Source organism: Bordetella muralis (assembly GCF_054781015.1).
In genome coordinates this window covers 286,266-401,608 of record NZ_BAAGVF010000001.1, presented here as the reverse complement: position 1 = coordinate 401,608, position 115,343 = coordinate 286,266, and the positions used below count along the sequence as shown (strand labels likewise).

Sequence of the window (115,343 nt, the reverse complement as noted above, 5' to 3'; positions counted from 1 at the left end):
TGCCGGCCTGCGCCCCTGGGCGAATACCGGCGTGACACGCTTTGAACCCACCTCGCCGCCCGCAGGCGCGTCCGCCGCGTCCCCCTGCGACCATGAGATAATGCGCGCATGGATATGACCTCTAGAATGACGTCGCACTTTCGCGACGCCATGGCTGCCTGTGAAGAAAGCATGCACGCGCTGTCGGCCCCCCTGGCCAGCGCGGTCGATATGCTATTTGCGGCGCTGGCCAACAATGGCAAGATTCTCGCTTGCGGCAACGGCGGCTCGGCTGCCGACGCTCAACATTTCATTGCTGAACTGGTCGGCCGCTTCGAACGCGAACGGCTGCCCTTGGCAGGTATCGCCCTGAACACCGATACCGCCATTCTGACCGCGGTCGGCAACGATTACGGCTTTGAGGAAATCTACGAACGCCAGGTCAGCGCGCTCGGGCAACCGGGCGACGTGCTGGTCGCGATTTCCACCAGCGGAAATTCCGCCAACGTGATCCGCGCCATGGAGGCCGCTCACGACCGCGAAATGACCATCATCGTCCTGACCGGCAAGGGTGGCGGGGTCATGAGTGAACTATTGACCGAACACGACGTCAATTTATGTGTGCCTCATGACCGCACCATGCGCATCCAGGAAATTCACTCCCTGCTGTTGCATGCGCTCTGTGACGGTATCGATGCCTTACTTCTCGGAGACACCGAATAATGTTGGACACTCAAAAGGTTGCTCGCCCCCTGCTTCTGGCTGCCATGATCGCCACCGCGGCGGTTTCCCTTTCGGCCTGCGCCCCGTTGATCGTGGGCGGCGCCGCGGCTACCACCGCAGTCGTCATCACGGACCGGCGCACGTCTGGCGCTCAGCTCGAGGACAAAAACATCGAGTTCAAGGCCGAGAAGCAAATCGGCGACAAACTGGGCGACAGTGCCCGCGTCAATGCGCTCTCGTACAACAACGTGTTGCTGCTGACGGGCGATGTCCCCTCGGCAGAGGCCAAGACCCAGGCCACGTCCATTGCGCAAGGCATCCAGCACGTCAAAAAAGTAGTCAATCAGCTCAATATCGGGCCTGCAGCGTCGTTTAGCACCCGCTCCAACGACACCTGGCTGACATCCAAAGTCAAAACCCAGCTGATCAACACCAAGTATGTACCGTCTGCCACGATTGACATCACGACGGATCGTGGCGTGGTGTACATGATGGGTCTGGTCACCGAAGCCGAAGGCGACTACGCTGCCAACGCCGCCTCGACAGTCAGCGGCGTGACCAAAGTCGTGAAGATCTTCGAAACCATCAGCCGCGAAGAAGCCATGCGCCTGTCCGGGCAGAGCGACTCCAAATCGAGCACGACGTCGTCATCCAGTACCTCGTCGCAAACCAGAGCGCCCATCGAATCCGGTAGTGGCAACGCCACCAACGGTGTCGAGCTCATGCCGATCAAATAGGTCAACAGATTAATCCGGCCGCCTTGCGGCTACGCCCTTTTCTCCCCGGTATGAATGCCGCGGTTTCTCGAGGCAGAAGATGAAAAAAATCGTTCTCACCCTGGCCGTCCTGGTGGCGGCTGGCATCGGCGCCTGGTTCGTGTGGCGCCCTGCCCCGACCGCGCCCGATGTCGCCTTCACAACGATCGAAGGCAAGACATTCAGCATGCAAGACCTGCGCGGCAAGGTCGTGCTGGTGAAATTCTGGGCCACGAGCTGCGTCACCTGCGTCAAGCAAATGCCGGGCGCCATCGAGACGTACAAGAAATACGCCCCCAAAGGCTATGAGGCCGTGGCCGTGGCCATGAGCTACGATCCGCCCAATTATGTGTTGAACTACGCCGAAACGCGCAAGCTGCCCTTCCCGGTGACACTGGACACCAAAGGCGAGCTCGCCCGCGCGTTTGGCGACGTCAAACTCACTCCCACGGCGTTCCTGATCGACAAGGAAGGCCACATCATCAAACGCTATCTGGGCGACTACGACGTGGCGGAATTTCACGCCACGCTGGAAAAAGCGTTGGCGACTGGCTGATCACAACAGTCAGTATCGCATTTGGGCCTCTTTGCCACCCGAGGCCGCCTGCGCCAGTGCCTTGGTAATGATGCTGGTCGACACATTGGCAAAATAGCGCGCCCCCAAGGCGCCGTACTTTTCCTCATCGGCGGGCGTCAACGCGATGATGCCCGGACACTTTCCTGCCGAGGCAATCGCCTTTAGCCCCTGCTCGATGGCCTGCTGCACGGGCGCGGCATTCCAGTCGCTGCCGTATCCCATGGCATGGGCCAGATCGTTCGGGCCGATAAACACCGCGTCTACGCCATCCACTGCGGCGATCTCTCCTGCAACGGCAATGGCCTCCGGGGTTTCGATCATGGCAATGAATCCGATGCCGTCATTGCTGCGCTGAGTGTGCCCGGCCCCGCCAAATGCGCCGTAGCCTGCGGCACGCGTGCTGAATGCGCTGCCGCGCCGGCCCACCGGCGGGTAGTGAATCATGTCCGCCAGGCGCTGTGCCTGTGCAACGCTCTCGACCATGGGTACCTGCACCGCACTGGCCCCCATGTCCAGGATGCGCGGCAGGTCTGGTTCAAAGCAACGCACGATGGGAACGATGCCTGTGGCACGCGCCGCGCGCAGCATGTGTTCCGTCACCCCGAAATCCGCACTGCCGTGCTCGTTGTCCAGAATGATGAAATCAAAGCCCGCATAGGCACACATTTCAACGATGGCCGGACTGGGCAGGCCGTTGAATAGACCTCGCAGAGGCTTGCCACTGCGCAGCATGTCGGGTAACCGCCCGTCCAAGGGATAACGTGCATCAGTCATTACTGTCTCCGAATACAGCGACGTGTGTGATCAATCGGCCTGAATACCTGCATCCTTGATCACTTTGCCCCATTTTTCAATCTCACTGCGCTGGAATTGCGAAAATGCAGCCGAATCCCGGCCGTCCGGTGCGACCCCGAGCGTCATCAATTTGGCACGCACTTGCGGTGTCTTCACGATTTCCGCTATCTCGCGCGCCAGCCGGTCTACGACGGGAGCAGGCGTGCCTGCAGGTGCAAAGATACCCTGCCAGGACTGCATTTCAAAACCGGGCAGCCCGAGTTCAGCCAATGGCTTGACCCCAGGCAGATCTGCCAAAGGCTGTGCCGAGGTGACGCCTAATACCTTGACGCGTTTTGCATCGATCATCGGACGCGCTGCGGCGACCGTCTCAAACACCATATCGATTTGCCCGCCGATCAAATCCACCATGGCCTGCGACCCGCCCTTGTAGATGATCTGACGCAGGCGAGTATCCGAGATGGACTGGAACAACTGGCCCGACAAATGCTGCGAAGTCCCTGCGCCCGCGGTGCCGTACGTCAAATTATCTGGCTCCGCACGCGCAGCATCGATGACCTGCTGGACCGAGTTGAACGGACTATCGGCGCGAACCACCAAGGCATTGCTGACCATGCCCACCAGCGCAACCGGCGTGAAATCCTTCACCGGATCGTAGCCAGGCGACTTGATGAAGAACGGATTGACGGCATGTGTCGTGATAGTGCCGCCGACCAGGGTGTAGCCGTCCGGCTCGGCCCGGGCCGCCTGTTGCGTACCGACCAGCCCTGACACGCCTGGCTTGTTCTCGACAATCACCGACTGCCCTAGCCGCGCGCTCAATTGTTCTGCCATCAATCTGGCCACGCCATCGGATACGCCGCCGGGCGAGAACGGCACAATGTATCGAATGGTTTTGGTGGGCCACGCGGCGTCATTCGCTTGCGCCTGAGCCATCGGCATAACGCTCCCCATGGCGGCTACTGCAATCAAGGTGCGAATGAAAAAGCCCGTGCGCTGCGCCTTCGGCTTGCTGCTTCCACCGCGGGCGTTTTGGTTTTGGAACTGTCCGCTAACAAAAAAACGACTGATCATGTTGTCTCCTGCAAATCATTGCCAGCGTGCTCAATACACGCCGTTAAAGGTTGTTGTCTTTCGGTTTGGATCTGACGGTCGCACGCTCTATGAGGTCGCAAGGCACGACCACGTCACGCGGCCGTAGCTCGGCCTGCATCTGTTCACGCAGCAGATTGACGGTGGCATCGACCATGGGTTCGACCTGTTGACGTACGGTTGTCAATTGATACGCTCCCCAAGCCGCCTGCGGGACATCGTCAAACCCGACCACAGCGACGTCTTCGGGAATGCGCAGCCCGACCTCCTGGCGCAGCACGTCCAAAACCGCAATGGCCATGTGATCATTGCCCACGAACAGGGCATCGGGACGAGCATCGTCCGCAAACATGCGACGCACCGCAGCCTGCGCGAGATCAAAGTTGTAATGTCCCACCTCGCGGCAACTGACATCGTGTCCCAGTTGACGCAACGTATCGCGATAGCCGCGCTCCCGCTCAATGCTGGTTGACGAATCCTCCAGCCCGGCGAGATAGCCAAAGCGACGATATCCACGTTCGACCAGCAGCCGTGCGACCTTGGCACCGCCTGCATAGTTGTCCGAGGTCACCGAGCTGCTGGCATGCCGAGCCAACCCACCGAGAATGGATACCCGGTTGAACTGCACCACCGGCACGCCGACTTCGGCGCAACTCTGCGCGACGTTAGACGACAGCATGGCCGAGGCCATCACGATGCCATCGACTTGATATTGCAGAATTTCCGCCAACACGCCATCCGCAGCCTCGTCGACCTCGGCGATGAACATCAAGACGTGATAGCCCTCTTTCTGCAACTTCTGCGAAAGCTTTTCGATCACCAGCGGATAGAACTGGTTTTCGAGATAGCTCATCACCAGCGCCACGATACGGCTGCGGCGCGTAATCAGACTGCGTGCCAAGGCATTGGGCCGATAGCCCAGCCTCTGCGCCGCGGCCAATACCTTGCGCCGCGTTTCCTCTGACACGCTGGCCCCGGGAGTAAACGTGCGGCTCACAGCAGACTGCGACACCTGCGCCAGATCGGCCACATCCTGGGCACGAGGAGCGGTTTTCATGCGGCGGTCCATCCGGCATCCAACATCAACGCACTGCCCGTCATCAGACTGGACGCGTCACTGGCCAGAAAGACGATCGCTCCCATCACCTCTTCCAGCCGGCCGACACGTCCCAATGCGTTACGCGCACAGATCCAATCACGAAAACCTGGCTCCTGCAGCATACCTGCGGTCATCGGCGTTTCAATGAACGTCGGACATACCGTGTTCACGCGGATATTCGCGCCGCCCAGCTCCCACGCCAGCGCACGCGTCATTCCTTCCAACGCATGTTTACTGGCACAGTACAAGGTGCGGCGCGGGCTTCCCACATGCCCCATCTGCGACGAGACATTGATGATCGACCCTGCCGACCCTGCTTGCAATAAACGGCGCGCTACTGCGCGGCAGGTATAAAAAGCAGCCTTCACATTGAGATCGAGCACGGCGTCGATATCTTCGATAGGTTGCTCGACTAACGGCTTGGGACGGTTCATCCCGGCGTTATTCACCAGGATATCGAAGGGCTCACCCTGTTCGATGGCATGGTCCACCGCGGCAGCATCCGTCACGTCCAACACCAAGGACGCACAGGCGATCCCCTCGGCGCGCAGCGCCTCGCACACCTGCATCAACTCGGGCTCACGCCGCGCCGCTACCGTCACGTGCGCACCGGCACGGCCGAGCGCGGCGGCGGCGGCCAACCCGATCCCGCCGCTGCCACCGGTCACCAATGCACGGCGCCCGTCCACCCGGAAGTCAGGGCCTGTAGGCAAAGCAATCATGCGCTCGCCTCGGCATCGACCGGTTGATACCACGGCAAATCGGGACGATTACCATAGCGGCGCACGCGGATGTTGGCCTGCTCGCCGTGCCCGGCGAAATTTTCCATATGGCACAAGCGCGAACAATACGCCCCCATGGCGGCACTGGCCTCGTCCGTCAACACGCGTTGATAGGTGCAGGTCTTCAGGAACTTGCCTACCCACAACCCGCCCGTATAACGCGCATTGCGATTGGTCGGCAGCGTGTGATTGGTGCCGATCACTTTGTCGCCAAAGCTCACGTTGGTGCGCGGCCCGAGGAACAGCGCGCCGTAATTGGTCATGTTGTTAAGGAAATAGTCCGGATCCCGCGTCATGACCTGCACGTGCTCGGAAGCTATCTCGTCGGCCACCTGCAGCATCTCTTCATAACTGTCGCAGACAATGACCTCGCCGCAATCCGCCCATGAGACCGCGGCAATGCCCGCCGTCGGCAGGATCGCCAGTTGACGCTCAATCTCGGCCATCGTGTCACGTGCCAGTTGCTCGCTGTTTGTCAGCAACACCGCCGGCGAAGTCGGCCCGTGCTCCGCCTGACCCAGCAGATCGACGGCACACAGTTCGCCGTCCACGCTGTCATCGGCAATCACCAGCGTTTCCGTAGGCCCCGCAAACAGATCGATGCCCACACGGCCATATAGTTGGCGCTTGGCCTCGGCCACAAACATGTTGCCGGGCCCGACCAGCATATCTACAGGCGCCACACTCGGCGTCCCGACAGCCATGGCCACCACCGCCTGCACTCCGCCCAGCACCAGGATTTCATCTGCACCGGCCATGTCCATGGCCGTCACAATGGCAGGATGTGGCTGACCTTGATAAGGCGGCGCCGTCGACACGATGCGTTTTACGCCTGCAACCTTTGCGGTCAGAACGCTCATGTGCGCCGAAGCGAGCAGAGGATATTTGCCGCCCGGGATATAGCACCCCACCGCATTCATCGGCACATGCTTGTGGCCCAGGACCACCCCCGGATACGTTTCGACCTCGACCTCGCGCATCGAGTCACGCTGTATCTGAGCGAAATTGCGCACCTGCGTTTGCGCGAATGCGATGTCCTCGATTTCCCGATCGGACAACTGCTTGCGAGCCGCCTCGATTTCGGCGCGCGACAAACGGAAATCCGCGGGATCCCATTGGTCGAACTTGCGGCTGTATTCCCGTACCGCCTCGTCGCCACGCGCCTCGATGTCTCGGATGATGCCTTCGACAGTCGCTCGGACTTTGGTGTCGTCATCGGTTTTTACGGCAGCGGTCCTGCCACGCTTCAAATAGCGAATCATGATTGCATCCCAGCAAAGGTCAGTGAGTCCTAAAGTGGCTGCACTTTCGACGCCTTGCATACGTATGCAAATAAGGGAAAACCCGTAATTTCATTCCATGACAACATACAAAAAAGCCGAACCGGAATACCGGTTCGGCTTTTTACTGTTGCACCATCCCGGGCCCGCCCTCGTAGGCAAGCCCGGCTATCAGGTACGGTTTAAAACGCCGGCACCACCGCGCCCTTGTACTTTTCCTCGATGAATTTCTTCACTGCAGGAGTGTGTAACGCGTTGACCAGTTTCTTGATGGCCGGAGCGTCCTTGTTGTCTTCGCGGGTAACCACGATATTCGCGTAGGGCGAGTCCGCCCCCTCGATGAACAGCGCATCCTTGGTCGGTACCAAGCCGGCTTCCAGCGCGTAATTGGTATTGATCAGCGCCAGCGCGACATCATCCAGTGCGCGCGGCAAAATGGCCGCCTCCAGTTCGCGGAACTGCAATTTTTTGGGATTTTCGGCAATATCCAGCGGAGTCGCCGTGATGTTGGTCGGATCTTTCAGCTTGATCACGCCTTGCTTTTGCAGCAACAACAAGGCGCGGCCGCTATTGGAAGGATCATTGGGAATCGCCACCGTCGCGCCCGAGGGCAGATCCGCCACCGATTTCAGCTTGCGCGAGTAGCCGCCAAAGGGCTCGACGTGCACCAGGCCAACTGCCACGAGCTTCGCACCGCGATCCTTGTTAAAGGTATCCAGATACGGTTGATGCTGGAAAAAATTGGCGTCCAACTCTTTGTCGGCCAACTGCAGATTGGGCTGCACATAGTCACTGAACACCTTGATGTCCAATTCCACGCCTTCTTTGGCCAGCTCGGGTTTGACAACCTCCAGAATCTCGGCGTGCGGCACCTGTGTCGCACCCACCACCAGCTTTTCAGCATGAGCGGCGCCAGCCAGGAAAAATGCAGAGGCCACCAGGGCCGTCCGGACAAAGGGGAAGCGCATAAATAACCTCGTAAAGTAAACAATCACTGGCCTCGTGAGCCGTGGCCGTTGCAAAAACGCCCTCAATTTACCTGAATAGCAGTTATTTGTCGGGCATAACAACATAGGTTTTGGATATATGGCATACGCGCGGTCTACAATCTGCCGTATGCTTGCCCTGGCAGCGCCGATCTCTACGCGCCGGCGCAGGCATTTTCATTTTTTCTGACCTTTTGACTGAGTTTTTCTGCCATGACCGACACCCCCGATCCTGCCGTCGTTTCGTCGCCTGCTCTGAAGGCGGCTGTTCTTTCCGAAGCGCTGCCGTATATACGACGATTCCATGGCAAGACCATCGTGGTGAAGTACGGCGGCAACGCCATGACCGAAGAGCGCCTGCAACGCAGTTTCGCCCACGATGTGGTGTTGCTCAAGCTGGTCGGCCTGAACCCTGTCATCGTGCACGGCGGTGGCCCGCAGATCGACGATGCCCTGCGTCGTGTCGGTAAACAAGGCACGTTCATCCAAGGCATGCGCGTCACGGACGCCGAGACGATGGAAGTCGTCGAATGGGTGCTGGGCGGCCAGGTCCAGCAAGACATCGTCATGATGATCAACGAAGCAGGCGGCAAAGCCGTCGGCCTGACCGGTAAAGACGGCATGTTGATCCAGGCCAAGAAAAAACTGATGGCCAACAAGGAGAACCCCGCCGAGCCGCTGGACATCGGGTTTGTCGGCGACATCACGCAGGTCGAGCCCGCCGTGGTCAAGGCCCTGCAGGACGATCAATTCATTCCAGTGATTTCGCCTATTGGTTATGGCGAGGACGGCACCGCCTACAACATCAATGCAGATGTGGTGGCCGGCAAAATGGCAGAGGTCCTGGGCGCAGAAAAACTGCTGATGATGACCAACACCCCGGGCGTGCTGGACAAGGCTGGCAAACTGCTGCGCACCTTGTCGGCCCAGACCATCGATGAGCTGTTCGCCGACGGCACCATCTCTGGCGGCATGCTGCCCAAGATTTCGTCATCGCTGGATGCTGCGAAAAACGGCGTGAATTCCGTCCACATCGTCGATGGCCGTGTACCCCACTGCCTGTTGTTGGAAATCCTGACCAGCGAAGGCGTTGGCACCATGATCAGCTCGCATTGATGCGAGCACAACGCTATCTATTGCGGCCCGCGGCGCGCCAGCGTCGCTCGCGCCGCGTTGCCACGGGCGTGTCCGAACGCCTGTGGTTGTTCGATCTGGACAACACGCTGCACGACTGCTCACACGCGATCTTTCCGCGTATCGATCATGGCATGACCCGGGCAGTCGCCGAATCGCTCAATGTCGATATCGACACGGCCAATCAATTGCGCTCGAAATATTGGCGGCGCTATGGAGCGACGGTCATTGGCATGGTGCGTCATCATGGCATCGATCCTCATGCGTTCCTGCGTCTGAGTCACGACTTTGACGTGCGTCCGTTGATCCGTGCAGAGACGGGCCTGGCGGGCAAGCTGCGTCAGTTGCCCGGGCGCAAGGTCCTGCTCACCAACGCGCCGTTTCACTACGCACGCGACGTGCTGCGGCACCTCGGTATCTTGCGGCATTTCGACAGTATGTGGGCCATTGAGCACATGCGTTTGCATGGCGAGTTTCGTCCCAAACCGTCTGCCGCCTTGCTGCGGTACGTCCTGGCGCACGAAGGCGTGCCGGCAGCGCGAGCGGTCCTGGTCGAAGACACACTGCCCAATCTGCGCGGCGCTCGCCAAGTAGGCTTACGAACGGTCCATGTCTATCACACGGGCACGCCTTTCGCTCGCCGCAACAACCAACGTCCGAGCTACGTCGACTTGCGGGTAAACTCGGTCAGTGATTTACTGCTCCGTCGCCGTCCGCTGCGAGTGATATAGCGGGCATTCATTCTTCTCTTGATTCAGACCAACTGTAGTCAGCCATGGCCAGCAAACCCGGCGAGCGCAAGACCCAGATCCTGCAAACCCTGGCAGAAATGCTAGAGCAACCGCACGCGGCGCGTATCACCACGGCCGCGCTGGCGGCGCGCATGCAGGTATCCGAAGCAGCGTTGTATCGACATTTCGCGAGCAAGGCGCAGATGTTCGAGGGGCTGATCGAATTCATCGAAGTCAGCCTGTTCACCCTGGTCAATCAGATCGTCGCAGCCGAGCCGCATGGTGTGGGGCAGGCGCGCAAGACAGTGTCGATGTTGCTGGCGTTTTCAGAACGCAATAAGGGCATGACGCGCGTGCTGACGGGGGATGCGCTGGTAACCGAGGATAATCGGTTGCAGGAGCGGATCAATCACATCAATGATCGGATTGAGGCTTCGCTGAAGCAGTCGCTGCGTGTTGCGGTGACTAATGGGGATCTGCCGGTTGATACGGATGTCAGTGCTCGGGCTAGTTTGCTGACGCATCTCGTGTTGGGGAGGTGGTTGCGGTATGCGCAGAGTGGGTGGAGGGTGGTGCCTACGGGGCATTTGGATGAGCATTTGAGAGTTATGTTGTAGGGCGTGGGGCGGTTTTAGTGCTATTGGCGTCGATGCGGGGCAGTGGCTGCGTGGGGGCTTCACGTGGCCGGTCCGGCGCCCTGCGCGCCGGACACCGTGTTCGCTCACCTCGTCCGCGCGTTCGCGCTCCCTACGGTGTCCGCTCCACTCGGCCACGAGGCGCCCCCACGCAGCCACTGCCCCGCATCGACTCGCAATAACTCAAACTCATCACATCGCTGGCACGAGTTTCTTGCTTGGCGTTTTTCTGCAGCCACATTGGTAAAGAGAAAGATCTTGCAGGGCTGCGATGAGCGGGTGCCCTGCACACCCGCTCATCGCGTTCGGGATCTGCATGCGCAGGCTGTGGCACCGTTGCGGGACAAAAGATCTCTCGAGCTGCATTGACGTGAGGCGACGGGGTAACACATTGGCCTCATGCCACGGGATAGCATTGGCTGGCGAAATGCCACGGCATCGCATTTGTTATCGCGCGATCGCGGCCTCTATAGCCATTCTCGTCATGTCGAGACGCAGCGGGATGCCCAGACATGGATGTAGATGGTGCTTGAAGCGACACCCTGACCGAGACGCTCGCATGCAATAGACGCACCATCAAAGCAGTGCGCCACGCATCATCGTCGCAAGCCTCGATCGCACCCAAGCAGATCTTCCAACCAGGCACCACGCCACCCCGTCGCATGCCCGGACCGATCGCTTGAGGGGGGCGCGCTGGGCGTCCCCCGAAAGCAGCACCGTAAGATCTTTCTCTCTTCCCAGGCGCTGCAAAAAAACGCCAAGCACAAAAGTCGTGCCAGCGATGCAGAGAATTCTAGTTGCTGCCAGTCGAGCCGAGGCAATCGGCCCGGCCGGGCGCCTCAAAGTCGAGTGGAGCGGACGTCGAAGGGAGCGCGAAGGCGCGGACGAGACGAGCGAACACGGTGTCCGGCGCCCGCGCGCCGGACCGACTTTGTGAAGCCCGGCCGGGCCGATTGCCTCGGCTCGACGACCAAAAGAACTCCCTCCTTCGCACAACACCCCTTTACTCCGCCAACGCCCTCATCTCCGCATACAAATCCGCCTTCCCCTCAAACCCAATCCCCGGCAATTCCGGCAAGGTCACGATACTGTCCTTGACCTGCACCCCATCCGGAAACCCTCCATAGGGTTGGAACAAATCCGGATAAGACTCATTGCCCCCCAACCCAAGCCCCGCCGCAATAGCAAGCGACATTTGATGACCACCATGGGGAATGCAACGCGAAGCCGACCAGCCGTTTTCTTTCAGCATATCCAAGGTGCGCAGATACTCCACCAACCCGTAGCTCAACGCGCAATCGAATTGCAGCCAATCACGATCCGGGCGCATGCCGCCGTAACGAATGAGGTTGCGCGCATCCTGCATGGAGAACAGGTTTTCGCCTGTAGCCATCGGCCCTGCATAATGATTCGCCAGTTCCGCCTGCAAGGCATAGTCCAGCGGATCGCCAGCCTCTTCGTACCAGAACAGATCGTATTGAGACAGCGCCTTGGCATATTCCACTGCCGTCTTTAAATCAAAACGGCCATTGGCATCCACTGCGAGACGCTGACCCGGCCCGAGCAGTTTCAACACTGCTTCGATCCGCTCGCAATCCTCGGCCAACGAGGCCCCGCCGATCTTCTTTTTCACCACGGAATAACCGCGATCCAGATAGCTTTGCATTTCGCGGCGCAGTCCATCCAGGCCCTGCCCTGGCCAGTAATAGCCACCGGCGGCGTAAACGAAGACGTCGCGATTCGGCGTGCCATTGCCATAGCGCTCGGCCAGCAGTTGATAGAGGGGTTTGCCTTCGATTTTGGCGACGGCATCCCAGACTGCCATATCGATGGTGCCCACCGCCACCGAACGCTCGCCGTGACCACCGGGTTTCTCGTTGGTCATCATCATGGCCCAGATTTTGTGGGCGTCCAGATTGTCACGTTCATCGTCGAGCAGGCTGGCTGGGTCGGCTTGTAATACGCGTGGTGCGAAACGCTCGCGGATCAGGCCGCCCTGGCCATAGCGTCCGTTGGAATTGAATCCATAACCGACCACCGGTTTGCCGTCCCGGATGACGTCGGTCACGACCGCAACCAGACTGAGCGTCATCTTCGAAAAATCGATGTAGGCGTTGCGGATATTGGATTTAATCGGACGAGTCGATTCACGGATGTCGACGATTTTCATGGGCTGGTCTCCGGTCATTGCTGAGATCTGGTTCGCGCCGATATCTCGGCGATCGATGCAGCGTATTATCGAGGTCGTGCGGCGAGCTTGCCCAATGCTGTTTTTTTCTGCTTTCATGCTTTGCCGGCATAGCTTTTGATTACTTGCTGCATACTCGGAACAACGACCCATGAATCTGTCCTGGCTCGAAGATTTTCTCGCATTGGCTGCCAGCGGCAATTTTTCACGCGCAGCCGAAGACCGCCACATGACGCAGCCGGCATTCAGCCGACGGATCCGTGCGCTCGAGCAATGGCTGGGCGTAGAGCTGTTTGACCGCAGCACGCATCCCGTCACACTGACCGAAACAGGAGCCTGGTTCCGCACCACCGCACAGGAAATCCTGGGGCGCGTCGCGCGCGTACCTGACGAGGCTCGCGCCGTGGCCTCGGCGGGCTCGGCCACCTTGCGTTTCGCCGCCACGCATGCGCTTTCGCTGACGTTCTTGCCACAATGGCTGCGAGGCCTGGAATCGCGCACATCGATCGGGCCCATTCAATTGGTGTCCGACATGCTGCAGCAATGCGAGGCGTGGATGCAGCAGGGCCGGGTGCAGTTTCTGATATGCCACACGCATGCGCAGGCACCCAGCCGCCTGGATACCCCTGATTATCGATCGCTGAAAATCGGTACTGATACGTTGATCCCGGTGTGTGCGCCCGATCGTGCCGGCCGTCCGCGCCATGCCTTGTCCACCCACGCGCGCAAGGCCATTCCCATGTTGGCCTACAACACCGAATCCGGCCTCGGCCGCCTGATCCGCGCCCTGCTGGGGCCAGCGCTGCAACGCGCCCGCGTAGAACCCGTTTTCACGGCCCATCTGGCTGCCGTGCTGAAAAACATGGCGCTAGACGGCCGAGGGGTGACATGGCTGCCGCGAAGTCTGATCGCGGCTGATCTGCAAGAGGGCCGTCTGGTCGAGGCGGGTGATGCAGACTGGCAAGTCATTGCCGATATCTGCCTGTTCCGCCCCAACAGCACACTCACCCCTGTGGCCGAAGCGTTCTGGCTCGCTGCGCAAACTGCACATCGCCCGTGAGGCTGCATCGCCGTTCAACTGGCGTTCAGGGAACTATTCAACAATATCCACTCTAATTTTCCATGAGTGGCGGTATCGGGCTAATCCGACACCGCACGCTAGCAACAGGACTCATCGCTAAAAAAAGAACTCACGGCAAGGCAGGCGTTCCTCATGGATCTGGATTGGCATCAGCAGTTGGGCAGCAGTCTGCTCTGGCTGACATACAGCTTTCTCATCGCAGGCAGTGTCTCGGCTATTTCGATTTTCATCTTGGCACGCACCACGACCTGGGGTCGGCAATTCTGGCGCCTGACGTGGCCATATCTCGATCCGAGGCGCAGTTATAAACCACTGCTCAGCCTGGCATTGCAGCTGTTTCTAGCATTAGCTGCCGTACGCATGACAGTGTTGTTTTCGTACTGGTACCAAGGGTTTTACAACGCCCTCCAGGCACTGAATGCCAAAGCATTCTGGCTCATGCTGGGCATATTCGGCGTGCTGGCCACCGTACACGTCGCACGGGCGTTGATTGACTACTACGTCGGTCAAGCCTTTGAGATTCACTGGCGCGTCTGGCTCAATGAACGCCTGACACAAGACTGGCTGGCAGGCAGCGCCTATTATCGCGGCCAATTCCTCGATCAGCCCGTCGACAACCCTGACCAACGCATTGAATTGGATATCGCGGCATTCATCAGCGGATCGCGCAGTCTGGCGTTTGGTGCGATCAGCGCCATCGTGTCGCTGGTGGCGTTCACCCAGATTCTCTGGAATCTATCCGGGCCCTGGTCCGTGGGCAGCATCGAGATTCCCCGCGCCATGGTCATGCTGGTCTACCTGTATGTCATCGTGGCTACGCTGCTGGCATTCAAGATCGGGCATCCCTTGATCCGTTTGAATTTTCTGGCCGAGCGCCTCACGGCGAATTTTCGCTATGCCCTCGTGCGGCTGCGCGAGAACGCAGAGAACATTGCTTTTTATCAGGGCGCCGCCGTTGAACAGCAAACCCTGGGCGCGCGCTTTGCCGCCTATATCAGCAATCAATGGGCGCTGATCCGCCGCACCTTGAAATTCAGTGGGTTGAACCTCGCCGTCAGCCAGATCGCCGTGGTGTTTCCGTTCATTTTGCAAGCGCCTCGATTTTTCAGTGGCGCCATCAAGCTCGGCGATGTCATGCAAACCTCGCAAGCCTTCGGCCAGGTTCAGGATTCGCTATCGTTCTTTCGCACCTCGTACGATACCTTCGCACAGTACCGCGCCACGCTCAGCCGGCTGGATGGATTTCAAGAAGCCAATCAACACGCCCGCGCACTGCCGCATGTGCAAACGCAGCCGCTCGCCGATGCGCTGCACATCGAGAACATGAGCGTCTATCGCCCCGACGATCGCGATCACCCTTTGCTGCGCGACCTGCATCTGCGGCTATCACCGGGCGAAGCCTTGTTGATCAAAGGCCCATCCGGCAGCGGCAAGACCACGTTATTGCGCGCGCTCGCCGGCCTGTGGCCCCATGCGGAGGGCCAGGTACAACGCCCCACACAGGCCCAGGCGCTGTTCCTCTCGCAACGCCCCTATCTACCGCTAGGCGACTTGCGTACGGCCTTGGCCTACCCGGCCACCGCCACTGCAGCCGACGATACACGCCTCATCGCAGCATTGCGATACACGCACCTCGCACATCTGGTCACAGCGCTGGAGCAGACCAACGATTGGTCGCGCGTGCTCTCACTCGGCGAGCAACAACGATTGGCCTTTGCGCGAGTCTTGTTCAATCGGCCCGCGATCGTTTTTCTGGACGAGGCCACCTCTGCCACCGATGAGGGGCTGGAACATACGCTCTACACGCTGCTGCGCTCTGAGCTGCCCGGCAGCATGCTCGTGAGCGTCGGACATCGCAGCACGCTGGATGTATTTCACAGCCAGGTCCTGCGATTGGATGGCCTTGGAGGCTGGCGATTACTTGTCGCAGATCGCGCCGGAACTCACGTCGCCAGCGGCACTCCTGGCACCGACGCCGACCGCGTCCCGGGCAACGGCGTTGTAGTCTGCGGATAATAGGTGTGTACCAAGGACAGCTTCACCTGATCGCTGCTGTTTTGCCGCGCTGCGTGCAAGGTGCGGCAATGAAAAAACACGACGTCGCCGGGCTGCAATTCCGGACAGACGGCACGATCGATCCAGTTTTGATTTTCCGGCATATCCGCACGGAAGAATTTCTGCTCGTCGAACTGGGATGATGAAAACGAGGCTGCATGCGACTCAGGTAGAAAGAACAGCCCACCGTTGTCGGCCGTCTCCTGCCCCAACGCCAGCCACGTCGACACCAGGTCGTCGTCCGAAAACGACCAATAACGGATGTCCTGATGCCAGCCCGTCAGGCTGCCATAGGCTGGATGCTTGGTCATCACGCAATTGTGATGCACCCTGGACAGCACAGGCGTGTTGGCGAAATAGGTGTGCAACCACCCTGCGACTGCAGGCGACGTGGCCCAGGCTTGAAACAAGGGTCCCCGGTCATACGCATTGAGCAGTCGGCGCGCCGTCGCGCCGCCCTGTGCCTGGCGCGAGGCAGGCGCACCGGGATACTGCACATCGGCCTCGTATTCCAACGGCCCGATCGCCTCGGCCAATTGGCGCTGCGCCTCGGCCCGTATGGCTTTTACCGTATCCGGTGACGCCATCTGGCGAGCCACGACAAATCCTTGATTGCGCAAAGTGGCGACTTGCTCCGCCACGGATGATGCAGACATTTTTTCCTCTACAGAAACGCCGGGCCGTCCCAAGTTTCTTGCCTCTGGTCAGAGGCGGGCTGGGCGCAGCCCGGTCTTGGGGGCGCCCAGTGATATCGACGTGAATGCGTCGATATAAATGTCATCATATCGCTTTACGCGCGCTCGTCGCGCTGAAGCTCTGGATCAATGTGGTCATTATTCAACTGACCGCCCTCGCGCTCGTGCAGGACATTACGCACCCATTCGCGCCAGACAGCGACCAGCAGTGCCATCAGCACCGGGCCCACAAAGAGGCCCACGATGCCCATGGTTTTCACGCCGCCGATCAGCCCAAAGAACGTCGGCAGAAACGGCAACTTGACCGGCCCGCCCACGAGCCGCGGACGCAGCGTCTTGTCGACGATGAACAGCTCGACCGTGCCCCAGACAAACAAGGCTATGCCTGCCACCAGATGCCCCGAGCCCACCAGATACAAGGACACCAGGGTAAATGACAACGGCGCGCCACCGGGGATCAAGGCCATAAAGCCCGTCACAACGCCCAACAACACGGGAGAGGGCACGCCAGCAACCCAATACGCCACCCCCAACACGACGCCTTCGCCCACAGCGATCAGGCTCATACCCGTCACGGTAGAACCCACGGTCGCCGGCACGACCCGGGAAAACCGCAGCCAACGCGAGGGCAAGATACGCTCGCCCAGGATATCCAACTGACCGATCATGCGATCGCCGTCCTTGTAAACAAAGAACAGGGTAATCAACATGAACACCACGTTCAGCAGCAACTGAAACGCGTTGCCGGTGGCAGACAGCACCATGCGATAGATATTGCCCAGATGCTCGCCGCTGACCATTTCGACGAGGGCTCCTAACGCATGGGGCTCGCCCAGATAGGTCCGCCAATAATCGGACAGCCGATCGCCAAACACAGGCAACGACGAAATCCAGGCGGGCACCGACACCCCGTGGCGATTCGCCGCCAGTGCCCAGGCGATGAAATTGCTGGCCTCCTGCACGGCATAGGACAGTGCCAGCGTCAGCGGCACGATCAGCACCAGGATCACGCCTATCAGCGCCAGCGAGGCCGCCAGCATGGTGCGACCGCCGCAGGCGTCTACGATGCGCTGAAACAATGGCCATGTCGCCAAGCCGATGATCAGCGCCGCCAGGGCGGGCACTAAAAATCCACTCAGAAAATAGACGCCGGCCAACAACACCAGCAAAAGTAGCCAGCGGGCAATCAAATACGCGGGGAGAACAGGCTGCTGCATGGAGTGGGCCAATGAGGCGTAAAGGCAACGGCCCAAATATACAGTACGCACACGCAGGCACGCCGGGCACCTCTAGCGCCGCCGCCATCCGGCGGGCAAGCACGTGTCCCGGTCATGTCTTTTGCCGCGTCCCTCACTGGCTGTCCCGGGCGCCGCCGGCGGTTACATCACATATTCGGCTTCGACCATTTCGCCACGCCGAGGCGCGCGCATCGCCGCCTCGGGCAGCTCGGCACAATGGACGTCGTGACAGCTCTCGGTCCCGTCGCCGCCTCGCAGCAACGGACAGCGTGAGAACAGCTCTGCTACCCAGTCCGAGAACACCCGCACCTTGGGCGAGAGTTGACGGCTCTGAGGGTACAGGAGGGAAATCGGCAAGACCTGGGGTTTCCACTGAGGTAACACCTCGAGCAACTCGCCGGCCTGCACATGAGGCAACGCAATAAAACGTGCCGTCTGAATCAGACCAAAACCTTGCCTGGCCAAGGTCATATGTGCGTTCCAATCGTTCACAGACACAGAGGTCGGCATATTGATTTCGCGCACTTCGCCATCGACCACGAAATCCCAGGCGTAGTCGCGGCCCGAGCGGCTGGCAAAATAATTCACCGCCTTGTGGTTGGCCAGGTCCTCGAGGGAATGAGGCACACCGTGGCGTTCCAGATAAGACGGCGCCGCGCAAGTCAGGAACTGAAACGAACCGATCCGGCGCGCCACCAGCGTAGAGTCCTCTAATTCGCCCCCCCGGATGACGCAATCGACGGCCTCCTGGACCAGATCGACCCGGCGGTCGCTCATCCCCAGGACCAACTCAATATCCGGATAACGCGTGTGGAACTCGCTCAACGACGGCAGCAGAATCAACTGACCGACGCTGGCAGGCACATCAATACGCAACCTGCCCTGCGGCCGCACGGCCGCCTCATGAAAGCACGCCTCCGTTTCCTCGACGTCGGCGAGGATACGCTTGCTGTGCTCATAATAAGCCGCCCCATCGGGGGTCAGGCTGATACGGCGTGTAGTGCGATTCAACAATCGAACGCCCAGATGGCGCTCCAGATTCTGAATCGTGGTGGTTACCGTAGTGCGGGGCAATCCCAGCGTGTCGGCGGCCCGAGTGAAACTATTGACCTCGACAACACGTGCGAAGACCTGCATGGCTTGAAAACGATCCATGGTCCTGTCCAGGTAGTTTGAGTAGTAGCAGTGTGCAAAGCATACCGCGATTTTCTCGCCTATTGTTCGTTTTTTACAAACAGTGTTGACGAATCAGCTGTATTTATCCTGAAACGGAAAACATTCAGAATACATCTCATCTAAGTTGGCCGATAGCCTCTGACCCATTCGTAGCCGGGTCTGTGTCCAGCGGAATGCCTGCTCCCGCCGCTTTCGTCCATCTCCCCCATTAAGTTTAAGGAAACACCATGTCTGTTTCGCGTCCACGCATTGCCTTATTGGCGGTTTTCGTGGCCTTGTTGGCCGCGGGGGGTGGTTATTCCCTGTGGAATGGCAAGTCCGGCACGGGCGCCGCCCTAGCCCAAAGCGCACCACCCGCCCCGTCGGTAGATGTGGCTCCGGCACTGGGTAAAACCATCATCGACTGGCAAGACTACTCCGGCCGGCTGGAAGCCATCGACCGCGTCGACATCCGGCCGCTCGTGTCCGGCACACTGATGGCAGTGCATTTTAAAGATGGCAGCCTGGTCAAAAAAGGCGATCCGCTCTTTACGATCGACCCGCGTCCCTATGCCGCCGAAGTAAACCGTGCCGCCGCTCAGCTCGCAGCAGCCCGGGCGCGAGTCGCCTTCACCGCATCCGAATTCGCACGCGGCAAACGTCTGCTGGCAGAAAACGCCATCGCCAAGCGGGATTTCGAGTCCAAACGCAACGACGCCAACGAAGCAAGCGCCAACCTGCAGGCTGCCGAAGCCGCCCTGGATGCCGCGAAACTGAACCTGGGCTATACCGAGATCGTCGCCCCTGTAGCGGGCCGGGTTTCCCGTGCGGAAATCACCGAAGGCAACGTCGTGGCAGCGGGCGCCAGCTCGGTGCCCCTGACGACCCTGGTGTCGGTCTCGCAGATGTACGCGTCCTTTGACGTCGACGAACAAGCCTATCTGAAATACGTGAGCCCGGCCCGCGTGAGCGGCGCCCCGGTCCCGGTCCAGTTAGGCTTGGCCAACGAGGATGGCCACTCTCGCGAAGGGATTGTGCAATCCATCGACAACCGGATCGACACCACCTCGGGCACGATACGCGTCAGGGCCGTGTTCAACAATACGGATGGCTTGCTCGTTCCGGGCATGTACGCCCGCATCCGCCTGGGTGGCACCGAGCCTCACCAGGCCGTGCTGATCGAGGAGCGCGCCATCGGTACCGATCAGGACAAGCGGTTTGTCCTCGTCGTGGACGATCAAGGCCGTACTGCATACCGGCAAGTCTCGCTAGGCGCGAGCCAAGGCAAACTGCGCGTGGTCACCAGTGGCTTGCAGCCTGGCGAACGCATCGTGGTCAATGGCCTGCAACGCGTACGCCCCGGCGAGACCGTCGCCCCGAATCTCGTGTCGATGGATACGCCGCCGTCCAGCCCGCCGATCGCTGCCACCGGCTCGACGCCTGCATCGGCCGCTGAGCCGGCAACCGTGCCGGCCGCGACATCCGAGGCGGCTACGACACCGGCCCACGACACACCTGCGAAGCCCAAGAGCACTGCCAGCCTGAACTGAAAAGTATTGCGCCCGCACCAGGAAATCCGTACCTGAACACATAAAAAACGCTTTAGTCCACTCTCGCTGCCAGCACACGATGTTGTGTGCTGGCTAGACCCCGTGTTGCCTGAAGCTGCCAAGTCCCTTGCAGGAAGAGCAAGATGAACATCTCTAAATTCTTTATCGACCGGCCCATCTTCGCGGGTGTTCTATCGGTGATCGTGCTGTTGGCAGGCCTGTTGGCCATGTTCCAGCTCCCCATCTCGGAATACCCCGAAGTCGTCCCGCCCTCGGTCGTGGTACGTGCCCAATATCCTGGCGCCAATCCTGCCGTGATTGCCAACACCGTGGCCTCGCCGCTGGAGGAATCCATCAACGGCGTCGAAGACATGCTCTACATGCAGTCGCAAGCCAATAGCGACGGCAACCTGGCAGTGACGGTGTACTTCAAGCTGGGTGTGGATCCGGATAAAGCACAGCAGCTGGTGCAAAACCGTGTCTCACAGGCGCTGCCGCGCCTGCCGCCCGACGTACAACGGCTGGGCGTGACCACCACCAAGAGTTCGCCGACGCTGACGCTGGTGGTGCATATGATTTCGCCGGACAATCGTTACGACAACACCTATCTGCGCAACTACGCTGTTCTGAATGTCAAAGACCGGCTGGCGCGGATCAGCGGTGTGGGCGAAGTCCAGATCTGGGGCTCGGGCAGCTACTCCATGCGTGTCTGGTTGGACCCGCAGAAAGTCGCGCAACGCGACCTGACCGCCACCGACGTGGTCAACGCCATTCGCGAACAAAACGTACAGGTTGCCGCCGGTGTGATCGGCCAGTCACCTACCGTGGGCGACGTACCGATGCAGTTCTCGGTCAATGCACAGGGACGCCTGCAGAACGAAGCCGAGTTCGGCAACATCATCCTGAAATCCTCACCGGACGGCGCCATCACGCGGCTGTCCGATGTCGCGCGCATCGAACTGGGCGCACAGGAATACGGGCTGCGTTCGCTGCTGGATAACCAGTCCGCGATCGGGATGGGCATTATGCAATCGCCCGGCGCCAATGCGCTGGACGTCTCGGCACAAGTCCGCGAGGCCATGAAAGAACTGTCGGCCGATTTCCCACCGTCCGTGGAATATCGCATCGAGTACGACCCGACGCAGTTCGTGCGTGCCAGTATTAAGGCGGTGATCTCGACACTGCTCGAAGCCATCGCACTGGTGGTGGTCGTGGTGATCGTTTTCCTGCAGACCTGGCGTGCATCGTTGATTCCGCTGTTGGCGGTACCTGTCTCCATCGTAGGGACCTTTTCACTGCTGCTGCTGTTTGGCTATTCCATCAATGCGCTGTCATTGTTCGGCATGGTGCTGGCCATCGGTATCGTGGTGGACGATGCCATCGTGGTCGTGGAAAACGTCGAGCGCAATATCGCCGCCGGCCTCACGCCGCGCGAGGCCACCTATCGCGCCATGCGCGAGGTGAGCGGCCCCATCATTGCTATCGCATTGACATTGTGCGCGGTGTTTGTGCCTTTGGCATTCATGACGGGGCTGACGGGCCAGTTCTACAAGCAGTTCGCCATGACCATCGCCATCTCGACGGTGATATCGGCCTTTAACTCGCTGACGTTGTCACCCGCACTCTCGGCCATTCTGCTCAAGGGACATCACGACAAGCCCGATTGGCTCACGCGCGTCATGAACCGCATATTCGGACGGTTCTTCAACGCGTTCAACCGCTTCTTCTCGCGTTCGTCAGATGCCTATGCTGTTGGCGTCAGTGGCGTGATCCGCCGCAAGGCCGGCTCCATGGGTGTCTACGCGCTGTTGCTCGCGGCAACCGTAGGGATTTCCCAGTTGGTGCCGGGAGGATTCGTACCTGCGCAAGACAAGCAATACTTGATCGGGTTTACCCAATTGCCCAATGGCGCTTCGCTGGATCGTACCGAAGACGTGATCCGCCGCATGACCGACATCGCCTTGAAAGAACCCGGTGTGGCCAGCGCCATCGCCTTTCCTGGTCTGTCGATCAACGGCTTCACCAACAGCTCCAGCGCAGGCATTGTCTTTGTGACGCTCAAGCCCTTTGAGGAGCGCCATAGCGCCGAATTGTCCGGCGATGCCATCACGAACAATCTCAATGCGAAATTCGCCGCCATCAAGGACGCCTATATCGCCGTATTCCCGCCTCCGCCCGTGATGGGCTTGGGCACCATGGGCGGCTTTAAATTGCAGATCGAAGACCGCGCCGCACTGGGTTATGCCGAATTGGACAAAGCCACTCAGGCATTCCTGGAAAAAGCGCGTCAAACGCCCGAACTCGGCCCGACGTTCTCCAACTATCAGATCAACGTCCCGCAGCTGGACGTAGACCTCGATCGCGTCAAGGCCAAGCAACTGGGCGTGCCCGTCACCGATGTGTTCGATACGTTGCAGATCTATCTGGGGTCCATGTACGTCAACGACTTCAATCGCTTTGGCCGCGTGTTCCAAGTTCGCGCTCAAGCGGATGCGCAATTCCGCGCCCATCCCCAAGACATCCTGCAGTTGAAGACGCGCAGCGATACGGGACAGATGGTGCCGCTATCCGCGCTGGTCAACGTGAATCAGACTTTTGGACCGGAAATGGTCGTGCGATACAACGGCTACACCGCCGCCGACATCAACGGCGGGCCCGCGCCGGGATACTCGTCCGACCAGGCTCAGGATGCAGCTGAGCGCATCGCGGCCGAGACTTTGCCACGCGGCATCAAGTTTGAATGGACCGACCTGACCTATCAGCAGATCCTGGCGGGTAACGCGGGCATCTGGGTGTTCCCGATCAGCGTATTGCTGGTGTTCCTGGTGCTCGCCGCGCTGTACGAAAGCCTGACCTTGCCTCTGGCAGTCATCCTGATCGTACCGATGAGCATTCTGGCCGCGCTGACAGGCGTCTGGCTGACCGGTGGCGACAACAACATCTTCACGCAAATCGGGTTGATGGTGCTGGTCGGCCTATCCGCAAAGAACGCCATCTTGATTGTGGAGTTTGCACGCGAACTGGAGATGCAAGGCAGCACACCGCTGCAAGCGGCAATCGAAGCCAGCCGCCTGCGTCTGCGGCCCATCCTGATGACATCCATTGCCTTCATCATGGGTGTGGTGCCGCTGGTGTTGTCGTCGGGTGCAGGTTCGGAAATGCGGCATGCAATGGGTGTCGCGGTGTTCTTCGGCATGCTGGGCGTGACCTTGTTCGGTCTGTTCCTGACCCCCGTTTTTTACGTCCTGCTGCGGTCGATGAGCTCGGGCAAACTGCATTCGGCCTCGCATCATGAAGCCCCTGTGACAACGCAGCCCGCCACCGATCACGCGAGTCATTGAGCATGACGGCATGCATGGATATCCGCTATTAAGAGTACACATTCATGACACACTTATTGACATCGGCTTTCCCCACAGAAAGCCCTACGACACAGTCGCGGGTTGCAGCCTCCCTTGCACAGCACGGTGATGATCCTCGCTTCCAAATGACAGGTGCTTTGCTGACCAGGGCCTCCAAAGCTAGGGCTCACGCAACGCGCCGGACGACACGCGGCTTTCTGCCTAAAGTCTCCGGCCTGCTCGCCATGCTGTTGGTGCTGGCCGGATGCGCGGTAGGACCTGAATATCAACGTCCGGACGTCGCCACGCCCGCCGCCTACAAAGAAGCAGAGGCGCAGCAACCGTTGCCCGCGCACGAAGCGGGTACCTGGCAAGCCGCTCAACCCGCCGAGCAAACGCTGCGTGGCGAATGGTGGAAACTGTTCGGTGACGACACGCTCAACGCGCTGGAACAGGAAGCCCAGAAATCCAACCAGGACCTGCAGGCCGCTGCCGCGCGCTTGAAACAGGCGCGCGCCCTGCTGGGCGACGCCCGCTCGGAATTATTCCCCAGCGTGGACGTAGGCTTTGGCCCTACACGCCAACGCCCCTCGCCCGCATCGCAGGGACTATCCGACAGCGCGTCCACTGACGCCTCGACCACGTGGCGTGCCCAGGCCAACGTCGCCTACGAGGCCGACCTGTTCGGCCGTGTCGCCTCCACCGTAGACGCCGCCACCGCTGACGCGCAGCAAAGCGAAGCCCTCTATCGTTCCGTACTGCTCGCCCTGCAAGCCGACGTCGCACAAGCCTATTTTCAAGTGCGTGAACTGGACGCGGGGCTGCGCCTGTATCGCCAGACCGTCACCTTGCGCGAAGAAACGCTGCAACTCATCCAACGCCGCTACGACGCCGGCGACATCAGCGAACTGGATCTGGCTCGTGCACGATCCGAGCTGGAATCCGCGCGCGCAGAAACACTGGGATTCGAACGCCGCCGCACCACTGCAGAGCACGCCTTGGCCGTTCTGTTAGGCAAAGCCCCTTCGGAATTCAGCCTGCCCGAACTGCCGCTCACACGCATCGCGGTCGCCATCCCCGCCGGCCTGCCCTCGACCCTGTTGGAACGCCGCCCCGACATCGCCGCCGCAGAGCGTGCCATGGCCGCCGCCAATTCCCGCATCGGCGCAGCTCAGGCAGCATTCTTTCCGAGGTTGAATATCACCGGCGGTGCAGGTTTTGAATCCGCAGAACTCGGCAACCTGTTCGAATGGTCCACGCGCACCTTCCTGCTGGGCCCGCTGGTTGGCGCTGCGTTATCGCTGCCCATCTTTGACGGCGGCCGCCGTCAAGCCGGCCTGGACCGCGCACGCGCCGTCTACGAAGAAGACGTCGCAAACTATCGCCAGACCGTACTGACCGCATTCCGCGAAGTCGAGGACAACCTGGCCAACCTGCGCATCATGTCCGGCCAGATATCCGCGCAGGACGCTGCCCTGCAGGCTTCCGAACGCGCTGCCCGCATCTCGCACACGCAATACAACGAAGGCTCGATCAGCTATCTCGACGTCATCGAAGCCGATCGCACCGTCTTGGCTCAGCAACGCGTATCAGTGCAACTGGATGGCGAACGTGCACGATCAGCAGTCAATCTGGTACGCGCCCTGGGCGGCGGCTGGGACACCCCATTACCCCCCGAGCTGGCAGCCCGATGACCTGCCGGCCCCGCCCCCTTTAACGATGCAGCGAACGTGATTCATCGCGAGTCGAGGAGGGGCAGTGGCCGTGTGCGGGCGCCTCGTGATCGAGCGAGGGAAACCGAAGGAGCGCAGCGACGAGGTTGACGAAGCGGTGTCGGCCGCGCAGGCGGCCGACCGATCACGCGAAGCCCGCACGCGGCCACTGCCCCCCTCGACGCCAAAAGAACAACCTCGCCATGCAAAGAGCCCTTTCAACGCAACCTCATGGCAAAATCAATCCCCCGATACTCCCCAAGCATCCACCATGCTAATCCTGCTAGATCAAGACGGCGTCCTAGCTGACTTCGAGCACGGCTTTGTAACCGCTTGGCGCGAGCAATACCCAGACATCCCTCCAGTCGAATACCAAGACCGCACCTCGTTCTACATCCTGCAAAACTACCCCCCCGAACTACGCGCTCGCGCCGAAGCCATCTACACCGCCCCCGGTTTCGTACGCAACCTCCCTCCCGTCCCCGGCGCCATCGAAGCCCTTAAAGAACTGCTCTCGTTAGGCATGGACATCCGCATCTGCTCATCCCCCCTATCGCAATTCGAAAACTGCGTCGCCGAAAAATACCTATGGGTAGAAAAACACCTCGGCCGCGAGGCCACCAACCGTCTGATTCTGACCAAAGATAAAACCCTGATCCAAGGCGATCTTCTCATCGACGACAAACCCGAAATCACCGGCGCCGTCCGTCCGAAATGGAAACACATCCTGTACGACGCCCCGTACAACCAACACGTCACCGGCCGCCCCCGTCTCACCTGGGCAAACTGGCGCAACGTCCTCGCCGGGGAGCTCTACACCGCCGACGCCTGAGGCGATTACCCATCCCAAGCGCCGGCAGCAAATTCTTCAGCTATCCGTCACGGAAACCCGCTATGCTGCCATTTGCAGCACCGCCGACATTCCTGACACCCGATTGATGGGCCGCGCCCCGACGGCCCACGCCCCAATCCGCGAAGGAGACGCAATGAATCTGCACCGCCTGCTCAAGCAACGCCAGGCCGACAACAAGCCCTTGCGTGTCGCACTCATCGGTGCGGGCAAGTTTGGCTCCATGTTTCTGAGCCAAGCCCGGCGCACCCCAGGCATTCAACTCGTCGCCGTCGCAGACCTGCAGCCCTCCCGAGCTCGCGCAGCGTTGACACGAGTAGGCTGGCCCCCCGACGCGCTGCATGCAGAGAGCCTGCCCGACGCGGCGCGATCACGCCGCGTCTATTTCAGCGACGATGCGCTGGAGGTGATCGCCAGCCCAGAGATACAGATCGTCATCGACGCCACGGGCCATGCCGCTGGAGGCATCGCGCATGTGCTCGCCTGCTGCGAACACGGCAAACACATCATCATGGTCAACGTCGAAGCCGACGCCTTGGCCGGGCCGCTGCTGGCACGCCGAGCACGCGAAGCGGGCGTCGTGTATTCACTGGCCTATGGAGATCAGCCCGCCCTCATCTGCGATATGGTCGACTGGGCACGTGCCAGCGGCTTTGAGATCATCGCCGCCGGCAAAGGCACCAAATATTTGCCAGAGTTTCACACCTCCACCCCCGACACCGTGTGGCCCTACTACGGATTCACCGATGAGATGGTGGCGGCGGGCGACTTCAACGCCCAGATGTTCAACAGCTTTCTGGACGGCACCAAGAGCGCCATCGAAATGGCAGCCGTTTCCAACGCCACCGGTCTGCTGCCAGCGCCATCGGGACTGCACTTTCCGCCTTGCGGCGTAGACGACCTGCCGCGCGTGCTGCGTCCGCGGGAAGAAGGCGGCATGCTGCACCACCGCGGCCAGGTCGAAGTCATCTCCTCTCTGGAACGCGATGGCCGCCCCGTATTTCGCGACCTGCGCTGGGGCGTCTATGTCACGCTGGCAGCCGATAGCGACTACGTCCGACGCTGCTTCAAGGAATATGGCCTGCTGACCGATCCCAGCGGCAATTACGCCGCCATGTACAAACCCTATCACCTGATCGGCCTCGAACTGGGCATCAGCGTAGCCAGTGTGGGGTTGCGTCACGAGCCGACCGGTTCCCCGACCGGCTGGCACGGCGATGTCGTCGCGACCGCCAAACGCGACCTGGCAGTCGGCCAAGAACTCGACGGCGAAGGCGGCTATACCGTTTACGGCCGGCTGATGCCCGCCCGCGATTCTGTCGCAGACGGTTATCTGCCACTGGGCCTGGCACAAAAAGTCAAACTGAAAAACCCTGTCCGGCAATCACAGCCCATCCGTTGGCACGACGTCGAATTCGACGAAAAGTCCACCGCGGTGCAGTTCCGCCGGGAAATGGAGCAGACATTTGCCTGAACGCTCCCCGGGCAACGGCAAAGCCACTGCGCGGCCCGATAGACATCGATCCCCGTGCGCGCCGCGTGCGGCGATGCCCCGCATGGCGTGAATGAAGTATCGTTAACCGCATCGTCCATTTCTCGCGGAGCACCAGGTGAACCTGAAACTGAACGGCAAAGTCACAGTAGTCACAGGCGGCAGCAAAGGCATAGGCCTGGCAGTCGCCAACGCGTTTGCTGCAGAGGGCGCTTTCGTCGCCATCATCGCGCGTGACCCACAGGGGCTCGAACAGGCTCGAGCCCAATTACAGGCGAGCGGGCACAACGTCGCCACTTTTGCCGCGGACCTCTCTGACCCACAAGCTGCCACCCAGACGATCGAGCGCATCGAGTCCGAGATCGGCCCGATCGACATTCTGATCAACAGCGCCGGCGCCGCCCGCCGCCACGAGCCCGAAGACCTGGACGCCAGCAAATGGCGCGCCGCCATGGATGCGAAATTTTTTCCCTACATCCATGTACAAGACGCTGTCCTCGCCCGTATGCGCGAGCGCGCCGCTACCCGCCCCGCAGGCGCCACCAACGGCATCGTCGTCAACATCATCGGTAACGGCGGCAAGCGTCCCACCAGCACCCACCTGGCTGGCGGATCCGCGAACGCCGCCCTGATGCTCTCGACAGTCGGCCTGGCCGCCCACTATGCCCGCTACGGTATCCGCATCAACGGCATCAACCCCGGACCGACCTTCACGCAACGCGTCGAACAAGTCCTGGAACTCGATGCCCAACGCCAGGGCGTCTCGCGCGACCAGGCTCTGGCCGACAGCCAAGCTCGCATCCCGCTGGGCCGCTACGGCAAAGCCGAAGAGGTCGCCGACGTCGCCCTGTTCCTGGCCAGCCCACGTTCAGCTTATGTAGTCGGGGCCATCATTCCGGTGGATGGCGGCATGTCGTCAGTGATTTAACAGCGATACAAAAATCAATGCCGTGCACATGCTTCACACATGTGCACGGCATCCAAACAAATCAACGCGTCAGTGCATAACGCATTGACGCATTAGCACCAGCATCAACGCTTCAACTGCGACACATCCCGCACCGCCCCACGATCAGCAGAAGTCGCCAACGCCGCATAAGCCTGCAACGCCTGCGACACCACACGCTGACGATCCACGGGCTTCCACGCCTTGTCACCACGCGCCTCCATAGCCGCACGGCGCTTGGCCAACTCGTCCTCGGAAATCGCGAGATGGATCTTGCGATTGGGAATGTCGATCTCGATCGTATCGCCATCCTCGACCAGACCCACATTGCCACCTTCGGCCGCCTCAGGCGAGGCATGACCAATCACCAACCCCGACGAGCCACCGGAGAAGCGGCCATCCGTGAACAACGCGCAGGTCTTGCCCAAGCCTTTCGACTTCAGATACGACGTCGGATACAGCATTTCCTGCATCCCCGGCCCACCCTTTGGACCTTCGTAGCGAATCACCACGACATCACCCGCCACGATCTTGTCGCCCAGGATGCCTTCCACCGCATCATCCTGGCTTTCAAAGACCCGTGCACGGCCCGTAAACACCCACTGCGACTCGTCCACGCCGGCCGTTTTGACAATGCAACCCTTGGGTGCGAGATTGCCGTACAACACCGCCAAGCCGCCGTCTTTTGAATACGCGTTGGCCTTGTCGCGGATGCAGCCCGATTTACGGTCCATATCCAGCGTCAGATAAGTCGCATCCTGGCTGAATGCCACCGTCGTAGGAATGCCGCCAGGCGCTGCGCGATAGAATTTTTGCGCCGCCTCGCCAGCCCCCCCATTGATGTCCCATTGCTCGATTGCGTTGCCCAGCGTGCCGCTGTGCACATTGCCGCAGCTCAGATCCAGCAGATCCGCGCGCGCCAGTTCGCCCAGGATCCCCAGGATACCGCCCGCACGGTGCACGTCTTCGATGTGGTATTTGTCCGTCGCCGGCGCCGCCTTGCACAAGCAAGGCACATTGCGCGAGATACGGTCGATATCCGTCATGTTGAAATCCACGCCAGCCTCTTGGGCTGCGGCGAGCAAGTGCAACACCGTGTTGGTCGAACCGCCCATGGCGACGTCCAGCGTCATGGCATTCTGGAAGGCGCTCTTGGTCGCGATATTGCGCGGCAAAACCGACGCATCGTCTTGCTCGTAATAACGGCGGCACAGATCCACCACCAGGCGGCCAGCCTGTTCGAACAAGCCCTTGCGCCAAGCGTGCGTCGCGACGATGGTGCCATTACCCGGCAGTGCCAGGCCAATCGCCTCGGTCAGGCAGTTCATGGAGTTGGCGGTAAACATACCCGAGCACGATCCGCAGGTCGGACAGGCACTGCGCTCGTATTGCTCGGCCTCGGCGTCAGTGATGTTGGGATCGGCGGCCTTGATCATGGCGTCGATCAGGTCGATCTTGGCAATGACTTTACCGTCGGTCGGCGACTTGATCTTGCCGGCTTCCATGGGACCACCGGACACAAAGACCACCGGAATATTCAACCGCATCGCGGCCATCAACATCCCCGGGGTGATCTTGTCGCAGTTCGAGATACACACCATGGCGTCGGCGCAGTGCGCATTGACCATGTACTCGACCGAATCCGCGATCAGCTCGCGCGAGGGCAGCGAATACAACATACCGCCGTGGCCCATGGCGATACCGTCATCCACGGCAATGGTGTTGAACTCTTTGGCGACACCGCCGGCCGCCTCGATCTCTTTGGCGACCAGAGCGCCCAGATCGCGCAGGTGCACGTGGCCCGGCACAAACTGCGTAAACGAGTTCACTACCGCAATAATCGGTTTGCCAAAATCGCCGTCCTGCATACCGGTGGCGCGCCAAAGAGCGCGAGCGCCGGCCATGTTACGGCCGTGGGTGGAAGTACGGGAACGGTATTGCGGCATGGTGTTTCTCGGACGGGAAAGTTCGCAAAGTTGTCAATAATACGCCGGATCGCCGGGAGGCTGCATTCAGCCCTGCCCCTGGCGCAACGCCAAAAGCGCCGTATGCAACTGCACCAGTCCCCGATGCAGCGGCTTATCGCTGCGTAGCACCACTGCCAGCGCGCGCGACAACCGTGGTGTCAAAGACCGGACTTGCAGGGTTGACGCGCGCTGCTTCGGAAGCGCCAGCGCCGGCAAAATGGCGCATCCCAGGCCGGCCGCGACGAGCTCCTTCATGGCTTCGGTGCTGCCCAATTCCATCGCAGGCCGCGCCCGCACTCCTGCCGCCTCGAACCAGCTGTCCACCAGTTCCCGGGTACGCGCGCCCGGCTCGAAGAGCACGACCGCCCGCTCAGCCAAGGCATGCGGGGTAATGGCGGCGGGAACCTCATCGGCGGCCGGGAAAATCGCCACGAATTCATCCTCCAGCACCGGCGTCACCTGAAACATGCGGCCTGACGCGGGCAAGGTCACCAAGCCGATATCCAGGGTGTTGGCCTCAATGTCGCGCAGCACATCAGCCGTATTTCCCGTGCTGGCCACAATTTCCAAGGCCGGAAAACGTCGCCGCAAATCTGCCAGCAGCGGCGGCAGCAAATACGTGCACGCGGTCGCCCCGGTTCCCAAACGCACGCGGCCCACCACTTGGGCACTATGCGCCTGCATGCTGCGCTCGGCCTGCTCCACAGCAGCGTCGATCGCGCGGATATGTGTCAGCAGATCCATGCCCGCGGCCGTCGCCGTCACCCGTTTGCCCACGCGTTCGGCCAGCCTCAAGCCGTAACGGCGCTCCAGTTGGCGCACCTGCAGGCTCACTGCGGGCTGCGTCAGCCCATGCCTATCCGCCGCAGCCGAAAAACTGCCCAGTTCGATCACATCCAGAAAGATACGCAGATGATCCAGGTTCAGGCCGCGCATAGGTCGCTCTTGAAAAACACCCGTTGCTCTTGAAAACCAAAGAATTTCTTATGCTTTGAATAATAAACCAAAGCTTTATTAATACTGGCTCCTGCAGCACACTGTGCGTACCCCAACGGACTCATAATCCGTTGGTTCGCACAGTTCTTCACGTACCTCGAACATGACCGAATCCTCTGCCTTGATTCTGCGCGATAGCACCTCCGACGATGTGCCCGCGATCCAAGCCATTTACGCCCATCACGTCTCGCATGGCACCGCCTCGTTTGAACTCGACCCACCCACGCTCACCGACATGCATGCCCGGCGCGATGCGGTATTGGCTCAACACCTGCCTTATCTGGTGGCCGAACGAGGAGGCGAGATCGTTGGCTACGCCTATGCGACACCGTACCGGCCTCGCCCAGCCTACCGCTATACGGTGGAAGACTCGGTGTATGTCAAACCCGGCATCGCCGGCCAGGGCATAGGGGGCCGGTTGCTCGCCGAGCTGGTGGAGCGATGTACGGCTGGCGGCTGGCGGCAGATGCTGGCGGTCGTAGGCGACAGCCGCAACGCCGCCTCGCTGGCATTGCACGCTCGCCAGGGTTTTCATCCAGTGGGTACGCTGCGATCAGTGGGCCACAAATTTGGACAATGGCGAGACACGGTCCTCATGCAGCGCGCCCTGGGCGACGGAGACCAGCGTGACCCAGGGATTGCGCCATTAGATTGACATCATGGCACCCGTCATTGCTACCCGGGCCGTCATGTGCCTGGCATCGCAAAATCATCAGGCGTTTGCCGCCCTGATCTCCCCGGCAGCGAGGGCCTTGCGCTTGGTTCCCGGCAGCAGGATTACCGCGATTGCCGCAACCAGAGCCGCCGCCGCGAACACAATGAAATTCCACGAAAAACTCAGTCCTGAGCCTGCCACGTAGCCCCCGACCATGGGCCCGGCCATCGCACCAACGCGTGCGAAACTCAGCGCCCATCCTGTGGCGGCCGCCCGGATATGCGCCGGATAATAGCCCGCGATGTAGCCCGTCAAGATCAACGACGCAGACACGCTGCCCACGCCTGCCAAGCCGACCAACGTGTAGTTGACTACCAGCGAATTACCGAACAGCAACGCGCCGATCGCCGCTGCGCCTATCAGGTAGAACACGGCGACCGTACCGCGCACGCCCAGCTTGTCGGCCACACTGCCTAAAAACAGGCCGCCCGCTGCAGAGGTCAGACTGAAAACCACCAGGAACAACAGACTGGAGCCCAAGTCATAGCCGTTTTTGCGCATGATCGAAGGCAACCAGGTATTCAGACCGTAGACCAGCAGCAAACCCAGAAAGAGGGCGATCCAGAAACACGCGGTCGCGCGAATGTAGTCACGGGAGAAAATGATTTTGACCACCTCGCGCCACGATGTGCGCGACTCGGTGGACGGGCCCGCTTCAGGCTGGCGCCACACGCCCGCGCCCGTTGCCGCCGCCAATGCCTGGGCCTCCTGGATACGGCCGCACCCCTGCAGATACTCGATCGACTCGGGCAACAGGCGCGCCATGAACGGCACCAGCACCAACGGAACAAGCCCCAATCCGATCACGCCGCGCCATCCCATAGTGGGCAGCAACCATATCGCGATCAGCGCCGCGCAAAGAATGCCGATCGAATACCCCGAGTACATCAGCCCATAGTTGAAACTGCGGCGATGCTCGGGCGAATACTCCACCGTCAATGCCGCCGCCACGGGGATCACCCCGCCCAACCCCAGACCGCCGATAAAGCGCATCACCCCAAAAAACCAGGGCGTCGGCGCCAACGCCGCCCCCACCATCGTCAAAGAAAATACCGAGACGCACAGCAGCAGCATGCGGCGCCGGCCCAGCATTTCGCTCAAGGTGCCGACCATGAAAGCGCCAAAGAACATCCCGACCAGGGCATAGCTGCTGAGCGCTCCCAGCTCCAGCGGTGTCAGATTCCAGTTGCGGTCATCGGCCATCGATGGCAGCACGGCGCCCATGACGCCCACGTCGTATCCCTCGAACAGGATGGCCAGAAAACACACGAAAAGCACCGTATATGTCGTACGGGACGACGGATGCCAAGGCTGCGCGCCGGCGGCGGTATTCATGTCGAAAGTTCCTCTGAGGCTGGCTAAAGATCAGCGTTAGAACCACCTGAACACTTGCCGCCACGACCGCAAACGCGATGCGTCAGCAAGATAGTTTAGGTTTAAACATATCAGCTTCAGCGGGGACATTGCAATCAGCGTCTTTACTAAGACGATTTGCTATCGAGGAAATTCATCTCGCAGCGTGACCTGCTCGGTCTCGTGCGATCGAGCCATCGCACGATATGCGCGCTTGACGCTTATCGCGTCTGCCAACGTTCCCACCCGGCTTTGCGCAACGCGCACGCCGGACACGTTCCGCACCCATAGCCCCAAGCATGGCGCGCGCCACGCTCACCCAGGTAGCAGGTGTGGCTCTGCTCGACCACAATATCGACCAGCGCCTGGCCGCCGAGCTGCTGCGCGAGATCCCAGGTGTCCGCCTTGTCGATCCACATCAACGGCGTCTCGATCGTCACGCGCGAGCCCAGGCCCAGACCCAACGCCACTTGCTGCGCCTTGATCGTGTCATCTCGGCAATCCGGATAGCCTGAAAAATCGGTTTCGCACATCCCGCCCACCAGCACATCCAATTGGCGGCGATAGCCCAGCGCAGCGGCCAGCGTCAGGAACAGCAAATTGCGTCCGGGCACGAAGGTATTGGGCAAGCCGTTTTCCTGCATCTCGATGGCGCGGTCGCTGGTCATCGCCGTATCGCCGACCTGTCCCAACACCCGTAGATCCAGCAAATGATCCTCGCCCAGACGTTTCGCCCAATCTGGAAACTGCGTCCGCAACTCACTCAACACGCGCAGCCGCGCATCCAGCTCGATGCGATGGCGCTGTCCATAGTCAAACGCGACCGTCTCAACGTGGGCATAGCGATCCAACGCCCAGGCCAGACAAGTCGTGGAGTCCTGGCCGCCGGAAAACAGGACCAGTGCGCGTCGTTGATGATTTTGCATAAACACTTTCAGATTCGTTGCCAGGCAAAGCGCCCCCAACAGAAACTGTACCGCAACACATGGCGCACCGCGCCGCAAACCAACGTAGACAGGACGAGGAAGATCAGAGCAACACCACACGCAAATATCCCATTTTCCGAATAGGGTTATTTGCCACGGATGCTGCGTAAAATGATTTGCATCCATAGCCTCATTGTTTTTGCGATCAGCCCGAATTCTCAACCAACCCTTTTGCCCGACGGATTTCCTGCCTATGAAAGCCATCCGCCCGCAGTCTGATACTGCTGAACCCTTACGTCACGATATCCGATTGCTGGGGCGTTTATTAGGTGAAGTCATCCAGGCCTGTGAGGGCGAACGGGTGTTCGACACGATCGAAACCCTGCGCCGCACAGCCGTGCGTTTTCGCCGCGAGGGCAACAAGGCCGATGGCAAGTTGTTAGAACAACGCGTGAAACGGCTGCGCGGCAATGATCCGAACTCTGTGGCCCGCGCGTTCAGTTATTTTCTGCATTTGTCCAATATCGCAGAAGATCGCGACCAGAACCGCGCGCAGCGCGAGCATGCCTTGGCCAGCGAAGCGCCGGCGCGCGGCAGCCTGCGCGAGGCTGTCAGCTTGTTGGAGGCACAGGGCGTCACTCTCGCACAAATCCGCCGGTTACTGTCCGAGGCCTGCCTCGTACCTGTCCTGACGGCGCACCCGACCGAGGTGCAACGCAAGAGCACGCTGGACGTGCACCGGGAAATCGCAACGGCGCTCTTGCAACGCGAGGGGCCGTTGACGGCCCAGGAGATCGCCGACCTGGATCTGGTTCTGCTGGGACGTATTGCCACACTGTGGCAGACGCGCATGCTGCGCTACACGCGGCTGACCGTGGCCGACGAGATCGAAAACGCCTTGTCATACTACCGCAGCACGTTTCTGAACGTCATTCCGCGGGTGTATTCGGATCTGTCCCGTCTGCTGACCCGTGAGCCGGTCAAGCCTTTTGCTGCGCCACCGGCTCCGTTAGAGCCCTTTCTGCGCATGGGCAGCTGGATCGGCGGCGACCGCGATGGTAATCCCAATGTCGATGCTGGCACACTGGAGCTGGCGTTGTTGCGTCAAGCCACCGTGCTGTTTGAATACTACCTGCAGGAAGTCCATGCCCTGGGCGCAGAACTATCGATCACCACACTGTTGATCGATGCGGACTCGGATTTGCGGACGTTGGCCGATGCCGGCGGCGATGATTCGGCCCACCGCCGCGACGAGCCCTACCGTCGCGCACTGGTGGGCATTTATGCTCGTCTGGCAGCGACGGCCCAACAACTGACCGGCCGCGATCTGGCTCGCCGCGTCACACATCCGGCGCCGCCATACAACACACCGCGCGAGCTGGCCAACGACCTGGCCGTCATTGCCTCATCGCTGTCTGCCAACCATGGCGCGCCGATTGCCCGGCTGCATTTGAGCGGCTTGCAACAGGCCGTAGAGGTCTTCGGTTTTCACTTGGCAACGGTCGATCTGCGTCAGAGCTCAGACGTGCACGAACGCGTGCTCACCGAACTGTTCACCCGTGCCGGCACGCAGCACGATGGCAAACCGGTCGATTACAGCCAACTCGACGAAGACGCACGCGTGGCGTTGCTGCGATCCGAATTGGCCCAGGCCCGGCCGCTGGCGTCACCCTGGATCACCTACAGCGAGGAAACCACCCGCGAACTGGCCATTCTGCGCGCTGCCGCCGCGGGCCGCGCACGGTATGGCAAACAAGCAGTGCAGCAGACGATTGTGTCGCACACCGAGACCTTGAGCGACCTGCTCGAGGTCCTGGTGCTGCAAAAAGAAACCGGCTTGACCACGGCCCCCGATCAAAACATCGAACCGCAGGACGGCCTGATGGTTGTCCCGTTATTCGAAACCATTCCTGACTTGGAGCGCGGCCCTGAAATCATGGCGGCGTGGCTGGATCTGCCCGAGGTGCGAGAGCGCGTTAAACATGCACAGAATGACACGCAGGAAGTCATGCTGGGCTATTCCGACAGCAACAAGGACGGCGGTTTTCTCACATCGAACTGGTCGCTCTATCAAGCCGAGCGCGCCCTGGTCGATGTGTTCAGCGCGCGCCGCGTGCGGCTGCGGCTCTTTCACGGACGCGGCGGTTCGGTGGGACGTGGCGGCGGCTCCAGCTTTGACGCCATCCTGGCACAACCGCCGGGCACCGTGGCCGGGCAACTGCGCCTGACGGAACAAGGCGAGGTCATCCAGAGCAAATACAAGGACGCCGAGGTCGGCCGCTGGCACCTGGAACTGCTGGTTGCGGCCACGCTGGAGTCGTCGCTGGCGCCTCGCGCGGCTGCCGCCAGTGCCGAAGACGCTCATATGGCACATTATGGGTCCGCCATGTCCTTCATGTCGGACACGGCGCAACGCAGCTATCGCGGCCTCGTTTATGAAACGCCCGGATTTGCAGAATATTTCTTTGCGACCACGCCGATTACGGAAATCGCCGGGCTGAACATCGGCTCTCGTCCTGCCTCACGTAAACAAGGCCAGCACATCGACGAGTTGCGCGCCATTCCATGGGGGTTCTCGTGGGCGCAGTGCCGTCTCATGCTGACCGGCTGGTACGGCGTGGGCTCGGCCATCGAGTCCTATCTCGAGACCGGCGCGGCCGGCGCGCCTCGTTCGCGCCGCGCCAGGCTCGCCCAATTGCGAGAGATGGCGCGGGAATGGCCCGCGTTTCGCACACTGCTCTCCAACATGGAGATGGTGCTGGCCAAATCGGATCTGGCCATCGCGGCGCGCTACGCGCAACTGCTGCCCGCCCGCGCACTGCGCGAACGCATTTTCAATCAGATCAGTACAGAGCATGGCCGTACCGTCGCCATGCTGCGTTTATTGACACAACGGGAACTGTTGGCAGATAACCCCGCCCTGCAGTCCTCGCTGCGCGAACGTTTTGCCTACATCGATCCGCTGAATTATCTGCAGATCGATCTGATCCGCCGCTACCGTGCCGCCCAACAGGACGGTGCAGCAGAACCCGACAAACGCGTGCGCAGTGCCATTCACCTGACCATCAACGGCATCTCGGCGGGGCTGCGCAACTCGGGCTGATCGAAACGCGTCCGAAGCGAGCAAGCAAGGACAGATACGTCTGCAGTGATGCAGACTCGTCTGGCCGTCGCCCCTTGCCTCACGGCTGAGCCGCAACCTCTAATGCACGCTCGAGCGAAACGCGGATCATCTCGCCGTGCCCATATTGCGGGAAGGTCTCATAGGTGACATCGCCACCGCCCTTGCGCAGTCCATCGGCCATATCGCCAATGACGGCGCGAGGGTTTTCTATAGGTGCACGGCCGGGCTTTGCGCGCGGCAGATTCGGCATGGGCCTATTGGGATCACGAGGTTTTGTGCCAACCAGAATCGCGATGCGCTTACCCGCCGCCTTGTTCGCGTCAAACGCCCGCCATTCCTGCACCAGCACACCATCATTCCACCACGCCGAAGGATCGCCCACGATGTAGCGCGCAAAGGCATTCGGCTGCGTGTACAAGGTATGCAGGGTGAACAGCCCGCCATACGAATGGCCCCACAAATATTCCTTTTGCGGATCCACCTTGACGCGTGACTGCACCAGAGGCTTGATAGACGACTTGATGTATTCGAGAAAAATATCGGCGCCGCCACCGGCGCGTCCCCGGTCGTCTTCGTGGTGCACGCGCTGCCCATTTTCATATGTGGGCGGCGTGTAGTCGAACGCGCGCGACACCACATCGTTACGCGTGGGCACGTCGTAACCGATCGCCACCAGCACAGGCGGATGGCCGCTGCGCGACAAGGCCGCCAAGTCCGCGTCCTGCAACGTCGCCATCGCAGCGTTGCCATCCAGCATGTACAACACGGGATAGCCTGCCGACGGCGCTGCAGCACGAGGAATCGAAATCTCGATGCGGTAGTGCCGTTTGCCATCGGCCGAGTCGATCTGGTGCCGCTCAAACTGATACCACTCAGACGGATGATCCACTACTGTCTCGCCCACCAATTGCATGCCGGGCACTTGCCCGGCCGCAGGAGTTTGCGCGTGAGCGCAGGTTGCGCCCAGCAGGCAGCACAAAGACAGCATCGATAACTTCATAGACCAATCATTTCTCAACATCATTCCAGCTATTGCGATTCAAGTTGACCGTCACAGAACGGCGCATGGGCGAGCCACTGTCAACGCCTGTGGGTTTCACTCAAGAGACGGCATGCCGCGGCCGTCTGGCCGGTGCAGAGCCATCAATCGAAATGAGAATAGATTGCAATTCTAGCTCGTGAAATTGTTGGCCCGCATCGCCGGCCGGCTTGTTCCGTCCTGATGCCGTCGTCCCCGTGACAATCTCAACCCATTGGCGTCTGCCCGAAATTCTTAGTACTATCCCTAAATAAATTCTATATACGCACAAATGTTCGCATATAGAACAACAATGATTCCTGGCCCGCGCCTGGAACAGTATTCGGATGAGACGTGCTCTGCCGCGCCCATCACCGAGCGCGAGCCTCCCGGAGCCTTTCGACATGGATTTTCCTATCCAGAGCCTGGCCGTCGTCGGCGCAGGCGCCATGGGCAGCGGCATCGCTGCCCTGTTTGCAGCAAAAGGACTTGAGGTCGTCTTGATCGACCCCGTACCCGGCGCGCTCGAACGCGCGGCCGGTGTCATTGACCGGCAGCTCGGTGTCTACGCCCCCGATGCGGTGGCCGAGACACGACGCCGCATTCGCATGGATACCGGCCTCGAGGCCGCCTGCGCCTGCGACCTGGTCATCGAAGCCATTCCGGAAAAGCTGGAGCTCAAGCGCGACACGTTCGCTCGCCTGGATACTCTGTGCAAACCCGAGACGATCTTCGCGACGAATACGTCGGGCCTGTCGATCAACGCCATCGCGCAGGCCGTGACGCGGCGCGATCGTTTTGTGGGCACGCACTTCTTTACGCCCGCCGACGTCATTCCTCTGGTCGAAGTCGTACGCAATGACGACACCTCGGCCGAAACCGTCGAGCGCGTGATGGCAACGCTGAGATTCGGCGGCAAACGTCCCGTTCTGGTCAATCGCGATATCCCGGGCTTTATCGCCAACCGCATTCAACACGCCCTCGCCCGCGAAGCCATCTCGCTGCTGGAACAAGGCATCGCCAGCGCCGAAGACATCGACGAAGTCGTGAAATGGAGCCTGGGCATCCGCCTGGCGCTATCCGGGCCGCTGGAGCAACGCGACATGAACGGCATCGATGTTCATCATGCCATCGCGAGCTACCTGTACGCCGACCTGGAAAACCGCACCACGCCCTCGGCGTTGCTCACAGAGAAGGTTGCCACCGGTCAACTCGGCGCCAAGACCGGCCAGGGTTTCTATGCCTGGCCGCCCGAGCGCCGCGAACAAGTACTGCGCGACAAAAGCGCAGCCCTGGGTGAATTAGTGGCCTGGTTGAACAAACGACAAGCCCAGTAAAGGCTTGTCCCTCATATCGATTTATGTAATCCCCGCAGACCCTTGCATCCAGGACGCCCTGTCGCGTCCGATGATCGGCTCTGCCTTTAAGTACGCCTTACGGAGCGAGTTGGAGAGGCAGCATGAACAAATTAACGTCCTTTTTTACGGAGCTGATGCGCAAGTATCTGCCCGATCCTTTTGTGTTCGCCATCGCGCTGACGCTGTTGACCGTGTTGATGGCCATGGGCATCGAGGGTCAGAGCCTGGGCCAGATCACCCGTGAATGGGGCAACGGTTTCTGGAGCCTCTTGGCCTTCACGACGCAGATGGCCGTGATCCTGGCCATGGGCTACGTGCTGGCCACCGCGCCGCTCACGGATCGCCTGCTCAATCGCATCGTCAGCCACGTGCATCAGCCTCGCACGGCCATCATCGTGGCCACGCTGGTCGGCGGCATCGGCAGCTATTTGAACTGGGGCTTTGGCTTGGTCATCGGCGGTATCGTCGCCAAGAAACTGGCCTTGAAAGTCAAAGGCGTGCACTACCCCTTGATCATCGCCGCAGCCTATAGCGGCTTTACCATGTACGGTCTGGGCCTGTCTGCCAGCATCCCGGTGCTGATCGCAACGCCCGGCCATCCCCTGGTCGATCAGATGGGTACGGTGCCGCTGTCGGAAACGATTTTCTCTGCGCCCATGCTGATCACGAGCTTGATCATCATCGTCACGCTGCCCTTGCTCAACGCCTGGCTGCATCCCCGTGCCGGTGAGAAAGTCGTCGAAGTCGATCCGGCCATCGACAAGTCGACCGAGCCCACGCCAGGCAGTGACCTGATCGAACAGAACACCATTGCTTCCAAGCTCAACAACAGCCGCATCCTGAGCCTGTTGATCGGTTTGCTCGGCATGGCCTACGTCGTCTTTCACTTCGTGGACGGCGGCTCGCTGGATCTGAACCTGATCAATTTCTTCATCTTGTTTCTGGGCGTATTGCTGCTCGGCACGCCGGCGGCTTATGTGGCCAAACTGAATGACGGCATCAAGACGATCTCCGGCATCATTCTGCAGTATCCGTTCTACGCCGGCATCATGGCCATCATGGCGGGCTCGGGCCTGGTGAACACTATCTCGCACGTTTTTGTTGACGTGGCTACGCCGGGCACGCTGCCGTTCTGGGGCCTGATCAGTTCGTTCTTCATCAACTTCTTCGCGCCTTCGGGAGGCGGCCACTGGATGATCCAGGGTCCGTTCATGATCGACGCAGCAAAGGAAATCGGCAGCTCGATCAGCCAGACCTCGATGGCCGTCATGCTGGGGAATTCCTGGAACGACCTGGTTCAGCCGTTCTGGATTCTGCCGGCCTTGGCGCTATCAAAACTGAAACTGCGCGACGTGATGAGCTACACCGTGATCATGATGATCTGGGTCGGCATCATCGAGATCATCGCCGTGCTGAGCTGGGGCATTCTGACCCACTAACTGATCCGAGGAGTCCATTATGAAACCCCAGGCTTATCTCGTCACCGGTGGCAGCGCCGGCATCGGCGCCGCTATTGTGAGCGCTCTGCTCGATGCGGGACATCGCGTCGTCAACATCGACTATCGCCTGCCCGAGAACCCGCCCGAGGGGCTGGTGTCGATCCAGGCCGACCTGACCGACGAAGCACAAACCAAAGCCGCCGCCGCACAGGCCACCCGTGATCACGCCATCATTGGTCTGGTCAATAACGCAGGCGCGACGCGCCCCGGCACCGCCGATACGGCCACGCTGGCGGATCTGGATTATGTCGTCGCGCTCCACCTGCGCACCGCCATGATTCTGGTGCAGGCCGTATTGCCCGACATGCGCGAGGCCGGCTTTGGCCGCATCGTCAACATGTCGTCGCGCGCCGCGCTGGGCAAGCCCGATCGCGTGGTGTACTCGGCCACCAAGGCTGGCCTGGTGGGCCTGACACGCACGTTGGCCATGGAGTTGGGTGGCGACGGCATCACCGTCAATGCGATCGGCCCCGGCCCGATTGCCACCGACCTGTTTCGCAACAGCAATCCCGATGGCGCGCCACAAACGCAGCGCATCATCAACAGCATCGTCGTCAAACGCCTCGGCACACCGGAAGACGTCGCGCGCGCTGCGATGTTCTTTCTATCGCCCGACAACGGCTTTGTGACCGGCCAGATGCTGTATGTCTGCGGCGGCACCACGCTCGGCGTCGCGCCGATCTGATTGATCAGCCACATCATGGCCGCCACAATGCTCAGCGACTCCACGTACGCGCAGACATCTCCCGATGTCTCGCTGCGCGAGAGGCATCGCAGCGTCAGGCACGCGACATTGCATCGCGATGCCCCACACGCAGCGGCACACGGCCATCCGACGTCCGCACCTGCGCCTCGCGCGTTAACGGCGCCGCAACGCTTGGTTGATCTGATCAGCTGCGTGGCGCAACGGCGGCAGGAACGCATCCAGCATGGCTTCGCGCGAGTATCGGCTCGCATGGCCGCTGACGTTCATCGCGCCAATCACGCGGCCCGTGCGATCCATGATGGGCACGGCCACCGATTGCAAGCCGGGCTCGAGCTCTTGCACCACACAGGCATAGCCATCGGTACGGACTTGCGCCAGCATGCGTTTCAAATCGGCCAGGTTGGTGACCGTGTGCGCCGTGTGCGCCCGAATATCGCTGGCCGCCAGCACTCGGTCTTGTTCCGCAGCAGGCAAGCCCGCCAGCAACACGCGGCCCATCGAAGTCACCCACGCAGGCAAGCGGCTGCCAACGGCCAGATTGATGCTCATGACCTTGTGCATGGACAGGCGCAGGATGTACACGATATCCGTGCCATCGAGTACCGACACCGAACACGATTCGCGCGTCGCCTCGGCAACTTCCTCCATATAGGGCAAAGCCAAATCCCACAAGGGCGTGGCCGACAAATAGGAGTAGCCCAACTCCAGGATGCGCGGCGTCAAGGAAAACTGACGCCCATCGACAGCGACATAGCCCAGGTGCTCCAGGGTCAACAGAATACGGCGCGCGCCAGCACGCGTCAGCCCGCATTGCGCCGCAACTTCCGACAAGGTCATCTGCGGCCGCTGCGGCCCGAATGCCCTGATCACCGACAGCCCGCGTGCAAACGACTGCACATAGCTGTCACTGGGTTGTTGAGTGTTTTCCATATCTGTAACCCTGTCCGCGCAAATCCGGATATCCACCCCGTGAGACGTTTGGCGCTGCCGCCTTGACACCTCCCGGTCACCATGAAACGATGTTCTTCAAAAGAACGAAAGTTCTAATTAAGAACAAATTATGACACGCCCTTTTTATTGCGGACTCACCCCATGATCTCAAAGCTCGTTGCAAATGCGGCGGCCGCCTTGGCGGACGTACCCGACGGCGCCACCGTCATGATTGGAGGCTTCGGCACTGCCGGCCAGCCCATGGAACTGATCGATGCCCTGTTGGAACAGGGCGCCAAAGATCTCACCATCATCAACAACAACGCGGGTAACGGCACCACCGGCCTGGCGGCATTGCTGGCGGCCGGCCGTGTGCGCAAAATCATTTGCTCGTTCCCGCGCCAATCGGACTCGCAAGTATTTGACGGTCTGTATCGCAGCGGCAAGCTCGAGCTCGAACTGGTTCCGCAAGGCAACCTGGCCGAACGCATCCGCGCAGCCGGAGCCGGTATCGGCGCGTTCTTTACGCCCACAGGCTATGGCACGCCGCTCGCCGAGGGCAAAGAGACCCGCGAAATCAACGGCCGCCAGTATGTATTGGAATACCCCCTGCACGCCGACTACGCGCTGATCAAGGCCGAGCGCGGCGACCGCTGGGGCAACCTGGTCTACCGTAAAACCGCACGTAATTTCGGCCCCATCATGGCCAGCGCCGCACGCATCGCCGTCGCTCAAGTCCGCGAAACGGTAGAACTGGGTGAACTCGATCCCGAAACCGTCGTCACCCCCGGCATCTTTGTTCAACGCATCGTGCAAATCGCCCCGACGGCCAAGGAGCAACAACAATGAGCACCAAACTCAATCGCGACCAGATCGCCGCCCGCGTCGCGCAAGACATTCCCGAAGGCGCCTACGTCAACCTCGGGATTGGCCTGCCCACGCTGGTCGCCAATCACCTGCCCACCGACCGCGAAGTCCTCTTGCACACCGAAAACGGCATGCTGGGCATGGGCCCTGCCCCCGCCAAAGGCGAAGAAGACTACGACCTCATCAATGCCGGCAAGCAACCCGTCACCGAGTTGCCCGGCTGCTCGTTCTTTCATCATGCCGATTCGTTTGCCATGATGCGCGGCGGCCATCTGGACATCTGCGTGCTGGGCGCATTTCAGGTTTCGCAACACGGTGACCTCGCCAACTGGCACACCGGCGCCCCGGATGCCATCCCCGCAGTCGGCGGCGCGATGGACCTGGCCATCGGCGCAAAAGACGTCTTTGTGATGATGGAACTGCTCACCCGCGATGGCCAGAGCAAACTGGTTGCCGAGTGCTCCTATCCGCTGACAGGCGTGCGCTGCGTCTCGCGTGTCTATACCGACGTGGCAGTCTTTGACATCCGCAACGGCGAGGTCAAAGTCATCGACATGTTCGGCGACATCACCGCCGACGAGTTGCTGCGCCTGACCGGCCTGCCGTTGAAATTCGCTCAATAAGTCAGCATCAAACATTTTTAATTGGAGTCTGCCATGCTATTCATGGTCCAAATGCAAGTAAACCTGCCCGTCGATATGCCGGCCGAGCGCGCCGACAAACTCAAGGCCGACGAAAAAGCTCTGGCGCAACAACTGCAACGCGATGGAAAATGGGTCAGCCTGTGGCGCGTCGTCGGCCGCTACGCCAACGTCAGCATTTTCGACGTGGAAAACAATGATGAACTGCACCAGCTGTTGTCGTCGCTGCCGTTGTTCCCGTACATGGATATCCAGGTCACGGCACTGGCGCGTCACCCCTCGGCCATCTAAGCCCACCGACCACGGAGCCCCACATGCCCTACATCATCGAAACCTTCGACAAGCCCAACCATCAAGCCGTGCGCCAGGCACATCGCCCAGCCCACCTGGAATACCTGGCCGCCAACAAGGCGTTGCTATTGGCTTGCGGTGCAAAGCTCAATGACGATGGCTCCGATGCAGGCGGCGGGCTCTATGTGGTCGATCTGGACACCCGTGCGGAAACCGAGGCCTTTATCGCGGCAGATCCATTTGCCCAGGCCGACCTGTTCGAACGCGTCACCATCACACGTTGGCGCAAAGCCTACGTCGGCGGCGAATTGATGCTGTAGTCCGCATCCATCGACTATTGCCCGACACGCTTTCCACAGCACCCAGGATTTTTCATATGTCTTACGCTGATCTCAGCCAGGCCCGCCTGTACTATGTCATCGACGGCCCCGCCGATGCGCCCGTACTGGTGCTCTCCAATTCGCTCGGCACATGTTCCGACATGTGGGCGCGCCAGATCCCGACCTTGTCGCAGCACTTTCGCGTGCTGCGCTATGACACCCGCGGACACGGCAAATCGTCTGTCCCTGCGGGCGAATACACGTTCTCGCAACTGGCGGGTGATGTCGCCGAACTGCTCGACCATTTGAATATCGACCAGGTGAGCTTCTGCGGCCTGTCGATGGGCGGTCCCACTGGCCTGCAACTGGCACTCGATCATCCGCAACGCGTGCGAAAACTAGTGCTGTCCAACACGGCTGCGCGCATTGGCAGCGCCGAAGGCTGGACCAGCCGCATCGAGGCAGTCGCACAAAATGGCCTGGAGAACATGGCCCCCGGCTTGGTCGAACGCTGGTTGACGGACGATTTCCGCGCCGCCCAGCCCGGCTTGACCCAAGTGTTGGTCGACATGCTGCGCCGTACCTCCAACGAGGGCTACAGCGCCAACTGTGCGGCCTTGCGTGATGCCGACCTGCGGGCGCGTCTGTCCGAAATCAAAGTTCCCACCCTGGTCATCGCCGGCACCCATGACCCGGCGACCACGCCGGAAAACGGCCGCGAACTCCAGGCGGGTATCGCAGGCGCTCAGTACGTAGAACTGAACACCTCGCACATCGCCAACTGGGAACAGCCGCAAGCCTACACCCGCGCGCTTGTGGACTTTCTCACGGCATAAACCGATCAGGGAGGCATGTCTATGCAACGCTGGAAGCAACGCCCCGAGGGTTCGAACTGGGGCGACTATGGCCCCGACGATCAACTGGGCCGGCTCAATCTGTTGACCGAGGCTCAAGTCCTCAAGGGCGCTCGAGAAATTCAGGCAGGCAAAACGTTTTGCCTGTCGCTGCCCCTGGATCTGCCCGGCGGCAACATCCTGAATCCGCGCCGCCATCCGCCGCAGTTGAGCCCCACGCGATTGCAAGACACGCCCTACCTGAACTTTCCATTGCGCAATCTGAACCCTGACGCGGTGGACGTCTTGAGCGACGATCAGGTGCTGCTGTCAATGCAGTATTCCACTCAATGGGATTCCCTGGCACACGTCGGCGCCCTGTTCGATGCAGACGGCGACGGCCGCGCGGAGCTCTGCTATTACAACGGCTACCGCGCCGGCGTCGACATCGTGGGGCCGGCCGACGGCGACCACGCCGGCTGCGGCTGCAACAGCGGCGGCCCCTCGGCCGCCCTGAAGCTCGGCATTGAAAACCTGGCACAGAAAGGCATCCAAGGACGCGGTGTGCTGGTCGATCTGGCCCGCCACTTTGGTACCGGACGCACCTTGATCGGCCATGCCGAGCTCATGCAGGTTTTACAGGCCGACGACATCACGATCGAATCCGGCGACATGCTGGTCCTGCGCACCGGCTACGCAGAAAAAATCATCGAGATGGCCGGCCAGCCCGACGCCGACGTGTTGCACACCTATGGTGCAGCCCTGGACGGCACCGATGCAGCGTTGCTGCAATGGATCACCGACAGCGGCATCGCGGCCATCTGCGCCGATAACTATGCCGTCGAGGCCTATCCCGCCCGTGATCGCCAAGGCCCCCGCGCGATGCTGCCGCTGCATCATCACTGCCTGTTCAAACTGGGCCTGCCCCTGGCAGAGCTGTGGTACCTGAAGGACCTGGCCGAATGGCTGCATAGCAATGGCCGGCATCGTTTCATGCTGACCGCGCCGCCGTTGCGGCTGCCGCACGCGGTCGGCTCGCCGGTCACACCCGTGGCGACGGTATAACAGCGCATAGGAGAGCGTATCCGGGCGGATACCCGGTGCGCTCGACATCTCTGCGCCGCTACGCGGACCAGCACGATGGCTTGGACCTCAGCGCTGCCGCTGAACCGGCGCAACGCCCTGCCCCACCGCGGTCATTGCGTCATTGCAAATAGCAAACTCCTTACACAATCAGCCATTGCATCATCGGCGGACCGCCCTTAATTTACGGCAAGAACCCGGCCGCTTCCGCGGCAAGGAGATTGCCATGAAAAAGTATCTCGTTTCCCTGTTGCTCTCCCTGATCAGCATCGGCGCGTCAGCGCAGAGCAGTCTGCCGCACGGCGTATCGATCCAGGACCTGAGCGCCACTCGCCAGGCCGATGGCGTCTGGATCATTACCAGCACGGTCTCCAACCATCGCGATACGGCCGTCAACGGCCTGTCGGTCACCTACGCGTTATACGACGCCCAGGGCAAGGAAATCGGCCGTGTCACCGGTCGCCGCGACACCCCGCTTGCCCCTGGCGACAGTTGGCAATCCCAGACGCCGACCACAACGGATTTCACTCGTTTTAGCGCCAAGGATATTCAGGCCCAATAATCGGGGACGCGTTGCGTTGCAGGCTAGTTGTAAGCGGTCTGTGGGAAAATAATGGCGTGCGTGCGCCATAACAACAAGGATGTTCTATGTTCCCCAAAAGACTTACTGACGGCTACCAGGCTTTTCTGGACGGCCGCTTTCACAACGAACGCAAACGCTATGAGGACCTGGGCGAATTAGGCCAGAACCCCGAAATCCTGCTGATCGGCTGTTGTGATTCCCGAGTGTCGCCCGAGGTCATCTTTGATGCGGGCCCCGGTGAGATGTTCGTCATCCGCAACGTGGCCAATCTGGTCCCGCCCTATGAGGGCGATGCCGAGTCCTCGTCCTATCACGGCACGAGTGCTGCCATCGAATTCGCCGTCAACGCGCTGAACGTCAAGCACATTGTCGTGCTCGGCCACGCCTCATGCGGCGGCGTGCGTGCCGTGTTCGACGACGCCGAACCGCTGACCAAAATCGATTTCGTCGGCAAATGGATGTCGCAGATCACACCCGTAGCCGATGCGCTGCCGCGCACTGGCGACCGCACCACCGATATCCAGCGTCTGGAATGGGCCGTGGTCGAACACAGCTTGCGCAACCTGCAGACCTTTCCGTCGATTCGCCGACGCGTCGAAGCCGGCAAAATCGAACTGCACGGCGCCTACTTCGGTGTCGCCACCGGCCTGTTGTTCCTGCGCGACCCCGAAAGCGGAAAGTTCGCCCCCTGCCAACCGCAGGCGTCCGGCACGCCAGATTGATCCTCTGAGTCCTCGGCCAGCTTCTATTCTTATAACGAAAATGACTTAGACAGCCGAGGATATCGGCTGTTACGGTTATGTACATAGCATGTAGCGGCGCCGCCTGGCGGCGCGCTTTTGCGTCCGCGACGTTTATTGTCATGCCTTGAGCGTCGTTTGCTGTCAGTGGTTCCATTACGCCCCACCGGGCGCCCCAATAGGGCAACTTGCCATGTATGTGTACGACCCTGTCGATCAACAGCTTGTAGAACAACGTGTCGCGCAGTTCACCGACCAGACCCAGCGTTTTCTTGATGGTCAGCTAACCGAAGACGATTTCCGCACCCTGCGCCTGCAGAACGGCCTGTACATTCAACGTCATGCGCCGATGCTGCGCATCGCCATCCCGTACGGCCTGCTGGCCGCGCGCCAACTGCGTACGCTGGCTCATATTGCCCGCACCTGGGACCGTGGCTACGGCCATTTCAGCACGCGCCAGAATATGCAGTTCAACTGGCCCAAGCTCGAAGACGTGCCCACCATTCTGGCAGAGCTGGCCAAGGTGCAAATGCACTCGATCCAGACTAGCGGCAATTGCATACGCAACACGACCTCCGACCATTTCGCCGGCGTTGCCCCTGACGAGTTGGTCAATCCGCTCGTATGGTGCGAGATCATCCGCCAATGGTCGACACTGCATCCGGAATTCGCATTTCTGCCGCGTAAATTCAAGATCGCCGTCAGCGGCGCCGAGGAAGACCGCGCCGCTGTCGGTGTGCACGACATCGGCCTGCAGGCTGTCGAGCGCGATGGCGTACTCGGTTTCCGCGTCTGGGTCGGTGGCGGTCTGGGCCGTACCCCCATGGTGGGCCATCTGATCAATCCGTTTGTCGAGTGGCAGCATCTGTTGACGTATCTGCAAGCGGCATTGCGCGTCTACAACCTGCATGGCCGACGCGACAACAAGTACAAAGCACGCATCAAAATCCTGGTCAAGGAACTCAAACCCGAGGTCTATGCCGAGCAGGTCGATGAACAATGGCAGTTGATCAAGGGCGGCCCCGACACGCTGACCCAGGAATATGTCGACACCATTGCGCAGCGCTTTACGTGGCCGGACTATGACGAATCTGTCGCGGGCGAGCCTGACCCCACGGAAATGCACGCCGCCGCACACCCCGCGTTTGCCCGCTGGCTGCAAAAGAACGTACGCGACCACAAGGTCGCTGGCTATGCTGCCGTGACGCTGTCACTGAAGCCCACTGGCGTGCCGCCTGGCGATATCACGGCCGACCAGATGGACGCCGTCGCAGATCTCTCCGAGCGTTATGGCTATGGCGAGGTTCGCGTCTCGCACGAGCAAAACCTGGTACTGGCCGACGTGCGCCGTTCGCAGTTGTTCTCGCTTTGGGAAGAACTGCGCGCGCTGAACATGGCCACGCCTAACATCGGGTTGCTGACCAACATCATCTCGTGCCCGGGCGGTGATTTCTGCGCCTTGGCCAATGCCGTGTCCATTCCGGTCGCCGAAGCCATCCAGACGCGTTTTGACAATCTGGACTATCTGTTCGAAATCGGCGAGCTCGATCTGAATATCTCGGGCTGTATCAACGCCTGTGGCCATCACCACGTCGGCCATATCGGCATTCTGGGCGTCGATAAGAATGGCGAAGAGTGGTATCAAGTCACGCTGGGCGGGCGCCAAAACGGCGCGGCCAAACCGTTGCCCGATCTGCAATCCACACGGGGCGGTGGCGCGGCGATTGGCCGCATCATCGGGCCGTCGTTTGCGCGCGAGCAGGTGCCTGATGTCGTCGAGCGTTTGATCCAGACTTATCTGCGATTGCGTGACAGCGACGCGGAGCGTTTTATTGATGTCGTCGACCGCGTGGGTATCGCTCCGTTCAAGGACGACGTGTATTCCGATCCCGCCGTGGCCAAAGCCGCGCCGGCAGCTCGTGAGGTGGCTCATGTCTGATCTGATTTCTGCGGATGACAATGTTGCCCGCCTGATTCGCCACGGCCAATTGCAGATTAACGATGGGCGTGTTTTCTCGCCGGCTGCTGAAGAGGCCACTGGTGAGGACGCCCAGGTCGCTGCTGATGCGGCGCCTGCATTACCGGCGGATGAGCCGGGATGGATTATTCCATTAGCGCTCTGGACAGCGCAGCGAGATACGTTACGTCAGCGGCAGCATCCTGTTGCGGTGCTGTTGCCGCCGGACGCTAAATTGCAGGACCTGATTGGCGAAGACGGCCGTGTTGATGACGCGGGTCTTGCATTCATTGCGATTGACTTTCCGCTTTATACGGACGGGCGGGGTTATTCGCTGGCGCAGTTGCTGCGTACGCGTCATGGATGGCAGGGTGAATTGCGGGCGATCGGGGATGTGATGATCGATACGATTCACTATCAGGCGCGGGTGGGGTTTGATAGCTTCTTGGTGAAGCCTGGGCACGATCCTGAGAAGGCGTTGGCTGCGTTCAGGACGTTTACAGTGCACTATCAGAAGACTTATCCGAAGCCGCCGGAATTGTTGGCTGCTTGAATTCGATTTCCTCTCGTTCCGTGGTGAGTCGTAGCTGCTGATGACGACGGTTGGCAGGTTTCGGATCCGCGGATGCGGCTTCCAGTCGAGCGTTTGAGTTCTTCTGGACGTTGATGTGGGGCAGTGGCCGCGTTGGGGCTTCGCGGCATCGGTCGGCCGCCTGCGCGGCCGACACCGCTTCGTCAACCTCGTCGCTACGCTCCTTCGGTTTCCCTCGCTCGACGCCGAGGCGCCCCAACGCGGCCACTGCCCCACATCAACTCGCAGCAATTTCAAATCGTACGATCGCTGGGACGGCCTTCTTGCTTGGGCTTCGTGGGACGCCGTTTTTTAGAACGGAAGATCTTGTGGGGCTGCGATTTTTGGTCGCCTACGGGCGCGACCAAAAATCACTATCGCGGGATGTTTCGCGACGATCAACGATTTATGCCGTTGCGCCGGATTGATCCAGCAGGGTCTTCAACTCGCCGTTTTCGTTCATCTCGTTCATGATGTCCGAGCCACCGATGAATTCGCCGCTGACGTACAGCTGCGGGATGGTGGGCCAGTTGGAGTATTCCTTGATGCCCTGGCGGACTTCGTCGTCTTCGAGGACGTTGACGGTGATCAGCTTTTTGACACCACAGCCTTTCAGGATCTGAATGGCGCGGCCGGAAAAACCACATTGGGGAAACTGGGCCGTGCCCTTCATGAACAACACCACGGGGTGCTGGGTCACGGTGTCGCGGATGAATTCTTGTACGTCGCTCATGGTGATCTCACAAACATGTAAAACGGATGGATTGCCCCACGTCCTGAATAATGTGCCGCAAAACGATGTGGCGTGGGCTTTGGCCTCAGGGGACGGCAGGAAAGAAGTGGTACCTCGTCGCAGCCCCTGGTGCCAGCGCGGGGGTTCTCGAAAATTCGGATAAATCCATTATAGAGACCCGCCAGAAATTCGCTCGATTCCCGAAAGGTCGCGCAGACTGGTGACATTCTTGAAGCCGGCATCTATCAGTAATTGCCGCACGGCCTGCGCCTGATCCCAGCCGTGTTCCATCCACAGCTCTCCTCCCGAACGCAAACGGTCGACTGCGCCGTTCACAATGGTGGTCAAATCGCGCAGGCCATTGGCGCCGTCGGTCAATGCGCCACGAGGCTCGAACCGCAGATCGCCCTGCCCCAGATGTTCGTCATCACGTGAAATATAAGGCGGGTTGGATACGATCAGGTCGTAGCGTGCGCGGGGCGGCAAGGCCTCGTACCAACTACCCTGCGCGAAATCCACGCGCGCGTTCAGACGTGCCGCATTGCGTACGGCCATCTGCAACGCGGTCGCGCTGATGTCCGTCGCAGTCACTGTGGCTTGCGGTGCTCCCAGTGCAATGGACACGGCAATCACGCCACTGCCGGTACCTAAATCCAGCACGGCGGACTCGGGACGGTCTGCGAGCCAGGCCAAAGCCGTCTCAACCAGTAATTCCGTTTCCGGCCGCGGAATCAGCACGTCCGGCGTCACCGCGAAATCGTGTCCCATGAATTCGCGATGTCCCACCAGATACGCCATGGGCTCGCCAGCCAGCCGGCGCGTGACCAGGGCCTGGTATTGCTGCGCCTGCCAGGACTCGATCGGATCGGTGTCGTGCGCCAACATCCACGCGCGCGGTTTATGCAGCACGTGCTCGAGCAGCATGCGCACCTCCAGCCGCGGCAAGCGCGCGTCCCGCAACAGGGTTTGCAGGATGGGGCGGCTCACGCTAGACCTCGTCTCCCAGCGCCGCCAACAACTCGGCCTGGTGTTCGGCGATGAGTGTGCCGGTCAATTCTTCCAAATCGCCTTCCATGATTTGCTGCAGCTTGTACAACGTCAGGTTGATGCGGTGATCGGTCACGCGACCTTGTGGGAAATTGTACGTGCGAATGCGCTCGGACCGGTCTCCCGAGCCCACCAGGCTCTTGCGCTCCGCAGCCTCTTTGCTTTGGCGTTCGCGCAATTCGCGGTCTTTCAGGCGCGCGGCCAGTACCTGCATCGCCTTGTCCTTGTTGCGGTGCTGCGAACGGTCGTCCTGGCATTCCACCACCAGGCCCGTCGGCAAGTGCGTGATGCGTACTGCGGAATCGGTCTTGTTGATGTGCTGGCCGCCCGCGCCGCTGGCACGGAATGTGTCGATGCGCAGATCAGAGGGGTTGATGATGATCTCGCCCATCTCGTCGGCCTCCGGCATCACGGCCACGGTGCACGCCGAGGTATGAATGCGGCCCTGGGCCTCGGTGGCGGGCACCCGCTGCACGCGATGCGCTCCCGACTCGAATTTCAGTCGTCCGTAGGCGCCATCGCCGTCGATGCGCGCGATCACTTCCTTGTAGCCGCCCAGCTCCGAGGGACTTTCCGACATCAGTTCGACACGCCAGCCGCGTTGTTCGGCATAGCGTGAATACATGCGCAGCAGATCGCCGGAAAACAGCGCGCTCTCGTCGCCGCCCGTGCCCGCGCGGATTTCCAGGAACAAACTGCGGCCGTCGTTGGGGTCACGCGGCAGCAACAGCAACTGCAGCTCGCCTTCCAGGGCCTCCAGACGATCCTTGGCCGTTTTGATTTCTTCCTCGGCCATGGACTTCAGGTCGGGATCGCTCAGCATGTCCTGCGCGGTCGCCAGATCGTCTTCAGTCCGCGCAAACTGCCCGAATGCCGATGCGACAGGCTCGAGCTCTGCGCGCTCACGCGATAGTTTGCGAAAGCGTTCCATATCGGCAGCGGTTTCGGGTTCGGCCAACAGCGCGTCCACCTCGATGAGGCGGTGAGACAACTGTTCCAGCCGACTGCGCATGGAAGATTTCATATACGGATACCAAAGAGACAAAAGGGGATTAGCGAAACGCGGGCGCCCGAAATGCGAACGCCCGCCGAGCGGCGGGCATTGCGGCAGCAGCGCTAACGGCGCGTATCACGACCCGGGAACAGGCGCGGCATCCAGGCGAGCAATTGCTTGCGCTCGTCGCCTTCGCTGCGGTTCAGTGCCGCCAGCGGGCCGTGCAGGTATTTCTGAGTGAGGCCATGCGCCAATTGCTCCAGCACTGCCTCGGGCGACTCGCCACGCGCCAGCATGCGGCGGGCACGGTCGAGTTCTGCGGCGCGCACGTCCTCGGCGGCCTGATGCAGGTCGCGGATCACGGGCACGACTTCGCGCGACTGCATCCAGTGCATGAAGCCCTGGACACGCGTTTCGATGATGGCCTCGGCTTGTACCACTGCGGCACGGCGTGCATCGGTGCCGCTTTGTACCAGGCGGCCCAGGTCATCAACGGAATACAGATATACGTCATCGAGCCGGCCGACTTCAGGCTCGATATCACGCGGTACTGCCAGATCGATCATCACCATCGGATGGTGGCGACGTTGGCGCGTCGCGCGCTCGACGAGCCCCAGGCCCAATATGGGCAGGGAACTGGCCGTACAGGAAACAATGACGTCGAATTCGGCCAGATGATCCGGCAGATCGGCGAGCTTCATCGTGCTGGCCGAGAATTTTCCGGCCAACGTCTCGGCGCGCTCTGCCGTGCGATTGGCCACCGTCATGCTGCGTGGGCGCTGCGCCGCAAAGTGCGTCGCACAGAGATCGATCATCTCGCCTGCGCCGATAAACAGCGTGCGCGCCTGATCCAGATTGCCGAACACGCGTTCGGCCAATCTCACCGCGGCAGCGGCCATCGATACCGAATGCGCGCCGATCTCGGTCTGTGACCGGACCTCTTTGGCGACGGAGAACGTCCGCTGGAATAGCTGATGCAGCAGCGTACCCAACGAACCAGCCTCGCCGGCGGCACGCACCGCGTCTTTCATCTGCCCCAGGATTTGCGGCTCGCCCAGCACCATGGAATCGAGTCCGCTGGCCACGCGGAACGCATGGCGCACGGCGTCGTCCTGCTGGTGGCGATACAAGTGAGGACTGAGCGCCCCCGCCTCGAGGCGGTTATGGTCAGCCAGCCACACGGGCAAGTGCTCGGCCACGTGCGCATCCGCCGCACAGTAGACCTCGGTGCGATTACAGGTGGACAGAATCGCCGCCTCGCGCACTGCCCCGCCAAATGCTGACCGCAGCCCCTCTAATGCCGGCCGCACCAAATCGACGGGCATAGACACCCGTTCGCGCACCGATACGGGCGCAGACGTGTGATTCAGACCGAACGCAAGAACAGCTACGGACATGGGATACAGAAATAGGCACCGTCAGGCGGAGCACGACGCATTTGTAACATGAGGCAGATGAAAATTATACAGCCAAGGGTTATCCCGTAGTAAAGCTGATTTACATATGTTTTTTTTGCTCGCTTGGGACTTTTTCCCGGCATTCGCCTGCACAAGGTCAAAAAATTGTGTATAGTTGCGGACTTCGTTGGCCTGGTAGCTCAGTCGGTAGAGCAGCGGATTGAAAATCCGCGTGTCGGTGGTTCGATTCCGCCCCAGGCCACCACGAATTCGATGCCCAGCTCTTGTAGCTGGGCATTTTCTTTTGTACGGCCTCTTGCAGAGCCGAAATCAAAGTAGCTTTGACATCTCCAGGATGGGGCAACAACGGCCTACCTGTAGCCTTACCTCAAGGACGTGCTGACCCGGCTGCCGCGTCGATGACTGGGCTCAGAGGGACTCTTGATCCGATGAATCACTCCCGACCGATTCGGTCGCCTGCCCATCCTCTGCGGCCAGACGTTTGCGTATTTTGCGGGCGTCGCTTGAGTCGATCTCGGCAGCCTTTTCCATGCTCTTGGGGGGCCAAGGCTCCCCGGACGCGCGCTGCTCGTTGTGTTCGAGCACGCGGCGGTAGCGCGCGGTGGCGGGGTCCTTCTTACCGTCCTTCGGGGCGGTATCGGCAATGAACTGGCGCACGGCGGTCGTGCGCGGCGTGTCCGGTGCCAGCCGATCGCGTATCCTGCTGGCACTGCCCTGGTCGATCCCGGCGGCCTTTATCATGCTATCGTCGGGCCAGGGCTCCCCGGACGCGCGCTGCTTGTTGTGTTCGAGCAGGCGGCGGTAGCGCTCGCTGGCGGGGTCCTTCTGATCGTCCTTCGGGGCGGTATCGGCAATGAACTGGCGCGCGGCGATCGTGCGCGGCGTGTCCGGCTCTTGCCGCTCGCGTATCCAGATGGCTTGGGACGAGTCGATCCCGGCGGCCTTTATCATGCTCTTGTCGGGCCAGGGCTCCCCGGACGCGCGCTGCTTGTTGTGTTCGAGCAGGCGGCGGTAGCGCTCGCTGGCGGGGTCCTTCTGATCGTCCTTCGGGGCGGTATCGGCAATGAACTCGCGTGCGGCGATCGTGCGCGGCGTGTCCGGTGCCAGCCGATCGCGTATCCTGCTGGCTTGGCCCGAGTCGATCCCCGCGGCCTTTATCATGCTCTTGTTGGGCCAGGGATCCCCGGCCGGGCGACGCTCGTTGGCATCCAGGATTGCCTTGTAGTGCTGAGTCTTGTTGAGGCTCCCTTTGGGGACGGCAGCAGCGATCGCCTGCACCAGCGCCGCATTGCCTGTCACCCCCGAGGCCGCCGGCTCGCTCGACAACGCTTGGCTGCCAACCGAAGCCCCCGACGGCAGTGACGCGCCAGTGAAGTCCTGCGGGTTGTGCCGCTGTATGACCGCGCCAATCAACTCCGCCTGACTGAACTCGGCCGCCAAACGTTGGACCGTGGACGGAGCAGGCGGACCGTTCGAGGACGCAGCCGCATCGCTACCCACCTGCGAACCGCTGCTGGCCTCGCCATACTTGATGTTGGCTCCTGCGTGCGCATGCGTCAATATGCCGGGTACGGGCCCGAATAGTACGGTGAAGGGCACCTCGAAACTCGGCTCCACATCAATGCGCAGCGCACGCCCGTCACGCATGTGCACCATCGCTTCGTACAAATGCGAGCTCTCTTGGCCCATCCCCGCCGCTACGCCATCCTTGACCGCCTCAGCCAGATACTCAGGCGGAGAAATGCCGTACCGCCTACTGACCGAACCGTCCGGATGAGACAGCGACTCCCTCAATACGCAATGCCCCGCAGCAATCGCCGATTGCACGTCTGCCACCATATCTCGTTGCTCGGTCTCCAGCACTGCGTGCTCCTCACCCTCCAGCGTTTTTAGCAGGACAGCCAGTGCCTGTTGCTCAGCATGCACTTCCTCATCGGACCACTGGGACGGCGGCACCTGGCCGCCTCGCGCCAACCCCGCAGGGCTTGCTCGCCGCGGCGCCATCGACGCGGCACCCACCGCAGCCCTGCGGTGCGGCTGTTGCACAGGCAACGACAACGATGACGATGACCCCTGCGTCGAGCCACCAGGCGTCCTTGACGGGCCCGTCGGCTGCGACTGCTGCCTGGCCCCTGGGGCCATATGCCCCGTTCTTCTGATCCGATCCATCGGTCAACAATAACAACCCGTCAGCTCCTGACCTGCGCTACACATGCAGTCATGTCGCAAAATCCGAACTCCCCCGCCCGAGCCACTCAAACGGCTCTATCTTTCCGAGATGGAACGACTAGACGATCACGGTTGGATGAACCCACGACCTCCCCTGACCGTCCTACCCGCTGCCGATCCGGAAACGCCTGCGAAGGTGCTGCAATCTCTCGCCACCTCGGCGATACGGTGCCCCAGGGCAGCATTCGGGTGCTTCAAAAAGCAGCAGGAGTAGCTTACTGATGGCGCTGGCGTCGAGGTCTTGACCAAGTCGAGGGAGCCTGCTTTTATCTCGCTCTTAAAAAGAGCAATCGGAAGGCAGCTGACACCTACGCCGGCAGAGATCAAACCCGCCAGGGCTTGCACGCTGTTTCCGCCATAGATGCGTTCCGGACGCACCCCGGCACTTTCCCAGAGCCGGCTGCACGCGACCGTAATGATCGAATTCTCCGACTGTTCGATCACCGGCTGCGTCGCCAACTCGTGCATGGTGTGCACATTGCCGGACCCAAAGACGCCAGGCGCGGCGAACCAACCGAACTGGACTTCGCCGACACCCACCCTGACCATGGAGTCCGACGTACGGAAATCGGGAAGAATGGCCAAATCCAGCTGCCCCCCTTCCACCTTATCTTCGAGCAAGAGCGACAGGTCGATCTCCGGCTGAACCGTGATGGACGGATAGCGCTGCTTCATATGACGCAGGAAGTCAGCAAACCATGTCAGCGCCACCATTTCGGTGAGGCCGATCCGCAGCAGCCGGACGGGCGGATGACTCAGGCTTTTTAACTGCTCCAGCCCCTGGAGCAAGCCGAGCAGCTTTACACACTCGGCTTCCAGCTCCCTTCCGAATGGGGTCAATTGGCTTTTACGGCCGTCTCTCTCGAACAGCGGCTGAACGGCAATGGCCTGCAGGTCTTGTATCCGTTTAGTGACGGCCGACTGCGTGACATGCAGTCTTTCCGCGGCGCAGCTGAGCGTCCCCAGACGGGCGAGCCAGTAGAACGCCTGCAGTTGTTTGATAGTCGGCATGTCCCGCCCTCAACGTCTGGCCGCGCGACGCTGAGTCGCCATCGCGCTGTCGAAGTTGCAATTGCGCTTCACCAGCTCGGCCACCGTCCGGTGAAAGTCGGTAATCGAGTCTATTCTTATCAGCAGGATGTACGCCATGCTGATTGCGCCAAGGGCAACTGTCACCTCCTGAAGCAGCCCTGACGCCACGGCATCCGAGGCAATTGCGTGTGGGAGGCCGGCTATCCCGAGGCCGGCGGCGCAGATCCCCGACAACGCGGCCAGGCTGTCGCTCTGGATCATGTTCGCGGGCCTTACCCCGCGATCGATCAGCCAGTTCACGATCTGGTTTCCCGAGCTGCCGCCGGTGCCTTGCAGCAGAAGCGTCTCCTGCTCGAATTGCGACAGCTTCAATGTCTTGGGTATGGACCGACTGGCTGCGCAGAACCACCCGAATGCCGCGGAGCCGACGGTAATCCTGGTCATGTTCGCCGAACGCGTGGATTCGGGCACAACCGCGATGTCCAGATGACCATCTCGCATCTGCTCGTACAAGCGGATGGATGAATCCACTTTCAAGTCCAGGCGAATGCGGGGATACCGAGCCCGCAAATCCACAACAAAAGATCCGAGCCATGTCACTGCCGCTAGCTCTGTCACGCCAAGGCGCAGTGTCGAAGCCACGATTTCCGGGCTGGCGAAACGCTCCATGAGGTTGACACGCTGGCGCAGAATTGCCCGCGCTTGCCGCAATACTTCCTGCCCTTCGATCGTGAGTTGCGCCGACCGATGGTTCCGATTGAACAAAGGGTACTTGAACTGCCCTTCTAACTCATTGATCAGGCGCGATATGGCGGACTGCGACGTATCCAGGCTGCGAGCCGCCTTCTCGAAGGACCCCATATCCACCACCGCGACAAAGGCCTCCAGCTCCCGGAAGGTCGTCATGGCACCCGTTCCTGTTCATACCAGTTTGGAATAAGTCTACACCTCCATGGCATGAATCCCTCACGCTGCACCCCGTCGCACGCGCCGAGTTACGGCACCCCTTCCCGGCGATCTGAAAAGCCGCCCTGACGGATCCTGAAGTCCGGTCAAACCCTGGCCCGTGAAATAGAGATCACCTCCGCCCGGACTCCGAAAACTAGCTGCCTGCCGTCTCGCCCACGCCGAGCAGATCGGCCGCCCAGGTCTTTGTCCTGTCGAACGACTCGCGCATGTACTTCACGGTTTCGTCGGGGTCGAGCGGCGCGGAAATGGCGCCGAGCTGCTCGCGCAGCCTGGCTTGCACATCGGGCATCTGAACCACTTCGGCGAGGTGCTTGCTGAGCGTCTGTGCGCGCTGCTTGTCCATCCCTTTCGGCGCGACGATGATGAAGAAGTCATCGACGACCATACCCGCCACTGACTCGTTCACCGTGGGAATATCCGGGAACAGCGGCGACCTCTCTGCGTTGGACACGCCCAGAATTCTGACTTTTCCGGAATCAAGCGTCGCACGGGTACCCGCGAGATTCTCGAACTTTGCGTCGATGAATCCCCCCATCAAGTCCTGGTTCGCGGGCGCCGAGCCCTTGTAATGCACGATGGTGACATCCAGGTTTGCTGCCTTGACCAAGTACGCGGCAGCAAGGTGGCTTGACGAGCCCTGCCCCACGGTTCCTATCGTTACTTTCTTGGGATTCGCGCGGCAATAGTCGATGAACTGGCGCACGTCGGAAACGGGCAGCTGATTGCGTGCCAGGAACAGGTAGGTGTTCACAGACAGCCTGGCCAACGGGGTGAAGTCGGCCACCGGGTCCAGTTTCTGTACCTCGGGATATACGGCGGGTGCTGTGACCAACATGGACGAGCTGAGGTAGAGCACCTTGCCGTCCGGCACCTGGCGTTTTACGTAGTTGCTCGCGATCAGGCCACCGGCCCCGGGACGGGCTTCAACGATGATCGTCTCGTTGATCCTCGCGCCGAGTTTCTCCGCCACAATACGGGCAATCGCATCCGCGCCGCCTCCCGGAGGCCCTGGGATGACGATGCTGACTGGCGCAGAACTGGCCTGTACGCGCCCCAACGAGGCCCCCGCCACGAGTACACCACCGTAGCCCAGTTTCAGAATGCTGCGACGTGAAATCATTGCGCCTTTCCCGGATTGCGTTCATAAGTAGCAGGGCAGTCTATCAGCGCTGCGAACGATAAAAAATTGAATTTTCCCCGCTGAAAATTATTCCGGATTGGTATTCATTTTTCGCGTTTACCCTTAGCCTCACCTCCGCAAAATCCCTCATCGGTATTGCGCTTGTCGTGAAGAGCAACTTTCACGTGTTCGTTGAGTGTCAAGTAACCTTCAACTGTTATCTCCTCAGTGTGAAGACACATACACAGAGGCCGCATGCGCGGGCGGAACGGCAAAGTCCGCCTTCATCCGCCTGACCTCTTCAACTGGGCTGCGCCCGAACAGGCGCTTGAATTCACGGCTGAACTGCGAAGGGCTGTCATAACCGACTTCTGCGCTTGCCGCCGCAGCCGTCATGCCATTGCGCACCATATGCAGGCGGGCCTGGTGCAAGCGTATCGACTTCACATACTGCACGGGCGAAGTCTCGGTTACCGCCTTGAAGTGAGTATGGAAGGTGGGCACGCTCATTCCCGCTTCCCGCGCCAGTTGCTCGACACTGAACTCGGCATTGAACGAGGCATGAATGCGGCGCAGCGCACGGGCGATTTTGCCAAACTGTCCATGCATGGCCAGCGCTGCCCGCATCGAGGCCCCCTGATCCCCAGTGAGCACATGAAAATAGATTTCCCGAACCAACGCCGGGCCGAGTATCGAGGCCTCAAGCGGGTGGTTCATGGCCTGCAGGAAACGTACCAGAGACTCGTATAACCGCGAGTCCATTGGCGTGGACATCAGGCCGCGCGGTTGCGCGGCTTCTATCCCGCCAAGCTGGTCGATCTGCAACATCAAATCCGCGGCCAGTTTGAAATCCAGATGCATGTAGATTGCCAGCAGCGGTTCTTCGGCGCTGGCGTCTGTCTCCATAGTGAACGGCACGGGCACCGAAACCGCCAGATAGTGCTGATCGTCGTACAGGTAGACCTGGTCGCCAAAATACCCGCGTTTCCTGCCTTGGCACACGAACACGATGCCAGGGTCGTAAAGCACCGGTACGGCGGACAAGGGACGATTGGACCGCAAGAACCTGACCTCGGGCAGGGCACTCAGGTTGTATCCCTCGTCAGGGGCCAGGCGTTCCAGCATGGCCGCCAAGCGCCTGTCCGAGGTGCGCTTCCCGTGTGTGACCGCATTGCTTGCTGCACTCATCGCCAAACCCTTCTCAGACCAGGACGGATAGTTTCTGGGCGTTGCATCGAAATTTCATTATTCATAGGATAAGGCAAGAATAACAGACTCAAAGCCATTCATATCCAGTTTACCCATGACTATTATTCAAGCTCTGGGTCGCCGCATTTCGCTCGACCCGAAATAGCAATCAACTGGAGCAGCAAACGTCATGATCAACGTCATCAATCCGGCCGATGGGTCCATCGTCGGGCAAGCCCCCGACATGGGCGTCGCCCAGGTCAAGGCCGCCATAGACCGAACTTGCAGCGCCTTCCCCGCCTGGTCGCGTACCTTGGCGAAGGAGCGCGGCGACATGCTTCGCCGCTGGTTCGAACTGGTACGCGCCGATAAGCAAGTCTTCGCCGAAATCATGGTCAATGAAAACGGCAAGTGCCTCACCGAAGCTCTGGGTGAAATCGACTACGGGCTCGGTTTCATCGAGTGGTATGCCGAAGAAGCGAAACGCGTGTATGGCGACACCATTCCGTCGCACGCCAGCAATGCAGCCATTCTGGTCACGAAAGAGCCTGTCGGCCCCACCGCAGCCATCACGCCCTGGAACTTTCCCTTCATGATGATTACCCGCAAGGTGGCTACGGCACTGGCGGCGGGCTGCACGATGGTGATCAAACCGTCCGAAGAAACGCCGCTGACGGCATACAAACTGCTGGAGTACGCCCGCAAGGCGGGCATTCCCGAGGGCGTATTCGAGATGGTCACGGGTAATCCGCAGGCCATCGGGGAGCTGCTCACGCAGGACGACCGCATCCGCAAGATTTCCTTCACAGGGTCCACCGCGGTAGGCAAGCTGCTGGCGACCGCCAGCGGACGCGCGCTGAAGAAGATGACTCTTGAGTTGGGTGGCAACGCGCCGTTCATTGTCTTCGATGATGCCGACCTGGAACAGGCCGTAGCGGGCCTGGTGGCCGCCAAGCTCAGGAATTCCGGGCAAGTTTGTATTTCGCCCAACCGCATCTATGTGCAAGAGGGCATACATGATCGCTTCGTTGCCGCCCTGGCCGAAAAAGTCGCTCACGTGCGTGTGGACAGCGGAATGCAGCAGGAGTTCGTCGTGGGCCCGCTCATTAACCAGGCGGGATTCGACAAGGTGGCTCGATTGGTAGAAGACACTCAGCAGCATGGTGCCTCGACACTACTGGGAGGCAAGCCTCATGCCAAAGGCGGGTTGTTCTACGAGCCTACTATCCTGACCGGCCTGAATGATGAAATGCCGATAGCCCGAACCGAAATCTTTGGGCCCGTCTTCCCTATCTACCGTTTTGGCCACGAGGATGAAGTGGCCGAAAGAGCCAACAACACCGAGTACGGTCTGGTGGCTTATGCCTATACACGGGATGTCGGAAGGGCATTTCGCGTGTCCCGAGATATCCAGGCGGGCATGGTGATCCTGAACTCCGGATCGGTGGGTACAGCGTCGGTTCCATTCGGCGGCGTCAAGCAATCCGGCTACGGGCGCGAAGGCAGCTTCTACGGGATTGAGGAGTATGTCGAAGTGAAGTATGTGCTGATGGGCGGTTTGGACGCATGACGTGAAGTACGGGACCTCGCTGCTTGCCTATCTCCTGATCAACCGCGCTACGGCCAGGCTTTTACAAAAAGTCAAAGCATAACGACGATAAAGTCGATTGCCCGTCTGGACACCGCTGCCTATCCTGCCTGCCATGACAAGCATGCACGGCCGCCAGTAGCGCCGTGCCGTCCAGGAGCCACTATATGTTCGAGCGCAGCTTGCGCGGTTTGCGGGTAGTCGACTTTTCGCATGTGCTGGCAGGTCCCGTATGCACCATGATGCTGGGCGACATGGGTGCCGATGTGGTCAAGATCGAACCTCCAGGCGGAGAACTGGGACGGCGCCTCGGCCCGCCCTGGATCGCGGGAGAAAGCGCGGTATATCTCAGCGTCAACCGCAACAAGCGCGGCGTGGCGCTCAACCTGAAATCTCCCGACGGCCGGGATGCCGCGCGCCGGCTGATACAGAGCGCGGACGTGGTGGTGGAGAACTTCCGGCCGGGTGTGATGCGCGCCTTCGGCCTGGATTACGCCGCGCTGGCCAGCAGCCACCGCCGACTAGTGTATTGCTCGATTTCCGCTTACGGCCAGGTGGGGTCACTGCGTGACCGCCCGGGCGTGGACGGCATCATCCAGGCCGCCAGCGGCTTGATGAGCACCTTGGGCAGCGCGGACAGCGAACCCATGAAGGTCGCGATTCCCGTCGCAGACATGGTCACTGGCTATCTGGCAACCATCGCCATCCTGGCGGCGCGCAACGCGGCACAGCAGACCGGACAAGGCCAGTATTTGGACATCAGTTTGTACAACGCAACGCTGATGCTGCAGCAGATCGGCTTTGCCTCGTACTTTGCCACCGGGGCGTTGCCGGCACGGACAGGCAGCGCGGCGCCATACGCCGCTCCCAACGAGACCTACCGCACCCGCGACGGCTGGATCATGGTGGCTGCCTACCATCCCCAGCGCTGGCAGGCTCTGTGCGCCGTGTTGGGCGTGCCCGCGCTGGAGCTCGACCCGCGCTACGCGAACAACGCCAGCCGCGTCGCGAACCGCGATGCGCTGCGCGCCACGCTGACGCCACTGTTCCAGCAGCGCACCACGCAGGCATGGATGGACCTACTGATACGGCACGACATTCTGTGCGCACCCGTTGCCAGCTACGAAGACGTCGTCCACTCGCCGGAGTACGCAGCCAGTGGCATCGACAGCTGGATGCAGCATCCAGTGGCCGGAAAGGTCCGCATGCCTGGTTTCGCACCCGGCCCGACTGGCGCACTGACCGGCCAAGGTGCCGCCATGGCCGCACCCACGTTGGGACAGCACAACCGCCAGGTTCTTCGAGAGTGCGGCTACAGCGTGGCCGAGATCGATGCCATGGTCGAAAGCGGCGCGCTGGCCACGGCACCACAACCCACGACATGAAAAAAGGAGACCGCAATGCGTTCTGATGAATCCGAAGCGCCCGAGTTGGTCCGGCAGGACATTGCCGATGGCGTGCTTGTACTAAGCATGAACGACCCCGGCACCGGCAATGCCATGTCGGTGGGCATGGCGCAAGCATTGGCTGACGCGCTGGAGAAGGCGAATACGCTGCCCGATGTGCATTGTGTACTGCTGAGGTCCACTGGCAACCACTTCTGCACGGGTGGCAATGTGAAGGACATGGAGCGCGGGTCCGACTTGATGCAGGGATCGGCGATAGAGGTGCGCGCCCGGCTGAAATCCACGCTGCATCGCATCACCCTGGCCCTGCAGGCATTGCAGGTGCCATCCATCGCGGCAGTCAACGGCGCCGCGGTCGGTGCGGGTTGCGACCTGGCGCTGATGTGCGACCTGCGCGTGGCCAGTCATCGCGCCACCTTCGCTGAGAGCTTTCTACGACTGGGGCTGGTGTCCGGTATCGGCGGCGCCTGGTTCCTGACGCGGCTGGTGGGCAGGGCCAAGGCGCTGGAACTGACGCTGACTAGCGAGTTCATCGATGCCGCGACGGCGTTGCAGCTGGGCATCGTGTCTCGCGTGGTGGAGCCCGATGCTCTGGATGCGACGAGTACCGCGTTGGCAAGCCGGATCGCATCCAACCCGCCCCAGGCTCTGCGCATGGCCAAGCGCCTCGTTCTAGATGCCGCCGAATCGACATTGCCGGTGGCGCTAGAGGCGGCCGCGGCCATGCAGGCCATTCTGCTGTGCGGAGAGGAGCACAAAAACACCGTGCGCGAATTTCTGGCGCGGCGCGCACGTGCCTGAGGAGACAACCATCATGATCCAGACGTTAATACGAAAGGTCCGCCAAGCGACGGCTTTGCTGCTTATCGCCTTCGCTGCCGTCGGGCCGGCGCACGCCGCCGATTATCCGAACAAGCCGATCACGTTCGTGGTGCCGTTCGGCGCTGGCAGCGCCACCGATCTGTTGGCGCGCGCTCTGTCGGCGTCCGTCACCGAACAGGCCGGGCAGGCCGGGCAGGCCGTCGTAGTAGAAAATCGGCCGGGGGCAAGCGGCATGATCGCCGCGCAGCATGTCGCGCGTGCCCGTGGCGATGGCTATACCGTGCTGATTACCACCAACACGACTCAGGCCGCCAACCCCCACCTTTTCAAGAAACTTCCGTACGACCCGGTGGCGGACTTCATACCTCTGACCGGCCTCGGACGCGGCGGCCAGGTACTCGTGGTGCGCGCGGACGCGCCATTCAAAACGGTGCACGACGTGATCCGCGCCGCGAGGCAGGATCCGGGCAAACTGAGCTTCGGCAGCGGCAATTCGTCCAGCCGCATGGCGGGGGAAATGCTCAAGCAACTGACCGGCGCCGATATCGTCTGGGTGGGCTACAACAGCAACCCCAATGCTCTTAATGATTTGCTGGGCGGCCATATCGACATGATGGTCATCGATACCGTCACCGGTTTGTCGCAGATCGAAGCCGGCAAATTGCGCCCTTTGGGTGCATCTACTCACGAACGCCTGCCGCAACTCCCCCAGGTGCCAACCCTGGATGAGGCTGGCATCAAAGGTTACGACATGGGTTATTGGTTTGCCGCCTATGTGCCGCGCGGCACGCCCGCCGCAGTAGCCGATGCCTTGCGACAGTGGCTTGTGACGGCCGTGGACAGCAAGGGCGTCCAGGACTTCTTCCGGCATTCCGCGACACAGGCCTGGACAACGACCGCTGCAGAGCTGGACGACTTCCAGAAGGCTGAATTGCGAAAGTGGGGCGGAGTGGTCAAGGCGGCCGGGATCAAGCCGGAGTAAAGGAGCGATGCCGACAGCACAGGCGCCCGCACGGCAAAGCCATGCGCCGCGCCGAGCGACAATTCGGCCAGCGAGAGAATACCCGCCGCTATCGACGCGAGCCCCGTGACGCCGAATGCCTGCTGGGTGTTGAGCTGGAATAGTTCGATCGCCGGAATACTCGAGACAGCCCTGCGTCGTTTTGTCTTTCGGGATACGGGTCGGCCCAGTTCGAACACACCGTGGCTGTCACCGGAAACGGCGTGAGGGTTCTGACCCTGCGCCCAGGCGAAAGAAAGCCGTCTTGACCTAGCTAGGGATCGCCCTGCGTTCCAGGGACGGGTCAGACAATGAGCCATCCAGTGAACTTCGCCTCACGCGTACGCACTCAAGCGCTTCTCCGCCTTTGCCGCTCGCTGACGCTCTCGGCAGCGAGTGGTCTGGTGTTGCTGCGCGGCAAACAGTCAACTCCCCTCAACATCAGAGCCAAACTGCGGCGCATCCGCAATATGCGCCAACAACCCAGTCAAACCAGGTGCCACATGATCAGCCAGCACATGGCAATCGGGATAGTCGCCGCCATTCTGGGGGCGAAAAGGGATCGGCTCATCATCGAATAGTCGTTCCAGTCGACGCTTCCAGGCGGCTGTTGCCTCTGCCATGCGGCCAGGCTCAATACCGGCACTACCGTACACCGCAAAGGTCGGCAACACCTGCATGCCGGGGAAAAACAAAGTGCCATGCGTGATGGGAAAAAGCAGTTGCTCCAACGGCCCGTTGATTCCACGCGGCGAGTAGTCTTTCTCCGGTCCGCCAACAGATACGGCCAATAGCGCACGCTTGCCTGCGAAGCCGCCCTCTCCATAGCGATAAGCATTCCCCGCACCTCGGTAACCATAGGCCAATCCAAATGCCCACACCCGATCAATCCATCCTTTCATGATCGCTGGCATGCTGTACCACCACAACGGAAACACCAGTATCACAGCATCCGCAGCCTGAAGTTTTCGTTGCTCGCCCTCGACGTCGGTGGTTTGGCAACCGTTTGCAAACGCATGTCCTGATTCCTCGATAAACGACAGACGATCCTCATTAGTGCGTTCGGGAAAATCCTGGCCGTCAAACACGGCTTTCCACCCCATACCGTATAAATCTGACTCCATGACATGGTGGCCCTGAGCCGCCAACACCTCAGACGCAGTATCAACCAGATGACGGGTCACAGAGGTCGGTTCCGGATGTGCATGAACAAGTAAAACATTCATCGCATGAAGCTCCATAAATCATTCAATGCGACAAGGTAAACTTGCTCCAGGTATTCTTGAAATGAATTTTTAGAATAATAGGTATTGCCTTGAATAATTCCTTGCGCCGCGTCGACCTCAATCTGCTGGTGACGCTCGATACGCTACTGGACGAGCGCAATGTGACGCGCGCAGCGCAACGCCTGCATCTATCGCAGCCCACCGTGAGCGTGCAGCTTGGCAAACTGCGCGACATCTTTAACGACCCGCTGCTGCTGCCCGGTCCGCGCGGTATGCGTCCTACGGCACGCGCCGATGAATTACGAGAGCCGTTGCGTCAAGCACTGGAATCGCTGGAATATGCTGTCGCCCCGTCCAGTCCTTTCGATCCCGCCCAGGCTCGACAGATCTGGCGTATCGCGGCGTCAGACTATGGTGAGTCCACGATCGTATTACCGGCGTTGCCCGGGTTGCGCATGGCAGCACCGGGCACGCGATTGGCGATTCTGAGCCTTTCCCCGACGACGCTGGCGCGCCAGGCGGAGCAAGGCGATATTGATCTCGCCTTTCACATCAGCGAAGAAGCGCCGCCGGGCTTGCGGCGCCGCTCGATGTTCACAGAGCGCTATGTGCTGGCCGGCCGCAGAGGCCACCCGCGTTTGAAACGCCGCCCTACCCTCGCTCAGTTCTGCAAACTGGATCATGTGATCGTGTCGCCGGTTGGCGGAGGGTTTCAGGGACCAACGGACGCGGTACTCGCGCAGCGCGGCATGACGCGCAATGTGGCGCTGTCAGTGCCGCATTTTTTGTTTCTCGACTCCGTGCTGGCGAACACGGATCTTGTGGCGATGGTGCCGTCTCGTCTGGTGCGTAATAGCCGGACGCTGCAGACGGTCGAACCGCCGTTCGAGGCACCCGGTTTCGAGATGTTGATGCTATGGCACGAGCGCGTACATCGAAACCCCGCTCACCAGTGGTTGCGAGAGCACATGGCCAAGTCGATATGAATCGTCTGGGGACTATCAGGGACGTGACTGACCAAAACGATCAACGATGCCCCGTAAGGTGTGCCGATTGGATCCCGTCGGCATCGCAAGGCGGCCGGACTCTCAGAGCATCCGATGCGATTGACCAGTTTGCATGAGAGACCCTGGCGCGGCTGATTCGCTGCACAAGATCCGAAACCAATTCAAAAAATCGGGTTGACACCCTCGGCGATACGAGGACGCTCTCGAGCAGCGTCCTCAAATCAACGGGCAGCCGTAGCACTGAGTGTTGTTCACCATCGACAGTGTGATCACGCGACCACAATGTCACCATCAGCGAGCCCCCGTCCAATATCGGCACGACAGTAGAACGCATGGGCCGCCGCTGCACCTGAACACCAGCGAAGCGGGAAGTCTGATTGACAGACGCTTGCATGCCTTCGCTGAGAAATAATGATTCTGATAGTGCACGAATAGTCGAAACGATATAGATAGGTGGCGCAGGCTCTTCGTCACTGCCCCAGTTTATAGAGAACTCGTGCTCAAGCAGGTCCCATGGCTGATATCCAATGGCGCTCGAGGCAGGGAATGCCTGGATAGACATTCCATTCTGCAGACTCGACGTGCTCGTTGCAGCCATGTCAGCCATCACTGTCTCATTCACGATGGGAGGGCGTAATGAAGCGAACCGAATACTGACCGATGGGTTGAAAGAAAGTCTTCCATACGTCATGAGCTCCACCAGATCGTAGAAACTTATAGGCTTACAAATGCGTTGGTCTTGATCGAGACTGGGGCTGACATGAATACTCACTAGGCAACCTTCCTAAGGCAAAGGAATAACTTCGGGTATGCTGAATGATCTTAGTCAAAACCAGCCTGAAGCGTATTACGCTTGCCTTACCATTTAGTCATGGAAGAAGGCTGATATCGGGTGCCAACGTCGTTGCTGGCCCAATCAGTACGGATCGCGGTGACAGACGAAGGCAGTCGGAAAATAGCATGGGGAACAACTATGTGGCAGTGTCTTATTATTGAGGACGATCGAGAAAACGCTCGTTATCTCGCCAATGGCCTGACGGAACTCGGGCACATGGTCAGCGTCAGCAGAGACGGCGTGAGTGGCCTTGAAAATGCCATGAAGGAAAAATGGGACATCATCATTTTGGACCGCATTTTGCCCAATCATGTCGATGGCCTTTCCATATTATCCACCCTGAGGTCGTTGGGGAAAAAGACGCCGGTGTTGGTGCTGAGCGCGCTGTCGGCGGTTGACGATCGGGTTGATGGTTTAAGAGCAGGAGGCGATGACTATCTGGTCAAGCCATTCTCCTTTTCTGAACTGGTCGCCCGAATGGATGCATTAGTCAGGCGAACGCGGCCCGACCATCTGGAAGTCAAACAACTTCGCGTTGCAGATTTGACGGTGAATGTCGCCACACAGAAAGTGCAACGTGCTGGCCAATCCATTTCCTTGCAACCGCAGGAATTCCGTTTGTTGGTCTATCTCATGCTTAATATGCACAGGATCGTGACACGAACGATGTTGCTTGAAACGATTTGGGGATACAGCTTTGATCCTCAGTCGAATGTCATTGATGTTCAGGTCAGCAGGCTGCGCCGCAAGATAGATTCCAATTCCGCCACCCCGCTGATTCACACCATACGCGGCGCGGGGTACACGATCTCTGACAAACAGAATCCCCACGATATAAAGCTCGCAGAAGAATGACGCATTTTTTTCGACGCCTGTGGAACTCCATTTCCTTTCGCCTGACGTTGAATTATGGGTTGCTGGCGATTTTGACGACGTTGATACTGATCGTATTCATATACGTTCAGTTTATTGGAGCATTGCGCACTGAATATGCGCGACAAATCACAGCGACCGCACAACGCCTGGTCGTGACTTATGAAGAGGGTGGCCGTGAGGATCTGATATCGGCTATTGAACTGACGCTGTCGGATCGGATCGACTCGCCCCGAGAAATCTATTTGCTGCTTGATAAAGATGGTCGAAAGCTCGCCGGAAATCTGGCGGATATCCCACCATCCAACGCAACATCTACCGAAGTCTTTGACGCAGAGGTGGTTCAAAATGGCGTTCCTGCGCGTGGCCACCTAAAAGTCCAAACCCTGGCCAACGGAGAAACGCTAGTCGTAGGGCAGGATCTGAGCGAGATTAGCGACATTACGGCATTGATTGGCCGGGCCACAGCGGCAGCCATTTTTTTGGCTGTACTGCTGGTGCTGCTGGGAACGTACCTATTCAGAAGAGAATTGGCGTATCGCGTTAGTCACATTCGCCGAACCACGCAGCAAATCGGTGCGGGCCAACTCTCAAAACGTATCTCCGCCCCCACAGGCGAAGACGAGTTCACGCTGCTGAATCGCGACATCAACACGATGCTGGACAGGATAGAACTCTTGATGAAGAGCGCCAGGCACATCTCGGACACCATTGCACATAATCTTCGCACTCCTCTGACTCGCATTGTTGGTCGATTGCGTGCAGCGCAACAGCCGGACGTGTCCATGGCTGAAGTCCTGGAGGCCAATCAACACGCCATAGAAGACATCGAGAGCCTAAATGTCTTGCTGGAAAAGCTCTTGCAAATTGCCGAGATGGAAGCAGGCATACAACGCCGTTCGTTTAAGCCTTGCCAGCTGGACGTCATTGTCACTGACGTGATGGAGATGCACGAGGCGTTAGCAGAAGAAAAAGGTATTGCATTACACCGCAGCAACCTGGATAACGTCACCCTTTCCGGCGATGTCAATTTGCTCGCCAGTGCGCTCGCGAATCTGCTCCACAATGCGATCAAGTATGGCACCAGCCGGGTAGAGATCAACGTAGTGAAGCAAGGGAATACTGGGCTCGTTACGATCGAGGACGATGGGCCTGGGCTGCCCGCTACCGAGTATGAGCACCTGGGCAAACACTTTTACCGAGCAGATCCCTCCTCGGAAGGCCATGGCCTGGGCCTGACCAGCGTGATGAATATTGTCGGTTTGCACGGTGGGCAACTCTCTTTTGCGGATGCCCAGCCAGGGCTGCGGGTCATCTTGTCATTGCCGCTGGATTCACGCACAGGACACCATGAAGGCCCCAAGAAAGCGCTGATCTTCGAATAGAGGCAGTGACTCACACAACTGCGGTTGCTCAGTGCTCGCCAGGTGCGCAACAGCACCTGGCGACGCTTACGTCAAGCGGCTTCCGGGCTTGAGCTGGAGATCGCCACGGTCGACCGCTGGCGCAGGCTGCTCCACACACCCCACACCAGCAAGGCTGCCGTCAAGATCAGCACCCACATGCTGATCGGGCGCTCGATAAAGGTCTGCATGCTGCCTCGTGAGAGCAGCATGGCGCGCCGGAAGTTTTCCTCCAGCATCGGACCCAATACGTAGCCCAGCAACAAAGGAGCAGGCTGAAAATCGAGCACGCGCAGTATGTAGCCGGCAATACCGAACACCAAAACCGCATAGACATCGAAGACGTTGTTGTTCACCGCGTAGGTGCCGATACAGATGAACATCACGATCGCTGGATACAGGATGTGATAGGGAATCGTCAACACGCGGACCCACAGACCAATCATCGGCACATTCAAGACCACCAGAACAATGTTGCCGATCCAGAAGCTCATCACCAGGCCCCAGAACATCGCGGGCTGCTCATTGAGCATATTGGGTCCGGGCTGGATGCCGTGGATCATCAACGCCCCGATGATCAACGCCATCGTCACACTGCCGGGGATGCCGAGCGTCAGCGTCGGAATGAAGGACGCCTGGTCTGACGCGTTGTTGGCTGACTCTGGGCCCATGATGCCTTCGATCGCCCCACGGCCGAAGCGCTCAGGCGTTTTCGAGGTCCGTTTCTCGAGCGCATAGGCCATGAAGGCGGCCACGGTGGGGCCCACGCCGGGTAACACACCGAAGAACGATCCCAAGCCCGACCCACGGGCCATGGGCCCCCAAGAGCGCTTGACCTCGTCACGCGTTGGCAGCATAGCCTTCATCGATACGTCGATCTTGCGGTCGGCCGCTTTCACATGGTTGATGCTGGCAATAATCTCGGTGATGCCAAACAAACCCATCGCCAACGCAACGATGGCCACGCCATCCTGTAACTCCGGAAAGCCGAGATCGAAGCGCGACACGCCGGAATTGACGTCAGTACCCACCAAGCCCAGCAGCACGCCACCTACAACCATGGTGATGCCTTTGATCGCCGAACCGGACGACACTACAGAAGCTGCCACCAAGCCCAGCACCATCATCGAAAAGTACTCGGCAGGACCGAACTTGAACGCGATATCGGCGACAAGCGGAGAGAACAGCATCATCATGAGAATGCCAACGCTGGCCCCAAAGAACGAAGCGACAGTCGTCATTAGCAGCGCAACGCCAGCCCTTCCCTGCTTGGCCATCGGAAACCCGTCCAGGCAAGTCACGGCGTTGGCGGGTGTCCCCGGCAGATTCAGCAGAATCGAGGCTGTAGACCCCCCATAGGTACTGCCATACCAGATGCCGGCCAGCATGATCAGCGCAGCAGTAGGCTCCAGGTGGTAAGTGACCGGAAACAATAGCGACATCGTCGCCAGGGTCCCGACACCCGGGATCACGCCGATCAACGTGCCGAGAGATACGCCAATGATGCACCAGAGAAGATTGTCCCAGGCGAGCGCGGTCGACAGACCGAGCGTGATGTTGTCAAACAATTCCATTTTTATGTTCTCCTACCAGGGCCATGCGAAGACCGGCAGGATTATCCCCAGACCTATTTTGAAAACCAGAACCGCTCCGACGGAGAGGCCGACAGCGAGGATCAGCGAGCCCTTCCAAGACAGTTTGCGATCGGAAATACCGGCGATGACGCTCTGCGCAATGATCGCGAGCACCAGACCGAACGGCCTGAGCAGCAACGCAAACGCAAGCACCGAAAGGCTGATCCAGAACAATGGTCTGAATTCGATGGTTGGCATGGGTCCCGCACGCAGCAATGCAGGGATCATGATCATGACCCCACACAGCATCAACAGGCCGCCGACGAGAGCGGGAAAGTACCCTGGCCCCATTCGGTCGAGCGTGCCGAGCGTGAATGTGGTCAAGGAATGGTACATCGCCCCGGCGCCGGCAAGCGTAATCAATACGCCGCCAATCAAGTCCCGGTAGTCGACTCGACGCATGCAGTTGTCTCCTTGGAATTTATCGAGATCAGCTCCGCTCCAGCGTGCGAAACCGCGACCTGAATTATCTGTTTGGGCAACCCCTACGCGTCAAATGAGCTTTTCCTTACTTTTTGGTCATGTATTGGTTCTTCTGGATGCCAAGGATCGATGAACGTTATGCACGATGAGCTTGCCGATGGACGCAACATCCACGGCAAAGAACATCCATATACGAAAATGACGCGCTTTTCGACAGCTGGCACACGTCTCAGATGAAGAATTGGGCGGTAGGTGACGATCAGTGAATTATTCGTGGTGATACGCTGCCCGGCATACTGCTCGCACGGCTGCTCACGTAGCGGCCGCCGACGGGTCGCTCAGCGCGTATCGCCGCCCAGGGCCTGGTACAGGTTCACCTGGTTAAGCAGCCGGTCCAGTGTGTTCTGGTCCAGTTCGATCTCGGCGGTACGGCGTTTTTCCTGCGCGTCGAGCCAGAAACGCAGCGACACTGCCCCGCTGCGGTAGCGCACTTCGTACAGGTCTTCCGCCTGGCGCGCTGCGGCAAGCGATTGCTGCAGCAGGTCGGCCCGCGCGGCGAGTTGGGTGCGGCCGGACAGGGCGTTTTCGACGTCCGCCATCGCCTGGTACAGGGCTTGCCGGAATTCCACCACGCGCAACTCGTATTCGGTTTCGGACACGCGGATATTGAGCCGCATCTGGTTCCAGTTCAGGAATGGCAGCGTCAGCCCTGCGCCCAACGTGCCCACTGGATTCTGCAACAGGTTGCTCAGTACCGTACTGCTGCTGCCCAGTGAGCCAGTAAGCACCAGCGGCGGATAGAAGCTGGCGCGCGTGGCGTCCGTCTGTGCCAGCGCTTCGCGCAAGCGCAGTTCGGCGGCGCGCAGGTCGGGGCGCCGCGCCAGCAGGTCGGCCGGCACGCCGGCCGGAACCGGCGGCAAGGTGGTGGGAGGCAGGCGCAACGGGTCGGCCATGATGCGATCGGGCGGGCCGTCGAACAAGATGGCCATCGCGTTGAGGTCTTCCACGCGTTGTTGCGCCAATTCTGTACGGGCCGCCTGCTGGCTGGCCAGGTTCTGGCGCGCTTCTGCCACTTCGAGCGCCGAGGCGCCTCCGGCGTCGTATTGCGACTGCACCAATTCCAGCGTGCGCTGCGCGTAGGCAATACTGTCGGCAGCGCTGGCCAGGCGCTGGTTGAGGAAGGCCGTTTGCCAATAGAGCGTGGCCGTGGTGCCGACTAGCGACAGCGCGGCGCTGGCGCGGTCCTGCTCGGTGGCAGCGGCTTCCCATTCGGCAGCGTCGCGCTGGGCCTGCAAGCGGTCCCACAGATCCAGCTCGTAGCTCACGGACAGGTTGGCGCGGTTGCTGCGCAGTATCTGGCGGTCACCGCGCAGGTTGCGCTGGCGGCTGAGGTCGATCTCGCCATCTAGCGTGGGAAATTGGTCCGAACGCGCCAAGCCCGCCTGCAGTCGAGCCTGCTGCACGCGCAGAGCGGCAGCGGCCAGGTCGTTGTTCCGCTCGAGCGCCTGGTCGATCAGGCGCTCGAGCGTGGGATCGTTGAAGTTGCGCCACCAGACGCCGCCTGCGGCCGCCACGTCCCGCGCAGTATCGTACGTCCAGGTAGCGGGGCTTTGTACGGCCGGACGCTCGTAGTCCGTGCGCATCAGGCCGCAGCCGCCGAGCGCCAACGGTACGGCTAACAGGCAGGCAAGCACGGGGCGGGGCACGCTCGGAAACAGGGGACTCATTCTCTGGCCAGGGATTCGACAGGGTTGAGCCGGGCGGCGTTGCGCGCCGGCAGGTAACCGAAGCCCACGCCGATCAGCGTGGAACACACGAAGGCGGCCACCATCGAGGCGCCGGAATAGATGAGGCGGAAGCTGCCGCCGGACACCTGCGCGACCAGCACGCCCAGGCCCAGCGACAGCAGGATGCCCAGCATCCCGCCGATCAGGCAGACCAGCACGGCTTCGATCAGGAACTGTTGCATGATGTCGCCGCGGCGCGCGCCCACGGCCATGCGCACACCGATCTCGCGCGTACGCTCGGTGACCGACACCAGCATGATGTTCATCACGCCGATGCCGCCCACCACCAGTGAGATGACGGCAATCGCCGACACCAGTAGTGTCATGGTGGTGGTGGTGCGCTCGATGGTCTGGCGGATGGTGTCGGTATTGAAGACGAAGAAATCCTTGGCGCCATGGCGCTGCATCATCAGCCGCGTGATGGCCTGTTCGGCGAGCTTGGTGGGCATGGCGTCGCTGACCCGTACGGTGATGCTGCGCAGGTGTTGCTGGCCTAACAAGCGGCTGAGCGCCGTGGTGTAGGGAATCCAGACGCTGAGCGTCTGGCTGTCGCCGAACAGGCTCTCCTTGCGGACGGTCACGCCGACGACGCGCGCCGGTACCGTGCCCAGGAAAATCACCTGCCCGATCGGGTCGGTATGGTTACCGAACAGCGCCTTGCGGGTGTTCTCGTCAATCACCACTTCCTGAGCGCGGCGCGTCACCGCCTCGGCATCGAAAAACTGCCCCTGGGCCAGTTTCAGGCCGCGCACGCGGAAGAACTGCTCGCCCACCCCCTGGATCGAGCCATTGACCGATACATTCCGGTAGCGCAACGAGGCCGTCGTCGCGGCCTCGGGCGTGACACTGTCGACGTACGTCTGGCGTGCCAGGGCGTCCGCGTCGGCAGGCACCAGGGTGCGGATGGTGCTGGCCTTTTCATCACCGAAGTCCTTGCCCGGATAAATGCCGACCGTGTTGGTGCCGATCTCGCTAATGTCGGCCAGGATTTTCTGTCGCGAGCCTTCGCCCAGCGCCACCACAGTGACCACCGCGGCAATGCCGATCACGATGCCCAGCATGGTCAGGAAAGTGCGCAGCCGGTGCGCATTCATGGCCAGCAGCGCCATGTGCAGTGACTCGTTGATGCGTTCCAGCGCCGCCTGCCAGGGGCGGGCGCGCTCACTCGGCGGCTCGGCGCGGACCGGGTCGCTGGGCGCCACAGCAGGTGCCGGCAGCGTCTCGGCATTACGGCGGTCGGCCACGATGCGGCCGTCGCTGATTTCAATGATGCGCCGCGCGTGCCGGGCCACGCTCATATCGTGCGTGACGATCACCACGGTATGTCCCGCCGCGTTCAACTCTTCGAGAATGCGCAGCACCTCCTGGCCCGTATGGGAGTCCAGCGCGCCCGTAGGTTCGTCGGCCAGGATGATGCGGCCGCCGTTCATCAAGGCGCGCGCGATGCTCACGCGTTGTTGCTGGCCGCCCGACAATTGCCCGGGCCGGTAGTCCAGGCGTTGGTCCAACCCCAGGCGGCGCAGCAGAGCCTGGGCACGCGTGTGCCGCGCTGCGCGCGGCGTGGCGGCATAGATGGCCGGCATTTCTACGTTGCCTTGCGCGGTCAGATCGGACAGCAGGTGATAGCGCTGGAAGATGAAGCCGAAGTGCTCGCGGCGCAACTCGGCCAATTCGTCGGGGTCCATGGTATCGGTGGCGCGGCCGTCGACCTGGTATACCCCGCGGCTGGGCTGGTCCAGGCAGCCCAGGATGTTCATCAGGGTGGACTTGCCCGACCCCGAGGCGCCCACAATAGCCACCATTTCGCCGGCTTCGATCCGCAGATTTACCTCGCGCAGCACGGCGACGGTCTGGTCGCCGGCGGCGAATTCGCGCCACACATCGCGCAGGCTGATCAGTGGATGTTCGCCTGAGAGCGGCGGCATGGCCTGCTCCGTCATAGCGGCGTCGCAGGAGCGGCAGCCTCAGCCGAAACTACCTTGTCGCCAGCCGCCAGGCCTTCCAGTACCTGGGCGTTGACATTGTTGTTCATGCCCACTTTGATCTGGCGTTCGACTGGTTTGTCGTCCGGACCGATCACCCGCACGGTATAGAGGCCGTCCTCGCCGCGCTTGCCCAATGCCGATGACGGTATGACCAGTGTCTGCTTCGCTTCGCCCAGCACGATGAAGACTTGCGCCGTCATCGAGATACGCAGCGTTTCGTCGGGATTGGGTACGTCGAACAAGCCGTTGTAGTACACCGCCGCGCTGGTGCCACTGGCGCTCGAGGCCGCGCCGGTGAGGGCACTGGTGCTTTCGTCGCGCTGGATCGAGTCGGGCGCCGGTTCGATGGCCCGCAGCGTGCCATAGTGGCGTTTGTCCGGCTCGCCCAGGATCGTGAAGTACACCTTCTGGCCCGGCCGCACGCGCGTGACGTCGGCTTCCGAGATCTGCGCCTTCACCGTCATGGTGTCGACCTGCGCCACCTTGATGATGGTGGGCGCGATCTGGATCGAGTTCACCGTCTGGCCTTCCTTAGTGACGATGGCGACCACCTTGCCGTCCATGGGCGAAGAGATACGAGTGTAGCCAAGGTTGACCCGCGCCGTGTCAACCTCGATCTCGGCCTGAGCGATTTGCGCGTCCAGGGCCGCGATGTCGGCGCGCGTCACTTTCAGAGTGGCTTCGGCCTGCTCGAAATCTTCGCGGGAACTGGCATCGCGGGCGAGCATCTGGCGCTGGCGTTTATAGGCGAGTTCAGCCTGTTTCAGGGTGGCGAGCTTGGCCTGGCGTTCGGCCTTGCGAGTTGCCAGCGCGGCCTGCGCGTTGCGCAGATCGTTCTGCTGAGTCATGTCGTCGATCTCGGCGACGAGCTGGCCCTGTTGGACTTCGTCGCCCAGTTGCACCTTGAGCGATTTGAGCTGGCCCGATACCTGGGCACCCACGCTGACTTGTCGCACTGCTTCCAGGGTGCCGGAAGCGAGCACGCTGTCTTCCATGTCGGCCACCTTGACTTCGGCGGTGGCGTAATCGGGCTTGGGCGGCGCGCCGAAGAACAAGATCTTGCCCAGCAACAGCATCACTGCCACGGCCACCGCGATCCATATATAACGTTTTCTCTTGCTTTTACCCAAAGGCTTCGTCGTCGAGTGGGGCATGCGATGCGGCAGTCTTGAGACAGATGGAAACAGGTAGCTCTGAGATGGGACGGCCGGAGATTGGCCACCAACGCGCTAATAGTACTCGATCAATGATTCAGGCCATCGCGCGAGTCGCCGCACTTGAGCAGATCGTTGAGTCCCTGCCTTCCCCGGACGTCAGCCGGGATCTGTCTTGTCATTTCCGGCTTTTAGCCAAAAAAAATGCGCTTCCGTCATTAAAGGCGAGCCCTTAGCGCAGCTCAAAACACACTGCGAATACTTGAAAAAAACGGTCTTGACAACAACTGCATCACTCGCTGAGAATGACAAAGGATCACAATGCATTTCCGTGTTGTGACCATTATTTACGGAGTCATTATGGATCTCGTCAACAACTTGTTGGGTACTGTTCTCGGCCTCGTCAACAATCTGCTGAACGGCCTGCTGGGCGGCGGCCTGCTAGGCTGATCTCGTCCCAGGTGTGAAGGACTGTGATCTCCCTTCACACGATTGCGGAACAGAACCAACCACCCGTGGAGCGTTCACGAGTGGCTGGTTCTTAGTCAATACTGAGGCTTCCCCACGTTTTTCATGGGAGCACCGTTCCTGTGACGCGGTCTGGGGCAGCGTTTGCAGATGGCGGCGCAAATGGCTCGCCCATCGGGCGCATGCGCATTCCCGGCGCCAAGCGCGTCCAGGGCAAGTCAGCACTGTCGGCCTTCATGGGGCCAGGCGCTTTCGCTACCAAGATATCCTGAGCGATAGGCTGGAAATCGGCGCGGAAATGCACCGAGCTTTTCACCACCAGAATTTTCATCTGTTCCGGTTGCACATTACCCGTACGGAATAGATTCCGGTCCAGCATTTGTGATTTGCCAGAACTGACCACCACGCGGATTCCACCCAGGCGCAAGCAGGCGACCGGCCCTACGTCGGCTTGGACGCCGTGCATCATGGGACCGTCGAAACGACATTTGCCGTCGCCAATGTATTCGACGTCGAACTCCGCATTCACCGGCTCGTCTCCAGGTATGCGCGACTTGCCGCCCAGAGACAGGGTGACCCGGTTGCCTACTCCTGCCTGCACTGCCTGCTGTACGGCTTGCGGATCCCACAGCAGGCCCAGCGCAGCACCTTGCGCATCGGCTTCGATCAGCGCGCGCAGCATGCCTGTGGTGTTCGAGTCGCCTCCTGCACCCGGATTGTCCTGCGTGTCGGCGATGACTACCGGCCGGTCCGCATCCCGCGCCAAGGCCTGGGCTTGGCGTACGGCCTCCGACGGCTCGAGAAACGGAACGGCCCATAGCGGTTCGGCCTGCAGCACGGCGTCATACAGTGCTTGCACGGCCTGCTCTACCGCCTCGGGATCTCGACCATGTCCCCACACGACTGGCCCGCATTCGGGAAAGTCCGCCGCTGGAAAACCTGGAGAGAATGACAGGGATGCCAGACCGAATCGGTCTTCCAGCGATGCCAACGTAGCGTAGATGGATTTTGCGGGCTCCAGCATGGAGCACATTCCGTTGATCGGGATCAAGAATGGCAAGCGCATTGAGCGCGTGTGCAACGCGCCGTCCGACTTCAGCAAGTCTTCGAGCAGTTGATAAGCGCGAGCGCCCGTGTCGGCCATGTCCACGTGCGGATAGGTGCGAAAGGCGGTCATGCCATTCGCGTGACGCAACATTGCCGTTGTCACGTTGGCGTGCAGGTCCAGGCTGGTCACGATCGGCACGTCCTTGCCGACGCGGGCGCGCAGCCGCGACAGAAGCTCTCCCTCGCCGTCATCGGCGTCTACCGTGACCATGGCGCCGTGCAGGTCCAGGTAGATCGCGTCATACTTGCGCTGCTCTGCGGCATCGATGATCTCGGCCGCGATGCGTTCAAAGGCTGCCCGCGTGACGTGGGCCGCGGGGCTGGCGCCGGCCCAGATGACTGGCTCGATCTGATGTCCAGCTGCCTGCGCTGCGCGGATGAAGCCTCCGGCTGGTATGTTGATATCGGCGAAGGCCAGCAGATCCACGCCCCGCGTCATGGCGGGAAAACCTTCGCCACGCTCGAAGTTTGCGTAGTCGGTCTGCGTGGGTGCAAAAGTATTGGTCTCATGTTGGAAACCGGCGACCAGAATTTTCATGGCAGTGCTCATCCTTGTATGCGAGCGTGGCGAGTAAACAGTATGGGTAGGACACCGACCACGAGTAGTGCGGCGATGACGTACAGGCCGGCGTTCAGTGACTGGGTCGACGTTTTGATCCAGCCTATCAATGAGGGACTGACAAAGCCGCCCAGCAGGCCTATGCTGTTGATCAGCGCAATGCCGCCGGCTGCGGCCGGGCCTTTCAAGTGTTGCGACGGGATAGCCCAGAATACGGTGTAGGCAGCCCACATCAAGGCTGTAGCCAACGCCAGCATCGCCATCGACAATAGAAAATAATCGGGTACGGACAGGGCGCCGACCAGAAGGACGCCGGCGAGAATGGCTGGTGCAGTCACGTGCCAACGCCGCTCGTGCCGCCGGTCCGAGTGGCGCGACAGGACGAACATCGCCACGATCGCGGCGATGTAGGGGATTGCCGACCAGATGCCAATCTGCATGGTGTCGCGCAGGCCCGATTGCTGCAACAAAGTCGGCAGCCAGAAACTGACAGCGTACAGACCGCTGATGAGGCAGAAATACGGGATAGCCAGCGCATAAATGCCGGGATCTTTCAGTACGTCCTTGAATGCATGGGTCGCGTGTGCGGCCTGCCGCGTCTGCAGATCGGCCGCCAGCAATTCACGTTCTTGCGGCGACAGCCAGCGGGCTTTTTCCGGTTTGTCAGCCAGGAATATGAAAGCCACGATACCCAACAGCACGCAGGGCAGCCCCTCCAGCAGGAACATCCATTGCCAGCCGTCCAGCCCGTGCGCGCCGCTAAAGCGGGTCATGATCCAGGCCGACACCGGTCCGCCCAGCATGCCGCCGATGGGGCCGGCACACATCACTACTGCCATGACGCCCGCCATACGGCGGGTGGAGTACCAGTAGGTCAGGAAAAAGATCATGCCGGGAGCAAAGCCCGCCTCGAATATGCCCAGCAGAAAGCGCAGCGCGTAAAAGCTGTACTCGCCCTGCACGAACAGCATGCTGGCCGAGGTCAGGCCCCACAGAATCATGATGCGGCAGATCGTCTTGCGTGCGCCGATACGTACCAGCAGCAGATTGCTGGGCACTTCAAACAGGACGTATCCCAGAAAGAAGATGCCTGCCCCCAATCCGTAGACCGCATCGGAAATGCCGACGTCGGCCTGCATCTGCAGCTTGGCAAAGCCGATATTGACGCGATCCAGATAGGCAAAGGTGTAGCAGAGAACGAGTAGTGGCAGCAGGCGCCAATTGATCTTGCGATAGATGGAGGACAGGTCCGCAGACGCGTATACGTCGCGGGTTCCTGGCAAGGTAGCGCCATGGTTCATGCGAGTTTCCCTATGTGTTGTGGTAGTGGTTATGCAAGTTCCAGGCGCGATCTTCGCAGACCGGAGTGTTGTGGACAATGCACGGGTTATCACTTATCGTTCGCTTTAAGGCAACACTCATGCTGTGCCGGAGGCTGGCAGCACACACACGCATCAGACGTCGACAGGCGAGCGCAATGAACGAATTGAATCAGGCGCGTTTGCGCTACATGCACGAAGTCATCGTCTGCGGATCAATACGCGGCGCCGCTGAGAAGCTGGACATGTCACCGTCCGTGATCAGCAGACAGATCCAATTGCTGGAGAAAGAAGTCGGCCTGCCGCTGTTCGAGCGCCGAGCGCGTGGATTGGCGCCAACCGAAGCTGCCGAGATGCTAGAAGAATTCCTGAGAGGCTATCGTGCCCAGCACGAGCACTTGGAAGACAGGCTGCATGCCCTGCGAGGCATGCGGCGCGGGCGTATCGAGATCAGCCTCAGTGAAGGCATGATAGAAGCGTTGATGACGCATGCGCTGGCCCCCTATTGTCAGGAGTTCCCGGATATACGCATCGGCATCAATACCGCATCGGTCGACGAGGTGGTGCAAGCCGTGCGCAGCGACCGTGTGCACATCGGCCTGGCGTTCAATCCCCCTCAGCATCCCGAAGTGCGAGTGCGCGCAAAGCAGCGTATCCCCGTGGGCGCGTTGGTACGTGCCGATCATCCGCTGGCGCGGCGTCGCAGGGCGATCTCGATCACGGAACTGCTGCAGCATCCCTTGGCGCTGATGACGGCGCCTTACGGGCTGCGGCGCATGGTCGACATGCTGGAGTTCACCGAGAAGATTCATATATCGCCCGCCTTGACGACGAACTCGCTAGGCGTGCTGCGGCACTATGCCTTGAGCGGCGCGGGCGTCGTGCTAATGGCCGACCTGGGCGTCACACATGACATGGCCAATGGGTCATTGGTATTGGTGCCCGTCGATCACCCCGTGCTGCATCAGGCTGAGATGCAACTGATGGTGCGATTGGGCCGGCCGCTGTCGACAGCGGCCGCCGAATTGCTGCGTCGTATCGAGTCACGACTGCCGCTCTTTACCGGGCAAATTTAAAAGCGCTATCGGACCTAAAAAGCGAAGGAAATACTATTTTTGCCAGTATCAAACTATCGGTTGGCTTTTCGCCTGACGCGCGGCGGCTTTTCATATCCCACAATGCCGCGTTCCCGTGCCCAGACGATCGCAGCACTGCGCCGGTGCACCTGGAGCTTGCTGTACAGCGACGCAACATGATTGCGCACCGTGTGACGAGACACGCTCAGATGCTGTGCAATATCGGGATCACTCAAACCTTGGCACATCAGGCCAAGTATCTCGCGTTCACGCGGCGTAAGGTCGGCCAGTTGGGCATCGGCCTTGGGGGCACCCTGCGGCTGGCGGATTTGGGCCAGTTTCTCGATCACCGTCTGACTGAACCAGGAAGTATCCTGCATGACAGCTTGGATAGCAGCCATCAGCTCGGTCTCGCTGCGCTTGCGCTCAGTAATATCCTGGATCACGCTCAGAATGCAGGGTTGGTCCTGGATAACAACAGGTTCGGCTGACACCAGACAATCCAGCACTTGTCCGTCTTGCGTGCTTAGTTTGAACTCCAGGTTTCGAATCCCTGCCCCCTCCTCTAATCTGGCCATTGTCTCGTCATAGGAAGCAGCTTCAGCACATAGATCGGCCAATGCCTTTTTTTCGCCCAGCGCGTTTAACGCGTAGCCTGTCGTCTCGACGAATGCGTCGTTGACCTCCAACACATCGCCTTCAGGCGTGCTCAACACCATAGGCACGGGTGCTAACCGGAATGCTTTCGAAAACCGCTCCTCGCTATAGCGCAGTGCATTTTCCGCTTTGCGCCGCGGCTCCAGATCGTTGAAAGTAAAGAGCATGCATTGAGCATCGCCGATCTCTATCGGTTGGCCGGCTACGATCACCAGTTTGTCGGTGCCGTCCGGCAACGGTATGCAGGTTTCCATTTGTGAGATGGTCCGCCCCTCCGTCAGCCGTTCCTCGGCGATCTTTCGCTGCGGCGAATTACCCAGTATGTCGATCTCATCAAAGTGATGATCCAGGACGTTATGACGCTCGTAACCCGTCATCTGCAGAAAGCCCTGGTTGACCTTGACGTAATGCATGTCCTCTAGTGAACAGATGACTGCCGGAGCGGGATTAGTGTTGAAGGTCTTCTCGAAGCGCTCTTCGGCGCTGTAGCGCTCGGTGACGTCCAGAAGGACCAGCACAATGCCCTCGGGCTTGCCTTGTGCATCGCTGAGCACCAAATTCCTGGCCTGATGGACTCGATAGAAATCCGAATCGCGCGTGCAGGTGACTTCCACGACGATATCGTTGAAAGACTCTCCGGCCAATGCGCGGTGCATGGGATATTGGCCGGCCAGCAATTTGCGCTGATTACGATATCGAAGCGTATAGCGCTTGCGATAACCGGAAGCCGTGCCGCCGAGATCGGAAAGATCGGCGACGCCATGCATAGACAAGGCGGTGTCATTGGCCCAGGCGATATGCCGGTTCATATCCATCAGGATGATGCCTTCTACCAATCCATCGATAATTTCCAGGAGATGACGGCGTTCGGTGGTGAAGACGGTGGACAACTGTTTCATCTCGCTCCTTTTATGCAATTGATAGTCGAATGCCGGCCGGACGAGTGAGCCAAAATTACTAGAAAAATCAGTATGACGCGATCTGTCGAGCTTGTTGTTTGATATTTAGGATGTTGATGCAGCGTCATGCTGCTTTCTACAATCCAACGGAGATATCCATGAATGTGAGTCAGCAAAGCGTAGATCAAAACGGCCAGCCCAGCGGCCCGGATTCAGACCGTCCGAATCAGGTCCCTGGCGATCTCCCAAGGAAAAATGCCCCCGGACGTCAGCAGCCTGCTCCCGGCGACGCTCCCGATCCATTTCGACACGAACCAAAGCGCCCTGTCCGTCCGAATGAGCCTGGCAAGGCGCCTCAACCCGAGGCTTGACTGGGTTAGGAACGATCCCAGTGGCAGCGGTAGTGCCTGATCGATTTCGATTAGGCACTACGAAAAGGCACCCGCTGGCCGATCCCGCTACAGATCAAACGCGGCCTGGATATCTTCCTTGCCCGTTTTTCCCTGCTGCAGCAGCAACATCAGCAGAATGCGCGATTTTTGTGGAGTCAGGTCGCCCGCCATGATGGCGCCTGCATCGGCCAGCGTCTTGCCGCCACCCTCGAAACCATAGTTCGCCATGACTCGGCCGTTATGTACCCGGGTCGAAATGACCACCGGCACCCCTTTGGATAGCGCATATTTGATCCCCTCGAACATGGGCATGTTGACGTTGCCCATGCCCAGGGCCTGCACCACGATCCCCTTGGCACCCTGATCGACTGCACTGCGTAGCATGCGGTCATCGGCGCCCCCGTACATGGCGACGATATCCACCCGAGGCATTTCCGTGGCAACAATCGGAATGTGCTGGCGACGTAGCGGTGCGCGGTCGATGACGACCTTGTCCGCATAGACTTCACCGATCAAGCCATAGCTGCCCGACTGAAAGGTCTCTACATTGGCCGTATGCGTCTTTGTGACATAACGCGCGGCGTTGATCTGGTTATTCATGGCCAGCATGGCGCCCTTGCCTTTCGCTTGTTCGTCGACCGCGATGCGTACCGCGTTGAGCAGGTTACGCGGGCCATCAAAGTCCGATGACGAAGCATTGCGCTGGGCGCCGATCAAGATCACGGGCTTGTCCGACTTGACGGTCGTATCCAGCCAGAAGGCGGTTTCCTCGAGCGTGTCCGTGCCGTGTGAGACCACTACACCTGCTACTTCGGGGCGTTTCAGCGTTTCTTCAACCGCCTTGGTCAAGGCCGTCCAGCGCACCGGGTCCATGTAGTCGGAGGGGACGTTGGATAGGTTATTGACTTCGACTTTGGCGTACTTTGCGACGTCGGGGACGGTGGCCATCAAATCATCGCCGGAGATCGCGGGCACCGGCGCCTTCTTGACCGGATCGATCTTCATCGCGATCGTGCCGCCTGTGGCGATCAACTGGACCGTGGGCTTGTCCTGCGCATACGCTTGTGCCGCCATCGCCATTACTCCCGCTATCAAGAATGGTAGTTTCTTCAAAACCGTCTCCCGGGTTGTTGCTATAGGAAGGACTACATATACCCGGGTGTCAGACAGATGGGATCGGGACATGACCTGATTGACAACCATTGCCCAAAGAGGCTTTAAGACCCGCATCAGGCGGATACAGACCTCCGAATATCTTGCTCAAGAACGGGTCGATAAAAATAAAAGCCGTTGATGGCCCACAACTGCGGGATGAACAAATCGCTGATCCGAGTCAGTGTGACCACTGGCAGTTGCGCCGAGTCGTGGACCTTAGGCCTAGCAGCCTGAACCGAAAGCGCCATCGCCTGGGGCTGTGAAGTTCGCAACACTGCGACCAACCCAGCAGCATCGCGTTGCGCCAACGCCCAATGACATAGAACGAGAAAATCGCTTGAATCGTCGTCTACGGGGTCGTCCTTCGGGTCAATCCGGCGCACCCGCTGCAATATACGGTGCAGTTGCTGGCGCGAAGCAACCTCGCTGCGCCCCGTCAGTGCGCCAAGTTCGGCGTGAGTGTAATCAAACACCTCATACAGAAGAACCATCGCGACCTCGCCTGCCGGCAAGACGCGAACCAGATGCCGCAAAGCCTGTTCTACACGCTGTGCCTGTTCGACTATTCGTTCGGGAGAGTCCACGCCAAACGCCTGTGAACCATCCTCCACAAGCCGATCCTTGATGACCCGTAGCCGCTCCTGACGCCGCCAGGCATCGATGCAAAGGTTGCGCAGCACGGTGATCATCCAGGCTTCGCGGCTCTTGGCGTCGGACGGCGGCGTGCCATTCAGGGCGCGCTCCCATGTGTCCTGCGCCAGTTCCTCTGCCTCCTCGCCGACGGACAACCAATGGCGAGCCAGCCGGACTAGGCGGCGGTGCAGTGCTTCATCATCGGTTGAAAAAGCAGAGTCGTCTGGATATGTCACGCAAACACCTGTTCGTTCGTCTACTAAATGAATCAACACCAAGGAACAATAGTATATGTTTGCACAACAGATAGATACGCAACCGGGACCTTCGTCACCGCGCGACAGCACCTTTCTGGAAGAAAAGGCATTTCGCTCCAGGATGGTCCTGGTATTCGGTACCGTTACGGACACACTTGCGTCCGAAACGGTGCGCAAACTGCTGGCGTTGGATGCCGACTCGGACGCACCAATTACCGTTATCGTCTCATCCCCGGGAGGACATCTAGAATCAGGGGATGCGATCCATGATGTGGTGCGCTTTATTTCGGCGCCGGTCAACATGGTCGGCACCGGATGGGTTGGCAGCGCGGCTACTCACCTTTTTTTAGGAGCACCCCGCGAGCGCCGCTACTGCCTGCCGCAAACCCGCTTTCTCATTCACCAACCCAGTGGCGGAGCAGGCGGTTCTGCCAGCGACATGGCGCTACAGGCGAAAGAGATTATCAAGGCGCGCGAACGTATCGCGCAGGTCATCGCGCGCGAAACCGGCCAACCTATCGAACGGGTGCGCGTGGACATCGAACGCGACCTGTGGATGCCCGCTGAAGACGCCGTCGCCTATGGCCTGGTGTCGAGCATCATCCAACACAAACGTGAGCTGGACCTAAGATAAAACGCTCAGTTTATATATAGGTATATTAACTATACTAATGAAAATCTATGCACGGACTCGTTGAACGCCTATGGTACGTCGCAAGCTCGATCCATACCGATGCGCTGTGGAGATCACAGTCGACATCGCAGGCGGTAAATGGAAGCCATTAATCATTCACACCTACTAAGCGGGACCAAGCGTTTCAGGTGACGCTGTTGAACCAACAGACTGCCCCACAGGAATGCTCTACCTAACCCTGCCAAGCCAGTCCGACCTGCCTGCCCTGCATAATGAAACTTGATTCATCCTCATCGTCTTCCTCTATCGGCATGACCCGCGCAGCGCTCGAGCTGTGTGGTGCGCTCTGGCGCTATGCCGAAGGCAAGCGTCGGCACCTGATCGGCGCAATCACCCTGCTGTCCGGTGCGCAGTTGATCAAGCTGACCTTGCCCTGGTTGGCCGGCCATGCCATCAATGCCCTACAGCAAAACGATATGCCGACGGCCGGACTGTGGATCATGTTCCTGGTCAGTTGCTATGCGATGCATTGGGTATTTCATGGTCCCGGACGCGTACTGGAAGGTCAGGTAGGCGTGCGTGCACGCGAACAACTGGCCGACGAGCTCTACGCCCGTATCGCTGCCGCGCCGCTGACCTGGCGCGATGGCCGTCACTCCGGCGACTTGCAGCACCGCGTGCTGCAATCCAGCCGTGCCTTGTCGACATTCGCACGGGGCATGTATGGCTATTTGCACAGTGCCTTGAACTTCGTTGGCCCGCTGGTAGCGTTGTTCCTGCTGTCTCAGGCCAGCGGCAGCATTGCCGTTGGCGGCTACCTGGTGATTGCACTCATCACCTTGCGTTTCGACCTCGTGCTGATGCGGTTGGCGCGTTCCGAGAACGATGAGGAACGCCGTTATGTTGCGGCGCTGCTCGATTTTGTCAGCAATGCAGGGACGGTAATCGGTCTGCGGCTGCAAGCTGCTTCGCGCAAAATCCTGGGCCGTCGCCTGGAAACAGTGATGGTACCGCTGCGCCGGGCGCTCTGGGTCAACGAGGTCAAGTGGTGCGTGGTAGACCTGATGGGCATGGGCCTGACCTGGATACTCGTGGTCCACTACGTGCTGCAACATCGCGAACCCGGACAAGCCGTGCTGCTGGGCACGATCTTCATGATCTATCAGTATGCCCAGCAAGTCGCCTCGGTCGTCAGCGCCATTGCCTCGAATTTCCAGAGTTTCTCAAGAATCCACACTGACTTCAGCAGTGCCGAACCCATCTGGCAGGCGCCGGGCAATCCGCAGGCCGCCGTGCCCGCCATCGTGCCCGATGCGCCATGGCAAACCTTGGCACTGCGCGGCCTCACGTGGAGCTATTCCGCCGATGGGCGCGGCGGGTTGCATGACGTCGATCTGGTATTGCGTCGAGGGTCGCGCATCGCGCTGATCGGTCCCAGCGGCGGCGGCAAGAGCACTCTGCTGCGCACGCTGGCCGGTCTCTATCCGCCGCAGCAAGGCGACCTGTTGCGCGACGGCAAATCAGTAGACTGGAGTGAACTGCGCACATTGGCGACACTCATCCCGCAAGAAGCCGAGGTGTTCGAAGCCAGCGTGCAAGAGAACCTGACCTTTGGCGAACCCGCCACGTCAGCAGCATTGCAGTCCGCCGTACATACTGGCGTGTTCGACGAAGTGCTGCAGCGCATGCCCGACGGCCTGGCCAGCCCGGTCAACGAACGCGGCAGCAATCTGTCGGGCGGACAGCGGCAGCGCCTGGCCCTGTCACGGGGGGCATTGGCGGCGCAAGGCAGTTCCTTGCTGCTGCTGGATGAGCCCACCAGCGCGCTGGACCCGCAAGCCGAGGGGCAGGTATTCGATCGCATGTACGCGGCGTTTCCCTCGGCGTGTATCGTGGCATCCGTGCATCGGCCCAGCTTGCTCAGCCGTTTTGACACGATCGTCGTCATGGAAGCGGGACGCGTGGTGGATGCAGGCCCGCGTGATGAAGTATTGGCTCGGCGTGCGCATTGATCTATCGTGCTGACGGGCGGTCGAGGCCAATCCGCGTATCGGTCCTCACTCCAGCTTGATATTGGCCCTTTTGACCACCTGCCGCCACTTTTCGTTTTCAAGCCGAACCCGTTCTGCAAAAGTGGCCGGATCACTGGCGATGATCTGAAAGCCCGATTCATTGAAAATGCGGCGGCGCGCAGGTTCGGTCATTACTTTGCGACTATCTTCGGCAATTTTTTGAACGATTTCGGTCGGTGTATTTTGTGGTGCAAACAACGCAAACCAAACGTTCGTCTCGAACCCGGAATATCCCAGTTCGGCTACCGTGGGCACATCGGGCAAGAGAGGCTGTCGTTGTGCACTGGTCACCGCCAATGCGCGTAAACGCCCTGCCTGGATGTGTGGAAGACTGGTCATAATGACGTCGAACATCGAATCCAAACGGCCTGCCAGCAAGTCATTCATCGACAGAGCGGACCCCTTGTAAGGGATGCCTAGTAACTGTATACCGGCCTGGGACATGAACAGTTCCATTGCCATGTGAGTGGTGGCCCCCACGCCGCCGCCAAAGGTCAATTCGCCTGGATGGCCTTTCGCATACGTCACGAATTCTGCCAGGGAACGAAAGGGAGACGACGGAGGCACCGACAACACCTGCGCAATGGAGACCAGCTCTGTTATCGGAACAAAAGCGCGCTCCGCGTCGTAGGACATCTGCGACACAATGTGGGGCAACACGGATTGCGTGGTCTGTGTGCCGAACAGCAAGGTGTATCCATCGGGCTGGGACTCAGCGACCACCCGCGATCCGATCAAACCGCTCGCCCCGTCGCGATTTTCGATGACCACAGGTTGCTGCCAGAGTTTGCTCAAACCTTCGGCCAGGGAACGGGCGATCTGGTCAGTCGAGCCTCCGGCCGAGAACGGAACGACTATCCTGACCGGACGAGCCGGATAGTCCGTCTGAGCCATCGACGGGCTCGTTGTCATCAAGATAAACCCAATGCCTGCAACGAACCGTGCCGCACATCGCGAGACGACTGAACAGATCTTTTTCATTTTCATCCCCTTGAGACGTGATTATTGAAAAGCCAAAGCCTTGTTAGTCAGTTCCTCACCATACAGTTGGCGCGCGGCGTCTGTAGAGACCAAACCGTCCAATAGGTCCGCGGCCAGGGCTTGGTATGACCGTAATGCGGGATCGCCAAATCCGGCTCCCCCCGGGGTCTGAATGCGAACAGTCTCATCTTTTGCCAGGACGAGATGCCTCACCTTGGACGACAGGATTTCTTCCTTATCCCGCCCAGGGTTGCGCAGCAGTCTGCCACGTCCGCCCTCACCGCCGCCCTCTGCCCCTGCAGCCCCTTGAACATGACTGTCCGAGCGTGCCGAGAAAATCGTGTCATCCTGCAGTGCTCGAACTTCACGCACGATTCCCAAGCCACCGCGATGACGCCCTGCACCGCCAGAGTCAACGGCGAATCCGTAATATTCGACGCGCAGGGGAAATTCATGCTCGAGTATCTCCGTCGGCAAATTGCGGGAGTTGGTGATATGGACATGAATACCGTCCATGCCGTCGGCAATATCGCTGGCCCCCGATCCGCCGCCGAGGGTCTCACCGCAGAGATAAATGCCGCCGCTATCGGGATGAACGCCTGAGAACGAAATCGTCGGCATGGTATCCATGCTTGAAGCAATCGTTCTTTCGCGCGGCACAAGCCCTCGAAATGCGCCGATGATGGCGCCGGCGAGGCGTTGACACGTAATCGTGCGCGCACCGCACGCTGCGGGCGATCGGGGATTGACGATGGACCCTTCGGGTGCTCGGATGACGATGGCATCGGCCATTCCCCGGTTCGCCATGAGATCAGGATCCAGCATCGCCTTGACGCAGTAGTACACCGTCGCACGCAGCGCACTTTCCGATACATTGAGGCCTCCGCGCGATTGTGCGCCGCTGCCCGCCAGATCAACCACCAGCTGATTACCCTCTTTGTAGACCGTAGCGGTCAACGGCACACGGCCGCCTTGGCCAGTGCCGTCATCATCGAGCCAGGTGGTAAAGGCCATGCTGCCTTGTGGAAGCGCGGCGATGCGATACTCGGTCCGGCGCAAGGTGTAGAGCAGTAAATCATCCACGGCGCGCTGGAAACAGGCGGCGCCTCCCATACGGCCGATCAACGTCTGAGCGGCAATCGCGCCTTTCTCGTTGGTAGCGATCTGAACACGCAGATCGAGCGCACGCTCCTCGGGCAACCGGGAATTCAGCGCGATCATCCCGATAAGGTCATCGTCGATCTGATGAGCCCGCGCGGCACGAATAATGGGAATCCGCAGCCCTTCTTCGTAGATACTGCGTGCACTCGCGGACGTCGATCCAGGCACGACACCTCCCACATCGGAGTGGTGCCCGATATTGGCAGCAAAAGCCGCGAGCAAGCCATCGACAAAAACAGGCGTAATAATGGAAATATCGGGCAGATGTGTTCCCCCTGCGGCGTATGGGTCGTTGCACACATACACGTCGCCTTCGTGGATTTCGGTTACGGGCCACCTGGCCAGCACGGCCTCGACGGATCCCATCAGTGATCCCAGATGCACAGGAATATGCGTGCCCTGCGCGATCAAGCGCCCGAACTGGTCGAACATCCCGACGGAAAAATCTCTACGCTCCTTGATCTGTGGCGAGAACGAAGCCCGCATGATGTTGCTCGCCATCGACTCAGTGATGGCAAGAAGACGATTGGTGAATACCTCGACAGCAATGGGATCGAAGTCCCGCTCCGGCAAAGCATGTTGTTGGCTCATGAATATGCTCGCTATGACGTTTTAGATTCGAATGAGGATATTTCCAAGCAGGTCAATCACGGCAGACTGACCAGGGAGCACGATAGTGGTGGAGCTCATTTCCTCAATGATGACGGGGCCCGCCAATTCCATTCCCGCGGGCAACGAATCACGTCGATAAACAGTAGTCATCAACCAGCCCGTGTCGCGACCAAAATATACTCGCCGCTGATCCCATGAAGGCACCGTCGCCGTCTGTGTAGCAATCGATAGACTGTTCTTGGGAACCAGACCAACAGCTTGTACGCGACAGTTGACGATCTCGATAACTCGCCCCGGGTTGTCGTGACCGTGCTGAGCACGATGCGCCTGATGAAATGCCTCGACAAATCCTTGCATATCGCCGTCACGCTCGGCGTCCACCAAGACTCGGATATCGTGAGTTTGGCCGCGGTAACGGCCGTCTATATGGAAATGGAATCGACGATTGGCCTGCGGAACATCTTCCTGTGCCAACCACCTGTCGCCCTCCTGCTGCATGTCCTGCAGAACACGTCCCACAGTACGCCAGGTATCTTCGTTCAAAGGAAGCAACTGCGTACGCACAAAATCGCGGCTGACGTCAGCCAGCAGGATTCCACGCGCACACAGCGTACCCGGTTCTTTCGGTACTAGCACACGGCCGATCCCACACTCCTGTGCCACGTCCACAGCATGGAGGGGACCTGCACCGCCAAATGCGAACAACGTGAAATCTGCCGGATCGTAGCCGTGTTCCGTCGAAACGGCACGAATGGCCCGGCTCATATTCGCCGTCGCTATTTTCAAGATTCCATGAGCGGCTTCTTCTACACTCAAACCCAAGGGCCGTGCAATCCGCGCGTCAATAACGGCCACCGCCCGGTCTCGGTCTACCGTCATACGCCCATCAAGCAACTTCTCTGCGTTGAGCCGGCCCAGGACGATATTCGCATCCGTGAGCGTGACCTCCTCTCCGCCTTTCCCGAACGCGACGGGTCCGGGTACCGCACCGGCACTCGTTGGGCCGACTTTCAGTGCCCCCACATCGTCCAGCTTGGCAATGCTGCCGCCTCCGGCACCCACGACGTGAATATCCACCATGGGCATTTTTACGGGATGTCCTGCGACCAATCGATCCGAAGTGAAACTGGGATGGCCGCCCGTAATGAGCGACACATCAGTACTCGTGCCCCCCACGTCAAACGTAATGATCTCTGAGATTCCCGCTGCCGCTCCAATCACCGCCGAGCCGACGATGCCTGCTGCAGGGCCTGACAGGCACGTGAGAACCGGCAGATTTTCCACCGTTTTCAATGGCATCAAACCGCCGTTGGAATGGAATGTCAGAGGTTCAACGCCCACGCCGACGTCGTTAAGTCGAGTGCGTAAACGATCCAGGTAGGTTTGCATGCGAGGTGCGACGTAGGCGTTGAGCACCGTCGTCGAGGTGCGCTCAAATTCCCGGAATTCAGGCAACACTTCATAAGAGATGCTGACGTGCAGCTGCGGTGCCATTTGCTGGATTACGCGACGCGCCTGCTCTTCATGAGAGGGATTGCGGTAGGAATGAAGGAATGCCACCGCGATGGATTTCACACCATCGGCTACCAGCTTTTTGACCTGTTCAGCCAGTGATTCCTCATCCAGCTCTCGCAACACATCACCGCTGGCGACAAGGCGCTCGTCTACCTCCACACGATGACGCCGCTGAACGAGTGGTTCGGGTTTATGAATCGCATGATCGTATAGCGCGGGGCGAGTCTGGCGCCCGATTGCTAGGACATCGCGAAAGCCTTTGGTTGTCACCAACCCGGTTGTGACGCCCCGGCGTTCAATCACCATATTGGTCGCAACCGTAGTGCCATGCCCGAAGTACGCGACGTCGCGTGGTTCGACCGAGAAACGCTCCAGCATTTCGCGCGCCCCTTGCGCAATCGCTATCGACGGATCCGCAGGAGACGATGGCACTTTGAAATAACACAACGCCCCCGTCTCGCTATCGGCCATCACGAAATCCGTGAACGTGCCACCCACATCAATACCTATCCGAACCATGCCTTTTCCGATTCAATGAACGTCGATGTGTGCATCTTGGCGCGCCAGCCCCTCATAAACAACTACACAAATTATTGGACGCACATAATTGAATGTTATGCTTTCCAAGCAATCGCCTCGTTCGTGGCGTCCGTTCAAAGCGCTCTCCTCTCCTTTAGATACCGGTGGTCTATTCACCATGTCACTCAATCCAAGACAGCTCGAAGCCTTCCGTAAAGTCATGTCGACAGGCAGCATGACGCTGGCGGCGGAACTGCTGGAAATCAGCCAACCCGCTGTCAGCCGATTGATCAGGGACCTGGAAACAGCGCTATCTATCCGGCTATTCCGGCGCGAAGGCAACCGCCTCATCCCCGGAGCAGAAGCCAGGCGGCTTTTCCGAGAGGTAGAGCGTTTTTATCAGGGCATGGAGTCGATCGAACGCGTTGCGCTTGATCTCAAAGCGGCGCGGGTCGGCAACCTGCGCGTCGCCACCATCAGCGCATTGGGATTGGGATTTATGAGCGAGGGTATTCAGGCGTTTTCGCAAGCCCATCCCAAAGTGTCCGTCTCCATGGACGTCTGTCCATCACAGGACGTACTGGAATTAGTGACAGCGAATCAAGTCGACGTTGGCTATATCGGCTTCATGGGCACGGAGTACCCAGGCGTCGATGCATTCCAGCAAGCCTCGGTCGCAGCAGTCTGCGTACTTCCCCGAGGCCATGTGCTTGCTCGAAGAAAAGCCGTGCGCATCACGGATTTGCACGACCAGCCGTTGATCTCGCTGCATTCGAACAGCCCCCTTCGCCTACGTGTCGACATGGCGATGGCCTCGGCAGGGGTACGATGCCGGCACGTCATGGAAACGACGTTCGCGCACTCGGCCTGCAGTCTCGTCGCGTCAGGGCTAGGGATTACCATCTCAGATCCCTTCACCGCCACCCAGCTGCGGGATCCGCGTATCGTCTGTCGGCCACTCGTTCCGGATATTTACTATACGTTCTCGATGGTCTTGCCATCACATCAACCACGGTCCAAAGTGGTCAACGATTTCATCGGCGCGATGAAGGTGCTTTTCGACAAAAACTTTCCTGCCTCGGACAGTTGACTGCCGTTCATAGGGGGTTACGCGATACGGAGGCATCCATTGATTAACACCGGCGTAGTCAGGCCGTTGAAAGAAAATCTCTGTACTATTCGCTGCGGTGCAAAAAAGTCCGCGACTCGCATACTTTTCCGTCATCGTTGGCGCCGCCACATTCCGGCGTTTGCCTTGTAATCATTTATTCATAATGGTTTCCGCGATTTTGTCATTCGAAATCGCACAGGCATAGTTCGTTCTCGGTCGCGCCAATGAGGAGCATGTTGCTCCCCATTTTTGTGCAGCACACCAGGATACGTCCTTTAAATGTTTCCCACCCTGTCGTTGTTGATCTGGGTGCCCATCGTGGCCGGCGCGCTTGTCATGGCGTTTGGTAACGACCGGCACCCCAATGCTGTTCGCTGGTTGTCACTCATTGCCGCTTGCGTCAGCGCGCTCCCTGCCATCCCTCTCGTACTAGGTTTCCAGCGGTCGGCCGCCGGTTTGCAGTTCGTGGAATATGCGCGCTGGATCCCGTCATTCAACGCCGCGTGGCACGTGGGGGTAGACGGGATCTCGCTGTGGATGATCACACTCACGGCCCTGACGACGATCGTGGTAGTGCTGGCATCATGGCGCACGATCAACTCACGCATGGGTGCCTATTACGGCAGTTTCCTGGTGCTCTCGGGCCTGATGCAAGGCGTATTCTCGGCACAGGACGGGTTGCTGTTCTTCGTGTTCTTCGAGGCCACACTGCTGCCGCTATACCTGCTGATTGGCGTGTATGGACGTCAAAACCGCAATCACGCCGCGATCAAGTTTTTCTTTTTTTCGTTCACCGGCTCATTGATGATGCTGGTGTCGGTGCTTTATTTTTACTTCGAAGCAAAGAGCTTCGATCTGGCGAGTTGGCATGCATTGCAATTGCCGTTTGGCGTACAGATCGCGCTGTTCATCGGTTTTCTCGGTGCGTTTTCCGTAAAGGTGCCCATGTGGCCGGTGCATACCTGGCTGCCCAACGTTCACCTCGACGGTCCAACCGGCGCCGCCGTCATGCTCGGCATGCTCAAAATGGGCGGCTATGGCCTGATGCGTTTTAACCTGCCCCTGCTGCCCGATGCCAGCCATTATCTGGCGCCGATGATGATCGTGCTCTCGCTGATCGCCGTGGTCTACGCCAGCATCGTCGCGCTCATGCAGACCGATCTGCGCAGGCTGTTGGCCTATTCGACGGTATCCCACATGGGCCTGGTCACGCTGGGCCTGTTCATGTTCTCGGATATGGGCACGGCGGGCGCCGTCATGCAAATGATCTCGTACGGGATTGTCTCGGGCGCCATGTTGCTGTGCACGGGCATGCTCTACGATCGCACCCACAGCGCGACGATCGACGCCTATGGCGGTGTCGTGCAGACCATGCCGAAGTTCGCCGTGTTCGCAATGCTGTTCGCGATGGCCAACATCGGTATGCCGGGCACATCGGGTTTTGTCGGCGAGTTCCTGGTGCTGATGGCGGCGATTAAAGCCAATTTCTGGATCGGCGCCATCGCGGCCCTGACCCTGATCCTGAGCGCAGCCTATACGCTCTGGATGTACAAGCGCGTGATCTTCGGCATGGTGACCAATCCTCGCGTTGCAGCACTCAAGGACCTGAGCCGTCGCGAATTCGCATTGCTCAGCGTGATGGCCCTGCTCGTGCTCGGTATCGGCATCGATCCCAAGCCCATTACCGACGATATTGATGTTTCGACACAGTACCTTGTACAAAGTATGGAAGAACATCGCATCGCCCACGTCGAAGACACGTGGATTCATGGGCCGCATATTGTTCCCCGCAGTATTGCGAAGCGCCCTGGTGCGACGGGTTAAAGTTTGAACGACGACTCATAGAGCCACTACACTAACGCTCTATGACTCAGCCATCTACACCCCCTACACCGAACCGCAAAAAACGCATAGGCTTTGTCGCTTATGCATGCTTTGCGATCAGCCTCGTGTTCGTTGTCCTGGGCATAGGCATGATCCGGGATGGGGCCGAAGCGGGCATCCCTGTCACGCTGTTCTTCGGGATGTGCGCCGCGATTTTTGTCTTGCAGATGTGCCCAGGACTGCTGCAGCGTGACACGCGGACTGCCGCCTCGCTGCTGGCCCGCTATCCGGGCCCTGTCGTGCTCAGAACCACCACCATCAAGCTGCTCGTGTGCTCGCTGCTATCGGCGATCTTTGGTGGGGTGATCCTGTGGATGCTGCTGAACGACACGCTGGCTCTGATAAAACAATTGATCCTCTGGCCTGGCGCCGCATTTTTTCTGTTCGGTTCGGTCATGCTGCTCGTGCGTGCCGCCAGTGGTGGCACCACGTTGCATTTGAACCGTGACGGTTTCGAAATGAAGTCCATCTGGAACACCAAGAAAGTGCACTGGCAAGACAGCAGCGAGTTCACGGTGACCAGCATAAATCACAAACTGACCAAGCTTGTCGCGTTCGATGATACGGCGGTTGCCAGTACCGGCATGGCCCGGCTCAACCGGCACATCATCGGCCACCATGCCGGTCTGACCGAGACATATGGACTGACCCACGAGGACTTGGCCGAGCTGCTCAATGCGTGGCGCGCCCGAGCGTTAGCTCAAGACGCGATTTTTACGCGCTGGCCCGAGAACAAAATGCCTCGCGATCACGAGCCTTTTTAACCTCAGAACCGATACATCACCTTGAGTTGTCCGGCATGGCTAGTGGTCTTGCTGGACACTTCGCCGTCATACTGCAACCGGAAATCCAGCCCCGACTGGTTGTTGACCTGCAGCCCCACGCCAAAACGTCCGATCACATTGTCGCCAGGCAGTGAGGTCGTAAACCCGTCGCTGCCTGCCGGAGCGCCTTTGAAACGCGCCTGGGCATCCCATGAGTCATCGCTGAGGAATGACGCGCCTGCGTAGGCATAGGGCCGCATGGTGGCGCCCTGTGGCAGGTCCACTCGTCCGCCGATTTCCAGCATCGGCGACAGTCCCACGACAAACTGATCGCTGCTATCCACATGCAGACTCAAGGGCCCTCCCGATTCGGTGTAGCTGGGCATACGTGCGTAAAGCGCATCCAGGTCCACATAGGGCTTCAGATAAAAGCGCTCGGAAACGCCGATGTGGCGCGACACGCGCAGGCGCATGCCAGCACTGTAGACGTCGGGGCTGCTGCTGGCTTGGCGGTCGTAACCGTCGATGCCGATGGTGCGATCCAGATCGTACGACCCATAACCGCCGCTGATGGAGGCCGCATACACCCACGGTCCGTCCTGGTGCTTCAGCACGACGCCTGCATAACCCGCATCGCCGCTGCCGCCCATGCGGCCATTGTCTGCACGCAGGCTGTTGTTCTGATAGGCCACAGATCCGCCGATGAACCAGTCCGGGCGGAATTCATGTTGCCCGCCGACTTGGTAGGTATTGCTGTCGAACGAGTACCCCGATGTGCCGTCGGCCTCATCCTGGTCTGAGGTACGCCGTGAGACCTGACCCCAGAAACAATCCTGTTCGCGCCCGTCAGTGCCTGTGCGCTCCATATCGCGGCACGACATCATTGCACTGGCGAAGTTCGACATGCCCGCCATCATCTGCACAGCTGGCGCCAAGGCCACACCCGGCGACAAACCATCCAGTTGGTCCCGATAGGTCCCTGCCCCTTGACTCGATGCGGTGTTCAACGCAGCAAACAGTGGCGCCATCTCTACATTGCCGCCACGATCCCAGATGTCTTGCAGGTGACCGGCAACCGCACGCTGATTGCGTGCCAGCCCCTGGCTGGCAGCATTGAAGTCAGCGCCCTTGACCGAGACGCGCTGCTGCGAGCCCACTTGACGCATATCGAAATCAAAAATGGGCGTGTCACTGGCTTGCAACGTGCCGGCCGACGTGCCTTGCACATCAAGCAGTGTCAGCTCGCGTCCGGGCAGCAGACTGGCGGCACTGAGTTCTACCTTTCCATCCAATACTGCATTGCCTTGCACTGTCATGCTCGTGGCTCGCATGTTGGCAAAATCGACCGAGGACACCAACACACCCGAACTGGCTTGCGTGTAATTGCCCGCCACGATCAGGCGGCCGAACGAACCGGCTTGCGTGCCGTTGTCAGCCATGGCCAAGCGGGCAGACGATTCGGCAGGCGGGTTCACGATCAATTGACCTGCGTTCGTCACGTTGGCTTGATAGACCGCCGCAGCCGACATTTTGCCGGCCGGTGCGTTGGCGACATCACACGCGCCCGCCGAGCTGCAATACACGCTGCCCAACAACAGGCCGCTGTTCTGGATGGCCAGACCTGCCTCGCCGTCATAACGCACCGCCGTGCCTGATAGCGCGGACACCTGGCCCGCATTGTTGATGATCAGGGAGCTGCGGTCGGTGGCGTTGCTGCTGATCCAGACACCGGCGCCATTGCCCGAGCCGCCTGCGACGCTCCCGTCGACAGTGACCGCGACCGTACCGCCTTGCCGGTATGCACCTTGGCTCTGGGCAAAAACACCCGAGCTGCCATCACCACTCGCGCCGACCGTACCGCTGACGTTCACGGTCACTTCGCTGGCCCGATTATCGGCATTGTCCATCGCCGCGCTCACGCTGCCGGCAAAGCCGCCTTGCGCGGAACCGGCCAATCCGCCGCCGCCACCGATGGATTGGGCAACGACTCCATGGGCGTTGTTGCCGTTCGTAAAGATCCGGTTCTGCACCGACACGCCGACCTTGCCGCCGCTGCCTGTCACGTTGGCTCCGCTGCCTGCCCAGGCCGCACCGTCCAGCGGCGATATGGCCCGCCCCAGGTCTCCGCCGATGCCGCCGCCCCCGCCGACCGATTGCGCCACGACACCGTGTGCGCCCGTGCCATGGGTGTTGATTTCGCCACCGGACAACGTCACCGATATCTCGCCGCCGTCGCCCCAGGTGCCTTCGCCCCCACCCAGGCGTACCTGGCCTGGATCGGCAGCCTGGCTGACACTGGCAATGCCTCCACCTCCACCCACGGATTGCGCTATGACGCCGACCGAGCCACGGCCATACGTTTCGATAGTAGCGCCCGTGTCCAGCGTAACGTCGCCTCCACCGCCACCCGTAGGAGCGCCTGTGGCGCTGCCATCGGCGCCCAGTACGAGTGACCGTTCAATGAATAGATCGCTGGGTGGCAGCGTATCACTATTGATCACACTGCCCGCCATGCCACCGCCGCCACCGACCGACTGCGCCACCATGGCATGCGAGCCGTCTCCCCAGGTCTGGATCGTGCCATTGGCCGACAGATTCACAGTGCCGCCGTCCCCCCCTGCGCCATCAGCCAGACTGCCCAGCGAAGCCCGCACGCCGATTCCGGCTTCGCCTTCTTCATACGTGGACTGCAACGTGCCGAACGGGTCGGTCACCGCAGCCATGCCGCCCCCACCACCGATTGACTGCGCCGCGATACCGTGCGAGAAAGCGCCGCCGGTCACGATGTTGTAGTCACCCTGGATCGCGACGGCACCACCATTGCCACCGTCGCCCCCCGCACCACCCAGCGTCAGGCCGAGATCGAGCTTGAGAGAGTGAGGGTTCCCTGCATCTGGATCGCCCATCGAGCCAATGCCGCCACCGCCGCCCACCGACTGCGCCACCAGGCCAGTCGCCATGTCGCCGCCGGTCAGAATGTTGACAACGGAACAGTCGTTGCCCGTGCAGGCATTTACCGTTCCTCCATCGCCGCCGTTGCCGCCCATGCCACCGACCGACAACGTGAGGACGAGCGATTCGCGCAATGGCGTACCGCCGGAGCCCATGGTCAGCCCGCCCGCCCCGCCGCCACCGCCTATCGATTGCAAAGCCACACCATGTGCGGTGTCGCCGTAGGTCTGGATCCAGTTGCTGCTTGTCGAGCTAAAGCCCACATCGCCGCCGTTATTACCGTCGCCGCCACCGCCGCCCACACCGGCACCGATGATGATCCGCCCCTTTGTTGCCAGTGTGCCGGTGCCGCCCTGGCCGCCCCCACCACCGATCGACTGCGCCAGCACCCCATAGGCACCGTAGCCCTGCGTGCCGATGTCCGCATTGCCGCCCAACGCCACCAGGGCCTGGCCGCCCTGGCCGCCTATGCCACCCTGACCGCCCACGGAAATATTCACGTCCAGCCAGTTCTCGTAAGTCGAAGCAATGCTGGCCCCGCCGATACCGCCGCCCCCGCCTATGGATTGCACCACAAGGCCGTCCGCATAATCACCTGACGTATAGACGCCGCCATCTTGATACAGGCTGGATACCGCGCCATCGCCACCCTTGCCGCCCGTGCCGCCAACCTTCACGGCAAGCGTGCCATTGGCGACCACGATGTCGTGATCCTGGTGGGCCTTGTATACATTGAACAGGGCGTCCAGGATGTCGCCGTCATCGGCCCCCAGCGATCCGCCCACACCGCCCCCGCCGCCAATGGATTGCAGCAGCACGCCGTCACTGTCGCGGCCGTTCGTGTAAATATCGCCCATATTGCTCACGGTGACCGCCGCCCCCTGGCCGCCTTCGCCACCGCTCATGCCAACGCCCACATCGAGGGCCACGCCGCCGGGCAACTCTTCGGTCAATTGACCATCCACGCTCAGATAGACGTCGGTGCCCTGACCCGTACCGCCACCGCCGCCCACGCTCTGCGCGACGATGCCACGCGCGCCGGAGCCATCGGTGGCAATCAGCACGCTGTCATCCGTGTTCACGTAGACCGCGCCGGCGTCGCCGCCTGTTCCTCCTTTCCCTCCGACTGAGATCAACGAGTTGACGCTAAAGGCCACCCCCGTCTCCTTATCGAAGGAGTACGCATTGGCCGAGCCGCCATCACCGCCGCCGCCGCCGATCGACTGCGCCAGCACACCGTTCGAGTAGTCCCCGGCGGTCTGCACGACGGTTTGGCCAACGCCATCCCAATCCCCCAGATTGACGCTCACGTCCTTGCCTTCACCGCCCACGCACGTCTCGTTGGCATCGCGGCATTGGCCGCCAACAACCGCTTCTGCCTGGATATTGATGCTTTGCAGACCGATAACGGGATTGAATGAAAAAGCGTGCGCCGATCCGCCGTCGCCACCGCCCCCGCCGATCGATTGCGCCAGGATGGCGTTCGAAAATTCGCCCTGGGTGCTGACTGCGGAATCCCAGACGTCCACGGCAACGTCGCCGCCGTCGCCGCCCTTGCCACCGTGTCCTCCCACCATGATCAGGTTTTCCCAGCTCACGGCGGTGCCGATCTCTGTGAAAATGATGCCGATCACCACACTGTGATCCGTCACACTGCCGCCTGAGCCGCCACCGCCGCCGATCGATTGCACGGAGATCGCCGTGGAGTCGGCGACCTTGTTGCCATCTGCCTCATCGCCCGGGCCACGCGTTGTGATGGAAGAGTTGCCTATTCGAGCCGCGACTTTGCCGCCATCGCCACCGTCCCCACCATTGCCACCCACACCGATGACGAGTTGCCCCTCGATGGCGAAGTTGGCGCTGCGGATCCCACCGCCCGTGCCGCCACCGCCGCCGATGGACTGCAGCGCCACGCCGCGTGCAGCGCTGCCGGACGTATCCACGGCGAGGTTTTCCCAGGAAAAGCCGATATCGCCCGCGTCCCCGCCGTCACCCGCGCGCCCGCCTACCAAAAGAGAGAAGAAATCGAATCCTTCGTGCACGATGTCGCCGCCGGCGCCACCACCACCGCCGATGGACTGCGCGAGGATGCCGTGCGCATTCTCGCCCGACGTTGTGATCGACGCCGGACTTGTGCCGGAAAAATTGATCGTGCCGCCATCGCCGCCTGAATCGCCTGCGCCACCGACCCCCAGTGAACCGGTGACCCCGAAATTCAAGCTGCTGCCGCCGTTGCCGCCGCCGCCGCCGATCGACTGCGCGATCACGCCATAAGAAAAATTACCCTCTGTCCAGATCGTTCCCAACTGCCCTGTCGAACCCGATTCGCCGCCATCGACATGGACGTCACCGCCGTCGCCGCCCGCCTCGCCAACGCCACCGATGGTGATGATGCCAACCTCGCCGCTGGCATTGCCGCCACCGCCGCCTATCGATTGCCCGCTCATGCCTGGCGCAGCATCGCCCAGCGTAATGATCGACCCGGCGTTCGACAGGTACACCGTACCCCCATTTGCATCGTCGGAGCTCTCTCCGGGGCTGCCCCCGACCGACACCAATCCGAACGACACGCCGGCATTACCGCCGCCGCCCCCGATGGCTTGTGCGCTGACCCCAATGGAGCCATAACCCGTCGTGGTGATGCCACCGGCATTACTGGTCACAACTGTGCCCGCCTGACCGCCCACACCGCCATCGCCGCCGACACTGGCAATGATGCCTGTGCTGATGCCGCCCGCACCGCCGCCGCCTGCGTTCGATTGCGCATCGATACCAAAGGCCCAGTCACCGTCCGTGCGAATGTTCCCGGCGTTGTAGACGCCCACGTCTCCAGAAAGGCCGCCATCACCGCCCTTGCCGCCGGAGCCGCCCAGAATGGCGTAGAAATCGCCCCCCGTGCCGCCCCCGCCGCCAACAGACCAGGCCGCGACACCCGTGCCGTGGGTACCTGTCGTTTCGATCGAGGCCGCCGAGTCGATGTTCACCGTCACGCGGCCGGCATCGCCGCCGAACCCGGCGCCGCCAGGCTTGCCCGCCAATGCGAGAGAGTCTTCTCCATCGCCACCGAAGCCGCCTTTGGACTGGGCTTGTATGCCGACCATGCCGTCGGCCGTGGTACGCAAAACGTAAGGCGCCGCACCTGGCGCCAACGTCACCGTCACGTCGCCTGCATCGCCGCCCTCGCCACCGCTATGATCCTTCTTCGGCGCCTCGCCACCCTTGCCGCCCTCGGATACCGCCTGCACGATGGCGCCCGATGCGATGGGCACGTCGATGCCGATATCGCTGGCGACTGTGACATCGACCCGGCCACCGTCACCCCCCGAACCGCCCTGGTTCGAGTTGTCTTCCGAGCCATAGCCCTCGGCGCCTTCGGAGGTGGCACGGATGCCATATATCGACACGTTGTCGCCGGTCGTACCGTCAAGCGACAGCACACCAGCCTGGTGGTCAACGCTCACGTTGCCGCCATCGCCCGCCTTGCCGTTGCCATAGCCGCCGTCGCCGCCTTTTGATTCGGCGCGCAGGATCGCGACCTGGACACCATCGTGAACGGTCAGTTTCTCGCCGACACTGCCTGCCAGGGCTGCACCGGAAAAATAGAACGAGCCCCGGTTAGTGATGCTGACCTCTCCGCCATCGCCGCCGGTACCGCCATACTGGTCGCCGAACACCGACGAATTCTGGTCCCCGCCGTCGCCTCCCTCGCTAGTGGCGTAGATGCCGTACATATGGCTGCGAATCTCGCCCGCCACACTATATTCGCTCCCGTCGTACGTGTGCACTTCGGCGCGGCTTCCCATGCCGCCATCGCCGCCATAGGTGTTGTTATTGTTATTGCCGCCATCGTCATCGGTATCGTGCTTTTCGCCATCGCCGTGGCCGCCCAGGCTGGCGGCAAACAGCACGGCATCGACCTGGCCCAGCCCGTCGTTGCTGTCACCCACCACCATCTGCACTCTGCCGGCGCTTTCCAGCCGCACGGTATTACCATGCCCGCCATCGCCCTCGTCGTGCCCGTCGCCGCCTTGCGAGATGAGATACATGGCGCCCGGGACGTTGGACAGCGCGGTTCCGCCGACCACGGGATCCAGGTTGAAATTGGCGCCATGGTCCAGCAGTTCCAGCCTGGCTCCGTTCTTGCCGGATCTGTCGCCATCATGCGAGCCATCATCACCCCGATAGGCGAGACCCTCTTTGTCGTCATAAACGGCGCCCTGATCCAGTTCGAGGCATGCCGCATCGGGGCTGCACACCATATCGTCGGCACGCGCCGTCAACGGACCGAAGGCCATGCTCAGGCTCATGGTCAGTAACGTCTTGCGCATCAATCGATGACCTTTGCGGGCGTGTATGGACAACATGTCGGACTCCGGGCATAGTGGGTCCGGCAGAACCTAACAAGAAACCTCACGGTGAACCATTTTTTTTCGACGAAACCGCTGATTGGCTCGACGAATCCGCTTGCGGCCACCCACAGACGGCACGTCCCCACACCAATCAATGCGCATGCGTGACGTCCTGATAGCGGCGTACGGACGCAGCGCCTCGAGAGCCACAAGGTAGAATCGATACGTGTTCCACCTTGACGGGCCACCCTGCCCGTACCCTCATTAATGACCCTCGGCCAGAATCTCTTGCTGTTGTTGGGGCTGCTGATCGCGGCGGCATTTTTCTCTATTGCCGAAATCGCCATCGCCGCATCGCGCCGCCTGCGCCTGCGGCAGCTCGCCGAAGACGGCGATGCCCGGGCCGAAGAAGTCCTGCGCGTACAGCAGCAGCCTGGCCATTACTTCACGGCCATCCAGATTGGCGTCAATGCCCTGGCCATCCTGGGCGGTATCGTGGGCGAGGGCATTTTCAGCCCGACTTTCTCGCAATTTCTGAGCCAATGGCTGTCGCCCGACATGTCGGCATCGCTGGGCTTTGTCGGCTCGTTCGTATTGGTGACCTCACTGTTCATCATCCTGACGGACCTTATCCCGAAGCAGGCGGGCATGGCTGAGCCGGAACGGTTCGCCTTGCGCGTGATCGGGCCCATGCGCGTGCTGGTGCGCATTTTTTCGCCTCTGGTCTGGGTATATTCACGCAGTGCGGAATTGCTCATGCGCATGCTGCGATTGCCGACGCGCCGTGACGAACGCGTTACCTCGGACGACATTCTGGCCCTGGCCGAAGCAGGTACACGTTCGGGGGTCCTGGCGCGCGGAGAGCAACGCATCATCGAAAATATCTTCGAGCTCGATACGCGCACCGTCTCCAGCGCCATGACACAGCGTGACCGCATCGCCTGGTTCCCACAAGATGCCCCCGAAGACATCATCCGGGCGCGCATCGCCGAAGAGCCTTTTTCTACGTATCCCGTCTGCCGCGGCGATATCGATCATGTCGTGGGCTATGTGAATACCCGCGACCTGTACCAGCGGCTATTGAATAATCAATCGATCGCACTGACCGACAGCAAACTCATTCACAAAGCCCTGGTGGTGCCTGACAGGCTCACGCTGGCAGAAGTGCTGGAGCAGTTTCGTCAAGTGGGCGAAGATTTCGCCATGATCGTCAATGAATACAGTCTGGTGGTGGGTCTGGTCACGCTCAACGATGTCATGAGCACCGTCATGGGCGAACTCGTATCGCCGTGGGACGAAGACTTCATCATTCAACGCGATGACAATTCATGGCTGATCGACGGCGCTACGCCCATCCAGGACGTAGGCCGAGTGCTGGGTATCGAAGAGCACCTCAATGGCGACGAATACGAGACGCTGGCGGGCTTTCTGATGGATGTGCTGCGCCGCGTGCCACGCCGCACCGACGTGGTGTCCCTGGGAGGCTACAAGTTCGAGGTCATGGACGTGGACACTTACCGCGTGGATCAGGTGTTGGTGACCCGTGTCGCAGCACCAGCACAGTCCGGGGCAAGTGCCGCAGGGCAATTGCCTGACTGACCTTTGACTTAAAAGCGATGGCGGATACCCACGCTGGCCTGTCTCCGCTCGTTATCTTCGCTCGTATTCAAATTGCGTGTCTCGCTATGGTTATAAAAAACGTACAGGTCGGTGCGTTTGGACAAATCATACTGATAGCCCACCGCATAACCCTTGATCTTCGAGTTTGTCGTCTGCTGCCATGACGCCAATAGTGCCCCTGGCCCCACGGGCACACGCACACCCGCCGTCCAGGCGACATCTTTGTCCACGTTTCTGGCGGGGCCCTTATTGGCGTCACTGATACGGCCTGCTCCCGCGTAGATGCGTACGACCTCGAAATCGTAGGAAGCGCCCAATTGCCAGTTGCTGGCGTTGCGAGCGGATCGACGTTGATCCGCATACGAATGCTCATAGGTCAACGCGGCACGCAACGGTCCGCGGCCGTATCGCACACCTGCTGTGACCATGCGATCGTTGTTGCCGGTGCCGAACTCTTCGTCACCGTTGATCGCGAAGCTATACCCCACGGCAGCCTCGAATCCGCTCACTTTGGGCGAGCGCCACATCACCATGTTGTCGGCAATGCCACTAGCGCCAAAATCGCCATCGTTGTAGCCAAACGTGGTGCCCAATCCCGATCGCGACCAGGCGATCGAGAACGGCGTCGCCACGCCGCCCCATTCCCGGCCCAGCACCCATTGACGGCCCAAACGTATCTCGCCCAATGTGTTGCTTGCCAAACCAACGTAAGCCCAGCGACCAAACAAACGACCGGACTGCGCCGCCATACCGGTGTCGGCATCGAAACCGCTTTCCAGCTGAAAAATAGCCTTCAAGCCATTACCGAGATCCTCTTCTCCCTTGAGGCCCCAACGCGAGCCAGATTCATTACCGCTGTTGATGCTCTGCGCCGATCCCTTGCTCTCATCGTAGTCGTACATATACCCCAGGTCGATCAGGCCATATAGCGTCACACTGCTTTCGGCCTGTGCCGCAGCTGCCAAGCCGGCGGTGCCAAATACCATTGCTTGCACGATCTTTATCGCAGTTATTTTCATCGTCTTCTCCTCCGTTTAAAAATCTCGGGCCGTGCGCGTGCACAGCCCCGCCCCGGCCGGGCTGGCCAGGACAATATCTCCTATGAATACAGCGCTAGTGCTTGGTGCAGCCGGTCACGCGGGCGGCAGCGGCAGCTGCCATCTCATCATTGCTATGTCCCGCATCAGCGACATGCTCCAACCGCCAGGCAAACGTCGTATTGCGCTGCTTCGCCAGTTGCTGTGCGTGCGCGTAAAAGCGCTCGCCACGAACCTTGCGATTCTGGCCCTGTTCCTGCGCGCCGTCAGTCTTGCGCATCACCCCTGCCTTGTGCACGTCGGCATCACCCAGCATGAGCATCAACGGCGCGGCCAGATAGGCGTCGGTCTGCTTGTCGGCCACATCGGGAACGTCGCGCAGGCCATAGGGCCAATCGGCGGTGGTGTCGGGATACGTATACCAGCCGGAATTGGCAGCGATGATGCGACAGGCCAGGCTGTTCGGCCGGAACAAGGCATAACGGTGCGCAAACTGTGCACCGGCGCCATGACCATATAGTGTGTAGCCGTCTTGGGCCGTGGATTCGCGCCGCGCAAAATCAGTAAATACCGCATCGGGCAGGGAGAAACTCCATTTCGCCGGAAGATTACGTTCGACGGGTTTTGCCTTGCCAGTGATTTCCTGGTGCGATACCGCGTGAAACACGTTGCCCAGGTTGTAGCCATTGGCGCCCGGATAGGCCTCACGAGTAAAGAGCGGGGCCAGGACCATCAGGTTGTGCCGACGTGCGATGTCGACCCAACCGTCGCGATAAGTTTGCGCGTTGCGCTTGATACCATGCAGCAGCAACACCACCGGCGTGTTGGCGGTATAGCCGTCCGGCTTGAAGTAATACACCTGTACCGATTGTCCGGTATCGGCATTACGGAATTCATACTCACCCGCCCCTGCAGCGAGCTCAGCGCGCGCGACGCCTGCCGTGCATAGCGCAATCAATACCGCGATGATCGATCGTTTCAAGTTTGTCTCCTATAGCCACTGCGCAGCGCGGCTGCCGCACGTTTTTCTTATGGATGTCTCCGAGGTCTTCTGGCATCCTATCGCTGTTGAATAAACCGATTATTCGAATTAAGTGATGATGTCTTCGAAATAGTGAAACATCCATCCCCCTCCGACCTACGCCATGAATCTGAAATCGCTGCGTCTGTTTCGGCTGATCGTGCTGCACGGCTCTCTAGCCTCGGCAGCCGAGCGCCTGCACCTGAGCCAATCCGCCGCCAGCCGCCTGATTTCCTTGTTGGAGGACGAAATCCACCTGAAGCTGTTCACGCGCGCGCGCCGCCGCCTGCTCTTGACTCCGGAAGGCGAATTGTTCTTCCAAGAGGCCGAGCAAATCCTGATGGGAGTGGATGAAATACCTCGCATCGCAGAGGATATACGCAGCAAAAATCGCGAAAAATTCACGCTGGTCACCTCTGTTCCCCTGGGAACCTGCCTGGTATCGCCCGCGATCAGCGACATGCGGCGCCAGGATCCCGATTTTGATTGCCGTATTCACATCGAGGGCCGCTTCGAGATCGAAAACAAAGTGGCGCGGCGACGTTACAACCTTGGGCTGATCTCATTGCCCATCAGCAACGCCATCGTCGAACTGCACGTCGAACCCGTATTGCAAGTGCGGATGGAGGCCCTGTTGCCACGCCAGCACGCCTTGGCCTCGCGTGAAGCCATCCGCGCCGAAGACCTGCTCGACCAGCCTATCGTATCGCTGCAGCCCCACCAACTATGGCGCCGCCGGCTGGACGACATCTACGCCACGGCCGGCGCCAAACCGCGCATATCCATCGAGACGACCTCTACACTCATGGTGCAACAACTGGTGCGCGACAATAACGGCATATCGATCATGGACCGCACCTGCGCGCGTCTGTTGCCGACCGACAGTGTCGTATTCCGCCCCATTACGCCCGAACGCTGGGTCACGTACGCCTGCATATTTCCGCCGTCGGGCCGGCCACCATTGGTCGATCTCTTTCTCGATTGCCTGAGAGCCTATGTGCGCCGGCTCTGCCGCGAGGACGCCGAAGCGGCGCCCAGTTTTCGCTTGCTCAAACCCGAGGAATCAACCTAGCGACGCGATCTACGCTACGCGCGGTGCGATATCCGTGGCCAGGTTGCGCGCCAACGCTGCCGCCCGTAAAGCAATGTCCCGACTGTTGCCCGTGTAGCGCGCGGGATCGAGTGCCGCCGTGATCTGCTCCCGCGTATAGTGAGCGGCGATGTCAGGTTGGCCCATCAACACATCCGCCAGCGAACTGCCATCGCGCCTCGCCTCGCGAATCGCCGCATGCACGCGATCATGCGCATGCTGACGGCCCAATGTCGTCGCCAACACCATCATCAAATGCTCGGAAGCAATCACATCGGCCGAACGTGCCAGATTCTCACGCATACGGACAGCGTCGAAGCGAATCAACGCCAATAGATCGTCCAGCCTGACCGCCACGTCATAGGCCAATGGGCAAGCCTCGTCAATAAGGCCATACAACTGTTGATTGGTGGCAGAGTCGCCTTCGTGGCTGGGTTGACCCGCCTCAAGAGCCGGAGCAGCCAGGGCACGCAACTTCGCCGCCCGCGCAATCAGGCTGACCACATGCTTGGGGTTGTCTTTATGCGGCATGGTGCTGCTGCCCACCACACCTTCAGGCAAGGCCTCGGCGATCTCGCCGATCTCGTCAGTCATCAGCGTGTAAAGCTCGTTACCGATGCGCGAGCAAGTCATTGCAAACAGCGACAGCACCAGCACGTACTCGCAAAACGGATCCAACATGGCGCGCGAGTGCACCAATGGGCTGCCCAACTCGAGACGCTCGGCCATGGCGTTGGCCAATTGCACGCCATCGGGTCCGAACGTGTGCATCGCGCCGATGGCGCCGCCAAACACCAGCGAGAACGTGCGAGGTTCAACTTGACGCAGCCGTTGCACACAACGGACCAACTCCTCGATCCAGCTGGCGACCTTGAATCCGAAGGTGATGGGTAACGCGTGCTTGCGATTGGTGCGGCCCGCCATCACCACGTCGGCACCGGTCTCGGCCAGCGCCGCCAACGTTTCCAGGCTACGGCCTATGCGTGCCAGCAACAGGCGATGCACACGGCGCATCTGCAGCACTCGCCCACCCAGAATGATATTCTGCGTGGTTCCACCCCAATGCACGTAACCGCCGGCCTCATCACCGCAGGCATGCGCCAGGGCATGCACAACTGACAACACCGGTGCCATCGTACGCTGTATGTCGGCGCGCAGGGCGGGCAGGTCCAAGTGCGCCAACGTGGCGTGTGCGGCGATATGTTGCGCATGCTGCGCAGGAATCAACCCCAGACTGGCCTGCGACAGCGCCAACGCAGCCTCGATGTCCAGCCACGTTTGCCAGATCTGTTCGGTAGAGAACAGATCCATGACAGAGCTCGGCAACGTTTCGCCATGACTTACAGCGTGATTTTTTTGTTGTGGCGCGGCATCTGCTTCAGACGAAGCACCGCCATCGTAAGAACCCGCGGCAGGTATCGCGCTCATGCCACTGCCTCCGTGAATGCGCGTTCCAGCGATGGCACTGAGTCCAGCAGCAGCGCCGTGTACTCGTGCGCGGGCCGCGTCAATACAGTGCTCGCCAGCCCCTCTTCTACAATGCGGCCGCCGCGCATGACGACAACCCGGTCGGCGATCTGACGCACCACGCCAATATCATGAGTAATAAACAACATGGACAATCCAAACTCCTCTTGCAGATCCTGCAACAGATTGAGTATTTGCGCTTGAACAGACACATCCAGCGCCGACGTAGGCTCATCACATAGCAACAGTTGCGGCCGCAGAATAAGCGCGCGCGCAATTGCCACGCGCTGACGCTGGCCGCCCGACAGTTGTCCGGGAAAGCTGTTGATCACACGTTTCGGCAAACCTACCCGCTCCAGCATCCGTACGACCTGTGCGCGTCGTTCGGCGGCTGGCACGGCGCCATGCAATGCGAGCGGACGAGCGACGATGTCGCCTACCGGTCGGCGTGGATTCAACGAGGAATAGGGGTCCTGAAATACGGGTTGCACCAGCCTCGCACGCGACTGTGGCGACAGTGTCCCTATCTCCTGCCCTCCCAACCTGATGCGCCCTTGATCGGGCTCGTCCAGGCCAAGCAGAATGCGAGCCAGCGTGCTCTTGCCCGACCCGGACTCTCCCACCACAGCCAACGTCTCGCCCCGCCCTACCTCCAACGATGCATGATCGACGGCTCGTACGGTGAACGGCTGGCCGAACAGGCCTTTGCGTTGGGTAAACGTGCGCACGACATCGCGTGCCACCAACACTGAGTCTGATTGAACATCAGCCGCAACAGAGATACCAGCCTCCACAGGTGCCATATGCCCATCACGAGACATCACGTTCTTTTCGACCGGGTGCAAGCAGCGGTACCAATCGTCATCGATCCCGCGTTGTGTGGCCGCGATGTCTTCGCTGCGGCATTGCGCATCGGCCCACGCGCAACGCGGCGCAAAAATACACCCTCGCTGTGGCCCGATCAACGATGGAACGATACCCGGAATGGCGTTCAGACGGCTGCCGCGAGCACTTTTCCCGGGCGCGCAGCCCAACAAGCCATGTGTATAAGGATGACGCGGATCACTCAGCACAGTACGAGTCGCACCAGACTCCAGCGGCTGTCCGCCGTACATGACCATCACGCGATCCACGGCATTGGCCACCACCGCAAGATCGTGCGTAATCAGGATCATCGCCATGCCGAGGTCTTGACGTAATTCGGCCAACAGATCCAGTATCTGCGCCTGCACGGTCACGTCCAGTGCCGTCGTCGGCTCGTCGGCGATCAGCAACTGCGGCTCGGTCATCAGTGCCATGGCGATCATCACGCGCTGACGCTGCCCACCGGATAATTGATGTGGATAGCTGCGCAAGCGCTGCACAGGATCGGGTACCTTCACGCGGTCCAACAGATACAACGCACGCTCGCGAGCCTGCCGAGGACTGCTGCCATCGCGAATCATCAGCTCGGTCATCTGCCGTTCGATCGTATAAACCGGGTTGAGCGAGGTCATGGGTTCTTGGAAAATCATCGCAATACGGCGGCCCGCGATCTGCGCAGCAAAACCCGCATCAGACAATGCCCCAAGGTCTTCGCCCTGATAGCGAATGGCGCGGGCAGACAGTTCTGCGCCATCGGGCAACAGGCGCATCAACGCCAACGCCGTCATCGACTTGCCCGAACCGGATTCGCCCACGATGCCCAATGCCTCCCCGCGCTCCAGCGCGAGACTCATGCCGCGTACCGCATGCAGCGGCCCGCCAGACGTGGGCAGCGCGACATTGAGCCCCTCAATCTGCAATAACGAATTGGTAGACATATTTGGATAGTTCCCCAGAATGGCATTGCGCCTAGTTGCGCTTGTCCGGCGAGGTCACATCGCGCAACCCGTCGCCCAGCAGGTTGGCGCCTATTACCAGCAGAAACAGTGCCATGCCCGGCAATACCACCAACCAGGGACGATGAAAGATCGCCATCTTTCCCTCGGAGATCATCAATCCCCATGAAGACGTGGGTGGCTGGATGCCCACGCCCAGAAACGACAACGCTGCCTCGGCCAGCACCGCGATGCCAATCTCGAATGTGAACACCACGATGATCTGGTTGAGCAGATTGGGGAGAATCTCGTGGAACAGGATCTGCCGGCGATTACTGCCGACGGCCCGCGCGGCAGCCACGAAATCCAGTTGTCTCAAGCGCAGTGTGCTGGTACGCGTCACCACCAGGTAATAGGTCCAGTGCAGTCCACCGATGATGCCGATCACGACCCACAACGACGGCCCGATGATGAATACCAGCGCCATTGCCAGCAACAAGCCAGGCAGCGCCAATTGGCACGTCAGCAAGAAACTGACCAGAGAATCGACCCGGCCGCCGAAGTACCCTGCACACACGCCCAACGTCACACCGATCAGACAGCCGACGCTGGCTGCACCAAAGCCGACAATCAGCGAAATGCGCGTACCGTAGATCAAGCGGCTGAGATAATCGCGACCCACCTGATCCGTGCCAAGTACGTAGTCCCAGGAACCACCAGTCTGCCAGACTGGCGGCAGCAGACGATGTGCCAGCGATTGCGCGTAAGGGTCATGCGGCGCCAACCACGGCGCGCCGATCGCCACCACCATCAAGGCCAACAGAATCAAGGCCCCCATCTGCAAACCGCGATGCCCGCGCACACGCCTCCAGAATGCCTGACGACGTTGCGCGTCGAGATCATCGGCGTCAACTGCCTCAGTCGCCGGCATGTACACCGCATCTGCCAGTGAAATTTGTTCTCGATTCATGCTCGTTACCCCATACGTATACGCGGATCGAGCAGCGCGTT

General features: G+C 60.3%; 90 protein-coding genes, 1 tRNA gene and 1 pseudogene (1 of these 92 only partly in view). 46 read left to right on the top strand and 46 right to left on the bottom strand.

All coding sequences use genetic code 11. The features are described from left to right. Positions 1-108 precede the first annotated feature (108 nt). The 3 genes from ACYVIT_RS01845 to ACYVIT_RS01835 all read left to right on the top strand — a co-directional run bounded on the left by ACYVIT_RS01845 (position 109) and on the right by ACYVIT_RS01835 (position 2,013). The gene (locus ACYVIT_RS01845) at positions 109-702 is read left to right on the top strand and encodes a phosphoheptose isomerase (RefSeq protein ID WP_415808724.1); all 594 of its coding nucleotides are present in this window, start codon (positions 109-111) and stop codon (positions 700-702) included. Continuing rightward, complete coding sequence (locus ACYVIT_RS01840; protein ID WP_415808748.1) at positions 699-1,439, top strand: BON domain-containing protein; 741 nt, start codon at positions 699-701, stop codon at positions 1,437-1,439. Before ACYVIT_RS01845 ends, ACYVIT_RS01840 begins: the two co-directional genes overlap by 4 nt. A gap of 79 nt (positions 1,440-1,518) precedes the next feature. Further along, complete coding sequence (locus tag ACYVIT_RS01835) at positions 1,519-2,013, top strand: peroxiredoxin family protein (protein WP_415808723.1); 495 nt, start codon at positions 1,519-1,521, stop codon at positions 2,011-2,013. A 9-nt stretch (positions 2,014-2,022) separates the two neighbouring features. On the opposite strand, the gene ACYVIT_RS01830 is transcribed toward ACYVIT_RS01835, so the two are convergent. The 6 genes from ACYVIT_RS01830 to ACYVIT_RS01805 form a co-directional block, all read right to left on the bottom strand. Next, positions 2,023-2,808, bottom strand: coding sequence for an HpcH/HpaI aldolase family protein (locus ACYVIT_RS01830; protein WP_415808722.1), 786 nt, complete (start codon positions 2,806-2,808; stop codon positions 2,023-2,025). Between the two features lie 30 nt (positions 2,809-2,838). Then, on the bottom strand, positions 2,839-3,783 hold the full coding sequence (locus tag ACYVIT_RS01825; RefSeq protein ID WP_415808747.1) for a Bug family tripartite tricarboxylate transporter substrate binding protein: 945 nt from the start codon (positions 3,781-3,783) through the stop codon (positions 2,839-2,841). 163 nt (positions 3,784-3,946) lie between these two features. Continuing rightward, complete coding sequence (locus ACYVIT_RS01820) at positions 3,947-4,978, bottom strand: LacI family DNA-binding transcriptional regulator (RefSeq protein WP_415808721.1); 1,032 nt, start codon at positions 4,976-4,978, stop codon at positions 3,947-3,949. Then, positions 4,975-5,742: an SDR family NAD(P)-dependent oxidoreductase gene (locus ACYVIT_RS01815; protein ID WP_415808720.1), complete on the bottom strand. Its 768-nt coding sequence runs from the start codon at positions 5,740-5,742 to the stop codon at positions 4,975-4,977. Before ACYVIT_RS01815 ends, ACYVIT_RS01820 begins: the two co-directional genes overlap by 4 nt. Further along, positions 5,739-7,064, bottom strand: a complete 1,326-nt coding sequence (gene hisD, locus ACYVIT_RS01810; RefSeq protein WP_415808719.1) for a histidinol dehydrogenase — start codon at positions 7,062-7,064, stop codon at positions 5,739-5,741. Before hisD ends, ACYVIT_RS01815 begins: the two co-directional genes overlap by 4 nt. Before the next feature lie 200 nt (positions 7,065-7,264). Next, positions 7,265-8,050: a MetQ/NlpA family ABC transporter substrate-binding protein gene (locus tag ACYVIT_RS01805; RefSeq protein ID WP_415808718.1), complete on the bottom strand. Its 786-nt coding sequence runs from the start codon at positions 8,048-8,050 to the stop codon at positions 7,265-7,267. Between the two features lie 231 nt (positions 8,051-8,281). Here ACYVIT_RS01805 and argB point away from each other — a divergent pair, with 231 nt between their 5' ends. From argB to slmA, 3 genes are read left to right on the top strand one after another with little or no spacing between them, the layout of a single operon-like run. Beyond that, the gene (gene argB / locus ACYVIT_RS01800; RefSeq protein WP_415808717.1) at positions 8,282-9,184 is read left to right on the top strand and encodes an acetylglutamate kinase; all 903 of its coding nucleotides are present in this window, start codon (positions 8,282-8,284) and stop codon (positions 9,182-9,184) included. Then, positions 9,184-9,933: a pyrimidine 5'-nucleotidase gene (locus tag ACYVIT_RS01795; RefSeq protein ID WP_415808716.1), complete on the top strand. Its 750-nt coding sequence runs from the start codon at positions 9,184-9,186 to the stop codon at positions 9,931-9,933. The genes argB and ACYVIT_RS01795 overlap by 1 nt, the downstream gene beginning before the upstream one ends. Positions 9,934-9,977: 44 nt before the next feature. After that, complete coding sequence (gene slmA, locus ACYVIT_RS01790; protein WP_094819645.1) at positions 9,978-10,550, top strand: nucleoid occlusion factor SlmA; 573 nt, start codon at positions 9,978-9,980, stop codon at positions 10,548-10,550. 1,021 nt (positions 10,551-11,571) lie between these two features. Here slmA and ACYVIT_RS01785 read toward each other — a convergent pair. Then, positions 11,572-12,738, bottom strand: a complete 1,167-nt coding sequence (locus tag ACYVIT_RS01785) for a mandelate racemase/muconate lactonizing enzyme family protein (RefSeq protein ID WP_415808968.1) — start codon at positions 12,736-12,738, stop codon at positions 11,572-11,574. Positions 12,739-12,907: 169 nt separating this feature from the next. Here ACYVIT_RS01785 and ACYVIT_RS01780 point away from each other — a divergent pair, with 169 nt between their 5' ends. Further along, positions 12,908-13,816, top strand: coding sequence for a LysR substrate-binding domain-containing protein (locus ACYVIT_RS01780; protein ID WP_415808967.1), 909 nt, complete (start codon positions 12,908-12,910; stop codon positions 13,814-13,816). 153 nt (positions 13,817-13,969) lie between these two features. Next, on the top strand, positions 13,970-15,853 hold the full coding sequence (locus ACYVIT_RS01775; RefSeq protein WP_415808966.1) for an ABC transporter ATP-binding protein/permease: 1,884 nt from the start codon (positions 13,970-13,972) through the stop codon (positions 15,851-15,853). Here the strand turns inward: ACYVIT_RS01775 and ACYVIT_RS01770 are convergent. From ACYVIT_RS01770 to ACYVIT_RS01760, 3 genes are all read right to left on the bottom strand, one after another. Next, the gene (locus ACYVIT_RS01770; protein WP_415808965.1) at positions 15,781-16,548 is read right to left on the bottom strand and encodes a phytanoyl-CoA dioxygenase family protein; all 768 of its coding nucleotides are present in this window, start codon (positions 16,546-16,548) and stop codon (positions 15,781-15,783) included. The two genes, ACYVIT_RS01775 and ACYVIT_RS01770, sit on opposite strands and share 73 nt — an antisense overlap. A 134-nt stretch (positions 16,549-16,682) precedes the next feature. Continuing rightward, entirely contained in the window at positions 16,683-17,804 is a 1,122-nt protein-coding gene (locus ACYVIT_RS01765) for an AI-2E family transporter (protein WP_415808963.1), read from the bottom strand. Positions 17,805-17,966: 162 nt separating this feature from the next. Beyond that, the gene (locus ACYVIT_RS01760; protein WP_415808962.1) at positions 17,967-18,980 is read right to left on the bottom strand and encodes a LysR family transcriptional regulator; all 1,014 of its coding nucleotides are present in this window, start codon (positions 18,978-18,980) and stop codon (positions 17,967-17,969) included. 248 nt (positions 18,981-19,228) lie between these two features. Here ACYVIT_RS01760 and ACYVIT_RS01755 point away from each other — a divergent pair, with 248 nt between their 5' ends. The 6 genes from ACYVIT_RS01755 (at position 19,229) to ACYVIT_RS01730 (ending at position 28,853) form a co-directional block, all read left to right on the top strand. Then, positions 19,229-20,530, top strand: a complete 1,302-nt coding sequence (locus ACYVIT_RS01755) for an efflux RND transporter periplasmic adaptor subunit (protein ID WP_415808961.1) — start codon at positions 19,229-19,231, stop codon at positions 20,528-20,530. 143 nt (positions 20,531-20,673) lie between these two features. Further along, positions 20,674-23,871, top strand: coding sequence for an efflux RND transporter permease subunit (locus ACYVIT_RS01750; protein WP_415808960.1), 3,198 nt, complete (start codon positions 20,674-20,676; stop codon positions 23,869-23,871). 245 nt (positions 23,872-24,116) lie between these two features. Beyond that, positions 24,117-25,565 carry an efflux transporter outer membrane subunit gene (locus ACYVIT_RS01745; RefSeq protein WP_415808969.1) on the top strand — a complete coding sequence of 483 codons (1,449 nt, stop codon included), beginning with the start codon at positions 24,117-24,119 and terminating at the stop codon, positions 25,563-25,565. A gap of 289 nt (positions 25,566-25,854) precedes the next feature. After that, a complete protein-coding gene (locus ACYVIT_RS01740) occupies positions 25,855-26,415 on the top strand; it encodes a 5'-3'-deoxyribonucleotidase (RefSeq protein ID WP_415807729.1) in 561 nt (186 codons plus the stop codon). Between the two features lie 154 nt (positions 26,416-26,569). After that, a complete protein-coding gene (locus ACYVIT_RS01735) occupies positions 26,570-27,907 on the top strand; it encodes an NAD(P)H-dependent oxidoreductase (RefSeq protein ID WP_415807730.1) in 1,338 nt (445 codons plus the stop codon). 136 nt (positions 27,908-28,043) lie between these two features. Further along, positions 28,044-28,853, top strand: coding sequence for an SDR family oxidoreductase (locus tag ACYVIT_RS01730; protein WP_415807731.1), 810 nt, complete (start codon positions 28,044-28,046; stop codon positions 28,851-28,853). Between the two features lie 104 nt (positions 28,854-28,957). On the opposite strand, the gene ilvD is transcribed toward ACYVIT_RS01730, so the two are convergent. After that, entirely contained in the window at positions 28,958-30,817 is a 1,860-nt protein-coding gene (gene ilvD / locus ACYVIT_RS01725; protein WP_415807732.1) for a dihydroxy-acid dehydratase, read from the bottom strand. 66 nt (positions 30,818-30,883) lie between these two features. Further along, positions 30,884-31,774 carry a LysR family transcriptional regulator gene (locus ACYVIT_RS01720; protein ID WP_415807733.1) on the bottom strand — a complete coding sequence of 297 codons (891 nt, stop codon included), beginning with the start codon at positions 31,772-31,774 and terminating at the stop codon, positions 30,884-30,886. Positions 31,775-31,937: 163 nt separating this feature from the next. Here ACYVIT_RS01720 and ACYVIT_RS01715 point away from each other — a divergent pair, with 163 nt between their 5' ends. Then, a complete protein-coding gene (locus tag ACYVIT_RS01715; RefSeq protein WP_415807734.1) occupies positions 31,938-32,489 on the top strand; it encodes a GNAT family N-acetyltransferase in 552 nt (183 codons plus the stop codon). A 57-nt stretch (positions 32,490-32,546) separates the two neighbouring features. On the opposite strand, the gene ACYVIT_RS01710 is transcribed toward ACYVIT_RS01715, so the two are convergent. Both ACYVIT_RS01710 and queC read right to left on the bottom strand, forming a co-directional pair. Next, positions 32,547-33,884, bottom strand: coding sequence for an MFS transporter (locus ACYVIT_RS01710; protein ID WP_415807735.1), 1,338 nt, complete (start codon positions 33,882-33,884; stop codon positions 32,547-32,549). A 239-nt stretch (positions 33,885-34,123) separates the two neighbouring features. Beyond that, the gene (queC, locus tag ACYVIT_RS01705; protein ID WP_415807737.1) at positions 34,124-34,828 is read right to left on the bottom strand and encodes a 7-cyano-7-deazaguanine synthase QueC; all 705 of its coding nucleotides are present in this window, start codon (positions 34,826-34,828) and stop codon (positions 34,124-34,126) included. Positions 34,829-35,081: 253 nt separating this feature from the next. On the opposite strand from queC, the gene ppc reads away from it, so the two are divergent. After that, positions 35,082-37,931, top strand: a complete 2,850-nt coding sequence (gene ppc, locus ACYVIT_RS01700; protein ID WP_415807738.1) for a phosphoenolpyruvate carboxylase — start codon at positions 35,082-35,084, stop codon at positions 37,929-37,931. Positions 37,932-38,010: 79 nt separating this feature from the next. Here ppc and ACYVIT_RS01695 read toward each other — a convergent pair whose 3' ends face one another. Continuing rightward, positions 38,011-38,952: an alpha/beta hydrolase gene (locus ACYVIT_RS01695; RefSeq protein ID WP_415807739.1), complete on the bottom strand. Its 942-nt coding sequence runs from the start codon at positions 38,950-38,952 to the stop codon at positions 38,011-38,013. A 422-nt stretch (positions 38,953-39,374) separates the two neighbouring features. Between ACYVIT_RS01695 and ACYVIT_RS01690 the strand changes: the two genes are divergently transcribed. From ACYVIT_RS01690 to ACYVIT_RS01680, 3 genes are all read left to right on the top strand, one after another. After that, positions 39,375-40,307: a 3-hydroxyacyl-CoA dehydrogenase family protein gene (locus ACYVIT_RS01690; RefSeq protein ID WP_415807740.1), complete on the top strand. Its 933-nt coding sequence runs from the start codon at positions 39,375-39,377 to the stop codon at positions 40,305-40,307. Positions 40,308-40,429: 122 nt separating this feature from the next. Continuing rightward, entirely contained in the window at positions 40,430-41,767 is a 1,338-nt protein-coding gene (locus ACYVIT_RS01685) for a short-chain fatty acid transporter (RefSeq protein ID WP_415807741.1), read from the top strand. Positions 41,768-41,786: 19 nt separating this feature from the next. Next, positions 41,787-42,512 (top strand): SDR family NAD(P)-dependent oxidoreductase, encoded by a 726-nt coding sequence (locus tag ACYVIT_RS01680; protein WP_415807742.1) that lies wholly within the window; start codon positions 41,787-41,789, stop codon positions 42,510-42,512. Positions 42,513-42,686: 174 nt separating this feature from the next. Here the strand turns inward: ACYVIT_RS01680 and ACYVIT_RS01675 are convergent, their stop codons facing one another. Then, a complete protein-coding gene (locus ACYVIT_RS01675) occupies positions 42,687-43,463 on the bottom strand; it encodes an IclR family transcriptional regulator (protein WP_415807743.1) in 777 nt (258 codons plus the stop codon). A 162-nt stretch (positions 43,464-43,625) separates the two neighbouring features. Here ACYVIT_RS01675 and ACYVIT_RS01670 point away from each other — a divergent pair, with 162 nt between their 5' ends. The 10 genes from ACYVIT_RS01670 to ACYVIT_RS01625 all read left to right on the top strand — a co-directional run bounded on the left by ACYVIT_RS01670 (position 43,626) and on the right by ACYVIT_RS01625 (position 51,331). Next, positions 43,626-44,312: a 3-oxoacid CoA-transferase subunit A gene (locus ACYVIT_RS01670; protein WP_415807744.1), complete on the top strand. Its 687-nt coding sequence runs from the start codon at positions 43,626-43,628 to the stop codon at positions 44,310-44,312. Continuing rightward, complete coding sequence (locus ACYVIT_RS01665) at positions 44,309-44,953, top strand: 3-oxoacid CoA-transferase subunit B (protein ID WP_415807745.1); 645 nt, start codon at positions 44,309-44,311, stop codon at positions 44,951-44,953. Before ACYVIT_RS01670 ends, ACYVIT_RS01665 begins: the two co-directional genes overlap by 4 nt. A 33-nt stretch (positions 44,954-44,986) precedes the next feature. Further along, on the top strand, positions 44,987-45,262 hold the full coding sequence (gene catC / locus ACYVIT_RS01660; RefSeq protein WP_094823793.1) for a muconolactone Delta-isomerase: 276 nt from the start codon (positions 44,987-44,989) through the stop codon (positions 45,260-45,262). Between the two features lie 23 nt (positions 45,263-45,285). Next, positions 45,286-45,582, top strand: a complete 297-nt coding sequence (locus ACYVIT_RS01655) for a YciI family protein (protein WP_094823794.1) — start codon at positions 45,286-45,288, stop codon at positions 45,580-45,582. A 56-nt stretch (positions 45,583-45,638) separates the two neighbouring features. After that, a complete protein-coding gene (gene pcaD / locus ACYVIT_RS01650; RefSeq protein ID WP_415807746.1) occupies positions 45,639-46,418 on the top strand; it encodes a 3-oxoadipate enol-lactonase in 780 nt (259 codons plus the stop codon). A gap of 21 nt (positions 46,419-46,439) precedes the next feature. Then, positions 46,440-47,480 carry a cyclase family protein gene (locus ACYVIT_RS01645; RefSeq protein WP_415807747.1) on the top strand — a complete coding sequence of 347 codons (1,041 nt, stop codon included), beginning with the start codon at positions 46,440-46,442 and terminating at the stop codon, positions 47,478-47,480. A 244-nt stretch (positions 47,481-47,724) separates the two neighbouring features. Continuing rightward, positions 47,725-48,060 (top strand): FxLYD domain-containing protein, encoded by a 336-nt coding sequence (locus ACYVIT_RS01640; protein ID WP_415807748.1) that lies wholly within the window; start codon positions 47,725-47,727, stop codon positions 48,058-48,060. An 86-nt stretch (positions 48,061-48,146) separates the two neighbouring features. Beyond that, positions 48,147-48,803 carry a carbonic anhydrase gene (locus ACYVIT_RS01635; protein ID WP_415807749.1) on the top strand — a complete coding sequence of 219 codons (657 nt, stop codon included), beginning with the start codon at positions 48,147-48,149 and terminating at the stop codon, positions 48,801-48,803. A 211-nt stretch (positions 48,804-49,014) separates the two neighbouring features. Further along, entirely contained in the window at positions 49,015-50,760 is a 1,746-nt protein-coding gene (locus tag ACYVIT_RS01630) for a nitrite/sulfite reductase (protein ID WP_415807825.1), read from the top strand. Continuing rightward, positions 50,753-51,331, top strand: coding sequence for a DUF934 domain-containing protein (locus ACYVIT_RS01625; protein WP_415807750.1), 579 nt, complete (start codon positions 50,753-50,755; stop codon positions 51,329-51,331). Before ACYVIT_RS01630 ends, ACYVIT_RS01625 begins: the two co-directional genes overlap by 8 nt. Positions 51,332-51,755: 424 nt before the next feature. Here the strand turns inward: ACYVIT_RS01625 and grxD are convergent, their stop codons facing one another. From grxD to hemA, 4 genes are all read right to left on the bottom strand, one after another. Next, positions 51,756-52,082 carry a Grx4 family monothiol glutaredoxin gene (gene grxD, locus ACYVIT_RS01620; protein WP_415807751.1) on the bottom strand — a complete coding sequence of 109 codons (327 nt, stop codon included), beginning with the start codon at positions 52,080-52,082 and terminating at the stop codon, positions 51,756-51,758. A gap of 168 nt (positions 52,083-52,250) precedes the next feature. After that, positions 52,251-53,069, bottom strand: coding sequence for a peptide chain release factor N(5)-glutamine methyltransferase (prmC, locus tag ACYVIT_RS01615; protein ID WP_415807752.1), 819 nt, complete (start codon positions 53,067-53,069; stop codon positions 52,251-52,253). 1 nt (position 53,070) lies between these two features. Next, complete coding sequence (gene prfA, locus ACYVIT_RS01610; RefSeq protein ID WP_415807753.1) at positions 53,071-54,153, bottom strand: peptide chain release factor 1; 1,083 nt, start codon at positions 54,151-54,153, stop codon at positions 53,071-53,073. Positions 54,154-54,245: 92 nt separating this feature from the next. Continuing rightward, positions 54,246-55,520, bottom strand: coding sequence for a glutamyl-tRNA reductase (gene hemA / locus ACYVIT_RS01605; RefSeq protein WP_415807754.1), 1,275 nt, complete (start codon positions 55,518-55,520; stop codon positions 54,246-54,248). A gap of 189 nt (positions 55,521-55,709) precedes the next feature. Here hemA and ACYVIT_RS01600 point away from each other — a divergent pair. Further along, positions 55,710-55,785, top strand: a tRNA-Phe gene (locus ACYVIT_RS01600). Between the two features lie 164 nt (positions 55,786-55,949). On the opposite strand, the gene ACYVIT_RS01595 is transcribed toward ACYVIT_RS01600, so the two are convergent. From ACYVIT_RS01595 to ACYVIT_RS01575, 5 genes are all read right to left on the bottom strand, one after another. Then, positions 55,950-57,587, bottom strand: coding sequence for a hypothetical protein (locus ACYVIT_RS01595; RefSeq protein WP_460478142.1), 1,638 nt, complete (start codon positions 57,585-57,587; stop codon positions 55,950-55,952). Between the two features lie 249 nt (positions 57,588-57,836). Further along, entirely contained in the window at positions 57,837-58,781 is a 945-nt protein-coding gene (locus ACYVIT_RS01590; RefSeq protein ID WP_415807756.1) for a LysR family transcriptional regulator, read from the bottom strand. 9 nt (positions 58,782-58,790) lie between these two features. Beyond that, positions 58,791-59,708 carry a LysR family transcriptional regulator gene (locus ACYVIT_RS01585; RefSeq protein WP_415807757.1) on the bottom strand — a complete coding sequence of 306 codons (918 nt, stop codon included), beginning with the start codon at positions 59,706-59,708 and terminating at the stop codon, positions 58,791-58,793. Between the two features lie 196 nt (positions 59,709-59,904). After that, on the bottom strand, positions 59,905-60,891 hold the full coding sequence (locus ACYVIT_RS01580; protein WP_415807758.1) for a Bug family tripartite tricarboxylate transporter substrate binding protein: 987 nt from the start codon (positions 60,889-60,891) through the stop codon (positions 59,905-59,907). 225 nt (positions 60,892-61,116) lie between these two features. Then, positions 61,117-62,079 carry an AraC family transcriptional regulator gene (locus tag ACYVIT_RS01575; RefSeq protein WP_415807759.1) on the bottom strand — a complete coding sequence of 321 codons (963 nt, stop codon included), beginning with the start codon at positions 62,077-62,079 and terminating at the stop codon, positions 61,117-61,119. A gap of 190 nt (positions 62,080-62,269) precedes the next feature. Between ACYVIT_RS01575 and ACYVIT_RS01570 the strand changes: the two genes are divergently transcribed. From ACYVIT_RS01570 to ACYVIT_RS01550, 5 genes and pseudogenes are all read left to right on the top strand, one after another. Next, complete coding sequence (locus ACYVIT_RS01570) at positions 62,270-63,649, top strand: NAD-dependent succinate-semialdehyde dehydrogenase (protein ID WP_415807760.1); 1,380 nt, start codon at positions 62,270-62,272, stop codon at positions 63,647-63,649. Positions 63,650-63,834: 185 nt separating this feature from the next. Beyond that, a complete protein-coding gene (locus tag ACYVIT_RS01565) occupies positions 63,835-65,052 on the top strand; it encodes a CaiB/BaiF CoA transferase family protein (RefSeq protein WP_415807761.1) in 1,218 nt (405 codons plus the stop codon). Between the two features lie 15 nt (positions 65,053-65,067). Next, positions 65,068-65,874 carry an enoyl-CoA hydratase-related protein gene (locus ACYVIT_RS01560; protein WP_415807762.1) on the top strand — a complete coding sequence of 269 codons (807 nt, stop codon included), beginning with the start codon at positions 65,068-65,070 and terminating at the stop codon, positions 65,872-65,874. Positions 65,875-65,887: 13 nt separating this feature from the next. Continuing rightward, positions 65,888-66,877 carry a Bug family tripartite tricarboxylate transporter substrate binding protein gene (locus tag ACYVIT_RS01555; RefSeq protein WP_415807763.1) on the top strand — a complete coding sequence of 330 codons (990 nt, stop codon included), beginning with the start codon at positions 65,888-65,890 and terminating at the stop codon, positions 66,875-66,877. 191 nt (positions 66,878-67,068) lie between these two features. Beyond that, positions 67,069-67,164: pseudogene (locus tag ACYVIT_RS01550) on the top strand (type I methionyl aminopeptidase); the annotation flags it as partial. Between the two features lie 156 nt (positions 67,165-67,320). Here the strand turns inward: ACYVIT_RS01550 and ACYVIT_RS01545 are convergent. Further along, the gene (locus tag ACYVIT_RS01545) at positions 67,321-68,121 is read right to left on the bottom strand and encodes an NAD(P)H-dependent oxidoreductase (RefSeq protein WP_415807764.1); all 801 of its coding nucleotides are present in this window, start codon (positions 68,119-68,121) and stop codon (positions 67,321-67,323) included. A 74-nt stretch (positions 68,122-68,195) separates the two neighbouring features. Here ACYVIT_RS01545 and ACYVIT_RS01540 point away from each other — a divergent pair, with 74 nt between their 5' ends. The 3 genes from ACYVIT_RS01540 to ACYVIT_RS01530 all read left to right on the top strand — a co-directional run bounded on the left by ACYVIT_RS01540 (position 68,196) and on the right by ACYVIT_RS01530 (position 72,221). Then, a complete protein-coding gene (locus ACYVIT_RS01540; RefSeq protein WP_415807826.1) occupies positions 68,196-69,107 on the top strand; it encodes a LysR family transcriptional regulator in 912 nt (303 codons plus the stop codon). A 994-nt stretch (positions 69,108-70,101) separates the two neighbouring features. Then, positions 70,102-70,818, top strand: a complete 717-nt coding sequence (locus ACYVIT_RS01535) for a response regulator transcription factor (RefSeq protein WP_415807765.1) — start codon at positions 70,102-70,104, stop codon at positions 70,816-70,818. 59 nt (positions 70,819-70,877) lie between these two features. Further along, positions 70,878-72,221 carry a sensor histidine kinase gene (locus ACYVIT_RS01530; RefSeq protein ID WP_415807766.1) on the top strand — a complete coding sequence of 448 codons (1,344 nt, stop codon included), beginning with the start codon at positions 70,878-70,880 and terminating at the stop codon, positions 72,219-72,221. A gap of 71 nt (positions 72,222-72,292) precedes the next feature. On the opposite strand, the gene ACYVIT_RS01525 is transcribed toward ACYVIT_RS01530, so the two are convergent. The 7 genes from ACYVIT_RS01525 to ACYVIT_RS01495 form a co-directional block, all read right to left on the bottom strand. After that, positions 72,293-73,813, bottom strand: a complete 1,521-nt coding sequence (locus tag ACYVIT_RS01525; protein WP_415807767.1) for a tripartite tricarboxylate transporter permease — start codon at positions 73,811-73,813, stop codon at positions 72,293-72,295. A 12-nt stretch (positions 73,814-73,825) separates the two neighbouring features. Continuing rightward, positions 73,826-74,275 (bottom strand): tripartite tricarboxylate transporter TctB family protein, encoded by a 450-nt coding sequence (locus ACYVIT_RS01520; protein WP_415807768.1) that lies wholly within the window; start codon positions 74,273-74,275, stop codon positions 73,826-73,828. Between the two features lie 359 nt (positions 74,276-74,634). Continuing rightward, positions 74,635-76,023, bottom strand: coding sequence for an efflux transporter outer membrane subunit (locus tag ACYVIT_RS01515; protein WP_415807769.1), 1,389 nt, complete (start codon positions 76,021-76,023; stop codon positions 74,635-74,637). Further along, the gene (locus ACYVIT_RS01510; RefSeq protein WP_415807770.1) at positions 76,020-78,008 is read right to left on the bottom strand and encodes a MacB family efflux pump subunit; all 1,989 of its coding nucleotides are present in this window, start codon (positions 78,006-78,008) and stop codon (positions 76,020-76,022) included. The genes ACYVIT_RS01515 and ACYVIT_RS01510 overlap by 4 nt, the downstream gene beginning before the upstream one ends. 11 nt (positions 78,009-78,019) lie before the next feature. Beyond that, the gene (gene macA, locus ACYVIT_RS01505) at positions 78,020-79,222 is read right to left on the bottom strand and encodes a macrolide transporter subunit MacA (RefSeq protein ID WP_415807771.1); all 1,203 of its coding nucleotides are present in this window, start codon (positions 79,220-79,222) and stop codon (positions 78,020-78,022) included. A 571-nt stretch (positions 79,223-79,793) separates the two neighbouring features. Then, the gene (locus ACYVIT_RS01500; protein WP_415807772.1) at positions 79,794-81,335 is read right to left on the bottom strand and encodes a M81 family metallopeptidase; all 1,542 of its coding nucleotides are present in this window, start codon (positions 81,333-81,335) and stop codon (positions 79,794-79,796) included. 8 nt (positions 81,336-81,343) lie between these two features. Continuing rightward, a complete protein-coding gene (locus ACYVIT_RS01495; protein ID WP_415807773.1) occupies positions 81,344-82,657 on the bottom strand; it encodes an MFS transporter in 1,314 nt (437 codons plus the stop codon). 176 nt (positions 82,658-82,833) lie between these two features. Here ACYVIT_RS01495 and ACYVIT_RS01490 point away from each other — a divergent pair, with 176 nt between their 5' ends. Continuing rightward, a complete protein-coding gene (locus tag ACYVIT_RS01490) occupies positions 82,834-83,751 on the top strand; it encodes a LysR family transcriptional regulator (RefSeq protein WP_460478141.1) in 918 nt (305 codons plus the stop codon). A gap of 53 nt (positions 83,752-83,804) precedes the next feature. Here the strand turns inward: ACYVIT_RS01490 and ACYVIT_RS01485 are convergent, their stop codons facing one another. From ACYVIT_RS01485 to ACYVIT_RS01475, 3 genes are all read right to left on the bottom strand, one after another. Then, complete coding sequence (locus tag ACYVIT_RS01485; protein ID WP_415807775.1) at positions 83,805-85,307, bottom strand: PAS domain S-box protein; 1,503 nt, start codon at positions 85,305-85,307, stop codon at positions 83,805-83,807. 458 nt (positions 85,308-85,765) lie between these two features. Then, a complete protein-coding gene (locus tag ACYVIT_RS01480; protein WP_415807827.1) occupies positions 85,766-86,779 on the bottom strand; it encodes an asparaginase in 1,014 nt (337 codons plus the stop codon). 149 nt (positions 86,780-86,928) lie between these two features. Then, on the bottom strand, positions 86,929-87,723 hold the full coding sequence (locus ACYVIT_RS01475) for an RNA polymerase sigma factor (protein WP_415807776.1): 795 nt from the start codon (positions 87,721-87,723) through the stop codon (positions 86,929-86,931). Positions 87,724-87,778: 55 nt separating this feature from the next. Here ACYVIT_RS01475 and ACYVIT_RS01470 point away from each other — a divergent pair, with 55 nt between their 5' ends. Both ACYVIT_RS01470 and ACYVIT_RS01465 read left to right on the top strand, forming a co-directional pair. Then, positions 87,779-88,378, top strand: coding sequence for an ATP-dependent Clp protease proteolytic subunit (locus tag ACYVIT_RS01470; RefSeq protein WP_415807777.1), 600 nt, complete (start codon positions 87,779-87,781; stop codon positions 88,376-88,378). Between the two features lie 272 nt (positions 88,379-88,650). After that, on the top strand, positions 88,651-90,390 hold the full coding sequence (locus tag ACYVIT_RS01465) for an ABC transporter ATP-binding protein (RefSeq protein WP_415807778.1): 1,740 nt from the start codon (positions 88,651-88,653) through the stop codon (positions 90,388-90,390). A 45-nt stretch (positions 90,391-90,435) separates the two neighbouring features. Here ACYVIT_RS01465 and ACYVIT_RS01460 read toward each other — a convergent pair whose 3' ends face one another. From ACYVIT_RS01460 to ACYVIT_RS01450, 3 genes are all read right to left on the bottom strand, one after another. Further along, a complete protein-coding gene (locus tag ACYVIT_RS01460; protein WP_415807779.1) occupies positions 90,436-91,344 on the bottom strand; it encodes a Bug family tripartite tricarboxylate transporter substrate binding protein in 909 nt (302 codons plus the stop codon). A gap of 108 nt (positions 91,345-91,452) precedes the next feature. Continuing rightward, positions 91,453-93,183: a hydantoinase B/oxoprolinase family protein gene (locus tag ACYVIT_RS01455; protein WP_415807780.1), complete on the bottom strand. Its 1,731-nt coding sequence runs from the start codon at positions 93,181-93,183 to the stop codon at positions 91,453-91,455. 21 nt (positions 93,184-93,204) lie between these two features. Next, complete coding sequence (locus ACYVIT_RS01450) at positions 93,205-95,238, bottom strand: hydantoinase/oxoprolinase family protein (RefSeq protein WP_415807781.1); 2,034 nt, start codon at positions 95,236-95,238, stop codon at positions 93,205-93,207. A gap of 178 nt (positions 95,239-95,416) precedes the next feature. Here ACYVIT_RS01450 and ACYVIT_RS01445 point away from each other — a divergent pair, with 178 nt between their 5' ends. The 3 genes from ACYVIT_RS01445 to ACYVIT_RS01435 all read left to right on the top strand — a co-directional run bounded on the left by ACYVIT_RS01445 (position 95,417) and on the right by ACYVIT_RS01435 (position 98,997). Beyond that, entirely contained in the window at positions 95,417-96,328 is a 912-nt protein-coding gene (locus ACYVIT_RS01445) for a LysR substrate-binding domain-containing protein (RefSeq protein ID WP_415807782.1), read from the top strand. A gap of 300 nt (positions 96,329-96,628) precedes the next feature. Further along, the gene (locus ACYVIT_RS01440) at positions 96,629-98,173 is read left to right on the top strand and encodes a complex I subunit 4 family protein (protein ID WP_415807783.1); all 1,545 of its coding nucleotides are present in this window, start codon (positions 96,629-96,631) and stop codon (positions 98,171-98,173) included. Between the two features lie 41 nt (positions 98,174-98,214). After that, positions 98,215-98,997, top strand: coding sequence for a hypothetical protein (locus ACYVIT_RS01435; protein WP_415807784.1), 783 nt, complete (start codon positions 98,215-98,217; stop codon positions 98,995-98,997). 2 nt (positions 98,998-98,999) lie between these two features. Here ACYVIT_RS01435 and ACYVIT_RS01430 read toward each other — a convergent pair whose 3' ends face one another. Then, positions 99,000-106,313 (bottom strand): hypothetical protein, encoded by a 7,314-nt coding sequence (locus tag ACYVIT_RS01430; RefSeq protein ID WP_460478140.1) that lies wholly within the window; start codon positions 106,311-106,313, stop codon positions 99,000-99,002. Between the two features lie 252 nt (positions 106,314-106,565). Between ACYVIT_RS01430 and paeA the strand changes: the two genes are divergently transcribed. Then, entirely contained in the window at positions 106,566-107,897 is a 1,332-nt protein-coding gene (gene paeA, locus ACYVIT_RS01425; protein WP_415807786.1) for a polyamine export protein PaeA, read from the top strand. Positions 107,898-107,905: 8 nt separating this feature from the next. Here the strand turns inward: paeA and ACYVIT_RS01420 are convergent, their stop codons facing one another. Next, positions 107,906-108,937 (bottom strand): porin, encoded by a 1,032-nt coding sequence (locus ACYVIT_RS01420; protein ID WP_415807787.1) that lies wholly within the window; start codon positions 108,935-108,937, stop codon positions 107,906-107,908. A gap of 94 nt (positions 108,938-109,031) precedes the next feature. Then, positions 109,032-109,937, bottom strand: coding sequence for a hypothetical protein (locus ACYVIT_RS01415; protein WP_415807788.1), 906 nt, complete (start codon positions 109,935-109,937; stop codon positions 109,032-109,034). A gap of 163 nt (positions 109,938-110,100) precedes the next feature. Here ACYVIT_RS01415 and ACYVIT_RS01410 point away from each other — a divergent pair, with 163 nt between their 5' ends. Then, positions 110,101-111,048, top strand: coding sequence for a LysR family transcriptional regulator (locus ACYVIT_RS01410; RefSeq protein WP_415807789.1), 948 nt, complete (start codon positions 110,101-110,103; stop codon positions 111,046-111,048). 9 nt (positions 111,049-111,057) lie between these two features. Here the strand turns inward: ACYVIT_RS01410 and ACYVIT_RS01405 are convergent, their stop codons facing one another. From ACYVIT_RS01405 to ACYVIT_RS01390, 4 genes are all read right to left on the bottom strand, one after another. Next, a complete protein-coding gene (locus ACYVIT_RS01405) occupies positions 111,058-112,377 on the bottom strand; it encodes a lyase family protein (protein ID WP_415807790.1) in 1,320 nt (439 codons plus the stop codon). A gap of 113 nt (positions 112,378-112,490) precedes the next feature. Next, positions 112,491-114,335 (bottom strand): ABC transporter ATP-binding protein, encoded by a 1,845-nt coding sequence (locus ACYVIT_RS01400; protein ID WP_415807791.1) that lies wholly within the window; start codon positions 114,333-114,335, stop codon positions 112,491-112,493. Positions 114,336-114,366: 31 nt separating this feature from the next. Then, a complete protein-coding gene (locus tag ACYVIT_RS01395; protein ID WP_415807792.1) occupies positions 114,367-115,302 on the bottom strand; it encodes an ABC transporter permease in 936 nt (311 codons plus the stop codon). 5 nt (positions 115,303-115,307) lie between these two features. Next, a protein-coding gene (locus tag ACYVIT_RS01390) for an ABC transporter permease (protein ID WP_415807793.1) crosses the window boundary here: on the bottom strand, positions 115,308-115,343 show its end. 882 nt of this gene lie beyond the right edge of the window; 36 of the gene's 918 nt are visible here — the last part of the coding sequence; its start codon lies beyond the right edge, outside the window; it ends in the stop codon at positions 115,308-115,310.

Coding starts and splice junctions, on each gene's coding strand:
- ACYVIT_RS01845 (WP_415808724.1), top strand. CDS start 109: ATGGATATGACCTCTAGAATGACGTCGCACTTTCGCGACGCCATGGCT.
- ACYVIT_RS01835 (WP_415808723.1), top strand. CDS start 1,519: ATGAAAAAAATCGTTCTCACCCTGGCCGTCCTGGTGGCGGCTGGCATC.
- ACYVIT_RS01830 (WP_415808722.1), bottom strand. CDS start 2,808: ATGACTGATGCACGTTATCCCTTGGACGGGCGGTTACCCGACATGCTG.
- ACYVIT_RS01825 (WP_415808747.1), bottom strand. CDS start 3,783: ATGGGGAGCGTTATGCCGATGGCTCAGGCGCAAGCGAATGACGCCGCG.
- ACYVIT_RS01820 (WP_415808721.1), bottom strand. CDS start 4,978: ATGAAAACCGCTCCTCGTGCCCAGGATGTGGCCGATCTGGCGCAGGTG.
- ACYVIT_RS01815 (WP_415808720.1), bottom strand. CDS start 5,742: ATGATTGCTTTGCCTACAGGCCCTGACTTCCGGGTGGACGGGCGCCGT.
- hisD (WP_415808719.1), bottom strand. CDS start 7,064: ATGATTCGCTATTTGAAGCGTGGCAGGACCGCTGCCGTAAAAACCGAT.
- ACYVIT_RS01805 (WP_415808718.1), bottom strand. CDS start 8,050: ATGCGCTTCCCCTTTGTCCGGACGGCCCTGGTGGCCTCTGCATTTTTC.
- argB (WP_415808717.1), top strand. CDS start 8,282: ATGACCGACACCCCCGATCCTGCCGTCGTTTCGTCGCCTGCTCTGAAG.
- ACYVIT_RS01795 (WP_415808716.1), top strand. CDS start 9,184: ATGCGAGCACAACGCTATCTATTGCGGCCCGCGGCGCGCCAGCGTCGC.
- slmA (WP_094819645.1), top strand. CDS start 9,978: ATGGCCAGCAAACCCGGCGAGCGCAAGACCCAGATCCTGCAAACCCTG.
- ACYVIT_RS01785 (WP_415808968.1), bottom strand. CDS start 12,738: ATGAAAATCGTCGACATCCGTGAATCGACTCGTCCGATTAAATCCAAT.
- ACYVIT_RS01780 (WP_415808967.1), top strand. CDS start 12,908: ATGAATCTGTCCTGGCTCGAAGATTTTCTCGCATTGGCTGCCAGCGGC.
- ACYVIT_RS01775 (WP_415808966.1), top strand. CDS start 13,970: ATGGATCTGGATTGGCATCAGCAGTTGGGCAGCAGTCTGCTCTGGCTG.
- ACYVIT_RS01770 (WP_415808965.1), bottom strand. CDS start 16,548: ATGTCTGCATCATCCGTGGCGGAGCAAGTCGCCACTTTGCGCAATCAA.
- ACYVIT_RS01765 (WP_415808963.1), bottom strand. CDS start 17,804: ATGCAGCAGCCTGTTCTCCCCGCGTATTTGATTGCCCGCTGGCTACTT.
- ACYVIT_RS01760 (WP_415808962.1), bottom strand. CDS start 18,980: ATGGATCGTTTTCAAGCCATGCAGGTCTTCGCACGTGTTGTCGAGGTC.
- ACYVIT_RS01755 (WP_415808961.1), top strand. CDS start 19,229: ATGTCTGTTTCGCGTCCACGCATTGCCTTATTGGCGGTTTTCGTGGCC.
- ACYVIT_RS01750 (WP_415808960.1), top strand. CDS start 20,674: ATGAACATCTCTAAATTCTTTATCGACCGGCCCATCTTCGCGGGTGTT.
- ACYVIT_RS01745 (WP_415808969.1), top strand. CDS start 24,117: ATGCTGTTGGTGCTGGCCGGATGCGCGGTAGGACCTGAATATCAACGT.
- ACYVIT_RS01740 (WP_415807729.1), top strand. CDS start 25,855: ATGCTAATCCTGCTAGATCAAGACGGCGTCCTAGCTGACTTCGAGCAC.
- ACYVIT_RS01735 (WP_415807730.1), top strand. CDS start 26,570: ATGAATCTGCACCGCCTGCTCAAGCAACGCCAGGCCGACAACAAGCCC.
- ilvD (WP_415807732.1), bottom strand. CDS start 30,817: ATGCCGCAATACCGTTCCCGTACTTCCACCCACGGCCGTAACATGGCC.
- ACYVIT_RS01720 (WP_415807733.1), bottom strand. CDS start 31,774: ATGCGCGGCCTGAACCTGGATCATCTGCGTATCTTTCTGGATGTGATC.
- ACYVIT_RS01715 (WP_415807734.1), top strand. CDS start 31,938: ATGACCGAATCCTCTGCCTTGATTCTGCGCGATAGCACCTCCGACGAT.
- ACYVIT_RS01710 (WP_415807735.1), bottom strand. CDS start 33,884: ATGAATACCGCCGCCGGCGCGCAGCCTTGGCATCCGTCGTCCCGTACG.
- queC (WP_415807737.1), bottom strand. CDS start 34,828: ATGCAAAATCATCAACGACGCGCACTGGTCCTGTTTTCCGGCGGCCAG.
- ppc (WP_415807738.1), top strand. CDS start 35,082: ATGAAAGCCATCCGCCCGCAGTCTGATACTGCTGAACCCTTACGTCAC.
- ACYVIT_RS01695 (WP_415807739.1), bottom strand. CDS start 38,952: ATGAAGTTATCGATGCTGTCTTTGTGCTGCCTGCTGGGCGCAACCTGC.
- ACYVIT_RS01690 (WP_415807740.1), top strand. CDS start 39,375: ATGGATTTTCCTATCCAGAGCCTGGCCGTCGTCGGCGCAGGCGCCATG.
- ACYVIT_RS01685 (WP_415807741.1), top strand. CDS start 40,430: ATGAACAAATTAACGTCCTTTTTTACGGAGCTGATGCGCAAGTATCTG.
- ACYVIT_RS01680 (WP_415807742.1), top strand. CDS start 41,787: ATGAAACCCCAGGCTTATCTCGTCACCGGTGGCAGCGCCGGCATCGGC.
- ACYVIT_RS01675 (WP_415807743.1), bottom strand. CDS start 43,463: ATGGAAAACACTCAACAACCCAGTGACAGCTATGTGCAGTCGTTTGCA.
- ACYVIT_RS01670 (WP_415807744.1), top strand. CDS start 43,626: ATGATCTCAAAGCTCGTTGCAAATGCGGCGGCCGCCTTGGCGGACGTA.
- ACYVIT_RS01665 (WP_415807745.1), top strand. CDS start 44,309: ATGAGCACCAAACTCAATCGCGACCAGATCGCCGCCCGCGTCGCGCAA.
- catC (WP_094823793.1), top strand. CDS start 44,987: ATGCTATTCATGGTCCAAATGCAAGTAAACCTGCCCGTCGATATGCCG.
- ACYVIT_RS01655 (WP_094823794.1), top strand. CDS start 45,286: ATGCCCTACATCATCGAAACCTTCGACAAGCCCAACCATCAAGCCGTG.
- pcaD (WP_415807746.1), top strand. CDS start 45,639: ATGTCTTACGCTGATCTCAGCCAGGCCCGCCTGTACTATGTCATCGAC.
- ACYVIT_RS01645 (WP_415807747.1), top strand. CDS start 46,440: ATGCAACGCTGGAAGCAACGCCCCGAGGGTTCGAACTGGGGCGACTAT.
- ACYVIT_RS01640 (WP_415807748.1), top strand. CDS start 47,725: ATGAAAAAGTATCTCGTTTCCCTGTTGCTCTCCCTGATCAGCATCGGC.
- ACYVIT_RS01635 (WP_415807749.1), top strand. CDS start 48,147: ATGTTCCCCAAAAGACTTACTGACGGCTACCAGGCTTTTCTGGACGGC.
- ACYVIT_RS01630 (WP_415807825.1), top strand. CDS start 49,015: ATGTATGTGTACGACCCTGTCGATCAACAGCTTGTAGAACAACGTGTC.
- ACYVIT_RS01625 (WP_415807750.1), top strand. CDS start 50,753: ATGTCTGATCTGATTTCTGCGGATGACAATGTTGCCCGCCTGATTCGC.
- grxD (WP_415807751.1), bottom strand. CDS start 52,082: ATGAGCGACGTACAAGAATTCATCCGCGACACCGTGACCCAGCACCCC.
- prfA (WP_415807753.1), bottom strand. CDS start 54,153: ATGAAATCTTCCATGCGCAGTCGGCTGGAACAGTTGTCTCACCGCCTC.
- hemA (WP_415807754.1), bottom strand. CDS start 55,520: ATGTCCGTAGCTGTTCTTGCGTTCGGTCTGAATCACACGTCTGCGCCC.
- ACYVIT_RS01590 (WP_415807756.1), bottom strand. CDS start 58,781: ATGCCGACTATCAAACAACTGCAGGCGTTCTACTGGCTCGCCCGTCTG.
- ACYVIT_RS01585 (WP_415807757.1), bottom strand. CDS start 59,708: ATGACGACCTTCCGGGAGCTGGAGGCCTTTGTCGCGGTGGTGGATATG.
- ACYVIT_RS01580 (WP_415807758.1), bottom strand. CDS start 60,891: ATGATTTCACGTCGCAGCATTCTGAAACTGGGCTACGGTGGTGTACTC.
- ACYVIT_RS01575 (WP_415807759.1), bottom strand. CDS start 62,079: ATGAGTGCAGCAAGCAATGCGGTCACACACGGGAAGCGCACCTCGGAC.
- ACYVIT_RS01570 (WP_415807760.1), top strand. CDS start 62,270: ATGATCAACGTCATCAATCCGGCCGATGGGTCCATCGTCGGGCAAGCC.
- ACYVIT_RS01565 (WP_415807761.1), top strand. CDS start 63,835: ATGTTCGAGCGCAGCTTGCGCGGTTTGCGGGTAGTCGACTTTTCGCAT.
- ACYVIT_RS01560 (WP_415807762.1), top strand. CDS start 65,068: ATGCGTTCTGATGAATCCGAAGCGCCCGAGTTGGTCCGGCAGGACATT.
- ACYVIT_RS01555 (WP_415807763.1), top strand. CDS start 65,888: ATGATCCAGACGTTAATACGAAAGGTCCGCCAAGCGACGGCTTTGCTG.
- ACYVIT_RS01545 (WP_415807764.1), bottom strand. CDS start 68,121: ATGAATGTTTTACTTGTTCATGCACATCCGGAACCGACCTCTGTGACC.
- ACYVIT_RS01535 (WP_415807765.1), top strand. CDS start 70,102: ATGTGGCAGTGTCTTATTATTGAGGACGATCGAGAAAACGCTCGTTAT.
- ACYVIT_RS01525 (WP_415807767.1), bottom strand. CDS start 73,813: ATGGAATTGTTTGACAACATCACGCTCGGTCTGTCGACCGCGCTCGCC.
- ACYVIT_RS01520 (WP_415807768.1), bottom strand. CDS start 74,275: ATGCGTCGAGTCGACTACCGGGACTTGATTGGCGGCGTATTGATTACG.
- ACYVIT_RS01515 (WP_415807769.1), bottom strand. CDS start 76,023: ATGAGTCCCCTGTTTCCGAGCGTGCCCCGCCCCGTGCTTGCCTGCCTG.
- ACYVIT_RS01510 (WP_415807770.1), bottom strand. CDS start 78,008: ATGCCGCCGCTCTCAGGCGAACATCCACTGATCAGCCTGCGCGATGTG.
- macA (WP_415807771.1), bottom strand. CDS start 79,222: ATGCCCCACTCGACGACGAAGCCTTTGGGTAAAAGCAAGAGAAAACGT.
- ACYVIT_RS01500 (WP_415807772.1), bottom strand. CDS start 81,335: ATGAAAATTCTGGTCGCCGGTTTCCAACATGAGACCAATACTTTTGCA.
- ACYVIT_RS01495 (WP_415807773.1), bottom strand. CDS start 82,657: ATGAACCATGGCGCTACCTTGCCAGGAACCCGCGACGTATACGCGTCT.
- ACYVIT_RS01490 (WP_460478141.1), top strand. CDS start 82,834: ATGAACGAATTGAATCAGGCGCGTTTGCGCTACATGCACGAAGTCATC.
- ACYVIT_RS01485 (WP_415807775.1), bottom strand. CDS start 85,307: ATGAAACAGTTGTCCACCGTCTTCACCACCGAACGCCGTCATCTCCTG.
- ACYVIT_RS01480 (WP_415807827.1), bottom strand. CDS start 86,779: ATGGCGATGGCGGCACAAGCGTATGCGCAGGACAAGCCCACGGTCCAG.
- ACYVIT_RS01470 (WP_415807777.1), top strand. CDS start 87,779: ATGTTTGCACAACAGATAGATACGCAACCGGGACCTTCGTCACCGCGC.
- ACYVIT_RS01465 (WP_415807778.1), top strand. CDS start 88,651: ATGAAACTTGATTCATCCTCATCGTCTTCCTCTATCGGCATGACCCGC.
- ACYVIT_RS01460 (WP_415807779.1), bottom strand. CDS start 91,344: ATGGCTCAGACGGACTATCCGGCTCGTCCGGTCAGGATAGTCGTTCCG.
- ACYVIT_RS01455 (WP_415807780.1), bottom strand. CDS start 93,183: ATGAGCCAACAACATGCTTTGCCGGAGCGGGACTTCGATCCCATTGCT.
- ACYVIT_RS01450 (WP_415807781.1), bottom strand. CDS start 95,238: ATGGTTCGGATAGGTATTGATGTGGGTGGCACGTTCACGGATTTCGTG.
- ACYVIT_RS01445 (WP_415807782.1), top strand. CDS start 95,417: ATGTCACTCAATCCAAGACAGCTCGAAGCCTTCCGTAAAGTCATGTCG.
- ACYVIT_RS01440 (WP_415807783.1), top strand. CDS start 96,629: ATGTTTCCCACCCTGTCGTTGTTGATCTGGGTGCCCATCGTGGCCGGC.
- ACYVIT_RS01435 (WP_415807784.1), top strand. CDS start 98,215: ATGACTCAGCCATCTACACCCCCTACACCGAACCGCAAAAAACGCATA.
- ACYVIT_RS01430 (WP_460478140.1), bottom strand. CDS start 106,313: ATGTTGTCCATACACGCCCGCAAAGGTCATCGATTGATGCGCAAGACG.
- paeA (WP_415807786.1), top strand. CDS start 106,566: ATGACCCTCGGCCAGAATCTCTTGCTGTTGTTGGGGCTGCTGATCGCG.
- ACYVIT_RS01420 (WP_415807787.1), bottom strand. CDS start 108,937: ATGAAAATAACTGCGATAAAGATCGTGCAAGCAATGGTATTTGGCACC.
- ACYVIT_RS01410 (WP_415807789.1), top strand. CDS start 110,101: ATGAATCTGAAATCGCTGCGTCTGTTTCGGCTGATCGTGCTGCACGGC.
- ACYVIT_RS01405 (WP_415807790.1), bottom strand. CDS start 112,377: ATGGATCTGTTCTCTACCGAACAGATCTGGCAAACGTGGCTGGACATC.
- ACYVIT_RS01400 (WP_415807791.1), bottom strand. CDS start 114,335: ATGTCTACCAATTCGTTATTGCAGATTGAGGGGCTCAATGTCGCGCTG.
- ACYVIT_RS01395 (WP_415807792.1), bottom strand. CDS start 115,302: ATGAATCGAGAACAAATTTCACTGGCAGATGCGGTGTACATGCCGGCG.